A 111,282-nucleotide genomic window follows, 5' to 3' on the forward strand; every position below is an offset into this window, starting at 1 on the left:
TCCTGCTGTTCGGTGCCGTGCTGGCCCTGCTGGCATGGGAGGTGACGGCGCTCGAGCGCAGCCAGCCGGCCGAGGCGCTGCGGCCCATGGGCTGGTGCCTGCTGGCCCTGGTGCTGGCCGGCGTGGTGCTGATGCCGGTGTCGGGCTTCTGGCTGGTGCTGCCGCCGGCCTTGGCGCTGCTGGTCAGGTGAAATGCCCCCTTGAGTCGCTTCGCGCCTTACCCAGAGGGGGGCGGCCCTTGCGCGGGGGCGCTGGCGTGGGTCGCACCAGTTTCATGCGCCCCGGGTGGCGCGCAGCGCAATGGACCGCCGGTGTGACATAAATCACGCTTTGGGTGCGCGAGCTGCGCCGCAGCAACACCCGCTTACAACTCTTCGCACGGGCACTACACCGGCTTGACGCAAAGCGCCCACGATCAAGGCTCCGGTTCCGCAAGGAATCATTTCCAAGGAGACCTTCATGGCCCGCATCGCCCTCGCCGTCGCTTCCCTGGCCTTGCTGTCGCTGGGTGCCGTTGCCCCGGCGCTGGCATCCCCCAGCGCCACCGTCGTCATCCAGACCGGCACCCCTTCTTCCTACTACCAGCATCCGGTGCAGCGCCCCGCCCTGGCCCCGCTGCAGGTCACCCCGGTGCAGTACCACGCGCCGCCCCCACCCCGCTATGAAGCACCACCCCACGCACGCCGTGGAATGGCCTGGGTGCCCGGCCATTGGGAGTGGCGCGGCGGCCGGCATGTGTGGATCCAGGGCTACTGGGTCAAGGCCCGCCCTGGCTATACCTACCGCGAGCCGCGCTGGGAAGAGCGCGATGGCCGCCACCACATGCGCCCCGGCGGCTGGGACCGAGACGGCGATGGCGTGCCCAACCGCCACGACCGCCGTCCGGACAACCCGTACCGCAACTGATGGCGGCAGGCCGGTTGCCCCGCGGGTCCCGGCCCCGCCCGCCTACAGGGGGCAAGGTGCGGCGCCTACAGACCTGGCGCCGCTGCTTGCCCACCATACAGAGGCGACACAACAACATTGAAGAAGGAGTCATCCATGGCTTACAAAACCACTTACGCAGCCCTCATCGCCACCACGCTGGCACTGGCAGGCCTCTCGACGGTAGCCACGGCCCAGCCGGCGCACCAAGGCACCGTGGTGATCCAGTCGGGACCCCAGGGTTACCAGGTCATCCCCGCACCACCGCCACCCCGCCGTGAAGCCGTGCCGCGCCCACGCCGTGGCCAGGTCTGGGAAGAGGGCCATTGGGATTGGCGTGGCGGCCGCCATGTGTGGGTCGCCGGCCACTGGGTGAAGGCCCGCCCCGGCTACGCTTACCGCCAGCCCACCTGGCAGGAACGCGACGGCCGCTGGGAAATGCGCCGTGGCGGCTGGGACCGTGACGGTGACGGCATTTCCAACCGCAACGACCGGGACCGCGATGGCGATGGTGTGTCGAACCGCCGCGACAGCAACCCTGACAACCCCCGCCGCAACTGACGCCTGACCGGGCCAGCGCCCGGCCTTGTATCAGCAACGAACGCCGCACATTAGTTGCGGCGTTCGTCTTTGTGCCTAGAATGGCCCCTGCAGGAGAGCAAGCGGCAATGGCCGCTTCACCGAAGGCGCAAACTCCCATGCACGCTCAGGTTCCGTACTGCACCATTCATCAAGGCCGTCTGGAGAGCCGCTACGCCATGTAGCGCACCGAAGGAGCAAGCCGCAGCCCATGAGGGGCGGCGGTGAATCTCTCAGGTACCAAGGACAGGGGGAGCGGCAGCCGGGCAATGACGTGCCCGCTGCGCGCTATGGACACCCATACCCGCAGCGACATCGACAGGCCTGGCGATTGCCCTTCCAAAGGCTTTCAAAATGCGTGTGATCGTTCTTGGCGCCGGCCTGCTCGGCGTGACTTCGGCCTATTTCCTGCAACAGCTCGGCCACGAGGTGACCGTCATCGACCGCCAGGGTGCGCCCGGTGCGGAAACCAGCTTTGCCAATGGCGGCCAGATCTCGGTAAGCCATGCCGAGCCCTGGGCCAACCCGAGCGCGCCGCTCAAGGTGCTGCAGTGGCTGGGCAAGGAAGACGCCCCCCTGCTGTTCCGCATCCGCGCCGACATGCGCCAGTGGCTCTGGGGCCTGTCCTTCCTGCGCAACTGCACGCCCGCGCGCACGCGCCACAACATCGAGCAGATCGTGCGCCTGGGTACCTACAGCCGCGACACGCTGCAGCAGCTGCGCGCCGCCACCGGCATCGCCTACGACCAGCGCACGCAGGGCATCCTGCACTTCTACACCAACCAGAAGGAGTTCGACGGCGCCCTGGCCCCGGCCGAGCAGATGCGCCAGCTCGGCTGCGAACGCCAGGTGATCAGCGCCGACGAGGCGGTGCGCATCGAGCCGGCCCTGGCCCACATCCGCCCGCAACTGGCCGGCGCGACCTACACCGCCGAGGACGAATCGGGCGATGCCAACACCTTCACGCGCGAACTGGCGCGCCTGTGCGAGGCTGCGGGCGCGCAGTTTCGCCTGGGCCAGCACATCACGGCCCTGCGCGAAGCGGGCGGGCGCATCGACCATGTGGAGGTGACCACGGCAGAAGGCCGCTTCGAGCGCGTGCACGGCGATGCCTTCGTGCTCGCCATGGGCTCGTTCAGCCCGCTGCTGGCGCAGCCGCTGGGCATCCACCTGCCCATCTACCCGGCCAAGGGCTACTCGGTGACCATGCCGGTCAAGGACGCATCGATGGCGCACCAGGTGAGCCTCACCGACGACGAGTACAAGCTCGTGTTCTCGCGCTACACCAGCGAGCGCGGCGACCGCCTGCGCATTGCCGGCACGGCCGAGCTCAACGGCTACCAGCGCGACCTCAACCAGGTGCGCTGCGACGCCATCGTGCGCCGCGTGGAGCAGCTGTTCCCGGGGGCCGGCGATGCCAGCCAGGCGCAGTTCTGGACCGGCCTGCGCCCCGCCACGCCGAGCAATGTGCCGCTGATCGGCAAGACCAAGCTGGCCAACCTGTTCCTCAACACCGGCCACGGTACGCTGGGCTGGACGCATGCCTGCGGCTCGGGCAAGTCGCTGGCGCGCATCGTGAGCGGCCTGGCGCCCGAGCTGGACTTCGCGTTCACGGGCATGCCGCAGAGCAGCGTGCCCAGCCTGTTGCCTGCGGCGTCGAAGGCCTGAGCAAGCGCCCGGTCAGGGCGCGGCGCCCGAGGCCTGCGCGACGAAGCTCGCCAGCGCCCGCATGTCCTTGTCGCTGAGCTTGTCGGCATAGGACGGCATGACGCCGATGCCCGCGCGCAGCGCGCGCAGCACGCGCTCGGCGTTGGGCTTGAGTTCGTCGAGCACGGGCCCGACCTGGCCTTCGGCGCCCGCGGCCTGCAGCGTGTGGCACACGGAGCAGGCCGGCTGGATCTTGCCGAACAGTTCCTTGCCACGCACCAGCTCGCCGGCATCCGCGGCCCAGGTGCCGCCGCTTGCCAGCGCCAGCAGCACGGCGGTCAGCGCAGTACGCAAGGCGTGCGCCCCCTCACGCGATCACCACGGTCACACCGTGGTCGCGCCAGCTGGTGTTGTTGTAGCCGCCCAGGTTCTCCTCGCGCTGCTCGGGCTGCACATGGCCGGCGGTATCGGTGGCACGGCTGAGCAGTTCGTGCGAACCCGCCGCCAGCCGCACGGGCAGCACGAACTGGCGCCAGGCGAAGCGCCCCAGGTCGGGCCCGATGAGCTGGGCCGCCTGCCAGGTCTTGCCGCCATCGACGGACACCTCCACGCCCTTCACGCCGCGCGTGCCGCCGAACGCCACGCCATGCACCTGCACCAGCCCGGCCTTGAGCGTGCCCTGCTCGGGCAGGGGGCCGTTGATCCAGGACTTGGTCGTCATCTCCCACACCGAGGGCTGCTCGGGGCTGGCCTTGGTGCCGGGGGGCGACATGCGGTAGCCGTGCGACATGATGCGCGCCTGGGACTGCTCGGAACCGAAGGCCACGCGCTTGACGTACTTGATGTTGTTCACGCCCTGGTAGCCCGGCACGATCAGGCGCAGCGGTCCCCCATGCGCCAGCGGCATCGGCTCGCCATTCATCTCCCAGGCCAGGATGGCATCGTCCAGCGCCTGGATGGGCACCGAGCGCTCGACCACCACCGTCAGGGGGTCCACGCCCTCGGGCAATTTCTCGCCGCCCGTGCCCGTGAGGTAGGCGGCACCGCCCGCCAGCCCCCCCAGCGCGGCCACCACATTGCGCAGCGGCACGCCGCTCCAGACCACGCAGCCCGCGGCGCCCACCGTCCACGGCGTGCCGCTGGGCTTGCTGGGGAAAAAGCCGCGCCCGTTGCCCGAGCATTGCAGCACCGTGGTCACGGTCTCGATGCCCAGGGTCCGAAGTTCGGCCAGGGTCAGCGCGCGCGGTGCCTTCACGCCCTCGATGGAGACGCTCCAGGCATCGCGGTCGGCCACGATGGCGGCATCGGGCGCAGGCAGGTTGTTGCGGATGTACAGCTGGCTCGATGGCGTGACCACCCCCGTGCCGAAGGCCGCCCGGCGCGTCTCCAGGGTGCTGCTGCTGTGCACGATCAGGCTGCCTGGGTTCTTCCATCCCGCATACGCGGGCAGCGGCTTGGCCGCCGCAGCCGGTGCGGGCTGGGCATGCGCGCCCCGGGTCCATGCGGCCAGCCCCAGGGCGCTGAGTGCGGCAGCACTGCCGGTGAGCAGGTGTCGGCGCGGCAGGGTCACGGGATTCTTCATGGAACGGTCCTCCGGGGGGTGGTCAGGCTCAGGTGTTTTTCCGCAGCACGCACCGGTCATGGAAGACCGCGAGCATGCGCGGGGCATGCCGCATTCTGGTATGGCCGCTGCGGTTTGCCCTGGGGGTTTTGGAGAGCAGGTGTAAGAAATGGCAACAACCTGCGCAAGGACGTGTGCTGCGTAGCGCCCTGGTGCATATTTGACATCGGCTGACAGACTCCGAAGGAGACACCATGTACCGCACCACACGCCATGCCTTGCTGTCCCTGTTGTTGCTATCGCTCGGTCCCCTGGCCCAGGCCCAGATCACGGCCATCGTGGCCGTGGAACCCACGGCCAAGAAGGCGGCGCACAGCATCCTGCGCAGCGCTTTCGAGTCAGGCCTGTCCAAGGCCGCCGGCCTGCCGGCCACCGTGGCCACCAGCGAGGACCTGGCCGATGTGATGCGCGCCACGCGCAGCGCGGGCTACGATGTGTTCATCGGCCCGGCCCAGGTGGCGGCCTCGGCGCTGCAGCGCGGTTACGAGCTCGTGGGCGCGACCCAGAAATCGGACCAGTACCTGCTCGTGGGCTCGGCCCAGGTGGCCAACGTGGCCGCGATGAAGGGCCTGCGCCTTTACCTGCCCCAGCAGGATTCGATCTACACCTACATGGCACGCGGCATGCTCAACGAAGCCGGCCTGTCGTTCCAGGACCTCAAGTCGGTGCTGCACGAGAAGCACCCGCAGGCCGGACTCAGCGCGCTGGTGCTGGGCAGCACCGATGCCACCGTGGTGCGCGCCGACGACTGGGCCGAATGGTCTGCCATCCACAAGGGCCAGGCACAGGTGCTGGCCACTTCGCAGCCGGTGCCGGGCGGCTTCTCGATCACGGTGAAGAAGGACCTGCCCGCCGACGTCAAGGCGCGCCTGGCGCAGTGGTTCGCAGCAGGCACGGGAGCGGGGCTGGCCCCCGTGGCCCTGCGACCCCAGGCGCAGGAGTACCGCCGCGTGGCGGAGCTCGGCCTGTTCACCCCCAACAGCCTGCCTGGCGTGAACCGCATCACGGCGCGCGAGGCGCAGAAGCTGCAGGCAGAAGGCGCCGTGGTGGTCGACACGCGCACCGAAAAGGAATTCAAGGCCAAGCGCATCCGCGGTGCCGTGTTCGCGGCCTACGTGGAAAAGAGCCTCAAGGACGTGGCCTTCAATGCCGCCCAGGACGACTTCCAGGCACTGGAGAAAGTGGACCGCAGCAAGCCCGTGATCTTTGCCTGCAACGGGGCCGAATGCTGGAAGTCCTACAAGGCGGCCAAGGTGGCGGCCAGCAAGGGCTACAAGACGGTGTACTGGCTGCGCGGCGGCCTGCCCGAGTGGGACGCCGACGGGCTTCCGACCGAAAGCAGCAGCTGAGGCCGGCCGTGGCCCGGCCGCTCAGGTGAAGACCGTGAGCACCCCGGTATAGCCGTACAGGTGGTGGTGCGCGATCTCGCCACCGGCAAAGAAGCCGGCCAGCGGCACGTCGCCCAGCGCATGCCGCACGATCTGCAGTTCCGCGCTGGTCCCGCCGAAATGCGGGCCCCCCCGGCCTGAGCAGCTCACGTAGATGGCGCCGCGAATGCGCCGCCCAGGCTGCGTCGCCGCCCGGCCCTGGGCGCCCGTTGCGGGTGCAGGGGCCTTCGTCGCAGCGTCCGCGTGGCCCGCCTCCAGCGGCGCGGGCTCCAGTTCCTCAGGTTCGAGTTCCTCGCGGATCTCGGCGCAGATGCGCATCAGGTCTGCGCGTGCCGCCGCCACGTTGCGCTGGCAGAAAGCCAGGTGCATGCCGGGCTCCACCTTGTCGCCGAGCGCGACGCCACGGCGCGCCCCGTCGAGCCCCACGATGTGGCGCACGCGGGTGTCGGTGCCGAAGTGGCCTGTGCGCTGCTGGCCCTGGGGCTGGGCCCCGGCATCCACCAGCCCGGCCAGCGTGGCGCGCACCTTGCGCAGCGCGGGCTGCGGATCGCCGTCGAGCGACACCTCCAGCGTGTCGAGCAGCACGTCGAGCGCGGGCTCGCCATCGAGCTGCAGCACCACGTTCTCATGCGCGGCGGTCACGCTGCGCAACGGCCCCACGGGCTGGCAGCCCTGGGTGACGCGCGAGACCAGGGCCACCTCGGCGCCGAAGGCCACGCCCGACAGGCCGCCATCGAAGACCCCGCCAGCGCCGCCCTGCCCGGCGATGTTGCCGTCGCCAGCGACTGCGAACTGCACGCCCGCGCCCCGGCTGGCGCTCAGGCCGCCGAACAGGTAGCCGGTCTCGGTGCGGCCGGCCATCTCGGCCAGCAGCTCCGCCAGTTCGGGCGTGTGGCCGTCGGCATGCACCAGCGCCGTGTGGGCCGCGAAACCGCTGGTCGGCTGGCGCGGCAGCGGGGCCACGCCCGAGAACACACGGTACTGGTCGGGTGACACGTCGAGCAGCATCACGGACAGCGCCGGCTCATCGAAGTACTCGGCGTTGTTGGCCGCCACGCCCACGCCCACGGTGCCGCTCCAGTCGGTCACCTCGGGCAGTTCGCCGGCCAGGTAGTCGAGCAGGGCCTGGGCCTCGCCCGCATAGTGGTCGGTGATGTAGAGCAGGCCCAGCGTGGGAGCGCTGGCGTACTCGGGCAAGGCCATCTGCGCCCGCAACTGCGCCAGTGCCAGGGCTGCCGCCATGCGCCACTGGGGATGGGTGGCATGGCCGGAGGGAAAGAGTTTCATGGTGTGTGTCTTCTCGCAGGCGGTGCGCGCTGCCGACGCACGGCCGGGATCAGCGGGCGCTCTTGCGCGGTGCGCGCTTGTCCGCCGCCGTGGTCTTCTTCGCTGCCGGCCGGGCCTTGGTAGCAGGCTTGGCCGCTGCCGCCTTCCTGGCTGCGGGCTTGCGCTCGCCGGCCATGCTCTTCATGCCCTTGGCGGCGAACTGGCTGGCCATGCCGGTGGCCGTCTTGATGGCCTCCTTGGCCAGGCCGGTGGCCATGTTCTTGGTGGTATCGAGGGCGGTCTGCTTGGCCGCGTCCTTCATGGCGTTCGCGGCGATCTGCTGGAACTGGCCCGTGAGCGCGCCCCACCATTGCAACGGGTCGACCACGGAGGCTTCGGGCGCCGCAGCGGCGGCCTTGCCGCTCTTCCTGGTCTTGGTGGGCGCCTCCTCGGGTTCTGCGTCGTCCTCTTCTTGCGGCGCCTCGTCCTTCGCGCGGCCCGTGACGCGGGCGGCAGCGCCGGCCACGGCCCCTGCCGCGCCGCTGACCGTGTCGGCGGCCTTTTGCACGCCGCTCATCACGGTATCGGCCGTCTTGAGCTTGAAGGCATTGGCCACGTCGCCCATGCTGAAGTTCATGCCCTTCAAGGTGGCCAGCGTCATCTTCTGCACCTCCAGCGCCTGGATGGTGGCGGCCAGCGCGCGCGAGTTCTGCTCCAGCCAGAACTGCACGGCCTTGAGTTCCTCGATGCGCTTTTCCAGCTCTTCGACGCTGATGGTCGGGGCCACCCAGTTGGACAGGTTGGGCAATTGCGGAATGCTGTTGGTCGCTCCCTTGGCCAGGCTCTGCAGGAAATCAAAACCGGGGACGAATTTGCCGAAACCGAAATTGGATGTGTCGCTCATGGCCGCTCCGCAAGAATGGGTGGGGGGATCGCTCCTGACAGCTTACCCCAATGGGTGGCTGCTGGCGATGGCATGCAGGGGGCTTGTTCCTCAGTGTTTGTGCCCATGCGCATGGGCTGGTGCACCCGCTTGCGCGCCCGGTGCGCTGGTCGCCACGGGCACGGTCAGCTCGAGCCTGCTTTCCACGCCCTTGGCGTCCTTGAAGGTCAGGGTGAGCGGCACGGTGCTGTCCTTGGCCAGGGGTGCCTTGAGGTCCAGCAGCATGACGTGGTAGCCGCCGGGTTTGAGCTCCACGGCCTTGCCGGCGGGCAGCTCCAGCACCGGCACGGCACGCATGCGCATCACGTCGCCATCGAGCTTCATTTCATGCACCTCGGTCACGCCAGCGGCGGGAGAGGATGCACCCACCAGGCGTGCGCCCTGTGGCGCGGTGAGCTTCATGAAGGCGCCGGTGCCCTTCTGCCCGGGAACGCTGGCGCGGGCCCAGGCGCCCTCGACCTTCACGTCGGAGGCCTGGGCCAGAGCGGACGCGGCCAGCAGGGTGGACGACAGGGCGAGGCCGGCAAGGAGGATCTTGTGCAATGGCATGGGTGGTGGGCTCCTGGGAAACGATGGTGCACCGCGCGGCATGGATGCGGCAAAGGCTGGCGGCCGGCGGCAGAGCGGCGCAAACTCCCTGGGCAGCGGCCACCCGCTGCGGCGGATGCGGACCATTGTAGGACCGGCGCATGCGTCATCTGCGCGACCGGGCCGGGCCGGCCGACCGCCTAGCATGGCACCCGGCAACGACCCCTACCAAGAGATACAGGAGACACCCCATGCTCACCCTCTGCGGCTTTTCGGCCAGCAACTACTACAACAAGGTCAAGCTCGCGCTGCTCGAAAAGGGCGTGCCCTTCACCGAAGAACTCGCCTGGATCGGCGAGACCGACCGCAGCGCCAGCCCGCTGGGCAAGGTGCCCTACCTGCGCACCCCGAACGGCACGCTGTGCGAGTCGGCGGTGATCGCCGACTACATCGAGTCGGCCTACCCCGAGCACCCGCTGATCCCGGCCGACCCGCTGGCCGCTGGCAAGGTGCGCGAGCTGATCACCTTCATGGAGCTGCACCTGGAGCTGGTGGCGCGCAACCTCTACCCGCAGGCCTTTTTCGGCGGCACGGTGAGCGAGGCGGCGCGCGAGAAGGTCGGCGCCCAACTGGCCAAGAACATCGCCGCCTTCGCCCAGCTCACGAAGTTCAGCCCCTTCATCGGCGGTGACAGCTTCACCGCGGCGGACTGCGCGGCCATCGTGCACCTGCCGCTGGTGTCGTCGGCCACGAAGATCATCTACGGCCGCGACTTCCTGGCCGAGCTGCCGGTGCGCGACTACCTGGCCCGCATGAACGAGCGCCCCCACGTGGCGCGCGTGAATGCCGACCGCAAGACCAGCACGGCCGAGATGCTGGCCAGACCGAAAGGCTGACGTCGCCAGGGGGGAGCGCATCCGCTGCTATCCTGCACCGATGCACAGCCTTTTCCACCTTGCCTTCAACGTCACTGACCTCGACGCAGCCCGCCGTTTCTACGGCGGCGTGCTGGGCTGCCGCGAAGGCCGCAGCACCGACACCTGGGTCGATTTCGACTTCTTCGGCCACCAAATCTCCCTGCACCTGGGCACGCCGTTCACCAGCGCCGCCACCGGCCATGTGGGCGAGCACCTGGTGCCCATGCCGCACTTCGGCGCCATCCTTGAATTGCCCGCCTGGAAGGCCGTGGCCGAGCGCCTGAAGGCGGCCGGCACGCCATTCGTGCTTGCGCCCCAGGTGCGCTTCGAGGGCGAACCCGGGGAGCAGTGGACGATGTTCTTCTACGACCCGAGCGGCAACCCGATCGAGATGAAGGGCTTCAAATCCATGGAACAGGTGTACGCGGCGTAGGCCGCCACCGCGCCGGGAGCCAGGGGCGGCAGCCGCCGCCCCTCCCCGGCACCCCTCTCAGCGCCGCTGCATCAGCGGCATGCTCCCCAGTGCGAACACCGAGTTGGGCACACCGAGCCCGGCCAGGCGCGGCTTGGGCTTGGCGCTGGGCACGGCGCGGGCACGTTGCTGCGGTGCCGGCTCGCCGGACTCCACCACCACGCCACGGGCCAGCTCCTGCGTCACCAGCTCCGCCAGCGTCACGGACTGCAGGTAGTCCATCACCCGGCTGTTGAAGGTGATCCACAGCTCACCCGTCATGGCCTTCATCTGCGCCGCCTGGCCCTGGGCCAGGCTCTGGGTGTCGTCACCCTTGAGGTTTTCCACCGCCAGGATGATGTCGGCCACGGACACCTGGTCCGCGCGGCGCGCCAGCGTGTAGCCGCCGCCAGGCCCGCGCGTGCTGTCCACCAGCCCGGCGCGCCGCAACGCGCTGAACAGCTGCTCCAGGTAGGACAGCGAGGTGCCCTGGCGTGCACTGATGGTCGACAGTGCCACAGGACGCATCTGCTGGCGCAGTGCGAGATCGGTCATGGCCGACACGGCAAGTTGCCCTCGGGTAGTGATACGCATCTTTGACTCCTTGTGAACGTTGTATGGCCAGGGTTCGGTGCCCGAAGGGGCGTTCCGCGATCTGTCCATGAACGTACTTTAGGGATCTTGACACTTCGCGTATATTCGATTTATTTAGATTTTTACTTCGTTTTTTGCGAAGTATCAAGGAGACGGCATGAACTTCAAGCACCTGCGCTACTTCTGGACCACGGCCAAGGCGGGCGGCATCATGCGCGCCGGCGAGCAGCTCAACACCACGCCGCAGACGCTCTCGGGCCAGATCAAGCAGCTCGAGGAATGGCTGGGCCACGACCTGTTCAAGAAGCGCGGCCGGGGGCTGGAGCTGACCAGCGAGGGCCGGGTGGCACTCGGTTATGCGGAGCAGATCTTTGCGCTGGGCGACGAGCTGGAAAAGTCCATCCGCCTGGCGCGCGGGCAGTCGCGCCCGCTGGAGTTCCGCGTGGGCGTGGCGGATTCGGTGGCCAAGTCGGTCGCCTACCGCCTGCTGGAGCCGGCAATGGGCCTGGCCGAACAGGTGCACATGACCTGCCACGAGGGCAAGTTCCCCGAGCTGGTGGCGCAGCTGAGCCTGAACCGGCTGGACCTGGTGCTGGCGGACGAGCCGGTCTCCCGGAAGATCGGCGTCAAGGCCTTCAACCACGGCCTGGGCACCAGCTCCATGAGCTTCTTCTGCGCACCGGCCCTGCGCAGCCAGCTGCAAGGCCCGTTCCCCAAGTGCCTGCATGGCGCGCCGATGCTGATCCAGGGGCCCATGTCCTCGGTGCGCCAGCAACTCGACCACTGGTTCAACAAGCACCAGCTGCAGCCGCGCCTGGTGGGAGAGTTCGACGACAGCGCGCTGATGAACGCCTTCGGGCGCGAGGGGCGCGGGGTGTTCACCTCGCCCACGGTGCTGGAAGAGGAGACCCAGGCCCAGTTCGGGGTCGAGGTGATCGGTCGCTCCACGGAGCTGGTCGAGGAGTTCTTTGCGATCTCGGTGGAGCGGCGCATCAGCCACCCCTGCGTGGCCGCCATCACCAAGGCCGCCCGGTCCGACCTGTTCGCGGCATGACCGGGGCAGGTGCCGACGGCCCTGCCCCGCCGATCCTAGGCGGTCGTCACCTGCACCTGGCGCGCGTACGGCAGGGGCGCCACGGCGCCATAGCCCTGCACGGCCAGCGCCGCCGCGGCATTGGCATAGCGCGCCGCCGCGAACACGTCGTCACCCTGGGCCAGGCGGGCCAGCAGGTTGCCGCAGAAGCAGTCTCCGGCACCGGTGGCGTCCACGGGCGTGACGCGCAGGCCGACGATGCGCTCCCTGCGCTGGCCGTCGCTGGCCAGGGCCCCCTCGGCACCGAGCTTGAGCACCACGGTGGCCGCGCCACGCGCATGGCCCCAGTCGACGATGGCGTCGGGATCGGACAGGCCGGTCAGGGCCTGCATGTCCTCCAGGCTGGGCAGGAAGATGTCGCACAGCGCCACGGCCTGAGCGATGCAGGCCTGGGCCCGCGCCAGCGGCCAGAGCTTGAGGCGCAGGTTGGAGTCGAAGGCCACCAGGGTGCCGGCCTCGCGCGCGAGAAGCATGGCCTCGAAGGCCGTGTCGCAGGCCTGCGGCGAGATGGCCAGCGAAATGCCCGACAGGTGCAGGATGCGGGCCGCCTGCAGCACGGCCGTGGGCTCGCCGGCCAGCCACTGCGGCGCCATGCGGCTCGCGGCCGACCCTGCGCGCAGGTAGCTGAACTCGTGCCCGGCCGCTCCATGCGAGACGAAGTAGATGCCGGTGGGGTGCTCGCCGTCGCTCTGCACGGCGCGGGTGTCCACGCCCTCGGCGCGCCACAGCGCGGTGAGCGCCTGGCCGAAGCTGTCCTGCCCGATGCGCGTGAGGTAGGCCACGCGCGCGCCGGCCCGTGCCGCCGCAATGGCGGCATTGCTGGTGTCGCCGCCGAAGCCGCGCAGGTACTGCGGCTGGCCGGGGTGGACCTGGTTGAACTCGACCATGGCCTCGCCGAGCGCGGCCACGTCGAAGGTCTTGCCCACGGAGGTGGTGGAACGCTCAGGCACGGGGCTTGTAGGCGGTGACGTCGATCTCGACCTTGGCGTCGATCATGAGGCGCGACTCCACCGTGGAGCGGGCCGGCCGGTGCTCGCCGAAGCACTCCATGTAGACGCGGTTGAAGCTGCCGAAATCGCGCGCATCGGCCAGCCAGACGCTGACCTTGGCCACATCGGCCAGGGTGCAGTCGGCCAGCGCCAGGGCGTCCTTGACGCGCTGGAACACCTGGCGCGTCTGGGCCTCAATGCCGCCGACGATAACCTGGCCCTGGTCGTCCGTGGGCACCTGGCCCGAGACGAAGACGAAGTCGCCAGCGCGCGTAGCGGGCGACAGGGGACGCGCCTGGCGGTCGGATGCGATGGGGGACTGGCCCAGCAGTTCTACATGGCTCATGCAAGCTCCTTGTGTAATGAATTTACATAAATCATCGGAAAAAACCCGTTTGACTTTCACAAACGAGTCATCTACGATTAAAAATGTAATGTTATTACTTATGGAGCCACGATGCAATCCTCATCCATCCGTGATTGGTTGACGCCCGGAAGGCCTGTTCAGGCCGCCAGGCGCAGCGTTCTGGGCCTGGCAGCAAGTGCTGCCGTGCTCGTGGCCCTGGGGTCGGGCCAGCCCGCCCTGGCCGCCCCCGCCAAGGGGGGCGCCGCCAACCTGGCCATGGTCGGCGAGCCCCAGGGGCTGGACCCCATGGTGAGCACGGCCGACCTAGTCGGCACCATCATGCAGCACGTCTACGAGCCGCTGTACACCTTCGACGCGAACTGGGCCGTGGCGCCCATGCTGGCCGAGGGCCTGCCCTCCGTGTCCAAGGACGGCCTGACCTACACCATCGCCCTGCGCAAGGAAGTGAAGCTGCACAACGGCCGCGACCTGAATGCCGACGACGTGGTGGCCTCGCTGCAGCGCTGGATGGAGCTGTCGCCGCGCGGCAAGGCCGTGGGCAAGGAGGTGGCCTCGCTCACCGCCAAGGGCCCGCTGTCGGTGGAGCTCAAGCTCAAGGCGCCCTATGCACCGCTGTTGGCCCAGCTGGCGCTGCCCAGCGGCATGGCCGCCATCATGGCCAAGGAGAGCATCGCGCCGCAGCTCAAGGATTTCATCGGCACCGGTCCCTACAAGTTCAAGGAGCGCCGCCCCGACCAGTTCACGGTGCTGGTGCGCCACGACACCTACAGCGCCCGCAAGGAGGCCCCGAGCGGCTATGCCGGCCGCCGCGAGGCCCTGCTCGACGAACTGCGCTTCGTGCCCGTGCCCAACGCCAACACCCGCGTGGAGGGCGCCCTGTCGGGCCAGTTCCAGTACGCCGACCTGCTGCCCGTGGAAGCGGCCAGCCGCATCGACAAGGGTGCCCCGGCCGTGGTGCCCATCGTGACCAAGAACTTCGGTTTCCCCTACATCGTCTTCAACACCAAGGAAGGCGTGCTGGCCGCGCAGCCGCTGCGCCGCGCGGTGCAGACGGCCGTGGGCTCGGGCGAGCTGCTGGCTGCGGGCTTTGGCGACAACCGCTTCTTCGTGGTGGAGCCCAACTTCTTCCCCAAGGGCACGCCCTACTACTCGGATGCGGGCGGCAAGCTGTACAACGAGCGCAACCCGCAGGCCGCCAAGGACCAGGCGGCCAAGGCCGGCTACAACGGCCAGCCGGTGCGCATCATGGCCAGCCGGCAGTACGAGTTCCACTACAACATGGCGCTGGTGATGGCCGAGCAGCTCAAGAAGGCCGGCTTCAAGACCGAACTGCAGGTGGTGGACTGGGCCACGCTGGTGCAGCGGCGCAACGATGCCAAGCTGTGGGACGTGTACTTCACGCACTCGGGCCTGTTCCCCGAGCCCATGCTCTCGCCGCCGCAGCTCGGTGACGGCGCGCCGGGCTGGTGGGATTCGCCCGCCAAGAAGGCCACGCTCACGGCCTTCAACCAGGAGACCAATGTCGCCAAGCGCGGCCCGCTGTGGGGTGCCGTGCAGCAGGTGGTGTACGACGAAGTGCCCTTCATCGAGGTCGGCAAGTTCAACGGCCTCTCGGCGCGCTCGGCCAAGCTGGAAGGCTACACGCCGGCGATCTGGCCGTTCTTCTGGAACACGGGCCTGGCCAAGTAAGCCCCCACTGCACGAAGGTTCGTTGCCATGCGTTTTCTGATGACCCGCCTGGGCGGCGCCCTGGTGGTGCTGGCCCTTGTCGCGGTGCTGGTGTTCGCGCTCACGCGCCTGGCCTCGGGCGACCCGGTGGCGCTGCTGCTGGGTGAGCAGGCCACGGCCGAGGACATCGCCGCGGCGCGCGTGCAGTACGGGCTGGACAAGCCCCTGCCCACGCAGTTCGTGCTCTGGGTGGGCGAGCTGCTGCAGGGCAACCTGGGCCAGTCCATCTTTCTGCAGCGCCCGGTGGCGCAGGCGCTGCTCGAGCGCGCCGAGCCCACGCTGTTCCTGGCGCTGTTCGCGGTGGGCATCGCGGCGCTGATCGGCATCCCCTGCGGCATGGCGGCCGCCATCTGGCGCGGCAGCCCCGGTGACCAGGCCCTGAGCGGCGTGGCCATGCTGGGCGCCAGCGTGCCCAGCTTCTGGCTCGGGCTGATCCTGATCCAGCTGTTCGCGGTCAAGCTCGGCTGGTTCCCGGCCTCGGGCTATGGCGACCCGGCCTCGCCGCTGGCCGAGCGCCTGTCGCACCTGCTGCTGCCGGCGCTGGTGCTGGGGCTGCTGAACTCGGCGCTGATCATCCGCTTCACACGCGCCTCGATGCTCGACATCCTGGGCGAGGACTACGTGCGCACGGCACGCGCCAAGGGCCTGGCCGAAGGCACGGTGATGGTCAAGCACGTGCTGCGCAATGCGCTGGTGCCCATCGTCACGGTGCTGGGCCTGACACTGGCGCTGATGATCGGCGGCACGGTGGTGACCGAGACGGTGTTCAACCTGCCCGGCGTGGGCAATCTGGTGGTGCGCGCCGTGCTGCGCCGTGACTACCCGGTGATCCAGGGCACGCTGCTGGTCATAGCGGCCATCTATGTATTCATCAACCTGGCCATCGACTTCCTGTACACGCTGGTCGACCCACGCATCCGGCTGGAGGGCAAGTGACATGGTGCAAGGCCTGATTCGCAATCTCAAGGACTACTGGCTGCCACTGGCACGCCGCCTGTTCGCACGCAAGGTGGTGCTGGCCTCGGCCATCGTGCTGGCCCTGGTGGTCGCGGTGGCCACGGTGTTCCCCTGGGTGTCGGACGCCGACCCCAACGCCATCTCGATCAGCGAGCGCCTGAACGCGCCCTCGGCCGCGCACTGGGCCGGCACCGACGAGCTCGGGCGCGACGTGATGCTGCGCATCGTGCACGGCGCACGCTATTCGCTGCTGATCGGCGGGCTCACGGCCGCGGGCGCGGTGCTGTTCGGCACGCTGCTGGGCATGTTCGCGGGCTTCTTCCGGCGGCTGGACGCGCCGCTGATGCGCGTGGTGGACGCGATGATGTCCTTCCCCGACATCTTGCTGGGCATCGCCCTGGTGTCCATCCTGGGGGCCTCGCTGTGGAACGTGATGCTGGCGCTGGTCATCGTCTACACGCCGCGCGTGGCGCGCGTGGTGCGGGCCAGCACCCTGGTGCTGCGCGAGCTGCTGTTCGTGGACGCCGCGCGCGCCCTGGGCGTGCGCACGCCGCGCATCCTGCTCAAGCACATCCTGCCCAACCTGGTCTCGCCCATCCTGGTGCAGGTGACCTTCATCTTCGCCTATGCCATCCTGGCCGAGGCGGGCCTGTCCTTCCTGGGCGTGGGCGTGCCGCCCGACATCCCCACCTGGGGCACCATGATCGCGGGCAGCCTGGAATCGGCCGACCGCGCGTTCTGGACGATTCTCTACCCGGGCCTGGCCATCGTGTTCACCGCCCTGTCGCTGCAGATGCTGGGCGACGGCGTGCGCGACCTGCTCGACCCCAAGCTCAAGAAGGCCGCATGAGCTTTCACCGACCCACGCAAGCGCCCGCCCCTGGCGAGCGCGTTACGAAGGCACCCACCCCATGACCACCCCCACGGCTGCCCGGCTCGAAGTGCAGGGCCTGTCCACCTCGTTCGCCACCGACGCCGGCCGCATCCAGAGCGTGGCCGACGTGTCCTTTGCCATCCACCCGGGCCAGACGCTGGCGCTGGTCGGGGAGTCGGGCTCGGGCAAGTCCGTCACCAGCCTGACGCTGATGGGCCTGCACGCCAAGACCTCGCAGGCCCAGGTCAGTGGCCAGGCCTGGTTCACCCGGCGCGACGGCCGGCGCGTGGACCTGCTGGCCCTGCCCGAGGCCGAGCGCCGGGCGCTGCGCGGCAACGAGATCGCGATGATCTTCCAGGAGCCCATGACCAGCCTGAACCCGGTGCTGACCGTGGGCGAGCAGATCGCCGAATCGGTGCGCCTGCACCTCAAGCTCGACCGCCGCGCTGCACTGGCCCATGCCCAGCGCATGCTGGAGCTGGTGGAGATACCGGCCGCCAAGCAGCGCGTGCACGAGTACCCGCACCAGCTCTCGGGCGGCATGCGCCAGCGCGTGATGATTGCGCTGGCCATGGCCTGCAACCCCACGCTGCTGATCGCCGACGAGCCGACCACCGCGCTGGACGTGACCATCCAGGCGCAGATCCTGGCCCTCATGGGCCGGCTGCAGAAGGAGACGGGCATGAGCATGCTGTTCGTGACCCACAACCTGGGCGTGGTGGCGCAGTACGCCGACGCGGTGGCCGTGATGTACGCCGGCCGCATCGTCGAGTCGGCCCCGGTGCACGACCTGTTCGCGCAGCCCGAGCACCCCTACACGCGCGGCCTGCTGGCCTGCCTGCCCGGCGTGGCCAGGCGCCATGCGGTCGCGGTGGCCGGGCAGCGCCCGCGCCTGGTGGCCATACCGGGCCAGGTGTCGAGCCCGCTCGCGCCGCCGCCGGGCTGCGCCTTTGCGCCGCGCTGCGAGCGCCGCATCGCGGCCTGCGATGCGCGCATGCCGGCCCTGTCCGACGGCAGTGCCACCGAGGCCGGCCGGCGGGTGCGCTGCATCCGTGTGGGCGAGCAGGCGCAGCAGGAGGTGAGCGCATGAACGCCGTGGCCATGGCCCCGACCCCGGGCGACAACCTCATCGAGGTGCGCGGCCTGCGCAAGTACTTCGGCAGCGGCCCGCACCCGGTGCGCGCGGTGGACGACGTGAGCTTTGCCATCCGGCGCGGCGAGACCCTGGGCCTGGTGGGCGAGTCGGGCTCGGGCAAGAGCACCATCGGCCGCCTGCTGACGCGCCTGGTGGACCCGACGGCGGGCCAGATGCTGTACCACGGCAGCGACGCTGGCGGGCAGGACCTGGCCGGAATGAGCCAGGGCCAGTTCCGCCCGCTGCGCTCGAAGATCCAGATCATCTTCCAGGACCCGTACGCCAGCCTGAACCCGCGCATGCGCATCCGCGAGGTGCTGGGCGAGGCGCTGGACACGCACCGCCAGGCGCGCGGTGCGGCACGCCTGCCGCGCATCCACGAGCTGCTCACGCAGGTGGGCCTCAGGCCCGAGCATGCGGACCGCTTTCCGCACGAGTTCTCGGGTGGGCAGCGCCAGCGCATCGGCATTGCGCGCGCGCTGGCAGTGCAGCCGAACTTCATCGTGGCGGACGAGCCGCTGTCGGCGCTGGACGTGTCGATCCAGGCGCAGGTGGTGAACCTGCTGGGCGACCTCAAGCAGCAGCTGGGCCTGACCTTGCTGTTCATCTCGCACGACCTGGACGTGGTGGAGTACCTGTGCGACCGCGTGGTGGTGCTGTACCTGGGCCGCGTGATGGAGATCGCGCCCACCAGCGCGCTGTATGCGCGGCCAGCCCATCCCTACACGCGCGCCCTGCTGGCCGCGGCCCCCATCCCCGACCCGGCGCAGCGGCGTACCATCCCCCTGCTGCAGGGCGACCTGCCCAGCCCCGCCAATCCGCCCTCGGGCTGCGTGTTCCGCACGCGCTGCCCGCATGCGGTGGCCGAATGCGCCAGCGCCGACATGGCCCTGCGCCCCGTGGGCACCGAGCACTGGAAGGCCTGCTGGCGCGACGACATCTGACCGGCGCAGCCCCGCTGCGTCCCTCCAACATGACGAAACGACATGACGAACACCACCACTGACTTCACCCTGGACGCCACCAGCAAGAGCTTTCCCATCGCGGCGGCGCCCTGCCGCGCCAGCGAGATCGCCGCACGCGGCTGGAATGTGCTGGCCGACGACCTGGCTTTCCCGCTGGCAGTGCTCAGCCGCACGGCGCTGGCGCACAACCTGGCCTGGATGCAGGATTTTGCCAAGCGCAAGGGCATCGCCCTGGCGCCGCACGGCAAGACCACCATGTCGCCCCAGCTCTTTGCACAGCAGCTGGCGGGCGGTGCCTGGGGCCTGACCTTCGCCACGGCCTTCCAGGTCGCGGTGGGGGTGCAAGCCGGTGCGCGCCGCATCATCATCGCCAACCAGGTGGTCTGCGATACCGACCTGGATGCGCTCGATGCACTGCTGGCCCGCCACGCCGATCTCACGGTGTGGTTCCTTGTCGATTCGCTGGCGCAGCTCGCACTGGTGGAGGACTGGAAGCAGCGCCGCGGCAGTGCCCGTGTGTTCAACGTGCTGCTGGAGATGGGCATCCCCGGCCAGCGCACCGGCTGCCGCACGCTGGACGAGGCACTGGCCCTGGCGCGTGCGCTGGCGGCGTCGCAGGCCGTGCAGTTCGATGGCATCGAATGCTATGAGGGCGGCGTGGCGCGCTGCGACAACGAGCAAGACGCCCGCGAGGTGACGGCCCTGGTGCGCCGCGTGATGGAGGTGGCACGCGCCTGCGATGCAGGGCACCTGTTCGCACAGGACCGCATCCTGCTCACCGCGGGCGGCTCGGCCGTGTTCGACCTGGTGGTGCCGCTGCTGCAGGCCCAGGGCCTGTCGCGCCCCGTGGAGGGCGTGCTGCGCTCGGGCTGCTATGTGACGCACGACCATGGCAACTACGCGCGCTTCCTCAAGAACGTGGAGCAGCGTGAAGGGCTCGATGCCTCGCTGCGCCCGGCCCTTACGGTCTGGGCCATGGTGCAGTCGGTGCCGGAGCCGGGCCTGGCCCTGCTGACCTGCGGGCGCCGCGACATCTCCTACGACCTGGAGATGCCCATCCCGGTGCAACTGGCGCGGCGCGGCGAACGCTCGGCGGCGGCCGCCCCGGCCGGCTGGAGCGTGAGCGCCTTGAACGACCAGCATGCCTACCTGCGCTTCGATGCCGCAGCCGGCGACGCCGCTGCGCCCCGTGTGGGCGACCGCGTGGCGCTGGGTATCTCGCACCCCTGCACCACCTTCGACAAGTGGCGCTGGATGCCGCTGGTGGAAGACGATGGCGCCATCACGGGTGCCATCAGCACCCGGTTCTGAGACGCGGAGAAGCGCATGAACAGCAGCCTGCCTCCTTCGCCATCGTCCTCCACCCAGCCGCCCAGCCCCACGCCGGGATTGCTGCAGCAACTGCGCGAGCGCCAGGACAGCCTGCCCGATGCGCAGCGCAGCGTGGTGCGTGCCGTGCTCGAAGACCCGCGCGCTGCCGTGGCGGCCACGGTGGAGCAGCTGGCGCAGCAGGCGGGCGTGTCCATGCCGACCATCGTGCGCACCTGCCGCAGCTTCGGCTACGACTCGGTGCGCGAGTTCATGCTGGCGCTGGCGCAGGACCTGGCGGTCTCGGGCTCCTACCTGCACCGCAGCGTGCTGGCCGAGGACACGGCGCAGGACGTCTCCAGCAAGATCATCCATGCGGCCGTCTCCTCGCTGACCGAGCTGGGCCGGCGCATCGACGTGGACGTGATCGACCAGGTGGCCGCCAAGCTCGCCAAGGCGCGGCGCATCGACTGCTACTCGGTGGGTGCGGCATCGACCTTCACGGCCAGCGAGCTGCAGAGCCGGCTGTTCCGCCTGGGCCTCACGGCCAACGCGATCTTCGACGCGCACCAGCAACTGGTCTCGGCCAGCACCCTGGGTCCCGAGGGCGTGGCTTTCGTGGTGTCGCACGTGGGGCGCATGCCCTACACGGTGGAGGCGGCGCGTTTCGCCCGCTCGCAGGGCGCCACGGTGATCGCGCTGACCCAGCCCGGTACGCCGCTGGCCGAGACGGCCGACCTGGTGCTGGCCGTGTCGGTGCCGCAGGATGCGGTGATGCGCGTGGGCACCGAGGCCTACCTGGCCCACCTGGTGGTGATCGAGATCCTCATGGTGCGCCTGGCGCAGCAGCTGGGGCCGGTGGCCACGCGGGGCCTGCAGCAGTTCAAGCAGCTTTTGCACAAACACGGATTCGACAGCGCCGAGTATTCGGGCGCCATGGACCACGGCCCGGGCATGCACAAGCCGGGCCAGAAAGACAATTGATGGCAGCAACGCAAGCAACCCTGCTGAAGAACGGAACCATCATCGACGGCACCGACCGCCCCGGATGGGTGGGCGACCTGCTGCTGGCAGGCGAGCGCATCGTGGCGCTGGCCGCGCCCGGCGCCATCGACCCGGCCTTGTTCGCCGGCCTGGAGCTACAGACCATCGACTGCACGGACCGCGTGATCGCACCCGGCTTCATCGATGTGCACACGCACGACGATGCGGCCGCCATCGACGCGCCCGACATGCTGCCCAAGCTGTCGCAGGGCGTGACCACGGTGATCGTGGGCAACTGCGGCATCTCGCTGACCCCCATGGTGACGGATGCACCGGCGGCGCCGCTGTCGCTGCTGGGCCAGCGCCAGTTCCGCCACGCGCGCATGGCCGACTACGCACGCGCCGTGGATGCCGCGCAGCCCGGCGTGAACGTGGCTGCGCTGCTGGGCCATACGGCCCTGCGCATGCGCCACCTGCCCGAGCTGGGGCGCGCGGCCACGGCCAGCGAACGCGCTGCCATGGCCGCCGACATGCAGGAGGCCATGGATGCGGGCGCCCTGGGCCTGTCGTCCGGCGTGTTCTACAAGGAAGCCTATGCGGCCGACCTCACCGAGCTGACCGAGCTGGCCAGCGTGGCCGCGCGCAATGGCGGCGTGTACGCGACCCATATCCGCGACGAGCTGGCCGGCATTTTGCCGGCGCTGCAGGAGGCCGCGCTCACGGCGCGCCAGGCCGGCCTGCCGCTGGTGCTGTCGCACCACAAGTGCGCCGGCGCCTCGAACTGGGGCCGCACGCGCGAGACGCTGCCGCTGATCGAGTCACTCGCCCAGGGCCAGCCCATCAGCCTGGATGTGTACCCCTACACCGCGGGCTCGACGGTGCTGCGCACCGACCTGGTCGACGGCGTGATCGACATCCTGATCACCGGCAGCCAGCCCCATCCCGAAATGGTGGGCCGTTACCTCAAGGACATCGCGCGGGAATGGGACACGACCGAACAGGCGGCGTGCGACCGGCTGCAACCCGGCGGCGCCTGCTACTTCCAGATGCGCGAGGACGATGTGGAGCGCGTGATTGCGCACCCCCTGGCCATGATCGGCTCGGACGGGCTGCCGCACGACGAGCGCCCCCACCCCCGGCTGTGGGGCGCCTTCCCGCGCGTGCTGGCCTGCTACTGGCGCGAGAAGGGCCTGCTGCGGCTCGAAGAGGCCATCCACAAGATGACCGGCCTGTCGGCGCAGCGCTTTCGCATCGGCGAGCGGGGCCGCCTGGCTGCAGGCCACATGGCCGACGTGGTGGTGTTCGACCCGGCGCGCGTGCGCGATACCGCGAGCTACGAGAAGCCCGTGCAGTTCAGCGAAGGCATCGAGCAGGTCTGGGTGAACGGCGTGCTGAGCTACACCGCAGAAGGCCGCGCCACCGGGGCACGTGCCGGGCGCTTCATCCGCCGGCAGGCTACCCTGCCCGCCTGAGACACGCCCCAAGCGGGCTTTGCAGCCGTTGCAAAGCCGCTTCCCGCCGGGCGCCGTGTCCGGAAACCGGGTCGAAAACTACAGTGGAGGCACCTACCAACCCATCCACTGACCAGGAGTTTTCCATGCCCATCATCAACGTCAAAGTCTCTGCCGAACGCTCGGCGGCCCTGTCGCAGCGCATCTCGGACACGCTGCTCGATCTGACCACCCGCATCCTGGGCAAGAACCCCCAGATCACGGCGGTGACCGTTTCCTATGTGCACCCTGAGGACTGGATCGTGGGCGGCAGCAGCCTGGCCGCCCAGGGCAAGAAGAGCGTCTACCTCGACATCAAGGTCGTCGACGAGACCAATACCAAGGCCGAGAAGGCACGTTATATCGCCGAGGTGTTTGCGGCCTTCCAGGGCCTGCTGGGCGAGCTGCACGAGGAAAGCTACATCTATGTGCAGGACGTGCGCGCCACGGCCTATGGCTACGGCGGCAAGACGCAGGAGTTCCGGCACCAGCATCCCCAGTGAGTGTCGCCTGCGGGCCCCGTCCCCGCAGGGGCAGGCCTTTGGATGCAGGGTCCAGACCCAGGGCCCTGAGCCGCCTGGACAAGAAAACACCCCAAAAACAAAAAAGCCCACTCGAAAGTGGGCTTTTTGCAATATTGGTTGCGCGAGGAGGATTTGAACCTCCGACCTTTGGGTTATGAGCCCAACGAGCTACCAGACTGCTCCATCGCGCGGCAAGATTGAATTATATACCTTATTCAGCGGCTGCGGCCGAAGAATTTTCAGTTTTTTCTTCAGCACGGTCGACCAATTCAACCAGGGCCATGGGCGCATTGTCGCCAACGCGGAAACCCATCTTCAGGATGCGGGTGTAGCCACCGGGACGCGCATTGAAGCGGGGGCCCAGGTCATTGAACAGCTTGGTGACGCTGTCGCGGTCGCGCAGGCGGTTGAATGCCAGGCGGCGGTTGGCGACGGTGTCGACCTTGGCCAGGGTGATCATGGGTTCGATCACGCGGCGCAGTTCCTTGGCCTTGGGAACGGTGGTCTTGATGACTTCGTGCTCGATGATCGAGTTCATCATGTTCTGCAGCATCGCAAGGCGGTGCGAGCTGGTGCGATTGAGTTTGCGGAGGCCGTGACCGTGGCGCATGGTGCTTTCCTTCTACTGTCTATGTAATTAAATCGGGCCAGCCGTATCAGGTACTGTCCGAGGCACTGTTTCCTGCCGCAGAAATGAATCCCTGCTACAGGAACGAAAAGTCCCCCTTGCGGAGGACCCAAATTCGGGTTCCCCATTTTCTGGGGAACTCGGGATTATAGCGTTTGTTTAACGCTTGTCCAGACCGGCTGGTGGCCAGTTCTCAAGCTTCATGCCCAGCGTGAGACCACGCGATGCGAGCACTTCCTTGATTTCGTTGAGCGACTTGCGACCCAGGTTAGGCGTCTTGAGCAGCTCGTTCTCGGTGCGCTGGATCAGGTCACCGATGTAGTAGATGTTCTCGGCCTTCAGGCAGTTGGCGGAACGCACGGTCAGTTCCAGCTCGTCCACAGGACGCAGCAGGATCGGATCGAACGTGGCATTGCCGCGGGGGCCTGCAGGTGCGTCGAACGCAGCCAGCTCGCCGCCTTCCAGCTGTGCGAACACTGCCAGCTGTTCCACGAGGATCTTGGCCGAGGCGCGCACGGCGTCTTCGGCCGTGATGGCACCGTTGGTCTCGATCTCGACGACCAGCTTGTCCAGGTCGGTGCGCTGTTCCACGCGGGCGCTTTCCACGGTGTAGCTCACGCGCTTCACGGGGGAGAACGATGCGTCCAGCACGATGCGGCCAATCGACTTGGTCGATTCGTCGGCATAGCGGCGCAGGTTGCCCGGCACGTAGCCGCGGCCCTTCTCCACCTTGATCTGCATGTCCAGCTTGCCACCAGCCGACAGCGTGGCGATCACGTGGTCGGGGTTGACGATCTCGACGTCGTGGGGCGTCTGGATGTCGCGCGCGGTGACCACGCCTTCACCATCCTTGCGCAGGCTCAACGTGACTTCGTCACGGTTGTGCAGCTTGAACACCACGCCCTTGAGGTTCAGGAGGATGTTGACCACATCTTCTTGAACGCCATCGATGGACGAGTACTCGTGCAGAACGCCTGCAATGGTGACTTCCGTCGCTGCGTAACCCACCATGGACGAGAGCAGGACGCGCCGAATGGCGTTGCCCAGCGTGTGGCCATAGCCACGCTCGAACGGCTCCAGCGCGACCTTGGCACGATTGTGGCCAAGCTGCTCGACATTGATCGCCTTGGGTTTCAGCAAATTGGTTTGCATTCAGACTTCCTCTCAATACCCCCAGCTCGTTACACCGGTAAGGCTGGTGAAGCGCCTAAACCGCGATGCCTCGCGGTTCAGGTACGGTTTTTTCGAAATGTGATTCGAACTAGCGATTAGCGCGAGTACAACTCAACGATCAGCGATTCGTTGATGTCGGCACCGAATTCGTCGCGGTCAGGCACCTTCTTGAACACGCCTTCTGCCTTGTCGGCATTGACGTCCACCCAGGCGGGGATACCGACCTGTGCAGCCAGTTGCAGAGCTTCGACGATGCGGTTCTGCTTCTTGGACTTTTCGCGCACGGCCACGACATCACCGACCTTGACCAGGTACGAAGGGATGTTGACGGGCTTGCCGTTCACCGTGATGGCGCAGTGCGACACCAGCTGGCGGGCTTCTGCACGCGTGGAGCCGAAGCCCATGCGGTACACGACGTTGTCCAGACGCGATTCCAGCAGGAACAGCAGGTTGGCACCGGTGTTGCCCTTGCGGCTGTCAGCGGTCTCGAAGTAGCGGCGGAACTGCTTTTCCAGGATGCCGTACATGCGCTTGACCTTCTGCTTTTCGCGCAGCTGCAGGCCGTAGTCGGACGTGCGGGCACCGGAGGTGCGGCCGTGCTGACCAGGCTTGGAGTCGAACTTGCACTTGTCCGCAATGGAGCGACGGGCGCTCTTGAGGAACAGGTCGGTGCCTTCACGGCGGGAGAGTTTGGCCTTGGGGCCGAGGTAACGTGCCACTTGAACTTCCTTTATGTCATCTACCGCAAACCATTGCGGGAGCCGCCTGTGTCGCTCTCGCGTACGCAGGCGGCGGTGGGCTTGTGAAAATTAGATACGACGGCGCTTTTGAGGGCGGCAGCCGTTGTGCGGGACCGGCGTCACGTCGGAGATCGACGTGATGCGGATGCCCAGGGCACCCAGTGCGCGCACCGAGGATTCGCGACCAGGACCTGGGCCCTTGATCTCGACGTCCAGGTTCTTGATGCCTTGGTCGATGGCGGCGCGGCCAGCCACTTCCGAAGCCACCTGGGCTGCGAAAGGCGTGGACTTGCGCGAGCCCTTGAACCCCTGGCCACCCGACGAGGCCCACGACAGGGCGTTGCCCTGGCGGTCCGTGATCGTGATGATCGTGTTGTTGAACGAAGCATGCACGTGGGCAATGCCGTCCGACACGTTCTTGCGAACCTTCTTGCGAACGCGCTGTGCTGCGTTATTGGCTGGAGACTTGGCCATATTGATCTTTCAATCTCTTTATTTCTTCAGTGCAGCAGCACCCTTGCGCGGGCCCTTGCGGGTGCGTGCATTGGTACGGGTACGCTGACCACGCATCGGCAGACCACGACGATGGCGGAAACCACGGTAGCAGCCAATGTCCATCAAACGCTTGATGTTCATGGTGGTTTCGCGGCGCAGATCACCTTCGATGGTGAATTGCTCGATCTGCTCGCGAATTTTTTCCAGGTCGCTGTCCGTCAGATCCTTGATCTTCTTGGAGTAAGCGATGCCGGTGGCTTCGCAAATCTTGCGAGCGCGTGTGCGACCAATTCCAAAAATGGAGGTCAAACCGATTTCCGCGTGCTTGTGGGGCGGAATGTTGATGCCAGCGATACGTGCCATATGCGTCCTCTAATACTTTCCAATCAACCCTGGCGCTGCTTGTGACGCAGATCCGTGCAGATCACGCGCACCACACCCTTGCGGCGGATGATCTTGCAGTTGCGGCAGATTTTTTTGACCGAAGCCGAAACTCTCATTGCATTCTCCTAAAACTTTTCCATCCGTCCCGGCTATCTTGCACGGAACACAATTTTTGTGCCCGCTACAAAATCGTGGGGCGCCAACTAACCTAAACCTTGCTTTCGGGGACCAGGCGCGCTGTGCGCCCAGGCCCTTCCAACCCGTCAACCGCCTTGATTGCCTTTGAAATTGGCTTTCTTGAGCAGCGACTCATACTGTTGCGACATCATGTAGTTCTGCACCTGGGCCATGAAGTCCATGGTCACCACCACGATGATCAACAGCGAAGTTCCACCAAAGTAAAACGGTACGTTGTACTTCAGGATCAAGAACTCGGGCAGCAGGCAGACGAAGGTGATGTAAACCGCCCCCGCCAGTGTCAGTCGCACAAGAATCTTGTCGATATAACGGGCCGTCTGTTCACCGGGACGGATCCCGGGAATGAACGCCCCGCTCTTCTTCAGGTTGTCTGCCGTTTCACGGCTGTTGAAGACCAGCGCCGTGTAGAAGAAGCAGAAGAAGATGATCGCAGCGGCATAGAACATCACGTACACCGGTTGACCAGGCGTCAGGGCGGAAGAGATGTCGCGCAACCAGCGCATCGACTCTCCGGCACTGAACCAGTTCACCACGGTGGCTGGCAGCAGGATGATGGACGAAGCGAAGATGGGAGGAATCACACCTGCCATGTTCAGCTTCAAGGGCAGGTGGGACGATTGACCACCATAGACCTTGTTCCCCACCTGCCGACGCGCATAGTTCACGAGGATCTTGCGCTGGCCACGTTCCACATACACCACGAAGTAGGTCACCGCAGCAACCACCAGCACGATGAAGATGGCGGCCAGAATGCTCATCGCACCCGTGCGCACCAGCTCCAGCAGGCCACCGATGGAGCTTGGCAGACCGGCCGCGATACCTGCAAAGATCAGGATCGAGATACCGTTGCCAAGACCACGTTCCGTGATCTGCTCACCGAGCCACATCAGGAACATGGTGCCAGCCGTCAGGCTGACCATGGCCGTGATGCGAAAACCCATGCCGGGGCTCAGCACCAGGCCGGCCGAGCTCTCCAGTGCCACGGCAATGCCGAGCGACTGGAAAATGGCCAGGCCCAGCGTGCCGTAGCGCGTGTACTGGGTGATCTTCCTGCGGCCGGACTCGCCTTCCTTCTTCAGCTGCTCGAATGTCGGGACCACGTAGGTCATCAGTTGCATGATGATCGATGCCGAGATGTACGGCATGATTCCCAGTGCAAAGACGGTAAAGCGCGAGAGCGCTCCACCCGAGAACATGTTGAACAGGTTCAGGATGCCGCCTTGCTGGCCGCTGAAAAGCTGCTGAAGTTGGGCTGGGTCGATACCGGGCACGGGGATATGCGCCCCGATGCGGTACACGACCAGCGCAAGCAACAGAAAAACCAGGCGACGACGCAGGTCGCCGAACTTGCCGGTTTTTGCAATTTGAGCCGCGCTAGTAGCCACAGGTACCTTCTTTCAGATCCAAAATCAGGCCAGGCTGCCGCCAGCAGCTTCGATAGCCGCCTTGGCACCTGCAGTAGCGCCCACGCCCGTCAGCTTGACAGCCTTGGACAGAGCACCGCTCTTGATGACCTTGACCACCTTGGCCAGCTCGCCGATCAGGCCGGCTTGCTTCAAGGCAAGCACGTCCACTTCGGCCAGGCCCAGCTTGTCCAGATCGGTCAGCGTGACTTCGGCATTGAACTTGAGCGATTGCGACTTGAAGCCACGCTTGGGCAGGCGACGTTGCAGAGGCATTTGACCGCCTTCGAAACCGACCTTGTGGTAGCCACCCGAACGCGACTTCTGACCCTTGTGACCACGGCCAGCGGTCTTGCCCAGACCGGAGCCGATACCGCGGCCTACACGGCGCTTGGCATGCTTGGCGCCGTCTGCGGGCTTGATGCTATTGAGTTCCATGATCTATCTCTCAGAGGACTTTGACCAGATAGCTGATCTTGTTAATCATGCCGCGCACTTCGGGCGAGTCCTGCAGTTCGCTGACACTGTTCAGCTTGCGCAGACCCAGGCCACGGACGGTGGCGCGGTGCGATTCCTTGGTGCCGATAGGGCTGCGCACCAGTTGAATCTTGACGGTTTGTTGCGTAGTCATTTACAGCTTCCAATCAGGCGAAGATGTCTTCGACCGCTTTGCCGCGCTTGGCTGCCACTTGCGAAGGCGTCGTGGAGTTCACCAGGGCGTCAAAAGTGGCGCGGACCATGTTGTAGGGATTGGACGAACCATGGCTCTTGGCCACGATGTCGGTCACGCCCAGCACTTCGAAGACAGCGCGCATTGGGCCGCCGGCGATGATACCGGTACCCTTGGGAGCGGGAGCCATCATCACAACGGCAGCGCCGTGGTGGCCGGTCACATTGTGGAAGATCGTGCCGTTCTTCAGCGAGACCTTCACCATGTTGCGGCGAGCTTCTTCCATTGCCTTTTGCACTGCAGCAGGCACTTCCTTGGACTTGCCCTTGCCCATGCCTACGCGGCCATCACCGTCGCCGACCACAGTCAGTGCAGCGAAACCGAGGATACGGCCGCCCTTCACGACTTTGGTCACGCGGTTGACCGCGATCATTTTTTCGCGCAGACCGTCGTCACGACCTTCGTCTTGCACTTTGGGTTGAAATTTAGCCATTTTGTATTCCGCTCCGCTTAGAACTGCAGGCCAGCTTCACGGGCTGCGTCGGCCAAAGCCTTGACGCGACCGTGGTACGCAAAGCCTGAGCGATCAAATGCAACCTTCTCGACGCCAGCTGCCTTTGCCTTTTCAGCAATGCGCTTGCCGATGGCCGTGGCAGCGGCGGCATTGCCACCCTTGCCCGAACCACCGAGTTCCTTGCGCACATCGGCTTCTGCGGTGGAGGCACTGGCCAACACCTTGCTGCCGTCGCCGGAGATGACGCTGGCGTAGATATGGAGATTCGTGCGGTTCACGGTCAGACGGGCCACGCCTTGCTGTGCAATGCGGATGCGGGTCTGGCGCGAACGACGAAGACGCTGCTCTTTCTTGGTCAACATGCTGCAGCTCCTTACTTCTTCTTGGTCTCTTTGATCGTGATCTTCTCGTCCGCATAGCGGATGCCCTTGCCCTTGTAGGGCTCGGGTGGACGAACAGCACGGATCTCAGCGGCAATTTGGCCAACACGTTGGCGGTCGGCGCCCTTCACGACCACTTCCGTGGGCGTGGGGGTGGCCACCGTGATGCCAGCAGGCATCTCGATGTTGACGGGGTGCGAATAACCGACAGCCAGGTTGAGCTTGGCACCGGATGCGGCGGCCTTGTAGCCCACACCGATCAGGGTCAGCTTCTTTTCGAAGCCCTTGCTCACGCCAACAACCATGTTGTTGACCAGCTGGCGGATCGTTCCGCTCATGGCATTGGCTTCGCGGGAGTCGTTGACGGGCTCAAAGCTGAGCTTGCCGTCGTTGCTCGACACCTTCACCAGCACGTTCTGCGCCAGCGACAGCGAACCACCAGTCCCCTTGACGGAGATCTGGTCATCTTTAACGGACACATCCACGCCTGCGGGGATGGTCACGGGCATTTTTCCTACTCGGGACATTTCAGTTTCTCCTCAATGCCGCGGGTTAGGCCACGTAGCAGAGCACTTCGCCACCGACACCGGTAGCACGCGCCTTGCGATCGGTCATCACGCCCTTGGGCGTCGTGACAATTGCCACACCCAGACCGTTCATGACTTGTGGAATGGAATCATGGCCCTTGTACACACGCAGGCCAGGGCGGCTGACGCGCTCGATGCGCTCAATCACCGGACGACCAGCGTAGTACTTCAGGGAGATTTCGAGTTCGGACTTGCCGGATTCGGTCTTGACCTGGAATCCGTCGATATAACCCTCGTCCTTCAGCACCTGGGCGATGGCAATCTTCACTTTGGAAGAAGGCACCAGAACCGTGGCCTTGGCGACCATCTGTGCATTACGGATGCGGGTCAGCAAGTCAGCGATAGGATCACTCATGCTCATGTTGTAATTCTCCTGCCTGCTTACCAGCTGGCCTTGGTGACACCGGGGATGTCGCCTGCAAAAGCCAGTTCACGGATCTTGGCGCGGGCCAGACCGAATTGACGGAAGGTACCGCGTGGGCGACCGGTGATTTCGCAACGGTTGCGCTGGCGCGTGGGGTTCGCGTTGCGGGGGAGCTTCTGCAGACCCAGGCGGGCTGCATCACGCTCTTCATCGCTGCGCTTGGCGTCACCGGCGATCGCCTTCAGTTCCGCATACTTCGTTGCGTACTTGGCGGCCAGTTTTTCGCGCTTCAGTTCGCGCTGGATCAAAGCTACTTTAGCCATACCCTGCCTCAGTTCTTGAACGGGAAACGGAAACCAGCCAGAAGAGCCTTGGCTTCTTCGTCGGACCTGGCCGTCGTGGTGATGCTGATATTGAGACCGCGCAGGGCGTCGACCTTGTCGTACTCAATTTCAGGGAAAATGATCTGTTCCTTGACGCCGATGTTGTAGTTGCCACGGCCGTCGAAAGCGCGACCGGAGATACCACGGAAGTCACGAACGCGGGGCAGAGCCACGGTCACGAAACGGTCCAGGAACTCATACATCTGCACGCCACGCAGCGTGACCATGCAACCGATGGCCTGGCCTTCGCGGATCTTGAAACCGGCGATAGCCTTCTTGGCCTTGGTCACCACAGGCTTCTGACCAGCGATCTTGGTCAGGTCAGCCACGGCGTTGTCCATCACCTTCTTGTCCGAGACTGCCTCGCTCACGCCCATGTTGAGCGTGATCTTGGTCAGACGGGGGACCTGCATGGGCGAGGTGTAGCCGAACTGCTTGGTCAGTTCGGGAGCGATCTTGTCGCGGTAGATTTCTTGGAGTCGTGCCATGTTTGCCCCTTAGGCCGCCTTGATTTCGGCGCCGCTGGACTTGAACACGCGAACACGCGCGCCGTCAGCCTGCACCTTGATGCCCACGCGGTCAGCCTTGCCGGTGGCCGCATTGAAGATGGCAACGTTGGACTGGTGGATGGGCATTGCCTTTTCCACGATGCCGCCCGTCGTACCCTTCATGGGGTTCGGCTTGGCGTGCTTCTTGACCAGATTGATGCCGTCGATGACGAGGTAGGAGTCATCCTTGCGCAGCGACACCGTGCCGCGCTTGCCCTTGTCGCGCCCGGTCAGCACGATGATTTCGTCGCCCTTGCGAATCTTGTTCATGGCGCGTCCTTAGAGAACTTCAGGAGCCAGGGACACGATCTTCATGAACTTCTCGGTACGCAGTTCACGCGTCACGGGTCCAAAGATGCGGGTGCCGATAGGCTCCAACTTTGCATTCAGCAACACTGCAGCGTTGCCATCGAATTTGACGAGCGAGCCGTCACCGCGGCGGATGCCCTTTGCGGTGCGAACGACCACTGCGCTGTAAACCTCGCCTTTTTTGACGCGGCCACGCGGAGCGGCTTCTTTGATGCTCACTTTGATGATGTCGCCAACGCTTGCATAGCGACGCTTCGAGCCACCCAGCACCTTGATGCAAAGGACGGACTTGGCGCCGGTATTGTCGGCAACCTCTAACCGAGATTCTGTCTGGATCATTTCAATATTCCCAACTTGCACCAGAAGACCACGGCCCCAGAGAACTTCTCAAGGGCTGCAGATCAGCCAGTCAGTCTTGGGCCCGTCGTCCGCACCGCAAACCATTTGCAGCACTTCCCGCTGGGCAGAAACTTCACGTAGGAAACGCGAAGCCCTCGATTATTGCAAAGGGGAAACCCGAAGTCAAGCGCCTATCACACTGGAGCGTGCAAATACTGGTCGGCCAGTGACAAAAACGCATCCAGTTGTGGATCGGTGCCCAGTTCTTCCTGCAGGAGGGCTGCCACCAGGGGGGCAGTGGCGATGGCCTGGCGGGCGTCCAGGAACAGCATGCGTGAGCGGCGCGCCAGCACGTCTTCCACCGTGCAGGCGTATTCATGGCGGGCGGCAAAGCGCACCATGGCCTCGGTCAATCCGCCACCCAGGTCCACCCCGGCGCCCTGCAGCCCGCGCACGACGGCGGCTTCGCTGCCGTAGGAATGCAGGCCCTGGGCGTCGCTGATACGGTGGCGCACCGGTTCGGCGGGCGTGCCCACCAGGGGCAGGCGGTTGGTGACGCCAGCGGCCTTGTCCGGCAGCAGGCCGACAGTGAAGCATTTTTGCAACACATCCTCGGCCATGGCACGGTAGGTGGTCCATTTGCCGCCGGTCACCGTCACCAGGCCGCTGCGGCTGGCCAGCACGGTGTGCTCGCGGCTGATCTTCTTGGTGTTGTCGCCGTCATCGTCCTGCGGCTTGACCAGGGGGCGCAGGCCCACCCAGATGCTGCGGATGTCGGCCGCCTGGGGGGCGCGGGTCAGGTAGCGGGCGGCCTCGTCGAGGATGAAGGCCACCTCTTCCTTGAAGGCCAGGGGTTCGCGCACCACATCCTGGCGCGGGCTGTCGGTGGTGCCCAGGATGAGCTTGCCCAGCCACGGCACGGCAAACAGCACCCGGCCATCGGCCGTCTTGGGCACCATCAGGGCGTGGTCGGAGGGCAGGAATTCGCGGTCCACCACGATGTGCACGCCCTGGCTGGGCGCCACGATGGGCTTGACCGGGCGGCCGATGGCCTCGCCGTCCATCTGGCGCAGGGCATCCACCCAGACACCGGTGGCGTTGACCACGGCCTTGGCGCGCACGGTGAACTGGCGGCCGCTGGCGCTGTCTTCGCAGACGAAACCCGCCACCTTGCCGTTCTCATGGACCAGGGAGGTCGCCGGGCAGTAGTTCACCAGCAGCGCACCCTTGGTGGCGGCCGTGCGCGCCAGTGCCAGGGCCAGGCGGGCATCGTCGAACTGGCCATCCCAGTATTTCACGCCGCCCTTGAGCCCGTCCTGGCGCGCATTGGGCAGGCATTGCAGGGTCCTGGCACGGCCCAGGAACTGGGTGGACCCGAGGCCCGCCTTGCCCGCGAGGGCGTCGTACATCATCAGGCCGATGCCGTAGAACGGCGTCTCCCAGGCCTTGTAGGACGGCATCACAAAGGCCAGCGGCTGGGCCAGATGGGGGGCATTGTTCAGCAGCGTGGTGCGCTCGTGCAGGGCCTCGCGCACCAGCGCGATGTTGCCCTGGGCCAGGTAGCGCACGCCCCCGTGCACCAGTTTGGTGGCACGCGAGGAGGTTCCCTTGGCGAAATCGTGCGAATCGACCAGCACCACGCTGAAGCCCCGGGCCGCCGCGTCCAGCGCCACGCCCAGGCCCGTCGCACCGCCTCCGATCACGGCCAGGTCGTATTGGCGGGGTTCGGCAAGGCGGTCGAGGAGGTCGGAGCGCCGCGTGGGCAAGGGGGAAGAAACGTGGGTCATAGGTAGCGATTGTCCACAGGCACGGGGTTGAGCCTAGGGTTAACCCTGAAATTCTTGACACCTGCGGAGCGGGATTGGCCTTGTGGACCGTCCGCCGCCGCAGGTTCGGGGGAAGAAACGGGGGCCTGCGCCCTCCTCTCCTAGCTAGCTATGTATGCACATGGAGAGAAAGGCCGGCCTCCCAGGACTGGCAGCCGCTCAGCGCGCCTTGCCATCCTTCCAGGCCTGCAGCAGCTTGTCGTAGGCAATGGTTTCGCCCTTCGGCTTCTCGTTGGCCAGCTTGGCCCATGGGGCCTGCTTGTCGCTCAGCCACTTGGTGGGCGCGCTCTTGGGATTGAGCTTGGGCGCGCACTTGGCCATGCCGGCGCGTTCGAGGCGGGCCATCACCTGGTCCATCTCGTCGGCCAGCGTGTCCATCGCGCCCTGGGGCGTCTTCTCACCGGTGACCGCCTGGGCCACGTTCTTCCACCACAGCTGGGCCAGCTTGGGGTAGTCGGGCACGTTGGTGCCGGTGGGCGACCAGGCCACGCGCGCCGGGCTGCGGTAGAACTCCACCAGGCCGCCGAGCTTGGGCGCGGCGTCCGTCATGGCCTTGGACTGGATGTCGCTTTCGCGGATCGGGGTCAGGCCCACCAGGGTCTTCTTGAGCGAGGTGGTCTTGGCCGTCACGAACTGGGCGTACAGCCAGGCGGCAGCGGTCTTGTTGGCATCGTGGTCCTTGAAGAAGGTCCAGGAACCCACGTCCTGGTAGCCGTTCTGCATGCCCTGCTTCCAGTAGGGGCCGTTCGGGCCAGGGGCCATGCGCCACTTGGGCGTGCCGTCGGCGTTCACCACGGGCAGGCCGGGCTTGGTCATGTCGGCCGTGAAGGCGGTGTACCAGAAGATCTGCTGCGCGATCTGGCCCTGGGCGGGCACGGGGCCGGCTTCGCCGAAGGTCATGCCCGTGGCTTCCTTGGGCGCGTACTTCTTCATCCAGTCCACGTACTTGGTCAGCGCATAGACGGCGGCAGGCGAGTTGGTCGCGCCGCCACGGGCCACCGAGGCGCCCACGGGCGTGCACTTGTCGTCGGCCACACGGATGCCCCATTCGTCGATCGGCAGGCCGTTGGGCGCACCGATGTCGGCCGTACCGGCCATGGACAGCCAGGCATCGGTGAAGCGCCAGCCCAGCGAGGGGTCCTTCTTGCCGTAGTCCATGTGGCCGTAGATCGGCTTGCCGTCGATGTTCTTCACGTCGTTGGTGAAGAACTCGGCGATGTCCTCGTAGGCGCTCCAGTTGAGCGGCACGCCCAGGTCGTAGCCGTACTTGGCCTTGAACTTGTCCTTGATGTCCTTGCGGTCGAACAGGTCGGCGCGGAACCAATAGAGGTTGGCGAACTGCTGGTCGGGCAACTGGTAGAGCTTGCCATCGGGCGCCGTGGTGAACTTGGTGCCGATGAAGTCCTTGAGGTCCAGGCCCGGGTTGGTGTATTCCTTGCCCGTACCGCCCATGTAGTCGGTCAGGCTCATGACCTTGCCATAGCGGTAGTGGGTACCGATCAGGTCCGAGTCCGAGATCCAGCCGTCGTAGATCGACTTGCCCGACTGCATCGAGGTCTGCAGCTTCTCGACCACGTCGCCTTCCTGGATCAGGTCGTGCTTGACCTTGATGCCGGTGATTTCCTCGAAGGCCTTGGCCAGGGTCTTGGATTCGTATTCGTGGGTGGTGATGGTCTCGGAGACCACGGAGATCTCCTTGACCCCCTTGCCCTGGAGCTTCTTGGCCGCCTCGATGAACCACTTCATCTCGGCCATCTGCTGGTCCTTGCTCAGCGTGGAGGGCTGGAACTCGCTGTCGATCCACTTCTTGGCTTCGGCCTCGCCCGCCATGGCCGACTGCCCGGCCAGGACCGCTACCGCCAGTGCCAGCGCTGTATACCGCGTCTTCATAGTGCCTGTCTCCTCATTAATCACTCCCCTTTGGATGCACATGGGTCGCCCGGCTCCGGGGAAGGGTTGAGCCGTGCAACGGGAACATTTCCAGGCGCTGTCAGCCCTTGCGCATGACCAGCGCCAGCAGCAGCATGGACAGCACGAAGCTGAACCAGATCGAGGGGTCCTCGCCCAGCCCGAACCATTGCGCGAGCTTGCCGCTCACGCCCACAAAGATCAGGTTCACGTAGGCTGCCGAGAGCAGCCCGATGAACAGGCGGTCGCCGCGCGTCGTCTCCAGGGGCAGGAAGCCCTTGCGCAGGGTGGTGGGGGATTTCACTTCCCACACCGCCATGCCGATCAGCATCAGCACGATGCACGTGAAGAACACCGCCACGGGCAGGGTCCAGGCCATCCACTCGAACATGTCGATACCTCCTTACACCCGGCCCATCGCGAAACCCTTCGCGATGTAGTGCCGCACAAACCAGATCACGATGGCGCCCGGCACGATGGTGAGCACGCCGGCCGCGGCCAGCGTCGCCCAGTCCATGCCCGAGGCGCTCACGGTGCGCGTCATGGTGGCCACGATGGGTTTGGCGTTGACGCTGGTCAGCGTGCGCGCCAGCAGCAGTTCCACCCAGCTGAACATGAAGCAGAAGAACGCCGCCACGCCCACGCCGGCCTTGATCAGCGGCAGGAAGATGGTGACGAAGAAGCGCGGGAAGCTGTAGCCGTCGATGTAGGCCGTCTCGTCGATCTCGCGCGGGATGCCGCTCATGAAGCCCTCCAGGATCCACACCGCCAGCGGCACGTTGAACAAGAGGTGCGCCAGCGCCACGGCGATGTGCGTGTCCATCAGGCCCACGGTGGTGTACAGCTGGAAGAAGGGCAGCAGGAACACGGCCGGTGGCGTCATGCGGTTGGTCAGGAGCCAGAAGAACACATGCTTGTCGCCCATGAACTGGTAGCGCGAGAAGGCATAGGCCGCCGGCAGCGCCACGGTGAGCGAGATCACCGTGTTGATGCCCACGTAGATCAGGCTGTTGATGTAGCCCGAGTACCAGGACTCGTCGGTGAAGATGGTCTTGTAGTTGTCCCAGGTGAAGTGCTGGGGGAAGAACGAGAACGTGGAGAGGATCTCCGCGTTCGTCTTGAAGCTCATGTTGACCATCCAGTAGATGGGCAGCACGGCGAACACCAGGTAGGCCGCCAGGAACAGCGACCGCTTGTGAAAGCGCTTTTCATTCATGGCCGGCCCCTTCGTTGCTGGCGGTGCCCACGCGCTGCATCCAGTTGTAGAGGATGAAGCACAGCAGCAGGATGATGAAGAAATAGATCAGCGAGAACGCTGCGGCAGGGCCCAGGTCGAACTGGCCCACGGCCTTGGTCGTCAGGTACTGGCTCAGGAAGGTGGTGGCATTGCCCGGCCCGCCGCCTGTGAGCACGAAGGGCTCGGTGTAGATCATGAAGCTGTCCATGAAGCGCAGCAGCACCGCGATCATGAGCACGCCGCGCATCTTGGGCAGCTGGATGTAGCGGAACACGGCGAACTTGCTGGCACCGTCGATGCGGGCGGCCTGGTAGTAGGCGTCGGGGATGGAGCGCAGGCCGGCGAAGGCCAGCAGCGCCACCAGCGGCGTCCAGTGCCAGACGTCCATCAGCAGCACCGTCAGCCAGGCCTGCGTGGCATTGCCGGTGTAGCTGTACTCGATGCCCATCACCTGCAGCATGCGGCCCATGAGCCCGATGTCGGCCCGGCCGTAGATCTGCCAGATGGTGCCCACCACGTTCCAGGGGATCAACAGCGACAGGGCCACCACCACCAGCACGGCCGAGGACTTCCAGCCCTGCGCGGGCATGGACAGCGCCAGCATGATGCCCAGCGGGATCTCCACGGCCAGCACCGCCAGCGAGAAGGTGATCTGGCGCCACAGCGCGGCGTGCAGTTCCTCGTCGCGCATCACGGCGGCAAACCATTCGGTGCCGACGAACACGCGCCGCTCGGGCGAGATGATGTCCTGCACCGAGTAGTTCACCACCGTCATCAGCGGCAGGATGGCCGAGAAGGCCACGCACAGGATCACCGGCAGGATCAGGAACCAGGCCTTCTGGTTCACGGGCTTGGTCGTGGTGCTCATGGGGTGACCTCCGCGGCCAGCAATTGTTCGTTCTGGTAGAAGCAGGTGTGCGTGCCCAGCACCTGCAGCCATGCCGTGTCGCCGGCCGATGGCAGGCGGGTTTCGGGCACAAAGCGCGCCTTGAGCGTGTGCTCGCCCACCTTGGCGGTGAGCATCAGGTAGGTACCGATGTCCTGCACCTGCACCACCGTGCAGGGCAGCGCACCGGCTTCCTCGGGCTGCGCCAGGGCCAGGTACTCCGGCCGTATGCCGACCTGCAGGGGGCCTTCGGGCAGCGTGCGGCCCACGGGTACCGACAGGCGGTGCCCGGCCACCGACAGGTTCGTGCCGTCGCGCTGCGCGGGCAGGAAATTCATGCCCGGCGAGCCGATGAAATGGCCCACGAAGACGTGCGCCGGGCGCTCGAACAGGGCATCGGCCGAGCCCACCTGCACGGCGCGGCCGCGCGTCATCACCACCACCTGGTCGGCAAAGGTCAGCGCCTCGACCTGGTCGTGCGTCACATAGATCAGCGTGAGCTTGAGCTCGTGGTGGATCTGCTTGAGCTTGCGGCGCAGTTGCCACTTGAGGTGCGGGTCGATCACCGTGAGCGGCTCGTCGAACAGCACGGCCGCCACGTCGGAGCGCACCAGGCCGCGGCCCAGCGAGATCTTCTGCTTGGCGTCGGCCGCCAGGCCCGCCGCGCGCTGGTTGAGCTGGCCGCTCATCTCCAGCATCTCGGCGATGGCGCCCACGCGCTGCTTGATCTGGTCCTCGGGCACCTTGCGGTTGCGCAGCGGAAAGGCCAGGTTCTCGGCCACCGTCATGGTGTCGTAGATCACGGGGAACTGGAACACCTGGGCGATGTTGCGCTCCTGCGGGCTGGCGCGCGTCACGTCGCGACCATCGAACAGCACCTTGCCATGCGAGGGCACGAGCAGGCCCGACATGATGTTGAGCATGGTCGTCTTGCCGCAGCCCGAGGGGCCGAGCAGCGCATAGGCGCCGCCGTCCTCGAACTCCATCTTCAGGGGCAGCAGCGCGTAGTCGCCGTCCTGCTGCGGATTGGGCTTGTAGGAATGCGCCAGGTCCAGGCTGATACGTGCCATCTCAACGCCCTCCCAGGCGCGCGGGCGCCCACACCAGCCGGCCATCGGCACCGAACACGTAGGCCTGTGCCGGGTCCAGGTGCAGCGCCAGGGGCGTGCCCAGTTCAAAGTAATGCACCCCGGTGAGCTGCGCCACCAGGTCCCCCCAGGGGGTGGAGGCGTGCACGAAGGTGTCGGAGCCCGAGATCTCGGCCAGCTCCACCGTGCCGCTCACGCTCACGTCGCCAGGACGGGCCTGCACGCGCAACGCACTGGCGCGCACGCCCACGGTGACGGCGCCGGCCGGCGTGCCCTGGGGCAGCGGGATGGCGAGCATCGCCCCGCCCTGCAGCTGCACACCCTGCGCAGCCACGGTGGCGGCGACCAGGTTCATCGGCGGGTCGCTGAAGGCACGCGCCACGCGCAGCGAGTTGGGCGCATGGAAGACCTCGGCCGTGGGGCCGTACTGCAGCAGCCGGCCCTCGTCGAGCACGGCGGTGTAGCCCCCGAGCAGCAGGGCTTCGGCCGGCTCGGTGGTGGCATACACCACGGTGGACTGGCCGGCCGCGAACAGCTGGGTCAGCTCCTCGCGCAGTTCCTCGCGCAGCTTGTAGTCCAGGTTCACCAGTGGCTCGTCGAGCAGCATCAGCGGTGCGCCCTTGGCCAGGGCCCGCGCCAGCGCCACGCGCTGCTGCTGGCCGCCCGAGAGCTCGGCCGGGTAGCGGTCCAGGAACATCTCGATGTGCAGGCGGGCGGCGATCTCGCGCACCCGGGCATCGATGTTCTTTTCGCCGCGCAGCTTGAGCGGCGAGGCGATGTTGTCGGCCACCTTCATCGAGGGGTAGTTGATGAACTGCTGGTAGACCATGGCCACGTTGCGCTCGCGCACCGGCATGCCGGTCACGTCGGCACCGTCCACCCGCACGCTGCCGGCGGTGGGTGTATCGAGCCCGGCCATGATGCGCATCAGGCTGGTCTTGCCGGCCTGCGTGGCGCCCAGCAGCACCGTCACGGCGCCGCTGTGCAGCGCCATGCTCATGTCATGGAGCCAGGTCTGCGCCCCCACCCTCTTGCTGATGCTGTCCAGTGCCAGCTGCATCCCGCACGCCTTTCCGTAGTGCCCCCACAGGGCCTGTTATGCCAAACCGCCGGCGCAGGCGCACAGCGGTCGTTTGTTTTCGATTGCGTTCATTCTTGTTCTTTTATGATCGTTTCAAATCAAGGTTTACCCTTAATGGGTTCCTTTTTGTTCCATTTAAAGTAGGCGCTTCCTTCTGGCTTCTTTCTTGCTGCCTTGACCGCGTGAATACGAACCCCCGACAACTCCTGCTCCTTGAAGAAGTGCGCGCGCGCAAGTCCGCCAGCGTCGAACAGCTGGCCGAGACCCTGGGCGTGACCCTGCAGACGGTGCGCCGCGACGTCCAGCGCCTGGCCGAATCGGGCCTGCTCACGCGCTTCCATGGCGGCGTGCGCGTGCCCAGCTCCACCGTGGAGAACCTGGCCCACACCCAGCGCGAAACCCTGCATGCCGAGGGCAAGGCGCGCATCGCACGCGCCGTGGCCGAGCAGGTGCCCAACGACTGCTCGCTGATCCTGAACATCGGCACCACCACCGAGGCCATTGCCAAGGCGCTGCTGCACCACCGCGGGCTGCGCGTGATCACCAACAACCTGAACGTGGCCGCCATCCTGAGCGGCAACCCGGAGTGCGAGGTGATCGTGGCCGGCGGCGTGGTGCGCGCGCGCGACCGCGGCATCGTGGGCGAGGCGGCGGTGGACTTCATCCGCCAGTTCCGCGTGGACATCGCACTCATCGGCATCTCGGGCATCGAGCCCGACGGCTCGCTGCGCGACTTCGACTACCGCGAGGTGAAGGTGGCGCAGACCATCATTGCCCAGTCGCGCGAGGTCTGGCTGGCGGCCGACCAGAGCAAGTTCAACCGCCCGGCCATGGTGCAACTGGCCACGCTGCAGCAGATCGACCGGCTGTTCACCGATGCGCCGCCGCCCGAGCCCTTTCCCGTATTGCTCCAGGACGCCGAGGTCATCTGCACCGTCGCCGCCTGATCCCGCGCAGCGCCTGGCTGCGCCCCGCCTGACTTATCCTTGTCCGCCATGACCTACCTGCTCGCACTCGACCAAGGCACCTCCAGCTCCCGCAGCATCGTCTTCGACGAGCAGGGCCACATCGTGGCCCAGGCCCAGCGCGAGCTGCCGCAGATCTACCCCCAGCCCGGCTGGGTGGAGCACGACCCGATGGAGATCTGGCGCACGCAGCTGGCCACGGCCCGCGAGGCACTGGAGAAGGCGAACCTAAAGGCCAGCGCCATCCGCGCCGTGGGCATCACCAACCAGCGCGAAACCACGGTGCTGTGGAACCGCCAGACCGGCCAGCCCGTGCACCATGCCATCGTCTGGCAGGACCGCCGGGCCGAGCCCGCCTGCGCCCAGCTGCGCGAGCTGGGCAAGGCCGCGACCATCCAGGCCAAGACCGGCCTGCTGATCGATGCCTATTTTTCGGGCACCAAGCTGCAGTGGCTGCTGGACCATGTGCCCGGCGCGCGCGCGCAGGCCGAGCGTGGCGAGCTGGCCTTCGGCACGGTGGACAGCTGGCTCATGTGGCAGCTCACGCACGGCCAGGTGCATGTGACCGACGTGAGCAATGCCTCGCGCACCATGCTGTTCAATGTGCACACCAACCAGTGGGACGACGAGCTGCTGGCGCTGCTGCGCATTCCCAAGTCGCTGATGCCGCAGGTGCAACCATCGAGCTCGCACTTCTGCGACGTGGCGCCCGATCTGCTGGGCCACGCCATCCGCGTGGGCGGCGTGGCAGGCGACCAGCAGAGCGCGCTGTTCGGCCAGGCGTGTTTCAGCGCGGGCATGGCCAAGAACACCTATGGCACGGGCTGCTTCATGCTGATGCACACGGGCACCACCTTCCAGACCTCGAAGAACGGCCTGCTCACCACCAGCGCCGCGCAGGCCGGCGCGCAGACCGAGTTCGCGATGGAAGGCAGCGTCTTCGTCGGCGGCGCCGTGGTGCAGTGGCTGCGCGACGGCCTGCGTGCCATCTCCACCAGCGGCGAGGTCGAGTCGCTCGCCCAGAGCGTGCCCGACTCGGGCGGCGTGATGATGGTGCCGGCCTTCACCGGCCTGGGCGCCCCGTACTGGAAACCCGACTCGCGCGGCATCATCACGGGGCTGACGCGCGGCTCCACCCTGGGCCACATCGCACGCGCCGCGCTCGAAAGCATCGCCTACCAGAGTGCTGCCCTGCTGCTGGCCATGAGCCGCGATGCCGTGGCCGCCGGCGGCGCGCCGGTGAGCGAGCTGCGCGTGGACGGCGGCGCCTGTGTCAACGACCTGCTGATGCAGTTCCAGGCCGACCTGCTGGGCATCCCGGTGGTGCGCCCCGCCGTGATCGAGACCACGGCTCTGGGTGCCGCCTACCTGGCGGGCCTGTCCAGCGGGGTGTACGGCAGCACGGCCGAGCTGTCGCAGCTGTGGCGGGCCGAACGGCGCTTTCTGCCGACCTTGGGCAAGGCACGTGCACACGAACTGATGGAGCGCTGGGAACGGGCCGTGCGCCAGACCACGGCAGAGTGACCCCGGGGCAGACAGGAACAGGTGCCGCGGGCGGTGCGGCTACCATCATGGCCCTGCTGTTTGATTCCCTGTTGTGCACACCATGAGCCAGACCACCGCCTCCCCTTCCCTCCCCGTGATCGCCTTCATCGGCGGCGGCAACATGGCCAGCGCCATCATCGGCGGCCTGGTCCGCCAGGGCCACCCGGCCAGCCAGATCGAGGTCGTCGAACCCTGGGAACAGGCGCGCGAAGCCCTGCGCGCGAATTACGGCATCGACGCCCAGACCGAGGCCGGCCCGGCCCTGCAGCGCGCCCGCATCGTAGTCTGGGCCGTCAAGCCCCAGACCTTCAAGGACGCCGCCGCCCAGGCGCGTGCCCACACGCAGGACGCCCTGCACCTGAGCGTGGCCGCCGGCATCCGCTCGGACAGCATCGCCCAGTGGCTGGGCAGCGAGCGCATCGTGCGCACCATGCCCAACACCCCGGCCCTGGTGGGCAAGGGCATGAGCGCGCTGTACGCCCGCCCGGGCGTATCGGACGCAGAACGCCAGAGCGTGGAGGCCATCATGGCCACCACGGGCGAGTACCTGTGGGTGGACAGCGAAAAGCAGCTCGATGCGGTCACGGCCCTGTCGGGCTCGGGCCCGGCCTATGTCTTCTACTTCCTCGAAGCCATGGCGCGCGCCGGCACGGCCATGGGTCTGTCGGCCGAGCAGGCCCACCGGCTGGCCGTGGGCACCTTCGTGGGCGCGTCGGAACTGGCGCGCAGTTCGGACGAGCCACCGGCCGTGCTGCGCGAGCGGGTCACGTCCAAGGGCGGCACGACCTATGCGGCGCTGCAGTCCATGCAAAAGGAGGGCGTGGGCGAAGCTTTCGAGCGCGCGATGCAAGCCGCCGAGCAGCGCGCCCACGAACTGGGCGATGAGTTTGGCAAGTAATTCCTCGCCCGCTACTCAATTGATGGCAAGCTGGCGCAACAGGTAGCTGCCGGCAATGCCGGCAAAGACCGTGGCGCCCAGCCAGTGGTTGACGCGGAAGGCGGTGAAGCAGCCTTCGCGGCTGCGGTCGCGGATCAGCGTCCAGTGCCAGACTGCCTGGGCCAGGGCGGCGGCCGTGGCCAGCCAGTACACCGGGCCCAGGGCATAGGGTGCCAGCGCCATGCCCCAGATGCCCAGGAACAGCAGGTAAAACAGCACGATGGCCGCCACGTCGAAGCGGCCCAGGGTGATGGCCGAGGTCTTGATGCCGATCTTGAGGTCGTCGTCGCGGTCGACCATGGCGTACTCGGTGTCGTAGGCCAGCACCCAGAACAGGTTGCCCAGCCACATCCACCAGGCCACCGCAGGCACCTGGCCCTGCACGGCGGCGAAGGCGATCACGATGCCGAAGTTGAAGGCGATGCCCAGCACGGCCTGGGGCATGGCGATGATGCGCTTGGTGAACGGGTAGGCAATGGCCACCAGCACGGCGGGCACGGACCAGGCGATGGCCGCCGCATTGGTGGTCAGCACCAGGCCGAAGGACACCAGGGCCAGCACCGCGCCCAGGGCCAGCGCCTGCTTGACGGAAACGGCCCCGGTGGTCACGGGGCGGGCCGCCGTGCGCTTGACGTGGCGGTCGAAGTCGCGGTCGGCCACATCGTTCACGCAGCAGCCCGCGCTGCGCATGAGAAAGGTACCGAGCACGAACACCGCCAGCAGGTGCCAGCCCGGAAAGCCGTCCGCCGCGATCCACAGCGCGCTCAGCGTGGGCCACAGGCAGACCAGCCAGCCGGCGGGCCGGTTCCAGCGGATCAGGTCGAGGTACAGGGACAGGCGGCTGCGCGGCGGTGCGGACATGGCAAGGAAAACGGCGAATGCGGGGGAGGTTGGCCCATCGGACGGGCGGCACCGGGAATGTAGCAGCCGCGCGCCCCTGCGCCGCCCCCCGCCCCCCGTCCCCCGGGCAGGACAGCCGCCGTGCAGGAAATGTCCTACACCGACCATTTGTACAAACCCGTTACATTGTCCGGTTGCCCCCCACCCGGACCTTGCCACGCATGCCCCGATCACCGAGTACCCAGGCTGCCCAGCGCTTTGCCATCCCCAAGAGCCTGATGGCGGGTTTCATCGTCGCGGCCCTGGCCACCCTGGTCATTGCCTTCGTCAACTACCGGGCCTCCGAGGTGCGGGCCGACGCAGTTGCCGCGATGGACCGGACCTCGCAGGCCATGCGCCAGCTGTCGCTGGTGCACTCGGCGATGAAGGACCTGGAGACCGGGCAGCGCGGCTACCTGCTCACGGGAGATGCCTCCTACCTGCAGCCCTACCTGCTCGCGCAGAACGTGCTGGACCGGCAGCTGACGGCCCTCAAGGCCAGCACCGAGGGCAACGCTGGCCAGCGCCGCCTCGTGGTCCAGATCGAGGACCTGGCCCGGCAAAAGCGCACCGAGCTGGCCGAGACCGTGGACCTGCGCAAGGCCGGCAACGTGGAAGGCGCCATGGCGCTGGTGCGCACCGATGCGGGCAAGAACATCATGGACCGGGTGCGCGACCTGGCCTCGGACCTGGCGGGCCTGCAGACCCAGGAACTGGAAGACCGCCGCCGCGGCTGGGAGGAGGCCACCTCGCTGTCGGCCTACTACTCCTGGGGCGGCTCGCTGCTGCTGCTGGCGCTGATCTGCATCTCGGCCGCACTGACGGCACGCGAGCACCGCCTCAAGGCACGCCAGAACTGGGTGGTGACGGGGCTGAGCGGCCTGGCCCAGCGCCTGCAGGGCGACCGCCGCGTGGAAGAGATCGGCGAGCTGGCGCTCGAATACCTGGCCACCTACCTCAATGCCAAGGTGGGTGCGGCCTACGCGGTCAACGAACATGGCGGCGGCTTCACGCTGTTTGGCGGCTACGCGCTGCCGCGCGAGCGCCTGGCGCAGAAACTCATCGACGGCGAAGGCCTGGTGGGACAGTGTGCGCGCTCGCGCGAATTGCTGCACGTGCGCGATGTGCCGGCCAACCACCTGACCGTGTCCTCCAGCACGGGCGCATCGGCACCTGCCGAGCTGCTGGTGGCGCCGGCCATCGAAAATGGCGAGGTGTTTGCCGTGATCGAGTTGGGCTTCTACCGCGCGGTGGACGAGTTCGAGCACCGCCTGTTCAAGCAGGCCTCCGAGATGCTGGCCGTGGCCATCCGCTCGGGCCAGGACCGCAGCCGGCTCGAAGCCCTGCTCGAAGAAACCCAGCGCCAGTCCGAGGAGCTGCAGGCCCAGCAGGAGGAACTGCGCGTCAACAACGAGGAGCTGGAGCAGCAAAGCCGCATCCTGCAGGAGTCGCAGGCGCAGATGGAGCTGCAGCAGACCGAACTGGAGCAGACCAACGCCCAGCTCGAGGAGCAGACCCAGCAGCTCGAGAACCAGCGCGAGGAGCTGCTGGCGGCCCAGAGCGACCTGACCGAGAAGGCCCGCGAGATCGAGCAGACCAGCCAGTACAAGAGCGAGTTCCTGGCCAACATGAGCCACGAGCTGCGCACCCCGCTCAACTCCACGCTGATCCTGGCCAAGCTGCTGGCCGACAACAAGGCCGGCAACCTCACGGCCGAGCAGGTGAAGTACGCCCAGACCATCTCGTCGGCCGGCAACGACCTGCTGGCGCTGATCAACGACATCCTGGACCTGTCCAAGATCGAGGCCGGCCAGGCCACCATCGACATCGAGAGCGTGGACATCGCCCGCGCCATGCAGTCGCTGGTGGACCCACTGCGCCCCATCGCCGAGGAAAAGGGGCTGACCCTGGCACTCACCATGGACCCGGGCGTGCCAGCCACCATGGACACCGACGCGCTGCGCCTGGGCCAGGTGATCAAGAACCTGCTCTCCAACGCCGTGAAGTTCACCGAACAGGGCAGCGTGGCGCTGCATGTCTCGCCCCTGCCCGGCGACATGCTGGCCTTTGCCGTGCGCGACACCGGCATCGGCATCCCCGAGCACCAGCAGGAGCTGGTCTTCGAGGCCTTCCGCCAGGCCGATGGCAGCACCCACCGCAAGTACGGCGGCACGGGCCTGGGCCTGTCGATCTCGCGCGACCTGGCCCAGTTGCTGGGTGGCAGCATCGCCATCCGCAGCACGCCGGGCCAGGGCAGCGAGTTCACGCTGACCGTACCGCGCCACGCGGTGCAGTCCGCCGAGCCCTCGACCGGCCGGGCATTGCAGGCGCCCCAGAGCGCGGCCAGCGCACCGCTTCCCGCTCCCTCCGCCGCGCCCAGCCGGCCGGCCCCTGTGGCCCCGGCCATCCTGCCCGTGGCCGCGCGCCCGAAGGGCGAGCGCAACATCCTGGTGATCGAAGACGATGTGCGCTTTGCCAACATCCTGAACGACCTGGCGCGCGAGATGGACTTCCACTGCATCCTGGCCCACACGGCCAGCGAGGGCCTGGCGGCCGCCACGCTGCACCAGCCCAGCGCCATCGTGCTGGATGTGAACCTGCCCGACTTCTCGGGCCTCGGGGTGCTCGACCAGCTCAAGCGCAACCCCGCCACGCGACACATCCCGGTGCACGTGGTCTCGGTGGCCGACTACTCGCAGGAGGCCATGGGCCGCGGTGCCATCGGCTATGCACTCAAGCCCGTCAAGCGCGAAGAGCTGGTGCAGGCGCTGCAGCGCCTGGAGGCCAAGTTCACCCAGGGCATGCGCCGCGTGCTGGTGGTCGAGGACGATGAGCGCCAGCGCGAGAGCGTGCGCGCCCTGCTGGCCACGGACGGCGTGGACATCGTGTGCGTGGAAAACGCCACCGCAGCCCTGGACTACCTGCGCAGCAGCACCTTCGACTGCATGGTGATGGACGTGAACCTGCCCGACCTGAGCGGCTACGAGCTGCTCCAGGCCATGTCGGAGCAGGAGGAGGTCTCCTTCCCGCCGGTCATCGTCTACACCGGGCGCGCCCTCACGCGCGACGAGGAGCAGCAGCTGCGCCGCTTCTCCAAGTCCATCATCATCAAGGACGCGCGCTCGCCCGAACGGCTGCTCGACGAGGTCACTCTGTTCCTGCACCAGGTGGAATCGGAATTGTCGGTGGAGCGTCGGCAGATGCTGCAGGTGGCGCGCAGCCGCGACGCGGCCTTCGAGGGCCGCACGGTGCTGGTGGTGGAGGACGACGTGCGCAACGTGTTCGCCCTCTCCAGCATCCTGGAGCCCACGGGCATTTCGGTGCAGATCGCACGCAACGGCCGCGAGGCGCTCGACTTCCTGGAGCGCTCGGGCGGTGCCGGCCCCGCCGTGGACCTGGTGCTGATGGACATCATGATGCCGGAGATGGACGGCTACACCGCCATGCGCGAGATCCGCAAGCAGCCCGCCTGGCGCAGGCTGCCCATCATCGCCCTCACGGCCAAGGCCATGAAGGACGACCAGGACAAGTGCCTGGCCGCCGGTGCCAACGACTACATCGCCAAGCCGCTGGACGTGGAGAAACTGCTCTCGCTGGTGCGGGTGTGGATGCCCAAGTGAGCACGCCGGAGCCCCGCTTGCACCACCTGAAGACGGCCCGCATCGGCGATATCGAGCAGCGCCTGCTGCTCGACGCGATCTACTACCGCTACCACTACGACTTTCGCGGCTACGCGCAGGCTTCGCTCAAGCGGCGGCTGCAGACGGCACTCTCGCGCTTCTCCTGCCAGACGCTGTCGCAGCTGCAGGACAAGGTGCTGCACGACGCCGCCGTGTTCCCGGCACTGCTCGAGTACCTCACCGTGCAGGTCAGCGAGATGTTCCGCGACCCGCGCTATTTCAAGGCGCTGCGCGAGCAGGTGCTGCCCATTCTGCGCACCTACCCTTCGCTCAAGGTCTGGGTGGCGGGCTGCAGCACGGGCGAAGAGGTGTATTCGCTGGCCATCCTGCTGCACGAGGAAGGGCTGCTCGAGCGCACCATCCTCTACGCCACCGACATCAACCAGCAGGCCCTGCAGGCCGCCGAGGCGGGCGTGTTCGACCTCTCCCGCGTGGCCTCCTTCACCGAGAACCATGCGCGCTCGGGCGGCAAGACCTCGCTGTCGGACTACTACTCGGCCGGGTACGGTCGCGTGGTGTTCGACCGCGCGCTGCGCAAGCAGGTGGTGTTCTCCGACCACAGCCTGGCCACGGACACCGTGTTCGCCGAGGTGCACCTGGTGTCCTGCCGCAACGTGCTGATCTATTTCGAGCGCGAGCTGCAGAACCGCGCCCTGGGTCTGTTCAAGGAAGCGCTGTGCCACCGCGGCTTCCTCGGCCTGGGTTCCAAGGAGTCGATGCGCTTCACCGAACAGGCCCCGGCCTTCGACGACTTCGTGCTCGAAGACCGCATCTACCGCAAGAAGGTGGGCACGTGATGGCCGCTGTCCCGGTGCACCAGCACGGCCTGCGCGGCTTCGATGCCATCGTGATCGGGGGTTCGGCAGGCGCCATCGATGCCATCTCCACCATCTTGCCGGCCCTGCAGTCACACACCCGCGTGGCGGTGCTGGTCACGCTGCACCTGCCGCGCGAGGCCCCGAGCCTGCTGCCCGAGATCTTTCGCCCGCGCTGCGCGCTGCGCACGGCAGAAGCGCAGGACAAGGAGCCCATCGAGGCGGGCACGGTGTATTTCGCGCCGCCCGACTACCACCTGCTGGTGGACGCCGGCCCCCGGCTGGCGCTTTCGGTCGATGAGCCCGTGCACTTCTCGCGCCCATCCATCGACGTGCTGTTCGAATCGGCCGCCGACACCTATGGCGAACGTTTGATCGGTATGCTCCTGTCCGGTGCCAACCAGGACGGCGCGCGGGGCATGGCCGCCATCGGCGCTGCGGGAGGGCTCTCCATCGTGCAGTCCCCCGGCAGCGCCGCCATGTCCGCCATGCCCCAGTCCGCCCTGGACCTGATGGCACCGCACCACGTCCTTCCCCCTTCGGAGATCGCATCCCTGCTGACCGAACTGCAAATGCGGAGAATCCTGTGAGCCCCACCACCTTCCCTGCACAGCCAGCTCCGACCGAACGCATCAAATGCCTGGTGGTGGACGACGTGCCAGAAAACCTCGTGGCCGTGGAGGCCCTGCTGCACAGCGACAGCATCGAGGTGCTCAAGGCCCAGTCAGGCCCCGAGGCGCTGGAGCTGCTGCTCTCCCACGGCGACGTGGCCCTGGCCCTGCTGGACGTGCAGATGCCCGAGATGAACGGCTTCGAGCTGGCCGAGCTGATCCGCGGCAGCGAACGCACCCGCCACATCCCGCTGATCTTCATGACCGCCGGCTCACGCGACCAGAACTGGCAGTTCCGCGGCTACGAGACCGGGGCCGTGGATTTTCTGTACAAGCCCATTGATCCGCAGATGCTGACCTCCAAGGCCGGCGTGTTCTTCGAGCTGTTCCGCCAGAAGCGCACCCTGGCCCGCGAACTGCGCGAGCGCACCGAGGCGTTGCGCATCAACGAGATGTTCATGGCGGTGCTCAGCCACGACCTGCGCACGCCGCTGATGTCCATCGGTGCGGCGGCCACGGCCCTGCAACGCCAGCCCCTGGCGCCCGACAAGGCGCAGGCTTTGGCCGGCCGCGTGCTCAGCAGCAGCCAGCGCATGGGGCGCATGATCGAGGACCTGCTGGACGTGACGCGCATCCGCCAGGGCGGCGGGCTGGCGATGCGCATGGCCCCCGTGGACCTGCGTGCCGTGCTGCAGCGCTCGCTGCAGGAGATACGCACGGGCTTTCCCAACCATGTGATCAGCACCAGCGACCAGGGCAATCTTGCCGGCATGGGAGACGAAGAACGGCTGTGCCAGCTGGCAATCAACCTCATCGGCAACGCGGTGCACCATGGCGACCCTGCGGTGGCGATCCATGTGGCGCTCGATGGCAGCGATGCGCACACCCTCGCCCTGACCGTGACCAATGGTGGCACCATTCCACCGGCGCTTGTGCCGCAGTTGTTCAGCCCCTTCCGGGGGCGTGACCAGGCACCGGGGCGCCACCAGGGCCTGGGGCTGGGGCTGTTCATCGTGCAGCAGATCGTGCGCTCGCACGGGGGCCGGATCGATGTGCAGTCCGAAGACGGCACCACCCGCTTCCACGTGGTTCTGCCGCGTCACCCCACGGCGGCGGGTTGAGCGACGGCCCGGCGCTGCCGGATCAGCGCCCGGAGGGTGAATCGTCGAGGGTGGAGTGCACCTGGACCAGCAAGGCCTCCAGGTCTTCGAGCTCGAAGGGCTTCATCAGCGTGCGCACATGGGGGCCCCAGCCCGAGGGGTGCGCACCCAGGTCATAGCCGGTGCACAGCACCACCCAGCGCCCGGGGTCCACGGCCAGCACCTGGCGGGCCAGGTCCGTGCCCGACAGCCCAGGCAGGCTCACGTCGGTGACCAGCAGGTCGAAAACGCCATCGCGCTCCAGCTCCAGTGCCTCCTCGGCGGTGGCACAGGTCACGATCGTGCGCCCCTCCCCCTCCATCAGCATGCCGATGGTTTCGCGCAGTTCGGGGTTGTCCTCCACATAAAGGATTCGCATAGGGATGGTCGTGTTCTGGAAGGCGGAGCGTGGCGAAAAGAGGAGACGGGAATGCCAGCCCGGATCATTCAGGAAAGCAGGGGCATCGCCTGTAGGACGGGATGCCAAGTGCGGCACGCCTCCCCAAAAAGGAGGCTCCCTCACAAAAAGAAACGGGGCCTTGTGGCCCCGTCCGGTTCACTCCTCGAGCAGCGAGCGCAGCATCCAGGCGGTCTGCTCATGCACCGTGAGGCGCTGGGTCAGCAGGTCGGCCGTGGGCTCGTCACTGGCCTTGTCGGCCAGGGGGAACAGGCTGCGCGCCGTGCGGGCCACGGCCTCGTGGCCTTCGACCAGCACGCGCACCATGTCCAGCGCCTTGGGCGGCTTGCTCGGTGCATCGGCCACGGTGGCCAGCTTGCCGAAGTCGGCATACGAGCCGGGAGCGATGTGGCCCAGCGAGCGGATGCGCTCGGCGATCGGGTCCACGGCGTTCCACAGTTCGGTGTACTGCGCCATGAACATGGTGTGCAGCGTGTTGAACATCGGCCCCGTCACGTTCCAGTGGAAGTTGTGCGTGGTCAGGTACAGCGTGTAGGTGTCGGCCAGCAGGCGCGACAGGCCCTGTGCGATGGCAGCGCGGTCTTTTTCGCTGATGCCGATGTTGATGCTGGGGGCGGTGGACTTGGCGGCTTTGGCCATGGCGGCTCCTTCGTTGGAATGGCAGTCAATCGATGGAATGCGCCGCGCCGGTGTGCGCCGGATGGCTCCGGGCGCTGGCGCGGCGGCTCACGTTCACTTTAGCGCAAGCCCCAATCCCTTTACTGCATCTGGTCCAAGTTTCCGATGCGCACCAGCATCTCGGTGAACATCTGCATGTCGGCGTCGAGGTCCACGACTTCCTTGAATTCCTTGGCGTTGTGGGCCGTGTACTTCTTGCCCGGCATGGCGGGGCCGAAGTTGATGGCGTTGGGCATGAGCTTGGCCGTGGTGCTGCCGGCGGTGGGCACGGGCTTGGCTTCGAGGCCCGTGGTGTCACCGAAGGTATTGAGCAGTGTGGACAGCCAGGCGCCCTTGGGGTCGCGCGCCATCCAGTTGCCCTGCTGGTGGTCGATGATCACGGGGACGGAGGCCTGGGCGGCCCAATCGTTGATCTTGACCTTGCCGGAATGGACCAGTGCGTCGGGCGTCATGCCGCGCGGCATGCGCACGTTGACCAGCACATCGACCATGCCGTCCTTTTCGCGCACGAGGTTGGGCGACATGGTCAGCGGGCCCATGAAATCATCGCTGTAGGCCATGCCGATGGTGCGTCCCAGGTAGTCCGTGCCATACAGTTCAGCGATGTAGCGCACGGCATTGGCGTAGCCGGTGGGCGCCACCGCCACGCCGGACTCGCGCAGGAACAGTGCCAGGCGTGGCAGCGGGTTCACACCCTCTTCGGGGCGCGAGCCGTGGGCCGAGGTGCCGGTGACCTTGATCTGCACCGCGCCAGCTTCCTGCACCACGTCGACCTTGAAGGCCCCGCCCTGCGGCGTGTACTTGGCGATGAAGGCGGCCTTGGCACCGTTCAGCTTGGCCGCCACGGCGGCCAGGTCACCGCCCTCCAGGCGCATCGTCGCGGTCTGCGGCACGGCATTGGTGGAAGCGGCACCAGTCATCGCGGTGATGGCCGTGTAGCCGGCCGGTGCGTCCTGCAGCGGGAACGAAGTGCGCAGGGCGCCAGAGCCCTTCTCGGCGACCACGGCGGGGTACTTGCTGTCGAGCACGATGTTGTACTCGGGCAGCTCGGTCTTGGTGCGGTAGTACTTCATGGCGTCACCACCGGTTTCCTCGGTGGTCTCGATCATGAGGCGGATGGTGCGCGACAGCGGCAGGCCGCTTTCCTTCACGGCCTTCATCGCATACAGCACGGTGGCGATGGAGCCCTTGTCGTCGATGGAGCCGCGGCCGTACAGGTTGCCCCCCACGCGCGTGAGCTTGAAGGGGTCCAGGCGCGTGCCGTCGTCCAGCACCCATTCGTCGGCCACCACGGGCACCACGTCGGCATGCGTGAGGATGCCGAATTCTTCCTTGCCCGTGCCCGGCAGCTTCACTTCGAAGATGCGGTTGTCCACGTTGCGGTACTCCAGGCCGAAATCCTTGGCCATGCCTTCGACCAGTGCGCCGAAGGCGATGATGGCCTTGTCCTCGTGCGGTGGCACCTTGTCGCTGCGGAAGGTGGGAATGGCCACCATGCGCGCCGTGGCATCGATCACCGCAGCCTGGTTGCGCAGCCGGTTGTACAGGCCCAGCATGCGGCTGATGTTGACCAGGTCGTCACCGGCCAACGGGGCCTTGGCCTTGTAGCCGGCCACGCTGGCCTGCAGCAGGGGGTTCTCACGCGCGGCCTGCGCCAGGAATTCGTCAAAGCTGCCCTGGGCAGCGGCCGGCAAGGCAGCCACCAGGCGGTCCATCTGGGCCTTCTTGATCGTAGTCGCCTGCGGCGCGTTGGTCGCCACGCTGGAGCAGGCGGCCAGGCCCACGGCAAGGCCTGCGGCCATCAAAATCTTCTTCATCTCTGTAGCTTTCTTTGGGAATTGGGGAGCGCGGGGCAGGCGCGGGCTGCATGTGGCGCAGCTCCGCAGCACCGGGCCCCGTGTACGGGAATGCCGGCGGGCCTCGCGCGGCGAAAGTGTATCGCTGCCGGGGCCCCTTGCGCCAGGGCGTCCGGCAAGGGCTGTCAGGACAGGCGCGTGACCCCCGGCAGCTCGCAGGCGTAGATCGCGTTGCGCAGCGCCGCGATGGCCTCGTAGCGCGTGAAGCTGCGCCGCCAGGCCAGCACCACGCGGCGCATGGGCGGCGGGCTGCCATCGTCTTCGCGGATGGGGACGTAGCGGATGTAGCTCTCGTCGCTCTTGCGCCGGCGCGACACCGTGAGCAGCGCATCGCGCGGCACCGACAGGCGCGGCACCAGGGTCACGCCCATGCCGGCGGCCACCATGTGCTTGATGGTCTCCAGCGACGAGCCCTCGAAGGACTTGCGGATGCCTTCGGCATTGCTGGCAAAGCGCGCGAACTCGGGGCACACCTCCAGCACATGGTCGCGAAAGCAGTGGCCCGCACCCAGCAGCAGCATGGTCTCGCTCTTGAGTTCGGCCGCGGAGATGGACTTCTGCGCGCCCAAGGGGTGGTTGGCGGGCAGCGCCGCCATGAAGGGTTCGTCGTACAGCGGTGCCATGGCCAGGCCGGTGTCGGGAAAAGGCTCGGCCAGGATGGCGCAGTCGATTTCGCCGGTGCGCAGCATCTCCAGCAGCTTGACGGTGAAATTCTCCTGCAGCATCAGCGGCATCTGCGGGGTGCGCGCAATCGAATGGCGCACCAGGTCGGGCAGCAGGTAGGGGCCGATGGTGTAGATCACGCCCAGGGTCAGCGGGCCGGCCAGCGGGTCCTTGCCGCGCTTGGCGATCTCCTTGATGGCAGCGGCCTGCTCCAGCACGCTTTGCGCCTGGCGCACGATTTCCTCGCCCAGCGGCGTGACGGTGACCTCGCCGGCGCTGCGCTCGAAAAGCTTCACATCGAGCTCTTCCTCCAGCTTCTTGATGGCCACCGACAGCGTGGGCTGCGACACATAGCAGGCGTCGGCCGCATGGCCGAAGTGCTTTTCGCGCGCCACGGCGACGATGTATTTGAGTTCGGTGAGGGTCATGGAGATTCCAGACGGATGGTACGCGCATTGTGCAGCGCCATGCGCCGAACCGCCCAGGGCGTGGTGCCGCAGCGGTGCACGACAAAGGCCGACAGCAGCACGAACACCGCTGCGCACACCGCCACCTGGGGGATGGCGAAGCGGCTTTGCAGCAATGCATCGTCGAAGATCAGCGGGCGCAAAGCCTCCATGCCGGCGAGCAACAGCGCGCCCCACAGCAGCGCCAGCACCAGGTGCGGGGCGTGCGCGGGCAGGCCGCGTGCGGGCGTGCGCCGGCCCAGGACCCAGGCCAGGCCCAGGTGCAGCGCCAGGACCAGTGGGGCCAGCAAGGCCCCTGCCCCCCAGAAGGTGTCCACCGCCGATGCGAACAGGGTGAGCCAGTAGCCATGGCGCACCTGCGGCCAGGCCGCCACCACGGCCGTGACGGTCATGGTCGTCACCAGCAGCAGCACCAGTGCCAGCCCGGTGCCGGCCAGGCCCGCCCAATCGCCGGTGGGCGGGCGCCGCAGGGGCAGGCCGGCGGACTGCGCGTGCGCCGCCACGGCCTGTTGCACCTGTGCTGCATCGCCCTGCCACGCGCTCGCCGGGATGAAATAGCCTTCGACGCTGCCCTTGCGGTGCAGGCGCAGGCCGGTGGGATCGGCCGTGACCGCGCTGAACCAGCTCCACCGGGAGCGGGCTTCGTGGCGCAGCGTGCCTTCGGGCGCGGTGACACGGTAGCAGGCCTCTTGGGCAGTGAATTCCCAGCGGGCGGTATCACCCACGAACGCGTACCGGCGCGCATTCACCTTCAGCATGGCATGGTAGGTGTTGGCCCCCGCCAGCACCAGCAGCAGCGCGCACAGCAACAAGGTGGGCACATTCGCGGCAGGCAGGCTGCGCCCCAGGACAACGCCCAGCAGCCCGAAGGGCGAAAAGATGAGCGCAATCGCCACGGCCATCCACAGCGGCGCAACCAGGCGCAGCCAGGCGGGGCGATCGATGAAGGCCAGCTGCACCGCAGCGGCCAGGTAGGCATCGTCGCGCACCCATTGAGCGGCGAGCGCAGGGGGCGCGGTCACGGCCGGCAGCGGCTCGGCGGCGGCAGGGGCAGGGGCTTGCGTCATGGCGGGGTCAGGCTTTCAGATAGTCGGATTTTCCACCCAGCCAGCGCATCACGTGGCGCTCGGCAAGCCCGGCGTGGCGGTCCAGCATCACCGGGGCCAGTTCGCGCGCCCATTCGAGCAAATGGGTGTCGGTGGCCAGGTCGGCAAAGCGCAGCAGTGCGTCACCCGATTGCCGGGCGCCGAGGAATTCGCCCGGCCCGCGGATCTCCAGGTCGCGCCGGGCGATCTCGAAGCCATCGTTGGTCTCGGCCATGGCGCGCAGGCGCTCCTTGGCAGTCTCGCCCACCCGGCCGCTGTCGTTGGTGGCGTACAGCAGCACGCAGGCCGATGCGGCCGCGCCGCGCCCCACACGCCCGCGCAGCTGGTGCAGCTGCGACAGGCCGAAGCGCTCGGCATGCTCGATGACCATCAGCGAGGCATTGGGCACGTCCACCCCCACCTCGATCACCGTGGTGCTCACCAGCACGCCCATCTGGCCGCTGGAGAAGAGCGCCATCACGGCCTTCTTCTCGGCGGCCGGCATGCGCGAATGCAGCAGGCCGACCATGACGCCGGGCAGGGCCTCGCTGAGGTCGGCATGGGTGGCCGTGGCATTGCTCAGGTCCAGTGCCTCGCTCTCCTCGATCAGCGGGCACACCCAGTAGACCTGCCGGCCGCTGGCGACCTGCGAGCCGATGCGGGCGATCACTTCGTCCTTGCGGCTGTCGGCAATGAGCTTGGTGACGATGGGCGTGCGCCCGGGTGGCAGTTCGTCGATCACCGAGACATCGAGGTCGGCGTAGTAGCTCATGGCCAGGGTGCGTGGAATCGGGGTGGCGCTCATCATCAGCATGTGCGGCTCCATGCCCTGGGCCGCCAATTTCTGGCGCAGGGACAGACGCTGCGCCACCCCGAAGCGATGCTGCTCGTCGATGATGGCCAGCGCCAGGTTCTTGAAGCGCACTTGGTCCTGGATCACGGCATGCGTGCCCACCACCAGCGCGGCTTCGCCGCTTTCGACCAGGGCCAGCATGGCCGTGCGGTCCTTTTTTTTCTGCCCGCCCACCAGCCAGGCCACCCGGCGGCCGTGTGCCGCCAGCAGCGGCTCCAGCCAGCCAATCATCTTGGCGAAGTGCTGCTCGGCCAGGATTTCAGTCGGAGCCATCAGCGCGCACTGCCAGCCGGCGTCCATGGCGATGGTGGCGGCCAGCGCGGCCACCACCGTCTTGCCCGAGCCCACGTCGCCCTGCAGCAGGCGGTGCATGGGCACGCGGTGGGCCAGGTCTTTGGCAATCTCCACCCCGACCCGCCGCTGGGCGGCGGTCAGCGAAAAGGGCAGCACGGCCATGAGCTGCTCGTGCAGGGGCAGTGCGCCGTCCACCACCTTGCGCGGGCGCAGCACCGGTGCACGCAACTGGTCGCGCTCGCGGCGCGACTGCTGCTGCGAGAGCTGCTGGGCCAGCAGCTCCTCGGCCTTCAGGCGCTGCCAGGCCGGGTGGCTGTGGTCCTCCAGCGTGGACAGCGACACGTCGGGCGTGGGGTGGTGCAAAAAGACGAGCGCCTCGCGCAGGTTGAAGGCGCGGTAGCTGCCGCCGTCATGCCGGAAGACGGCGTAGGGCGGTTCGGTGCCGGCAGGCAGGGTTTCCGACAGGTCCACCCGGCCGAGCGCGCCGACCACGGCCCGGCGCAGGTAGGCCTGCGGCAGGCCGGCCGTGGTCGGGTAGACGGGGGTGAGCGCGGCGGGCAGCTCGCCACCGGCCTGGCGAAAGGCCGGGTGCAGCATCTGCCGCCCCCAGAAGCCGCCCTTGACCTCGCCACGGATACGCAAGCGAGCCCCCACTGACATCGTCTTCTGGTGCGAAGGGTAGAAGCTGAAGAAACGCAGTTCGCAAGAGCCGGACGCGTCCTCCACCTGCACCAGCAGTTGGCGACGCGGGCGCAACTGCACCTCGCAGGCGGTCACGGTGGCTTCGATCTGCACCATCTGGCCATCGCGCGCGCTGGACAGCGGCGTGATGCGGGTTTCATCCTCGTAGCGCAGGGGCAGGTGCAGGGCCAGATCGATGTCGCGCTTCAGGCCGAGCTTGTGCAGTGCCTTTTGCGCAACACTGGCGGTGGAGGCTGCCCTAGGAGCGGCAGGCGTGGTATTCAAGGGTTATCCAGCAAGACGAGGGATTCATGGGCCAAAAAGGCTAACATGGTTACTGTTTATTACCTGGTTTTGGCAGGCCCTGGCGATCTGGACAGTTTCCATGCTCAAGCGCATCAGTATTCAGCATCTCACGTTGGGCATGTACCTGCACGACTTCTGCGGCTCGTGGATGGACCATCCATTCTGGCGCGCCAAGTTCGTCCTCAAGGACCCCAAGGACCTGGCTCGCATCAAGGGCACCAGCATCGAGGAGGTGTGGATCGACATCTCCAAGGGCCTGGACGTGGCGGCCGGCGTGCGCTCCGTCTCGCGCGAGGAGGCGGACATCCAGGTGGAAACCGACTTCAGCCTGCTGGAGAACCTGCCGCCCCTGGTGGTGGACCCTCCCCCGCCGCCAGCCCCCGTCCGGCGCCAGGCACGCGGCAAGGCCCCCGCCAGCATGCACAACGAGCTGCTGGCCGCCGCCTCGATCTGCGGCGAAGCCAAGCAGGCCATGGTCTCCATGTTCCGGGAAGCGCGCATGGGCAAGGCCGTGAATCCGGACAACGCCCGCAGCCTGGTGGAGGAGATTTCCGACTCCGTCACGCGCAACCCGGGTGCGCTGATCAGCCTGGCGCGCCTGAAGACGGCCGACGACTACACCTACATGCACTCGGTGGCGGTGTGTGCCCTCATGGTGGCACTGGCCAAGCAGATCAACCTCAATGAGGAGCACACGCGCAGCGCCGGCATGGCCGGGCTGCTGCACGACCTGGGCAAGGCGGCCATCCCGCTGGCCGTGCTCAACAAGCCGGGCAAGCTCACGGACGCCGAATTCGCTGTGGTCCAGAGCCATCCCGCCGAAGGGTACGAGATGCTCAAGGAGGGCGGCGCCGTGGAGGACGCGGTGCTCGACGCCTGCCGCCACCACCACGAGAAGATGGACGGCTCGGGCTACCCCGACAAGCTCAAGGGCGACGAGATCAGCCTGATCGCGCGCATGACGGCCATCTGCGACGTCTACGATGCCATCACCTCCGACCGCCCCTACAAGTCCGGCTGGGACCCGGCCGAGTCGCTGCGCCGCATGGCCGAATGGACCAAGGGCCATTTCGACCCCCGGCTGTTCCAGGCCTTCGTCAAAAGCATCGGCATCTACCCCGTGGGCTCGCTGGTGCGGCTGACCTCCGGGCGCATCGGCGTGGTGACCGAGCAGGTTCAGACATCGCTGACCTCGCCCAAGGTCAAGGTCTTCTTCTCGACCAAGTCGGGTATGCGCATCCCGCCCGACGTGGTGGACCTGGCCGCGCCCGGCTGCATGGAGAAGATCGTGGCGCGCGAAGACCCGGAGAAATGGAAGTTCCCGGACCTCAACGAACTGTGGTCCGGATTTTCCGGGCAGGCCTGGTAGGCTGCCCGGGCGTGGGAAAATAGCGCCCCTGTTTGTTTTTCCCCTTGGTACGGGCCCGTCCGGCCCTCAAGCACATGACCGTTTCCAGCACGCCACCGGCCCCGCGCCACTTCACGCTCAGCGACTTCGATTTTTCGCTGCCTCCCGAACTCATTGCCCAGCACCCCGCCACGCAACGCAGCGCCTCGCGCCTGCTCGATGGCCGCGCAGCGTCCCCGGTGGACCGCATCTTCCACGAACTGCCCGGCCTGCTGCAGCCCGGTGACCTGCTGGTGTTCAACGACACGCGCGTGGTCAAGGCGCGCATCTTTGGCGAGAAAGCCAGCGGCGGCAAGCTGGAGCTGCTGATCGAGCGCGTGCTGCTGGGCAACGAGGTCGTGGCCCACATGAAGGTCAGCAAGAAGCCGCTGCCCGGCGCCGTGGTGCACATGGCGGGCGGCCTGCACGGCGGCGGTTTCAATGCCACGCTGCTCTCGCGCTGGCCGGGCGAGGAAGGCCCGCTGTTCCGCTTCGCGCTCGACGGGCCGGCCGGCGAAACACCGCACGACCTGATGGAGCGCCACGGCCACCTGCCGCTGCCGCCCTACATCGAGCGCCAGCAGAACGCCGACCACGACCCCGATGCGGCCGAGGACGCGCAGCGCTACCAGACCGTGTTTGCACGCGCGCCCGGCGCGGTGGCAGCCCCGACGGCGGCCCTGCATTTCGACGAAGGCGTGCTGGCCGCCCTGGCCGACCGCGGCGTGGAGCGCGCCAGCGTCACCCTGCACGTGGGTGCCGGTACCTTCCAGCCCGTGAAGACCGAGAACCTGGCCGAGCACCAGATGCACAGCGAGTGGTACGAGGTGCCGCTGGCCACGCTGGCGGCGCTGGAGCGCTGCCGCCAGCGCGGCGGCCGCGTGGTGGCCGTGGGCACGACCACCGTGCGCACCCTCGAATCCTGGGCGCGCAGCGGCCAGGCCTCGGGCGATACCAACATCTTCATCACCCCGGGCTTCGCGTTCCAGGTGGTGGACCTGCTGCTCACCAACTTCCACCTGCCCAAGAGCACGCTGATGATGCTGGTGAGCGCCTTCGCGGGCTACGAGCAGATCCAGGCCATCTACCGCCACGCCATCGCGCAGCAGTACCGCTTTTTCAGCTATGGCGATTCGATGCTGCTGGAACGCCAGCATTCCCGGCAGGCCACGCTCAGCAGTTCGTGACCGCCGCGATGCGGGGTGCCGCTCCCTGCTCCGGCAGGCGGTTGGCCGAGGGCAGGCGCACGCAGTAGACGCCGGCCTCGCTTTCCACGCGCGTGACACGGCCGGAGTAGGCGTTCTGCCACTCCTTTTCGGTGAGCGTGCCCAGTGCCCGTGGCACCGCGCCTGCCGCGTTCGCAGCCAGTGCCGCGGCCGCTGGCGTGCCGTGGCGGCGCTGCCACTCCCGCTCCTGCCGCGCGGCACGGGCGACGCCCTCGGGGATCCATTGGATGGCGGGCAGATCCCGGGCGTCGGATGCGGCGGGCAGAGGCGCCGGCATGGCCACCACGCCGGGGCCGGTGTCTTGCGGTACGGCCAGGACCGCAGCCGCCGAGCGCACACCGCGGGCCTCGCGCACCGGCCCGGCCTGGGCTTCGGCGGCCCGGGGACGCTGCGCCGCCACCGGCTCCGGCGGGGGCGTTCGGGGTGGGGTTGCCGCGGTCTGCGGGGCCGTGATCCACAGGATCTCCATCGCCTGCCGGGCAGGCGCCTCGGGCGCCCGCACGGCCGATGCCGGCAGCACCAGCCGCCACAGCAGCACCGCGTGCAGCAGCAGCGAGGCCGCTACGGCGCCCCCCAGGCGCCAGCGGCCCGGGCGGCGGCCGTCAGGGGGCCCCATCGTCCACGGCGCCACCCTCCTGCGCCACCCAGGCCAGCAGGTCACCCGGCTGGCATTGCAGGTAGTCGCAGATGGCGGCCAGCGTCTCGAAGCGTACGCCCTTGACCTTGCCGCTCTTGAGCAGCGAGAGGTTGGCCTCGGTGATGCCCACGTGCGCCGCCAGGTCGCGCGACTTCACCTTGCGGCGCACCAGCATTTCATCGAGCGTGACGACGATGGGCATAGCCACCTTTCTGGCGCATGCCTCGGGAATGGGACAGACCGATCACGGCGCGGTCAGACGAAAGCACTCGATTCCTCCTGCAGGCGCTGCCCTTCGGCCATCACATGGGCCAGCAGCAGCATCATGAGGCCGACGATCAGCACGCTCATCTCGAACGAACCCACCGACAGCGCCACCTGCCCGCCACGCTGGCCCGAGGCCAGCCAGGACAGCAGCGCCGTCACGGCCGCGCCGTGCACCAGCGAGGCCGCGAACATGGCGATGAAGCCCCAGCCCACGCCGCGAAAGCCGCGCACCACCGCCGGCCCGAACACCTCGCCGCGCAGGAAGGCGCTGCAGATGCGGTGCAGGCACCAGACGGTGAACAGCATGGCGGCGGTCGGCAGGCACTCGATGGCCAGGCCCACGAGGCGCCAGGCCGCGTCGATCTGCACCGGGGCGCCGATGCCCACCTGCAGCGCCTGCGCGGGCAGCAGCATCTGCGCCAGACCGCCCGGCTCGCCCCGGCCCAGCAGCAGCCAGCGGGCCACGGAAAAGCACACCCCGGCCAGGGCGCACAGCAGGGTCAGCGCGTGCAGCCCGCGCGACAGGCGCCGAAACGCCGGGCTCTGGATGGATGCCATGGGAATTGCCTCATGTTTTCTGTAAAACAATAACAATATTCTGCCATACAGAAATCCATCGAGGCAATCACCCCGCCCTGGGTGCAGGCCGGGGCGCGGTGGGGGTCAGAACGCGACCGCGTGCCCGTCCTTGCGCGGATCGGAGCCCGCCACGTAGCTCTCGCCCTGGCGCAGCACCAGTTGGGCACCGCCGAAGGCGAAGACACCGTTGCCCTCTTCCACCGTGACCTCGTGGCCGCGCGCGCGCAGCGCTGCGACCACGGCGGGGTCGAAGGCTGGCTCCACCGCCACGCCCTTGCCGCCGGTCACGCGCCAGCGCGGCGCGTCGGCTGCGGCCTGGGGGTTCTGGCCGTAGCGCAGCACGCGCAGGGCCATCTGCAGGTGGCCCTGCGACTGCATGGGGCCGCCCATCACGCCGAAGGCCATCTGCGGCGTGCCGTCGGCATGCATGGCAAACGCCGGAATGATGGTGTGCGAGGGGCGCTTGCGCGGGCCCACCTCGTTGGCATGGCCGGGCTCCAGGGTGAAGCCGTGGCCCCGGTTCTGCAGGCTGATGCCGGTGCCCGGCACGACCACGCCCGAGCCGAAGCCCATGTAGTTGGACTGGATGAAGGAGACCATCATGCCCGAGGCATCGGCGGCCGCCAGGTAAACCGTGCCACCGGGGCGCGGCGTGCCGTGTCCGGGGTCGCCGGCCTGGGCGGCGTCGATCAGTTGCGCACGCTGCTGGAGATAAGCCTCGTCGAGCAGATCGCGCGGCGTCACCTTCTGCATGGCGTCGATGTCGGCGTTGTACTCGTGCAGGTCGGCCAGCGCGAGCTTCATGGCCTCGATGCTGGCGTGCACCGTGTCCACATGGTCCAGCGGCTGGCCGCCGATGCCGTGGGACTCGAGCATGCCCAGTGCCATCAGCGTGGCGATGCCCTGGCCATTGGGCGGGATCTCGTGGACCACCGAATCACCGAAGCGCTGGCTCACGGTGCCCACCCAGTCGGCCTGGTGCGAGGCGAGGTCGTCCTCGGTCATGGCGCCGCCGTTGGCGCGGGCGTGCGCCACCATCTGGCGTGCGAGCTCGCCACGGTAGAAGGCTTCGCCCTCGGTCTGAGCGATCAGCTCCAGCGTGCGCGCATGGGCCTCGCTGCGGAAGATCTCACCCGCGCGCGGCGCACGGCCGCCGGGCATGAAGCACTCGGCAAAGCCCGGCTGGGCACCGAGCTTGGCGGCCCCCAGGGCCCACAGGCGGGCGATGGTGGGCGAGACGGGGAAACCGTTGCGCGCGTAGTCGATGGCGGGCTCGGCCAGCTTGGCGAAAGGCAGCTTGCCCATGCGCTTGGACAGTGCCACCCAGGCGGATACCGCACCGGGCACGGTGACGGCATTCCAGCCTGTCTCGGGCAGGCCGCCGCGCTCGGCGAAGTAGGCAGGGTTCCAGGCGGCGGGCGAGCGGCCCGAGGCATTCAGGCCGTGCAGCTCCTTGCCGTCCCAGACGATGGCGAAGCCGTCGCTGCCCAGGCCGCAGCCCGTGGGCTCGACCACGGTCAGCGCCATGGCGGCAGCGATGGCCGCGTCCACGGCATTGCCGCCGGCCAGCAGCATGCGCAGGCCCGCCTGCGCGGCCAGGGGCTGCGAGGTGGAGACCACGTTGCGGCCCATCACCGCGCTGCGGTTCGATGCGTAGGGAAGAGCCCAGTCCAGGCCCGTGGTGGGTGCAGTCATCGGATAGCTCACTCCAAAGAAATCTTGTGCTGGCGGATCACCGTGGCCCAGCGGGCGCTGTCGGCCTGCACCATGGCCGCGAACTTGGCGGGCGTGCTGGGCGCGGCGGGTTCCACGCCGAGCTTGGCCAGGCCTTCGGCCACTTCGGCCGACTGCATGGCCTTGGCGAAGGCCTTGTGCACGCGGTCCACCAGCTCCGGCTTGGCACCGGCCGGCAGGTAGACGCCGAACCAGGTCACGGACGAATAGCCGGGCAGGCCCGACTCGGCCATGGTGGGCAGTTCGGGCGCGAGCGCGCTGCGCTTTTCGCTGGTCACGGCCAGGGCGCGCAGGCGGCCGTTCTTGACGTGCGGCATGCCGGTGGGCAGGGAGTCGAACAGCACATGCGTCTGCCCGGCCACGAGGTCGGGAATGGCCAGGGCCGTGCCCTTGTAGGGCACGTGCGTCATCTCCACGCCGGCCTGGGCGCTGAAGGCCGCGGCGTTCAGGTGCACGATGGTGCCATTGCCGCTGGTGGCGTAGTTGAGCTTGCCGGGGTGGGTCTTGGCGTAGGTGATGAGCTCGCCCACGGTCTTCACCGGCAGCGAGTTGGTCACCAGCAGCACGCTGGGCGCGTCGGCCAGGTGGGCGACGGGCGTGAAGTCCTTGCGCGCGTCGTAGGCCAGGCGTGGCATCAGGTGCGGCGAGATGGCGTGCGTGCTGCTCGTGGTGAGCAGCAGCGTGTAGCCGTCGGGCTGCGCCTTGGCGGCTTCGGCCGAACCGATGGTGCCGCCCGCGCCGGGGCGGTTGTCCACCACCATCTGCTGGCCCAGGTCCTGCGCCACGCGTTGCGCGACCACGCGGGCCACGAGGTCGGTGGCACCGCTGGCCGGGAAGGGCACGATCACCCGCACCGGGCGGTCGGGCCAGTTGGACTGCGCGTGCGCGCAAGCACACACCGCCACCAGACAGGCCAGGCCGAGCACGCTACGGCCCCAGGACAAAAGACGCATACGAAGCACTCCAGTAAAGACGGGAACAGAAACGGGCAGGCGCGCCATGCCGCTGGAAACCCGCGGGCGTGCGCCGCCATGGGCTTCATCTTAGGAACATGGCAGTCGTATGACCACCACCAAATCAGCAAACAGCTTTGCCGCTACGGCAAAGTGTCTCGCTTTTTGAGATGATCTGCGGCAAACCTCACCACGGCCCTCCCCATGCGTGCCCAACTCCTGCAAGACACGGCCCTGCGCTACTTCCTCGAAGTGGCGCAAAGCGGCTCGCTCACCGAGGCCTCGGCGCGGCTGCACGTGGCCGCCTCGGCCCTGAGCCGGCAGATCGCCGGGCTGGAATCGCAGCTGGGCACGCCGCTGTTCGAGCGCCACCCGCGCGGCATGGTGCTCACGGCGGCCGGCGAGATCCTGGCCACGCATGCGCGCCGCACGGTGCTCGACGCCGAACGGGCGCTCGGCGAGATCGGCGCGCTGCAGGGCCTGCGTGCCGGCCAGGTGCGCCTGGCCACCTCGGATGCGTTTGCCAACGAACTGGTGCCGCGGCTGTGCGTGGAGTTCCAGCGCACGCACACCGGCATCCAGTTCGAGGTGCAGTCCCTGCCCACGGCCCAGGTGCCCGATGCGGTGCGCAGCGGTGCGGCGGACATCGGCCTGTGCTTCAGCCGCGCACCGCACAAGGACATCGAGGTGTCGTACCGCCAGACGGCGCCGGTGCTGGCCCTGGTGCCACCCGACCACCCCCTGGCCGCTGCGGCGAGCGTGACCCTGGCCCGCATGGGCCAGTACCCGCTGGCCCTGCCGCCGCCCGAGACCACCATCCGCCAGATGATCGACATCGTCTGCAGCCGCCAGGGGCTGCAGCTCGCGCCGGTGCTGGTGAGCAACCACGCCAAGACCATGCTCAACTTCGTCGCGAACGGGGGTGGGCTGTCGGTGTCCAGCGAGATCGCGGCGCGCCACCTGGTGGCCGCCGGTGCCATCGTGGCGCTGCCCATCAGCGACCAGGGCATGGACCTGCGCGACCTGGAACTGCAGACCCTCGCAGGCCGCAGCCTGCCCATGGCCGCCCAGGCCTTTCTGGACTTGCTCAAGGCAAGGCTGCCCGGCCCCTGGTAGGGGGCGTCAGCCCCGCTCTTCGTGCTGTTGGCGAAATTCCCGCGCCTTGCCGAAGTGGCCGTTGCCGATGAAGGGCACGGGGGGGCGCAGCGCCGACAGCGGCGAAGGGTGGTTGGAGGTCAGCACCAGGTGTCCGCGGTCGGCCGGGATCCATGCGCGCTTGGACTGGGCATGCGAGCCCCAGAGCATGAACACCACCGGGCGCCCGCCCTCGGCCACGTGGCGGATCACGGCGTCGGTCAACTCCTCCCAGCCCTTGCCGGAGTGGCTGGCGGCCTGGCCTTCTTCGACCGTGAGGCCGGTGTTGAGCAGCAGCACGCCGTTCTTCGCCCATTTCACCAGGCTGCCGCCCGGCTCGGGCCAGGCAGGAAAGGCGGTGCCCAGGTCGCGCTGCATCTCCTTGAAGATGTTGCGCAGCGAGGGCGGCAGTTGCACCCCCGGCGCCACCGAGAACGCCAGGCCCTCGGCCTGGCCACGCCCGTGGTACGGGTCCTGGCCGAGGATGACCACGCGCACCTGCTCGGGCGGGGTCAGCTCCAGCGCACGCAGCGGCTTGGGCGGGAAGATGGCGGCGCCCGCCTCCAGGCGCTGTTGCAGGTAGGCCAGCAGCGCCCTTCCGCGCGCGCCGGCAAAGAAGGCATCGACCAGCGGCTGCCAGCCGGGCGCCACGGGCCAATCGGCCGGATCGGCGCTTTGCAGTTGGGTGACGTCGGTCATGGGCGGCTGGCGTGGGATCAGCCGAACAGCTTGGCCAGCGCCTCGCCGGGTTCCGGCGCTCGCATGAAGGCCTCGCCCACGAGGAAGGCGTTCACGCCCGCATCGCGCATGGTCTTCACGTCGGCCGGCGAGAGAATGCCGGACTCGGTGACCAACAGGCGGTCGGCCGGCACGTTCTTCTGCAGGTCGAGCGTGGTCTGCAGCGACACCTCGAAGGTGCGCAGGTTGCGGTTGTTGATGCCCACCAGCCGCGTCTTGAGCTTGAGGGCGCGATCCAGTTCGGCCGCGTCGTGCACTTCCACCAGCACCGCCATGTCCAGGCTGCGGGCGATGGCCTCGAAGTCGGCCATCTGCGCATCGTCCAGGCTGGCCGCGATCAGCAAAATGGCATCGGCGCCCATGGCCCGCGATTCGTAGATCTGGTAGGCGTCGACCATGAAGTCCTTGCGCAGCACCGGCAGCTGGCAGCTGGCACGCGCCTGCTTGAGGTAGTCCACGCTGCCCTGGAAGAACTGCTTGTCGGTCAGCACCGAAAGGCAGGCCGCGCTCACCGTGCCGTCGCCGTCGGCATAGCTCTGGGCGATGTCGGCCGGGATGAAGTCGGCGCGCAGCACGCCCTTGCTCGGGCTGGCCTTCTTGACCTCGGCGATCACGGCCGCATGGCCCCGGGCGATCTTGGCGCGCAGCGCGCCCTCGAAGTCGCGCGTGAGCACGCGGCTCTCGGCGTCGGCGCGCATCGCGGCCAGAGGCATGCGTTTGACGGCGGCTGCCACTTCTTCGTGCTTGACGGCAACGATCTTGTTGAGGATGTCGGACATGGTGGGCAATGCTAAAAGCGAAAGGAAAAAACCGCCGGACAGGTGCCCGGCGGTGCGTGCGGTCAGGCGGGCACGGCCAGCGCGTGCGTGCGCGCCACCAGTTGCTCCAGGCGCGCCAGCGCAGCACCCGAGGCGATCGCGGCACGCGCCTTGTGCAGGCCGTCGGCAATGGAACTGGCCACGTTGGCGGCGTACAGCGCGGCGCCCGCGTTCAGGCAGACGATGTCCTGCGCGGCGCCGGGCTCGCCTTTGAGCACGCCGATCAGCATCTCGCGCGACTGCTCGGGGGTTTCCACCTTGAGCGCGCGGTTGCTGGCCATGGACAGGCCAAAGTCCTCGGGATGCACCTCGTACTCGGTGATCTGGCCGTTCTTCAACTCACCCACCAGGGTGGCAGCCCCCAGGCTCACTTCGTCCATGCCGTCGCGGCCATACACCACGAGCGCATGCTCGGCGCCCAGGCGCTGCAGGGCACGCACCTGGATACCGACCAGGTCGGGGTGGAACACGCCCATGAGGATGTTGGGCGCGCCGGCCGGGTTGGTCAGCGGGCCCAGGATGTTGAAGATGGTGCGCACGCCGAGCTCGCGGCGCACGGGCGCCACGTTCTTCATGGCCGGGTGGTGGTTGGGCGCGAACATGAAGCCGATGCCCACCTCGGCGATGCATTGGGCAATCGCTTCGGGCGTGAGGTTGATGTGGATGCCCAGGGCCTCCATCACGTCGGCGCTGCCGCTCTTGCTCGACACGCCACGGCCACCGTGCTTGCTGACCTTGGCGCCCGCGGCGGCGGCCACGAACATCGAGCAGGTGGAGATGTTGAAGGTGTTGGCCCCGTCGCCGCCGGTGCCCACGATGTCCACCAGGTGCGTGCTGTCGGGCACGTGGACCTTGGTGGAAAACTCGCGCATGACCTGCGCGGCGGCCGTGATCTCGCCGATGGTTTCCTTCTTCACGCGCAGGCCGGTGATGATGGCCGCGGTCATGACGGGCGAGAGCTCGCCGCTCATGACCATGCGCATCAGGTGCAGCATCTCGTCGTGGAAGATTTCGCGGTGTTCGATGGTGCGCTGCAGCGCTTCCTGGGGGGTGATGGACATGGTGTCTCCGTCTCCTGGTGATTCTTAGGGAGCAGGCCGGTCCGAGAAGGCCAGCTTGAGGCCGAAGCCGATGAACATCGCCCCGGCGATACGGTCGAGCCAGTGCATGCCGCGCTGCACGGCGCCCACGCGGCGCGCCATCCAGCCGGCGGCCAGGGCCCAGCCGACGTTGACGGGAATGGCGTTGAGGTTGAACAGCACCCCGAGCAGCACGAAGGCCAGCGCCTTGCTGTCCGTGCCCGGCGCGATGAACTGCGGCACGAAGGCCAGGAAGAAGATGGCCACCTTGGGGTTGAGCACATTCGTCCAGAAGCCGCCCAGGAACACGCTGCGCAGCGACACGGCCGCAGCGGGCGCGGCCTGTGCCGCGGCGATGTCGGCACCGCTGCCACCGTCGCCCGAGGCCTTGGCGAACAGCATGCGCACACCCATCCACAGCAGGTAGGCCGCGCCCACCCACTTGAGCACGGTGAAGGCCGTGGCCGATGCGGCCAGCAGCGCGCCCACGCCCACGGCGGCCGCGAAGATGTGCACGAAGCAGCCGGCCGTGATACCCAGGCCCGCCACGATGCCCGCGCGCGCGCCCGAGCGCAGCGCGTTCGAGACGATATAGAGCACGTCAGGGCCCGGCGTCAGGTTGAGCAGCCAGCCGGCCGCGATGAACATCAGCAGTTGGTGCGTCTCGATGATCATGGCCGGGGCTCCAGGAAGTTCCTGAGCATGGCGTGGCCGTGCTCGGTGAGGATGCTCTCGGGGTGGAACTGCACGCCCTCGATGTCCAGGGACTTGTGGCGCACGCCCATGATTTCGCCGTCATCGGTCCAGGCGGTCACGGCCAGCACCTCGGGGCAGCTGGCGCGCTCGATGGACAGCGAGTGGTAACGGTTGACGGTGAATTGCTCGGGCAGGCCGGCGAACACACCCTGCTGCGTGGTGGTGATGACACTGGTCTTGCCATGCATGAGCTGCTGCGCGCGCACGATGGTGCCGCCGAAAGCCGCGCCGATGGCCTGGTGGCCCAGGCACACGCCCAGGATGGGTAACTGGCCCGCGAAGTGCTGGATCGCGGCCACCGAGATGCCGGCCTCGGCCGGCGAGCAGGGTCCGGGCGAGATCACCAGCCGGTCGAGCTGGCCGGCGGCCAGGCGCTGGGCGATCTCGTCGACCGTGATCTCGTCGTTGCGGTGAACCTCGACCTCGGCACCGAGCTCGCCGAAGTACTGCACGATGTTGTAGGTGAAGCTGTCGTAGTTGTCGACCATCAAGAGTTTCATGCTGCGCTCCCTGCGGTCTGTGCGCCCGCTTCGCTGGCGTGCCCGGCGCGCAGGCGCGCGAACTCGCGGTGTTCGTGGGCAATGGAGGCTTCCATGATGCCGCGGTAGATGGTTTCCATGACATCGGGCTGGCCGCCCTGGGCCAGGGCGCGCTCGCGCACCCGGTCCACGATGGCCTGTATGCGGGCCTCGTCGCGCACCTGGTGGTCGGCCTGCTTGATGCGCGCGGCCTGCGTCATGTAGCCCGTGCGCTGCACCAGCAGCGGCACGAGGATGTCGTCGAGCGCGTCGATCTGGCGACGCACCTCGGCCATGGTGGTGCAGTGCTGCACCTGCTCGATGGAACGGCTCATTCCAGGCCCTCCTCGACCAGCTCGGCGGCGCGCAGCAGCGCGCGGGCCTTGTGCTCGGTCTCCTTCCATTCGAGCTCGGGCACCGAGTCGGCCACCACGCCGGCCGCGGCCTGCACGTAGAGCGTGCCGTTCTTGACGATGCCGGTGCGGATGGCGATGGCCACGTCCATGTCGCCGGCATAGCTCAGGTAGCCGCAGGCGCCGCCGTACAGGCCGCGCTTGGTGGGTTCGAGCTGGTCGATGAGCTCCATGGCATGCACCTTGGGGGCGCCGGTGAGCGTGCCCGCCGGGAAGGTGGCCTTGAGCACGTCGATGGCGGTCATGCCGTCGTTCAGGAGGCCTTCGACGTTGCTCACGATGTGCATCACGTGGCTGTAGCGCTCCACCGCGAAGGCCTCGGTCACCTTCACGGTGCCGGTCTTGGCGATGCGGCCGATGTCGTTGCGCGCCAGGTCGATCAGCATCACGTGCTCGGCGCGTTCCTTGGGGTCGTTGATGAGTTCGACCTCGGCGGCCTTGTCCTTCTCGGGCGTGGCACCGCGCGGGCGTGTGCCGGCCAGCGGGCGGATGGTGATCTTCTGCCCGTCCGGCGTGCTCTCCTGGCGCACCAGGATCTCGGGGCTGGCGCCCACCACGTGGAAGTCGCCGAAGTCGTAGAAATACATGTACGGCGAGGGATTGAGCGAGCGCAGCGCGCGGTACAGCGAGAGCGGGCTCTCGGTATAGCGCTTGTGGATGCGCTGGCCCACCTGCACCTGCATGAAATCGCCGGCCGCGATCAGCTCCTTGGCCCGGTCCACGGCGGCCAGGTAGTCGGCCTTGGCGAAGTCGCGCTGGGCCGGGTGGCTCTCGGTGGGCTTGACCACGGGGGCACTCACCGAGTATTTGAGCTGCTCCTTGAGCTCGCGCAGGCGCTTCTTGGCCTTGGCGTAGGCTTCGGGCGTCGCGGGGTCGGCGTAGACGATGAGGTAGAGCTTGCCCGAGAGGTTGTCGATGACCGCCAGCTCCTCGCACTGCAGCAGCAGGATGTCGGGGCAGCCCAGCGTGTCGGGCGGGCAGGAGTTTTCGAGCTTCTTCTCGATGTAGCGCACGGCGTCGTAGCCAAAGTAGCCGGCCAGGCCGCCACAGAAGCGCGGCAGGCCGGGACGCAGCGCGACCTTGAAGCGCTTCTGGTAGGCCGCGACGAAGTCGAGCGGGTTGCCCTCGGCGGTCTCGACCACCTGGCCATCGGTGACGACCTCGGTGCGCGCCGCGGCGCCAAAGCCGCTGGCACGCAGCAGGGTGCGCGCGGGCAGGCCGATGAAGCTGTAGCGCCCGAAGCGCTCGCCGCCCACCACGGATTCGAGCAGGAAGCTGTGCTTGCCGCCCTCCTTGGCACGCGCCAGCTTCAGGTAGAGCGAGAGCGGGGTTTCCAGGTCCGCAAAGGCCTCGGCCATGAGCGGAATGCGGTTGTAGCCTTCGCTGGCCAGGCTTTTGAATTCAAGTTCAGTGATCACGGGGAGAGCTCCCAGCTGTCACAGCGCGTATCCCCGCCAATGGGCATTGGGGGCGCTGCGGTTCATTCAATCGGCCCTGACAAGGGCCACGGGTGCACGCTGGGGCGGACTGCCCAGGTGCCATCAGGCGTTCAGGCGGACAGGCTGACGCCAGGGCCAGGCTCCCCGGTCGCTGCAACCTGTGATGAACACGTGGTGAATGAACATGGGCCAAAGTGTAGCAAAGGTCTTGGAGCTTTCGGTTTTTTGCCATGCAATCACCATGAAGGACCACTCGAAAACCCTGTTGCGCCCGCACCGCGGTCTTGCAACAATTAGAAACGAACGAGCGTTCTATTTTGAGGAGACAAGCATGAGAAACCTGGTGCGATGCGCTGCACTCGCCGCCGCATGCCTTCTGGCCGGGGCCGCCATGGCCCAGCCCATCACGGTGTCCAACGTGAAGTACGACGAGACCACCCAGGTGGCCGACAGCACCTTGCAGCTCAATGGTGCGGGCGTGCGCTACAAGGCGGTGTTCAAGGTCTATACCGCCGGGCTGTACCTGGAGAAGAAGGCCGGCACGCCGCAGGAAGTAGCGAGCCAGAAGGGCCCCAAGCGCATGAGCATCACCATGCTGCGCGAGATCGACTCGACCGAACTGGGCAAGCTGTTCTCGCGGGGCATGGAGGACAACATGGACCGCGCGGCCTTCTCCAAGCTGATCCCCGGCGTGATGCGCATGAGCCAGATCTTCTCGGACCACAAGAAGCTCATGGCGGGCGACCAGTTCCAGGTCGACTGGATTCCCGGCACCGGCACCGTGATCACCGTCAAGGGCAAGCCCCAGGGCGAACCGTTCAAGGAGCCCGAATTCTTCAACGCCCTGCTGGGCATCTGGCTGGGCAATGCGCCGGCCGACTGGAAGCTCAAGGACGCGCTCCTGGGCAAGCAGCCCGGCTGAGGCCCATCGCCCAACACCTCCCGGGAAAGCACCTACCCGCTTGTGTCACCCGGCAGACACCGCGCCTGCAAACCGCAGGCGTAACCTTCCAAGACCTGTTCCAAGCCCCGGCCGCGTGCACGTGCTGCCATCCGCAGCACGCTGCGGCCGGGCCTTCTTTGCGCCACCCGCGCCCAGCAGCGATCTGCCCGCAACCCCTCGCCCTTTGACCTTGCACCACCGTTCGCGCGCCTGAGCACACCATGAAACCAAGCAACCTTTCCGTCGGCCTGCGCCTGGGCCTGTCCTTTGGCGCCATCCTGCTCATCACGGCGCTCATCGCAGCCACCGGCATGTGGCGCATCGCCAGCCTGAACAGCGCGAGTGAACGCGTGGCCACGCAGGAGATCGAGCAGCAGACCCTGGTGGAGAACTGGGCTGCCGACATCCGGCTGAACTGGGTGCGCACCGAGGCCTTCCTCAAGGCCATCGACCGCGACTACATGGAAAAGCTCACCGCCGACACGCAGGCCACGGCCCAGGGCATCGAGGCCAAGGTCAAGCGCATCGAAGGCCTGGTGCAGGGCGAGAAGAACCGCGCCCAACTGGCCACCATCGCCACGGCCAGCAAGGCCTATGGCGACAAGCTCGCCGAGATCCGCGAGCTGCACCGCGGTGGCGAGCCGAATGTGCCCACGCTGGTGGACAAGGACCTGCGCCCCCTGGCGGACCAGTACCTCAAATCCCTCGATGACCTGCGCACGGCCATGGCCACGCAGCTGGCCGCGAGCCAAAGCGACACGGCGGCACTGGCCCGGGCCAGCCAGGTGCTGCTGGGCGTGGGCACCTTGATCGCCGTGGCGCTGGGTGCGCTGCTGGCCTTCACCGTCACGCGCTCCATCGTGCGGCCGGTGCAACTGGGCCGGCAGGCCGCCGAAAGCATTGCCGATGGCGACCTGACCCACCCCATCGCCACCACGCACAACGACGAGACCGGCCAGCTGCTGCAGGCCCTGGCCGCCATGCAATCGCGCCTGGCCACCATCGTCGGCAACGTGCGCCACAGCGCCGAGGGCGTGGCCACGGCCAGCGCCGAAATCGCCTCGGGCAACAACGACCTGTCGGCGCGCACCGAGCAGCAGGCCAGCGCGCTCGAAGAGACCGCCGCCTCGATGGAGGAACTGGGCTCCACCGTGCGCCAGAACGCCGACAACGCGCGCCAGGCGAACCAGCTGGCGATGAGCGCATCGACCGTCGCCATCCAGGGCGGCCAGGTCGTGGCCGAGGTGGTGGACACCATGAAGGGCATCAACGACAGCAGCAGGAAGATCGCCGACATCATCAGCGTGATCGACGGCATCGCCTTCCAGACCAATATCCTGGCACTCAATGCGGCCGTGGAAGCCGCCCGCGCCGGCGAGCAGGGCCGGGGCTTTGCCGTGGTGGCCAGCGAGGTGCGCAATCTGGCCCAGCGCAGCGCCGAGGCCGCCAAGGAGATCAAGGGCCTGATCGGCACCAGCGTGGAACGCGTGGAGCGCGGCAGCGCCCTGGTGGACAGGGCCGGTGCCACCATGAACGAGGTCGTGGCATCGATCCGCCGCGTGACCGACATCATGGGCGAGATCAGCGCCGCCAGCAGCGAACAGAGCTCGGGCGTGGGCCAGGTGGGCGAAGCCATCATGCAGATGGACCGGGCCACGCAGCAGAACGCCGCGCTGGTGGAGCAGAGCGCTGCGGCGGCCGACAGCCTGAAGACCCAGGCCGGGCAGCTGGTGGATGCGGTGGCGGTGTTCCGCCTCGGCGCCGGCCACGCCAGTGGGGCGCAGGCTGTGCCGCTTGCTGCGCCCCGCGCTGCCAGCAATGCCTCGCGCCTGCTGCCGGCGAACGGTCAGCGCCGCATCGCGGCCTGAGCCAGGCTCAGGCGGCGGCAGCGAACTCCGCTAGCGCGTCCACAAAGCCATCGGCATCCACGGCCCGCACGGGCTGGCCGTGGTTGTAGCCATAGGTCACCAGCACCACCGGGCAACCGGCGGCGCGCGCGGCCTGCGCGTCATTGCTCGAATCGCCCAGCATCAGCGTGCGCGCGGGTGCCGTACCCAGGGCCTCGCAGGTCTTGAGCAGGGGCAGCGGATCGGGCTTCTTGCGCGCAAAGCTGTCGCCACCGAAGACCTGTGAAAAATAGCCATCGAGCCCCTTGGCCTGGAGCAGGGGCACGGCAAAGTCGGTGGGCTTGTTGGTCAGGCAGGCCAGGCGCAAGCCCGCGGCCTGCAGCGCCTGCAGGCCCGCCACCACACCGGGGTAGACCTGCGCGTACTGGCCGTTGATGGCCAGGTAGTGCTTCTGGTAGCTGGCCCAGGCCGCGGGGTACAGCGACTCGACCTGCGCCGCATCGACAGCCTGGCCCTTCGATGCCCGCACGTGGGCCAGCACCGAGCGCAGCAGATGCTCCGAGCCCTTGCCCACCATGTGCTCGATGTGCTGGGCACCAATGGCCGGCAGCGCCAGCTCGCGCAGCATGCGGTTGAGCGCCTCGGCAAAGTCCCCGAGCGTGTCCACCATGGTGCCATCCAGGTCCACGATGGCGGCGTCCACGCGGGACAACAGGGCGGACAAGGGGGACGGTGCAGGCATGCGAAGAGCTCCTCGGAAAGGCAAATGAAAAAAAGCCGGGCGTGGTGCCCGGCCTGCCTGGATTTTAAGCGGCTCATTTACCGCAAGCTCAAGGTCTGGCGCTTCCACGCCGGATCCTGCCAGCGCTGGAACAAGGGCAGTGCGGCCACATCACCCGTCACACGCTCGGTGGCCAGGCCTTCCAGGCGCACGATTTCGAAGCTGCGGCGGTAGCGGCCCTGGCCGCGCGCTTCACGCGCCACCAGCATCTGCTGGCCGCCGGGCACCCAGCCGGCCCACTCGGCCACGCCGGTCTCGGGCGCGGTGGCGGCCGGGGGCAGCACGTCGACCAGCCAGCCCTCGGCCGTCTTGCGCATCACCCACAGCTCGCGCCAGCCTTCCAGGGGCTGCACGGCCAGTGCCACCGCCGTGCCCTCGCGGTTCACGCTGGCCGAAGCGGCCCAGACCACGCCGTAGGTGCAGCGGCGCACCAGCGGGGCCTTCACACCCTTCTGGGCATCCACCAGCAGCACGCAGGTCTCGCCGGCCGCACCGGGCTCGGTCACGATGCCCGGGCGGTTGCCCTGGGCCGAGGGCAGGCTGGTGGGGACCAGGGCCCAGCGCACGGCGCTCACGCGCATGGCGGCATCGTTGTACGCAGGCTGGTCTTCGTCGGGCAGGTCGTTCTTCGCGACACCGGCGAATTCGGCCAGGGCGCGCGATGCGGCGGCGGCCGTTGCGGGACCGGCGGCATCCTTGCGCGCCTGCTGGAAAGCCAGGGCACTCCACACACTGGCGCGGCGCATCTGGATGCGGTTGCGCACATAGGAGGGCAGGCCGGCCACGTCCACGCGTTCGAGCACCTCGGACTGCCACGCCTGCACACGGGCCCGCTCGTGCGGCGGCAGGTCGGGGTTCACGCACTCGGGGCGGGTGAGGGCCAGGGCGGCGCGGGCGCGCTGCTCGGCATCGGCCACGGGCATGGCCAGCACGCGGCGGAAAGCCTCGCCGTCGTAGCAGACCTGCATGCGGCCTTCGACCTCGTAGGTCGTGAAGCGCACGCCGTAGCCGTTGGCGACATCCAGGTGCGCCGACAGCGTGGCGCCCGAGGCCTTGCCGGGCGCAGCGACCGAGGCGCGGCGCGCCAGCCGGTCGGCCAGCGTGCCGAGTGCGTCGAAGGCCTGGGCGCCCTGCACGCCGGCCAGCACGCTGGCGGGGGCCGCCTGCAGGTAGGCGGCGGTGATGCCGATGCCCAGGGCTTCGGCACCCGGGGTGTCGCGCACGAAGCGCAGCACCGATAGCAGCGCCGGGCCTTCGGCTTCATCGAGCGCCACACGGCGCACTTCACTGGCGCGGATGAAGCCGCCGCGCTCGCGCTTGTGGTCCCAGACCTGCAGGTAATCGAGGCGCTCGCCGCGCACTTCGAGCACTTCGCCCTGCCACAGCGCGGACTGCTGCTGGGCCGATTCGCGCGGTGCAGCGCGCAGCACGGCCTGGTCCTGCACGACGATGGCGCTGCCCAGGGCACTTGGGGGCGCAGGGGGCACGGCGGCGGTGGCCACCATGGTGGCGGCACAGGCAATGGCCGCGACAAGGGTGAGGGTGGTGCGGTTCATGCTCATTGCTCCGTGGCTTGGGCGGCGGCTGCGTCGTCGGCATTGGCCTGTGCGGCCACGGCCTGGGCATTGCGGTTGCCGCCCAGCAGCGCGGCACCAATGAAGTCGCCATTGGTCGGCGGGGGCGCGATGATGACCTGGATCTTGTCCGAGAGCTTGTCGGCCAGCGTCTTCTGGATCAGCAGCGGGTGGCGCGTGACCAGGGCACCCTCGCGCGCCATCTGCTCGGCGTTGACCTTGCCGATGCGGTCCATGCGGTAGGCCTCGGCCTCGGCCAGCTTCTGGCGCGCATCGGCTTCGCCGTTGGCTTCGATGCGGCGCGCCTGGGCGCTGCCCTCGGCGGCCTTGATGCGCGAGACCTTCTCGGCTTCGGCTTCGAGCTGGCGCTGCTCGATCTGGCGCTGCTTGAAGGGCAGCACATGCTTCATGGCTTCTTCCTGGGCGCGGGCGGCGATCACCTGCTCGCGCGCGGCGGCCTCGGCGGCCACCTCGCGGCGCACCTTGTCGGCACTGGCGTCGAGCTCGGTTTCCTTCACGCGCTTGTCCTTGAGTTCCAGCGTGTAGCGCATCTTCTCGGAGGCCAGTTCCTCGGCCAGCAGGCTGTCCATGCCGCGGCGGTATTCGGCGGGCAGGTCTACCTTGCCGATCTGCACGTGGCGCAGCAGCACGCCGTCGGCGGCCAGGCGGGTGCGCAGCTCGGTTTCGATGATCTGCTGGATCTCGGCGCGCTTGGTCGAGAAGATCTCGCGCACCGTGTAGCGGGCAAACACCTTGTAGATCAGGCCCTGCACGGCGGGCTCGACGATCTCGGCACCGATGTTGTCGGGCAGGCTGCCCGAACGCGAGGCCACGCTGGCGGGGTCGAGCGCATAGCGCACGCCCAGGTCCAGGCCGAAGGACAGGCCTTCGACCGACTGCAGCGGTGCGCCGCCATTGGCCTGGCGCATCTGCTCGGGGCGGTAGGTCTGGTCGCGCAGGGAGAACACGCGCACGCTGTGCAGGCCGGGCAGCACCCAGACGCTGCCGTCGCGCCACGGGTTGACCGAGCCGGTGACCTGGTTCACGCGCACACCGAGTTCGCCCTGGTCCAGGTGCTGCACCGGGGGATTCCTGTAGACCATGGCACCGGCAGCCACCACCGCCGTACCGGCGACGAGCCAGCCGATGACCCGGGGCGATGGCAGGGCCAGGGGGCGGGAGGCAGCCAGGGGAGCGATCGCGGCGGTCTCGTCCTGCACGCCGTCCAGGGTGGGCTCCACGGCAGGGGCGGAGGCAGGGGTGCGGCGCAGGGCGCGGACGATACGGTTCCAGGTGGCTTTCATGGTGTTTCCCTCTTCAGTTCGGTTCGGTGGGTGGCTGTCTGCAGCCCCGTTGATCCGTGCTGCATTGGTGTCCAATTCTTCGCATTCCCCCCGGAAGCAACAATGCGGCGCCCCCACCAAAGCGCTCACACCGGCCGTGCAAACGTTCCGGCCGCGGAAGAAAAACTCACACCGCTGCCGGCAGGGGGCCGGGATAATCCGCGCAGGACCACTTCCAGAGCCCGTCCATGACCCGCATTGCCGTGATCGAAGACGACCTGCCCACCAGCAACCAGCTGGCCGGCTGGATCCGCAGTGCGCGCAGCGGCATCGTGATCGACCAGTGGTTCACCCGCGACGAGGCCGAGGCGGCCCTGGCGCGCGAGCACTACGACGCAGTGGTGCTGGACATCGAGCTCGGCCGCGAGCGCCATGCCGGCGTGGCGCTGATCAACGCCATCAACAAGCTGCGCCAGGGCACGCCGGTGCTGGTGGTCTCGGCCATGCCGGCGGCCATCTACCGCAGCATCATGAAGGCGCTGGACGCCTGGGACTACCTGCAGAAGACGACCTTCGAGGAGGCCGATTTCATCGAGACCTTCCTCGACATCCTGCGCACCACGCAGGCGGCGCAACCCGCCGCCGTCGCGGCGGTCGCTCCCGGCGATGCGCTGGTGCTGGACCCGCTGTGGCAACGCAGCCCCACCTGGCGCGGCGAACGCATCAACCTGCCGCTCACGGCGCAGCGCATCCTGGCCACGCTGCACCAGCGCAGCGGCGAGGTGGTGTCGTACGACGAGCTGTTCGAGGTGGTCAAGAGCGGGCGCAACCGCGACAACGTGCGCAAGCACGTGAGCACCATCCGCGAGGCCCTGCGCGAGGTGGACCCGGGCTTCGAGGGCATCGAGAATGTGCCCATGCGCGGCTTTCGCTGGGTCGGCTCGCCGCTGGCGCAGGGCCGCCTGAAGACATGATCAAGCGCCTGCTGCGCCCCGGCCTGGAGATGCCCCGGCTCGAGATGCCGCGCCTGGGCCTGCCGGCCTTTCGCCTGCGCATCCTCGTGCGCAGCGTGTTCATCCTGCTCGCGGTGGCCACCGTGGCGCTCAGTGTGGTGCTGCTGCGCGAAGAGAAGGAGCGCGCCTGGCAGAGCTACCAGCACGGCTTTCAGCGCAGCCAGGCCGAGGTGATGGCGCGGCTGCGCCACCCCTCGGGACAGCTGGCGCTGCTCAACTCGGCCAGCCTGGACCAGGGGGCCACGCCGCTGGCCCCGCTGCTGCTGCCCTACTCGGCCATCGATTTCGACGACCAGAACAAGGCCCAGCAGGCGGTGGAGATGGCCGGCTGCTCGGTGCTGTACCCCGATGGGTCTTCGGTCTGCGCGGCCATCGGCAACAACCCGTACGCGGGCGGCTTCATCTACATCGTGGGCAGTTTCTATGCGGGGGAGCTGGCCGCGCGCGAGCGCGGCGCGCTGGACCTGGCCGGCGTGCACCGCGCCCGCGTGACGCTGGACATGCGCGGCACCACCAGCCGCTGGGTGGCACCGTTCGAGGCCATGGCACCGGCCAGCGGCACGGCAGCCGGCACCAGCCCCGGAGCGCGTGGCCGGCTCACGGGCTTTGTGGACGCAGGCAGCGACACCCTCGATGTGCGCGCGCGCCCGGTGCGCGATTTCCGCGGCTGGCTGTGGCAGAACGGCCAGTGCCGCGACCTGGCCGGTGCAGCGCCCGACTGCCAGCGCCGCAGCTTCTATTCCATCCGCCTGCCGGTGGAGCTGTTCCGCGAAGCGCTGTTCCGCAAGGACCAGCGCCTGGTGTGGCCGCCCGAGGACCTGGGCAGCATGCGCGTGCGCGTGGAGATGCTCGCGCCCGGTGAGGGCCCGGCCCTGTTCGACAGCAATGCCCCCGGTGCGCAACCCGGCGCCTCGCTGGCGGAAGTCACGCGCAGCCTGCTTCCCGGCGAGAAGGTGCAGGTGCGCAAGATGGGCGAAGGCGAGGAGCGCGCGCTCACCCTCAAGGGCAGCGAGGTGCAGGCCGAGCCCTCGGCGCCCTGGCTGATCCGCCTGGTGAGCTGGCTGCCGCTCGATGCGCCCGATGCGCGCGCCACGCCGGCGGGCCTGGATATCCTCGATACGCCCACGGGCAACTATGTGGTCAGCTTCACCGGCAACCTGCGCGGGCTGGAGCAGGGCCTGGCGGCGGTGGCCACGCGCATGTCCTGGTACCTCGGGGCCATGCTGACGGCGATCGCGCTGGCCTGGCTGATCGTGGAAGTGGGGCTGCTGCGCCGCGTGACCGCCCTCACCCGCCGCGCGGCCGCCGTCTCCTACAACGTGCAGGACGGGCACATCGGCCCGCGCCTCGGGGACCTCGACGTCTCGGACCTGCGCGGCTCGGACGAGCTCGGGATTCTTGCGGGCGGCCTGGCCGACCTGCTGCAGCGCGTGAAGGACGACATCCAGCGCGAACAGCTGCGCGCCCAGCAGGAGCGCGACATGTGGCACGCCGTGGGCCACGAGATCATGTCGCCGCTGCAGTCGCTGATGGTGCTGCACGGCGGGCCGGGCGACCCGGGGCACCGCTACGTGCAGCGCATGCAGCAGGCGGTGCACGTGCTCTATGGCACGGCCTCGCCGGCCGAGGCGCTGCAGGCGGCCGACGTGCCGCAGGGCCGGCTGGACCTCGACGCCTTCTTGCGCCATGTGGCGGACAACGCGCACTTCGCGGGCATCGTGGACGTGGTGTACCCCGGAGGCGCCGGCGCAGTCATCGTGCGTGCCGACGAGTTTGCGCTGGAGGACGTGGTGACGCACATCCTGCGCAATGCCGACCGCTACCGCCCCGCGGGCACGGCCATCACGCTCACGCTCACGGCGTCGGAATCCACCGCCAGCGCCACGCTGCACAACGTGGGGGCCACGATTGCCGACGACCTGCTGGGCCGCATCTTCGAGCTTGGTGTGTCCGACCCCGACCTGCCCACGCCCGTGGGCGAAGGCGAGCACCGGGGCCAGGGGCTGTTCGTGGCCAAGACCTACATGGCCAAGATGGGCGGCACGATCAATGCGCGCAACACGGCCGATGGGGTGGCGTTCATTCTGACGTTCCAGCGGCTGGGCTAGGCAAGGCCGCAGGAAGAAGGCGCCACGGCGCACGGCCGGGGTGGGCGCTGTCCGACAGGGTGCCAGGGGATGCGGGGCTACGCTGCATCCATCCTTTTGCAACTTGGTTGCACCCCTGTCATTTGCGCCCTGCGCAAGGAGCCCTCGCCATGAAACGTTTCGCTTTTTTCGCCCCAGTCCTCACTGCTGCCCTGCTGGTGGCTTCTGGCGCCGCTTCGGCCCAGACAGCTTCTTCGGAGGCCACTGCCCGCTATGAGCAGGACCGCCAGAAGTGCATGACCAACAACACCCAGGACAGCATGGCGACCTGCATGCGCGAGGCCACCAACGCGCTCGATGCATCGCGCAAGGGCCAGCTGAGCGACCCCGGCCCTATCGCCGCAGCCAACGGCACCGACCGCTGCAATGCCTTCCAGAACGCGCAGGAGCGTTCGGAGTGTGTGCGCCGCGTCGAGAGCAGTGCCGTGAGTGGCTCGGTCTCTGGCGGCGGCGTGCTGCGCGAATCAACGACGACCACGATCATCGTTCCCGCCAAGTAAAGATCGCCTGCGGCGAATTCAACCCAGCTGCAGACGCATGGCGTCGATGACGCCCTTGTAGTCCGGCTTGCCGAAGATGGCGCTGCCTGCCACGAAGGTATCGGCCCCTGCATCCGCCACCCGGCGGATGTTGTCCGTCTTGATGCCGCCATCCACTTCCAGGCGGATGTCCTTGCCGGAAGCGTCGATGCGGCGGCGCACGTCCTCGATCTTGCGCAGGGCGGAGTCGATGAAGCTCTGGCCTCCGAAACCGGGGTTGACGCTCATGATCAGGATCAGGTCGATGTCGTCGATCACCCAGTCCAGCACGTCGAGCGGCGAGGCCGGGTTGAACACCAGGCCGGGCTTGACGCCCTTGGAGCGGATGGCCTGGATGCTGCGGTGCACATGGCCCGAGGCATCGGGGTGGAAGCTGATGTAGTCGGCGCCGGCATCGGCAAACGCGGCTGCCAGGGCATCCACGGGTTGGATCATCAGGTGCACATCCACCGGAATGGCGGTTCCATCGGCCGTTTTGGCGTGCGGCTTGAGCGCCTGGCACACCATGGGGCCGAAAGTGAGGTTGGGCACGTAATGGTTGTCCATCACGTCGAAGTGGATCCAGTCCGCTCCGGCGGCAATGACATTGCGCACTTCTTCGCCCAGGCGGGCGAAATCGGCGGAGAGGATCGAGGGGGCTATGCGAAAAGGTCGGCTCATGCCCCGATTGTCGCAGTTACCATTCGCCCATGCCAAAGTACCAGTTTGACGTGCAGGTGCAGCCCGAGTACCTGCCGGAGCAGTCTGCCCCGGACACGGGAGTGTTCAGCTTCGCCTACACGATCACCATCACCAATGCCGGGGATGCGCCCGCGCAGCTGATCTCCCGCCACTGGATCATCAGCGATTCGCGCGGCCACACCGAGGAGGTCAAGGGCCTGGGCGTGGTGGGGCACCAGCCCCTGCTCAAGCCCGGTGAGTCGTTCCAGTACACGAGCGGTTGCCGCCTGCGCACGGCCAGCGGCACCATGCACGGCACCTTCCACTGCGTGGGCGAGGAAGGCGAGCCTTTCGACGCCAAGGTGGACCTGTTCATGCTGGAGGCGATCAACCAGGGGCCTTCGGGGCAGCCCCTGACCGGCCGGGTGCTGCATTGAGCCGCAGCGTCGACCTCGCCAGCATCCTGGCACAGCTGGACCCCGCCGCCGACCTGGCGCACCGCCACCTGTGGCTGATCGGCCTGCTCGACTGGGTGCGCGGCAAGCGCGACTCGGTGCCGGGCGCCATCGGCCGGCTGCAGCTGTTCCTGGATGCGGTGGAAGCCCGCCCCGAGGTGCAGGCCAAACTGCAGGCTTGGTGGGCGGTGCTGGTGGACACGGTGGACATCACCACCCTGCTGGCCGATTTCGGCTTTGCGCCGCGCACGGCGCTGGCCAGCGAGGTGGCCGAGCGCCTGCGCACCAAGCTGCTGCCGGCGAGCCCCGAGACCATCGATGCCTCGGAACTGTTCATGCTGGCCCTGCCGGGCGGGTTCGACGCCCAGTGGGTGGCCGCGCTGGAAGAGGCCCAGCTCACGCGCCTGGTGCACCTGCTGGCGCCCACGGACACGGGTGGCGCCTCGCGCTGGCAGAAGGCGTTGCTCGACGCCATCACCTACTGCGCAGGGCAGATCCTCTCGACCGGCTTTGCGCCCGAGCTGCGCCTGCGCATGAGCGAGGCGGCGCGCGAGTCCCAGCCCTTCCATGCCCTGATCCACGACGTGGAGAGCCTGCGCGTGGAAGTGCTGCACGGCCTGCGCACGCCCGAGCGACTCGATGCCGCCGTGCAGCGCCTGCGCGAGCGGCTCGAGGCCTGCCGCGCGGCGGCCGCGACTGTGTACACGCATTTCGAGGACAACGGCATCTCGGTCGGCCTGGTGTTCCGCCTGCGCCAGCTGCGCGAGCGCATCCTGCGCGTGCGCCTGCTGCTCGACTGCCTGCTGTCGCCCCAGCCGGCGCTGACGGCCGCCAAGCTCATGGCCAGCCTGGTGCTGGTGGGGCAGGAGCGGCGCAGCCTGCGCGCGCTGTTCGCCTCCAACTCCTCGCTGCTCGCGGCCAAGGTGGCCGAGCGCAGTGCCGAGACGGGCGAGCACTACATCACCCGCACGGGCGCCGAGTACCGCTCCATGGTGAAGAAGGCAGCGGGGGGCGGGGCGCTGATGGCCTTCACCACGCTGGCCAAGTTCGGCCTGTATGCGCTGGCACTGTCGGCCTTTTGGGGCGGCTTCTGGGCGGGGGTGAACTACGCCACCACCTTCGTGCTGATCCAGCTGCTGCACCTCACGGTGGCCACCAAGCAGCCGGCGATGACGGCCCCGGCCATGGCCGCCAAGCTCAAGGAGCTCGGGGCCAGCGATGCCATCGAATCCTTCGTCGACGAGATCACCCACCTGGTGCGCTCGCAGGTGGCGGCGGTGCTGGGCAATGTGCTCGTGGTCTTCCCGGCCGTGCTCGTGCTGGCCCTGCTGATCGCACAGGCCACCGGGGCGCCGGCCATCACGGCCAGGCAGGCCGAGCATGTGTTCGAGTCATTGCACCTGCTCGGGCCTTCGCTGTTCTTCGCGGCCTTTACCGGGGTGCTGCTGTTCCTGTCGAGCATCATCGCGGGCTGGACGGAGAACTGGTTCGTGCTGCACCGGCTGGACTCGGCCATGCACTACAACCCGCGCATCACCGGGCTGCTGGGCCATGCGCGCGCAGCCCGCTGGGCGCGCTTCCTGCGCGAAAACCTCTCGGGCTTCGCGGCCAACATCTCGCTCGGCTTCATGCTCGGCCTGGTGCCGGCCATCGCGGGCTTCTTCGGCCTGGGCCTGGACGTGCGGCACGTGACGCTGTCCACGGGGCAGATCGGCGCGGCCTGCGCGGCCCTGGGCCTGGCCGTGGTCCATATGCAGGCCTTCTGGTGGGCCGTGGCGGCCATTCCGCTGATCGGTGCGCTCAACGTCACGGTGAGCTTCTACCTGGCCTTCAGCCTGGCGATGCGCGCGCAGAACGTGAGCGGCGTGGACCGCTCGCGCATCTACGCCGCCATCCGCCAGCGCCTGGGCTCGGCCCCCTTGAGCTTCTTCATGCCGGGGCGTGGGCGCACAGCCCCCGCGCCTTGAAACACCCCGCAACAGACTGCGCACAGCTCCTTACAAAGCTCGAAACTGTCCTACAAGAAGCACGGATGGAGACAGTTAAATTAGGCGCACCCTGGCAGGCCTCGGCCGGTGCGCAAAGCCGAAGCGGTTCCTGAGGTCTCTGCGGGGTACGTTAAGGTAACGGTGCGCCAGCCGCTGTCTGTCGGCTGGGCCATGGCTTTGCACCATGCCGCGCCGCACCGATGTGATCTGGCCGGTACCGCCTGGCACGGGCCACCGCACCGGTGGTGCCGTGCTGCCGAAGAATCAACCCGCGGGCGCCTGCCGTGCCCGCGCCATGCAGAGGTCACCTACATGAATGAAATCCTGAGCTTCTGGGCGCAGTGGCTGCGCCCCTCGGCCGGGCTCCCCACCGTGCAATGGTCCCTGCTGCTGGCCGTGGCCGCCGTGGCGGGCTACCTGTGCCAGCGCCATACCGGCCTGCCCAAGGTAGTGGGCTATTCGCTGGTGGGCACGGCTGCGGGCCTGGCCGGCTTCAGCGGCGCGCTGTGGCCGCTGCAGGGCATCGGCCTGTTCCTGCTGGAGCTCGGGATCGCGCTGGTGCTGTTCGAGTGCGGCGGGCGCATTCCGCTGCGCTGGTTCCGCCACAACCCCATGGTGCTGGTGCAGAGCATCGCCGAATCCACGCTGACCTACTTCGCCGTGTACTGGGTGCTGGTATGGCTCAACCAGCCCACCCAGGTGGCCGGCCCGCTGGCCCTGGTGGCGCTGGCCGCCTCGCCCGCCGTGCTGACGCGCGTGGTGGCCGACACGCGCGCTGCCGGCCCGGTGACCGAGCGCGCCATCGTGCTCGCCACCCTGTCCACGCTGTACGCGCTGACCCTGGGCAGTGCCCGCGCCGAGCAGATCAATCGCCAGAGCCTGACGCTTCTGGACACCATGTACCCCGTGGTGGTGGTGCTCGGCGTCTCGGTGGTGGTGGCGGCCGCGCTGGCGCTGGTGATGCGCATGGCGCTGCGCATCATGAGCCCGGCCAGCGAAAACACCTCCATGCTGCTGCTGGCGCTGATTGCGGCCGGCACGGCCGTGGCCGCGCACATGGGCGGATCGGCCCCGCTGGCCGCACTGCTGGGCGGCATCCTGCTCAAGCAGGTGAACCCGCGCCCCTGGGCCTGGCCGCGCCAGCTGGGCAATGCGTCCTCGCTGCTGACCATGCTGATGTTCGTGCTGGTCTCCACCGTGGCCGCGCAGGCCGACTGGAGCGGCCCGGTGGCCGGCGTGGTGCTGGCCCTGATCGCCGTGCGCCTGGTGGCCAAGGTGCTGGGCGTGGCCCTGGGCAACGTGGGCAGCGGTGCCAGCTGGCGCCAGGCGCTGTGGGTCGGCGGCGCGATGACGCCCATGTCCTCCATCGCCCTGCTGATCGCCTCGCAGTTCGTCGTGGCCTCGCCTTCCACCGGCCACCTGATCGCCCGCGTCGCCCTGCCCGCCATCCTGCTGATGGAGGTGCTGGGCGCGGTGATCGCCACCGTGGCCATCTACCGCGCAGGAGAGAGTTCGAAACCCTGGGCGCCCCTGTCGAACACCACCACCAGCAGCAACGGAGACAACGCGTGAGCCTCGAAGCCTTCAACCATTCCGAACCGCTGACGCTGGGCGTCGAGCTGGAGCTGCAGCTCGTCAACACCAACGACTACGATCTCGCGCCCTACGCCGAGGACATGCTGCGCCTGATGCACAAGACACCGCTGCCCGGCAGTGTGGTGCCCGAGATGACGAACAGCATGATCGAGATCTCCACCGACATCTGCCACTCGGCCAGCGAGGTGCTGGGCCAGCTCACGCCGATCCGCGACGCGCTGGTCAAGAGCGCCGACAAGCTCAACATCGCCGTGGTGGGCGGCGGCACGCACCCCTTCCAGCAGTGGCACGAGCGGCGCATCTACGACAAGCCGCGCTTTCGCGAGCTGTCGGAGCTGTACGGCTACCTGTCCAAGCAGTTCACCATCTTCGGCCAGCACGTGCACATCGGCTGCCCCGATGCCAATGCCGCGCTGCTCATGCTGCACCGCATGTCGCGCTACATCCCGCACTTCATCGCGCTGTCGGCATCGAGCCCCTATGTGCAGGGCCAGGACACGGCCTTCGACTCGGCACGCCTGAATTCGGTGTTCGCCTTCCCGCTGTCGGGCCGGGCACCGTTCGCGCTGACCTGGGAGGACTTCACGGCCTACTTCGACAAGATGACGCGCACCGGCGTGGTCAAGAGCATGAAGGACTTCTACTGGGACATCCGCCCCAAGCCGGAGTTCGGCACCATCGAGATCCGCGTGTTCGACACGCCGCTGACCATCGAGCGCGCCGCGGCCCTCGCGGGCTATGTGCAGTCGCTGGGTGCCTGGTTCCTCGCGGACCAGCCCTTCATGCCCGAAGAGGACGACTACCTGGTCTACACCTACAACCGCTTCCAGGCCTGCCGCTTCGGCATGGATGCGGTCTACGTGGACCCGTCCACCGGCGACCATATGCCGCTGCGCGAGCACATCATGATGACCATGGACAAGATCGCCAGCCACGCCGCCATGCAGGGCGCGGCCAATGCCATGCACATGCTGCGCACCGAGACCGAGGCCGGCCAGAACGACGCGCGCTGGCTGCGCGAGCGCCAGCGCGAGGAGCAGTTGCTGGCAGAGGTCAGCCGCCAGGCCGCGCAGCGTTTTCGCGGCGCGCACGCCTGAGCGGTCGGCCCCGGGGCGGCCATGGCCCTGAGTGCAATGCCACCGGGACCGGCCTGATTGTTCACCTGCAGTTAAGGGCGAATTAACTTCGCGCCCGCGCACTCCAGACCTGCCCACGCATGATGGTGCCACGCACCGCAGCACCCGACTGCGGGCTTCCCCGACCGGGGAAAACCATCAGGAGACAGGACCATGAACGCCCCCCATTCACCTCGCGCAAGGCTGACGGCGCTCGCCGCGCTCGCCCTGGGCCTTGCCGCCCCCGCCGCCTTCGCCCAGGCCTGGCCCACCAAGCCCATCAGCCTGGTGGTGCCGTTCCCGCCCGGAGGCAGTTCCGACGTGCTGGCGCGCGCGCTGACGGACCGGCTCGGGCAGAGCCTGGGCCAGGCGGTGATCGTCGAAAGCCGCCCCGGCGCCGGTGCCACGCTGGGGGCGGACTACGTCTCCAAGGCCAAGGCCGATGGCTACACCCTGCTCATGGGCGCGGTGCACCACACCATCGCCACCAGCGTGTACCGCAAGCTGCCCTACGATTTCGAGAAGAGCTTCGCGCCCATCATCACGGTGGCGCTGGTGCCCAATGTGCTGGTGGTGAATGCCAAGTCCACAGCCACCGATGTGAAGGGTGTGGTCGCGCTGGCCAAGGCCGCGCCGGGCAAGTTCTCGTACGGCTCCAACGGCAACGGCACGGTGCAGCACCTGATCGGCACGAAGTTCGCCGGCCTGGCCGGCGTGGACCTGCTGCACGTGCCCTACAAGGGCAGCGCGCCGCTGACCACCGACCTGCTGGGCGGGCAGATCGACATGTCCTTCGACACCCTCACGCCGGTGGTGCAGCACATCAAGGCGGGCAAGCTGCGCGCCGTGGCGGTGACGACGGCCAAGCGCTCGAGCACCCTGCCCGACGTGCCCACGCTCGCGGAATCGGGCATGAAGGAATTCGACCAGGGCACCTGGTTCGGCATCCTGGCGCCCGCAGGCACGCCCAAGGAGGTGGTCACGCGCCTGAACACCGAGCTTGTGAAGATCATCCAGTCCCCGGACTTCAGGAAGCGCATGGAGGAGATCGGCGCCGAGCCCATCGGCAACACGCCGACCGAGATGGAGGCCCAGATCCGCAATGACACGGCCAAGTACGCCCGGCTGGTGAAGGAGGCGAAGGTTTCCATCGACTGAAGCACGCGGTGGCGCCCGGGAGACCGGGCCCTGCGCTGTCCCACAGGGTGCAGGCTCTGGCAGAGCCTGCACCTTTTTCACGGGATCAGGATCGCGCGGAAGTCGTTCACGTTGGTCAGCGTGGGGCCGGTGACGATGGCATCGCCCAGGGCCTCGAAGAAGCCGTGGCCGTCGTTGTCGTCGAGCCGGTCGCGGGCGCGCAGGCCCAGGGCGATTGCCCGAGCAAGGGTATCGGGTGCGAGCGTGGCGCCGGCGATTTCCTCCTGGCCATCCACGCCATCGGTATCACCGGCCAGGGCATGGATGCCGGGCTCGCCTTCGAGCGCGATGGCCAGGGCCAGCAGGAATTCCACGTTGCGTCCGCCACGCCCCTGGCCCCGCAGGGTCACCGTGGTCTCGCCGCCCGACAGCAGCACGCAGGGCCTGGCAAAGGGCTGGCCGCGCCGTGCCACCTGCAGCGCGATGCCCGCGAGCACCTGGGCCACATCGCGCGACTCGCCCTCGATCGCATCGCCCAGGATGTGGGCGTTCCACCCCGCTTCGCGTGCCACCATGGCAGCGGCTTCGAGCGCCATCTGCGGCGTGCAGACGAGACGGGTCTCGATGGCGGGAAGGCCGGCATCGCCGGGCTTGGGCGTTTCGCCCGCACCGCTGGCCAGCAGGTCGAGCGCGGCCGGCGGCACCGCGATGCCATGGCGGCGCAGGATGGCGAGCGCGTCGGCGCAGGTGCTCGGGTCCGGCACGGTGGGCCCGGAGGCGATGTCGGCCGGATCGTCGCCCGGCACGTCGGAGAGCAGCAGGTTCACCACGCGCGCGGGCGCGCAGGCCAGCGCCAGCCGCCCACCCTTGAGGGCCGAGAGGTGGCGCCGCACGCAGTTCATCTCGGCGATGCTGGCGCCGCTGGCCAGCAGGCTGCGGTTGATGGCCTGCTTGTCGGCCAGCGTGATGCCTGGCAAGGCCAGCGGCAGCAGCGAGGAGCCTCCGCCGGAGATGAGGCACAGCACCAGGTCGTCGGCCGTGAGGCCGGCAACCAGGGCCCGCATGCGGCGTGCCGCCTGCTCACCTGCCGCATCGGGCACGGGGTGTGCAGCCTCGACGATCTCGATGCGCTGGCAGGGCACGGCATGGCCGTAGCGTGTGACCACCAGGCCCGACAGCGGCCCGGGCCAGTGGTCTTCGACCGCACGCGCCATGGCGGCCGAGGCCTTGCCCGCACCAATGACCACGAGCCGCCCCCTGGGCGGCAGCGGCAGGTGGGGTGGAACGCACAGCGCCGGCTGTGCGGCTGCGATGGCTGCGTCGAACATGCGGCGCAGCAGGGCTTGCGGGGTGTCCCCATGCATCATCGGATTCCTGTCGGCCCGCGGCGAAGCAGGCGGGGCGCGCATGGCCCCGAGGGAGAGGTGCGGACCTCAAGCAGCCTTGCGCTGTGCCTGCACACCCAGTTGTGCGCAGACGGCATCGGTCACCTGGGCGGTGGTCGCGCTGCCGCCCAGGTCCCGTGTGTGCAGGGCCGGGTTGGCGGTCACGGACTCCACGGCGGTCATCACCTGTGCGGCGGCGGCGTGCTCGCCCAGGTGCTCGAGCAACATCACCACCGACCAGAAGGTGCCCACCGGGTTGGCCAGGCCCTTGCCCATGATGTCGAAGGCCGAGCCGTGGATGGGCTCGAACATCGAGGGGTAGCGGCGCTCGGGATCGATGTTGCCGGTGGGCGCGATGCCCAGGCTGCCGGCCAGCGCGGCGGCCAGGTCGCTCAGGATGTCGGCGTGCAGGTTGGTGGCGACGATGGTGTCCAGCGTGGCCGGGCGGTTGACCATGCGCGCCGTGGCTGCGTCGACCAGTTCCTTGTCCCATGCCACGTCGGGGAATTCCTTCGCGATCTGTACCGCGATCTCGTCCCACATCACCATGGCATGGCGCTGGGCATTGCTCTTGGTGACCACGGTGAGCAGCTTGCGCGGCCGTGACTGGGCCATGCGGAAGGCATAGCGCATGATGCGCTCGACCCCGGCGCGCGTCATCATCGACACGTCGGTGGCGGCCTCGATGGGGTGGCCCTGGTGCACGCGCCCGCCGACACCGGCGTACTCGCCTTCGGAGTTCTCGCGCACGATGACCCAGTTGAGGTCGTCGGGCCCGCAGCGCTTGAGCGGACCGTCGATGCCCGGCAGGATGCGCGTGGGCCGCACGTTGGCGTATTGGTCGAAGCCCTGGCAGATCTTCAGCCGCAGGCCCCAGAGCGTGATGTGGTCGGGGATGTGCGGGTCGCCGGCCGAGCCGAACAGGATGGCGTCCTTGCCGCGCAGGGCATCGAGCCCGTCCGCGGGCATCATCACCCCGTGGGCGCGGTAGTAGTCGCCGCCCCAGCCGAAATCCTCGAACTCGAAGCGGAAGGAGGACTGGGCGGCGGCCAGGGCCTGCAGCACCTGCCGGCCCGCGGGCACGACCTCCTTGCCGATGCCGTCACCGGGAATGGTCGCGATCTGGTAGGTCTTCATGGGGCGTCTCCGTGCGGGATGTGAATCGGTGCCGCCACTGTAGGAACACCGCAGGCCTTGCGCTCACGCTAATATTCAATCCATCGTTAACCTGGATTCAACAATGGGAGGCACGATGGGCAAGGGCATCCAAGCCGCGGACCTGGGCTTCTTCTCCTCGCTGGCCAGCGCCGGCAGCCTGAGCGCTGCCGCGCGTGAGATGGGCATCACCACGCCGGCCGTGAGCAAGCACCTGGCGCTGATGGAGTCTCGGCTCGGGGTGGCGCTGGTGAACCGCACCACGCGGCGCATGGGCCTCACGCCCGAGGGTGAGCTGTACCTGGAGAACGCGCGGCGCATCCTGGGCGAGATCGATGGCATGGAGGAGCTGCTGGGGGTTTCCAAGGCGGTGCCCAAGGGCCTGCTGCGGGTGAACGCCACGCTGGGCTTCGGACGCAGCCATGTGGCGCCACTGATCTCGCAATTCGTGCGCAAATACCCCGAACTGGAAGTGCAGCTGCAGCTGTCGGTCAACCCGCCGGCGCTGACCGAAGACGCGTTCGACGTCTGCATCCGTTTTGGCGCACCGCCGGACTCGCGTGTCATCGCGCGGCACCTGGCGCCGAACCGCCGGCTCCTCTGCGCGTCCCCGGCCTACCTGGCCCAGCATGGTATTCCCAAGGTGCCCAACGACCTCACCAAGCACAACTGCATCGGCATCCGCCAGGGCGAGGAGGCCTACGGCGTGTGGCGGCTCTCCAGCGGCCGGGGCCGCAGCGTCCAGGTCGAGGCGGTCAAGACGCGTGGCAGCCTCACCACCAACGATGGGGAGATCGCCGTGAACTGGGCCCTGGACGGCCACGGTATCCTGATGCGCGCACAGTGGGACATCGAGCGCCATCTGCGCAATGGCCGGCTGGTGCCGGTACTGCCCCAGTACTTCACGCCCGATGCGGACATCTACGCCATCTACCCCCAGCGCCACCAGTTGGCGGCGCGGGTGCGCGCCTTCGTGGATTTCGTGGGGCACGCGTTCTCCCAGCCGCCGGGCACGACCCAGGCCGGGTAGCGCTGCGCTCAGGCGCGCCATCCATGCGGGCGGTGCCACCAGTGCCGGCCTGCGCCCAGCAACCGGCTCCAGCCGCGCCACAGCATGCCGGGGGCGCTCCACAGCGCTTCGTTGCGCAGCCTGTTCGCCTGCTGCACCGCCGCCTGCTTGCAGCGCAGGTAATCGGACAGTTTCCATTCAGTGTGCGGCGGCATGGGGGCCTCCCTTTCCAAGATGCCGCGACTGTAGGAAAGGCAAGTCCTCGGGGAAACGCCCCGGGCTGCAACAGCGCTTTGCGCCGGCTGCAAAGCCGCCCTCGCCCTGCGATGGGTGCCGCTACCATTGGCCCATGCGCGATATCCGCTTTGAAGACATGCACCTCTTCGTCCGTGTGGCGGACCTGGGCTCGCTCTCGGCCGTGGCACGCGAGCGCGACGTGCCCGTGAGCCAGGTGTCACGCACGCTGGCGCGCATCGAGAAGGCATGCAATGCGCGGCTGATCCACCGCTCGACCCACGGCCTCACGCCCACGGCCGAGGGGTTGACCTTTCTCGAGTACTGTCGGCGCCTGACCAGCACCATGGACGAGCTCGAAGGCGAGTTCGCCAGCCAGAGCGGCCAGGCCAGCGGCTCGGTACGCGTGGCCGCCAGCTCGGTGGTGGCCGAACACCTGCTGATCCCCAGTTTCGACAGCCTGCAGCAGGCGCACCCGTTGCTGCGCGTGGAACTGGTGGTGGACGACCGCATGGCCGACATGGCGCGCGATGGCATCGACATCGCCATCCGCACCGGCCCTCCGACCAGCGACACGGTGGTGGCCCGCCCGCTGGGCACCCTGGTGCGCCGGCTCTATGCCACGCCGGCCTACCTGCAGGCCCACGGCACGCCGCAGCACCCGGACGAGCTGCACCGCCACCGGCTCATCACCAACAGCGCCGTGGCCCAGCTCAACCGCTGGCCCTTCATCGTCGACGGTGAACCGCATGTGGTGGTGGCCGACGGGCACTGGCGCTCCGGCAGCACCGGCATCACGGCGCGCCTGGCGCTGCAAGGCCTGGGCATTGCACGGCTGGCCACGCTGGTGGCCGAGCCGCTGGTGCAGCAGGGCGTGCTGGCGCCCGTGCTGCGCGCGTGGGTCGACGAGCAGCCCTCGCCGATCCACGCCATCACGCTCACGCGCAGGCACCGCCTGCCCAAGATCAAGGCCTGCATCGACCACTGGGCCCAGTGGTTCGCGGGCCCGCCGGCCTGACGCAGGCCAGGCCGGCATACACCCCTGCGGCGCTCAGAATGCGCTGGCGTCCAGCGGCTGCACCACACCCACCAGCTCGGCCAGGCCTTCCGTGGCGATCGGCAGCTTGGCCACTGCCGCCAGAAAGGCGCCCTGCGTGGCATAGGCCTTGCCAGGGCCGATCAGCGATGCGAACTCCTGCACCTGCTGGGCCGTGGGGGCCACGCCCGTGACGCTCTGGAACAGGAAGCCCACCAGACCATCGTTGCCGATGCCGGGGGCCAGCGCATCGATGAAGGACTGGGCCAGCGCGTCCAGGCCCGCCATGCTGTCGGCCTTGTGCACCCACTGGCTCAAGGCTGCGGTGTCCGGCTTCTGGCCGAAGATGGTGTAGGCCAGGGCCAGCATCTGGCCGGTCTTGCCGCCCTCGCTGGTCGCGCTGGGCAGCGCCACATCGAAGGCGAACAGGCTGCCCTGCAGCTCCACACGCTCCACGCCGCTCAGGGTGACGGGGCCCGTGGGGGTGTTGATCACTACCTTGCCGCTGCTGTCCTGGCTGATGCCCAGGCGCAGCACGTCGGCCAGCGTCGCGGAGACCACCACCGTGTCCACGCCCGAGCCGCCCGTCACCGTGTCGGCGCCGCCGCCGGTGACCACGCGGGTCAGGGGCAGGTTCGGCACGACGATGGTGTCGTTGCCACTGGAGCCCTGCAGCGTGGCGGGTTCGCCAGGCGCCGTGGGGGGAATGACGGGGATGGTCGGCGGGGTGGGCGTGCCACCGCCACCGGATGCGGGCGTGCTGTCGAGGTTGAGGCCGATCAGGATCGGGTTGTGGTCGCTCGAACGGTAGGGGTCGGCATTGAAGTAGCTGGCGTCCTGCGCGTCGTTCTTGTTCTCCATGTTGTAGTCGAGCACCGCCGGCTCTTCGGCGTTGATGCCCCACTTGTAGGTGCCGCTCACCTGGCCGGCCAGGCTGCCGCTGGCCAGCGCATGGTCGAGCGAGCCCCAGAGGCCGTCGAACGAGTAGGAGTTGCCCGTGGACACCTTGCTGTAGCCGTTGGCCGCCAGCTTGGTGATGGGGTCTTCCTTGGCATAGGCGTTGAAGTCGCCGACCAGCAGCACGTCGCTGTCGGTGGTGCCGGTGGGCTTGGTGGCCAGCCAGGCGGACAGGTCCTCAGCGGCCTTGACGCGGGCCAGGTTGTTGGCGCCCTGGCCATCGCCGATGTCGGCATCGAGCACGCTGCCCTTGGACTTGAAGTGGTTCACCACCACGGTGAATTCTTCGTTGTCGGCGTTGGACTTGAAGGTCTGGGCCACCGGGACGCGGCTGCCGAAGGCGGCCGAGAACGCGGTGTACACGGTGGGGTCGGCCACGGCGGCCTGGCCCACCGGGGTCACCTTGCCGGGCTTGTAGACAATGGCCACCATGATGGCATCGGTGCCTGCGGTCGCAGCATCTCCGGCCTTGGCGCCATCGTTGTAAGGCGCCTTGATGTAGGCATAGGTGCCTGCACCGGCCTTGGCGTTGAGCGCATCCACCAACGCGTCGAGGGCACTGCTGCCGTCGGCGAAGCCGTTGTTCTGCACCTCCATCAGGCCCAGCACATCGGCGTCCATGCCCACCAGGTTCTCCACCACCTTGGCCTGCTGGCGTGCCAGTTCGGCGCTGTTGGTGGCACCGCGGCCGGATTGCGTGGCGCCGTCGGGTGTGGTGAAGCTGCCGGTGCCCAGCGTGGTGAAGTAGTTGAGCACGTTGGCCGAGCCGACCTTGATCTCGGCATTGCGGATGCTGGCCGGGATGTCGGCCACGGTGGGACGCGCGTCGCCCGTGAAGTTCACGGCCTGCGTGGGCTGCACGCGGTAGCTGGTTTCGTGCGTGGCGGCGGCCGCGTCAACCAGTTGGTCGACGATGCCGGTCACGCTGGCCACGCTGTCGCCCGCGCGCAGCGTATTGCTGGCCGACAGCGGCTGGCCGCCGCGGCCGATGTGGGTCGCGGGGTTCTGCGAGCCGTTCAGGTCGTCCAGGATGATCTGGTCCTTCTTGAGTTCGGCCAGGTAGTCGGTGTTGCCGCTGACGCTGGGCGCATGCAGTTCGGTGTACTGCGACTGCACGGCGTCCGAGGTCAGCGTGACCTGGCCGTACTGGCCCAGGTTGTAGTTGTCGGTGACCACCAGCTTGCCGCCGGCGGTGCCGGACTGCACGGTCACCAGCATGCCTTCGTAGGCCTCCCAGTCCACAGCGCTGGCCACGGGCAGCGTGACCACCGCCGCAGCGGGCAAGCCGGCGTTGTCCTGCACCAGCGTGAAGCCCGTGGGGGCGGTAAGCTGCGTCTGGCCGCGGAAGTCGGCCACCGTGCCCTTGATGCGCACCTTGTCGCCCACGCTGTTCGCATCCAGGCCCGCGATGGGGGTGCTGCCGTAGTAGACGAAGATGCCTTCGGAGGTGCCGGCATTGCCGTCGTAGTCGGCCGTCTCTTCCTGCACGTAGAAACCCTGCAGGTTGGGCGCGTAGCCGGTCACGATGCCTTCGATGGTGACCGTGTTGCCCATGAGCAGCGCGGTGTCGGTGCTGCCCTGGATCTCGTGGATCCTGGTGATCGGGGCTTCGTCGGTGCGGACCAGCCCTTGCGCAGCGCCGCCGATGATGGTGGTGCCCGCCGATGCGCCCGACAGCGTGACGGTGAAGGCCTCGTCCTGCTCCAGTTGGGTGTCGCCCTGCACGCCGATGGTGATGGTCTTGCTGGTTTCGCCGGCCGCGAAGCTCACGCTGCCCGAGGGCAGTGCACCGCCCACAAAGTCATCGGCCGCCACGGGAGAGCTGCCCGAACCCGCCACGGCCCACTGCACCGAGGCGGCGGCCGAGGCATCGCCCGCGCGCGTCACGGTGAAGGTGTAGTTGGTGGTGCCGCTGTTACCTTCCGGCTTGTCGGCGCTGGTGGCGGCGATGGAGACCACCGGGCCTGTGAAGCTTTCGATCTTGAAGTCGTCCACGCGCCAGCTCGAGGCGGTGTTGGAGCCCGTGCCCGATGCCTGGTACTGGAACGCGAAGTGGACATTTGCGCCCTGGATGGTCGAGAGGTCGATCAGGCCCGAAGGCGTGGTCGTCTGGCTGTCTGCCGGCGAATGGGTGTAGGAAAGCTGCGTCCAGGTGGCGGCCGTGGGGTCGCCCGAGCCGCTGTAGTTGGTGGAGTAGTAGAGCTTGACCTCGGGGTCGGCGATGCCGGTGTCGGCAAAGCGCGTCCAGGTGCTGAAGCTCAGGAACTCGGCGCTCGTGCCGTCGAGGTTGAAGGCCTTGGAGACCAGCCAGTCGTTGGCATTGGCGGTGTCGCCAAAGCCGTTGACCTCGGCGGTCTTGGTGGCCGCGCTGTAGTACCAGCTGCTGGCCGCGTCGGCGTCCTTGCTGAACACCGTGAACTCGCTGAAGCCTGCGGCGTTCTCGAAGGTCTGCGTGTAGCTCGGGGCCGCGCCCGGTGGAAGGGCCGGGGCACTGGTCAGGCCCGGCGATCCGATGTTGGCCGGCGTTCCGGTCTGCGCGAAGGCGCCCAGCTGGCCGGCCACGGCAGCCTTGTAGGTCGGGTTGGTGGTGGACAGGCCGTCCCACACGGCCGAGGTGGTGGCCGTGCCGCCGAAGGCCACGCCCGCGTGCTCGGAGCCGGTCACCGCGCCGCCACCGGTCTTGGACATGGGCGCCACCGCCGTGCTGCCATTGGTGAAGGCAGCGCCGCTGTAGTTGATGGCCGTGGCCACTTGGCCGTTGGCGTCGAGGATCACCACGCCGTCGCCCTTGCCCAGGCCCGGACCGCCCACGGCCACGACGCTGGTGTTGGCATCCAGGCCCCAGGCCGCCTTCAGCGCGGCGGGATCGGTGACTTCACCGGCCACCACCAGCTTGCCGCCGGCAGGGATCTTGGTACCGCTGGCAAACGTGCCCAGCTTGGTCGGATCGGCGGCCGAGTCGGTCCACTTCCAGACAGACAGGTCGATCTCGGTCGTGCCGTAGTTGAACAGCTCGAAGAAGTCGCCCGGGGTGGCGTTGGAATTGACTTCGGTGATCAGCAGCTTGGGCGCTTGAACCACCAGCGTTCCGGGCGAGCCGATGTTGGCCGGCGTGCCGGTCTGTGCAAAAGCGCCCAGTTCGCCCACCACAGCGGCCTTGTAGGTCGGGTTGGTGGTGGAGACGCCGTCCCACACGGCGGATGCGGTGGCCGTGCCACCCACGGCCACGCCCGCGTGCTCTGTCACGCTGACCACGCCCCCGCCGCTCTTGGCCAGCGGGTTCACCGTCGTGCTGCCATTGGTGAACGCGGCGCCGCCGTAGTTGAGGGCAGTCGCCACCTGGCCGCTGCCGTCCAGGATGACCACGCCATCGCCCTTGCCCAGGCCGGGGCCGCCGACGGCGACGACATTGGTGCCGGCGTCCAGGCCCCAGGCGGTCTTCAGTGCGGTGGGGTCCGCCGTCTCACCGGCCACCACCAGCTTGCCGCCGGCGGCGATCTTGGTGCCGCTGGCAAAGCTGCCCATCGTGCCGGAAACGCCTGTGGAGTCGGTCCACTTCCAGCCAGTGAGGTCGATCTCCGTGCTGCCGTAGTTGTACAGCTCGAAGAAGTCGCCGGGCGTGGCGTTGGAGTTGACTTCGGTGATCAGCAGCTTGGGCGCCGGGGCGGCCGAGGTGGTGAAGTTCAGCGCAGCATTGCCCGTGAGGCCGGTCCAGCTGTTGCCGTAGTGGTCCTTGAGGGTGCCGGACACGGCTTCGACGTAGTACGCGGTGCCCGCAGCCAGGTCGGCCGTCGGGTTGATGGTGACGGTATTGAAGGCCACCGTGACCTGGGTCGTGTCGGTGGCGGCGATCGTCGCCACGACGCTGCTGTCGCTGCCCTTCTTGATCACGAAGTCGCCCGTGCCGCGTGCCACGCCCTCATTGAAGCGCAGCACGATGTCGGCGCTCTTGCCAAAGTTGGCGGCATCGTCGGCAGGCGTGCTGCTGGCCAGTGTGGGGCCCGTGCTGTCGGCGACACTGGCGCCAATCTGCACCCAGTTGCCCACGAATTTCTGCTGTGCTGCGGGCAGGTCCTTGGATGCAGTGGAACCGCCCCAGGTGCTGTCGCCATTGTCCTGCAGTAACTGCACCAGGGTGCCCTGGGCCGTGCTCTGCACGTCGACGATGGTCTCGAAGCTGCCGCCTGTGGGGTCGCGCAGGGTATCGAGGTTCACGTCCAGCTCGGTGGGCGTGGTGCCCACGCCGTCCCAGCGGAACAGACGGAAGTCGTGGGTGACTTCGTTGCTCGCCGAGCCCGATGGGCCGGCCAGGATCAGGTAGCTGCCGTCGCCCGCCTTCTCGATGGAACGGATGCCGCGGCCGCCGAGGTTGAGTTCGTGGACGGCGCTGACGTTGGGTGCGGAGCCGCCACTGGTATCCACCAGGCCCGCCACGGCCAGCTCCAGCACCACGGCCTTGTCGCGCGTGTTGGCGTCGGTCTGTGGCGCACGGAAGGCCACCAGCAGCTTGCTGCCGTCCTGCGAGGCGGTCATGCCTTCGATGGAAAAGCCGTTGACGTTCTCGGGGATCACACCGGTGGCCGAAGACACCGCGAAGCCGAAGTAGTTCGCACCCTTGCCGTGCGCATTGCCCTGGTCCCAGGCCACGAGCTGGGCTTCCAGACCGCTGTGCTTGCCCAGGTAGGTGAACTGGGTGTCGGCGCCCGTGCCGGTGATCTGCACGGCCACGATGAATTCGCGGCTGTCCTGGTCCGCACCGCTCTTGTTGTTGCTGTGCGAGCCGGTGAAGTAGAAGGTGTCGCCAATGCGCGTGCCGGCTTCCAGGTCCAGTTCGCCACCATTGCCCAGGGCGGTGCCGTAGTTCCATTCCTTGACGGCCGGTCCGCCGGCACGGTCGTACACGCGCAGCACGCTGGCTTCGTCGTCGCCCACCACCATCCAGTTGGCGTCAAGCGCCAGCGCGGCCGAGGCGTCGGAGCTGCCCGCCGTGGTGCCGGTGTTGGGGCTGAAGGCCTGCTGGCTGCCGGCCGAGCCCAGGTCGGCAAAGTCGATCCTGAGGTTGCTCTTGGTGGCGTTGGTTACACCGGCAGCCGATCCGCCGGTGAAGGCGCCATCGGCAAACGTGACCGTCAGGTTGTTGACGTCGTTGGCGTTGGCATGGCTGTTGGCGGTCCCGGTGAAGCCCAGTTCGGCCGTGGTGGCGCTGGTGCGGGTGAGCACGGCGGTGAGGCCTGCGGGCACATTGCTGACCGTGGCTGCGGACAGCAGGCTGGCGCCATCGGCGCCGGTGAAGGTCTCGCCGGTGAGCGTGATGGTGATCTTGGAACCTGCGGCCAGATGGCCGTCGAAGGCATGGGATTCGTTGATGCTGCCGCTGTAGGCCAGGCTGGGGCCGACGGGCCCGGCGGCGGTGGAGCTCACCACGATGTCGTCGATGCCGATCCATTCATCGTTGCCCACCGCATTGGTGGTGATGATGCGCAGCTGCAGCTGGGCCGCACCATTGGCATCGGCAGGCAATGTGACCGAGACCGGCGTGTCTTTGGTGAGGGACGGGCCGTTCGAGGCGTCCGCCACGGAGGCGGCAGGCACATTGACGAAATTGCCCGTGTTGCCCACGCGGTACTGCAATGCCACGGGCTGGACGGCGTTGTCGGCGGTGGTGTCCACGTCGCGAAGGGTGTAGCTCACCACGATTTCCTTGCGACCAGAGGCATCCAGGTGGACCACCAGGTGCGGCGCGTTGGCCGAACCGGAGCCCTGCAGCCCGACCACAGGATTGGCCAGGCCATCGAATTCGGCAGCACCGCCAGACGAGCTGGTGACCAGCGCCTGGGCAAAGACGCCCACGGTACCGCCCGCCCCATCCGCCACCACGGTCTGCGGGTCGACGCCGGTCGACGCCGTCAGGCCGTTGCCCAGGTATCCCATGATGGAGGGAACACCGCTCCAGTCATTGGCGGTGGTGATCAGCCCGGTATTGGTCCAGTCCTGGCTGAAATTGCTGGTCGACAGGGCGTGGTAGACGGTGGTCATGCTCGTTTCCTCCGCATGCGTGCGGGTGTATAGGTCAATGGGGAGGCGCTGGCGAAAGTCCTTTTCACCGCGCAGGAGGGGTGGGCCTGCGGACAAGGAGTCCGGGCCGCGAACCGCTGACTCTAGGCAGCCTGTGTTGCAGTGGTATGTCACCCTCCCACAAGCGTGCGGCGCGACGCGCCACAATCCCCCCATGGGTGAATTCGATCTGATCGCACGCTATTTCACGCGGCCCGTGCGCCGCGCAGCCCTGGGCGTGGGGGACGACTGCGCACTGCTGGCGCCTGCCGCCGGCATGCAGTTGGCGGTGTCGAGCGACATGCTGGTGGAAGGCCGCCACTTCTTTGCCGATGTGGCCCCCGAGGCCCTGGGCCACAAGGCGCTGGCCGTGAACCTGTCGGACCTGGCCGCCTGCGGGGCCCGGCCACTGGCATTCACGCTGGCGCTGGCGCTGCCACGCGTGGACGAGGCCTGGCTGGCCGGCTTTTCACGGGGGCTGCTGGCCCTGGCCGATGCCCATGGCTGCGAGCTGGTCGGCGGCGACACCACGCAGGGCCCGCTCAATATCTGCATCACCGTGTTCGGCGAGGTGCCTGCCGGCCAGGCCCTGTTGCGCAACGGTGCGCGCGCCGGCGACGACCTCTATGTGAGCGGCACGCTGGGCGATGCCCGGCTGGCGCTGGAAGCCCTGCTGGGCCACACCGCGCTGGCGCCCGGGGTGCTGGCTGCCGTGCGCCAGCGGCTGGAGCGGCCCACGCCGCGCGTGGCCCTGGGCCTGGCGCTGCGCGGCGTGGCCAGCAGCGCGATGGACGTGAGCGACGGGCTGCTGGGAGACCTGTCCCACATCCTCAAGGCATCGGGTGTGGGTGCGCGCATCGATACCTCGCTCGCGGGCGCCCTGATGGCCCAGGGCAGCGCCGTGGCGGACCCCGAGCTCCTGCGCCAGTGCACCCTGGCCGGTGGCGACGACTATGAACTGGCCTTCACCGCACCACCCTTGCAGCGCGCGGCGGTGGCTGCGGCTGCGCAGGCCAGCCAGACCCCGGTGGCGCGCATCGGCACGATCGAGGCAGAAACCGGCCTGCGGTTGGTGGATGGACAAGGCCGGCCGGTGGACCAGCGCTATGCCTCGTTCGACCACTTCGGCTGAAACTTTTTTTCCCACAGCATGAATCCTTTGGCTCCAAGACCCGCTCTTGTCAGGGAAGGCGCCCCGTGCCGGCGCCTTCTCTTTCAACCCCCAAGGAGCTTTGCCATGCTGTACCGCAAGAACATCACCCGCCCCGAAAGCCTGCTGCGCATCGTCGCCGGAGTGGTCCTCATCGCCGCCAGCCTTTTCTGGCTTGGCGCCACGCCGCTCGGCCTGGTGCTGGCCGCATCGGGCGCCACGGGCATCGTGACCGGTCTCTTCGGCTATTGCCCGGCCTGCGCCATGGTGGGCAGAAAGCCGGTGGAGTGATGGGCGTGGCATCGCCCACGGTGGCGCAGTTGCTGCCCGCGGCGCGGGCCGGCGATGCCGAGGCCATGGAGCGCCTGCTGGCACTGGCCCGGCCCGACATCCGCCGCTATGCGCTGCGCCATTGCGCGGCCACCACCGCGACCGATGATGTGGTGCAGGAAGCGCTGATCATCGTCTACCGCCGCGTGGGCGCGCTGCGCGAGGTGGCGGCCTTTGGCGGCTGGGTGGTGCGCATCGTGCAGCGGCTGTGCATGCGCCCGGCCCTGACCTGGCTGCGCGGCGAACCACTGGCGCAGGTGGAGGACAGCATGGCCTGGTCGCACCGGCCCGACCACGAACTGCGCCACGACCTGGCCCTGGCCATCGACTCGCTGCCGCCCCTGTACCGCGAGGCTTTGCTGCTGCGCGATTTCGAGGAGCTCACCATCGAGGAGATGGCCCAGCGCCTTGGCAGCACGCGCGAGGCGGCCAAGAGCCGGCTGCACCGCGCGCGCAGCCTGGTGCGGGAATACCTGGCGCCCGCGCAGCCCGGCTGATCCACGCAGCCCCAGGAGAGCTCACTCCGGCTGCAGGCCGATCTTGCGCACCACCGCACCCCAGTGGCCCACCTCGTCGCGCAGGAGGCCGCGCAGTTCGTCGCGCGTGGAGCCCTTGAGATCGATGCCCAACGTGGTCAGGCGCTCGCGCGTGGCAGGGTGCTCCAGCGCCGCGATAGCCTCCTTGCGCAGCCGCTCGATCACCTCGATGGGCGTGGTGGCCGGCGCCACCAAAGCCCACCACTGGTTGAACTGCATGCCCGCCAGACCCGCCTCGCGCGCCGTGGGCACCTGGGGCATGGACGCCAGGCGCGTGGGCCCGGTAGTCATGAGCACCGAGATCTTGCCAGCGGACAGCAGCGATGCGCCGCTGGCCAGCGTGGCGAAGTGGCCCGCCACCTGCTCGGCCGCCACGTCGGTGAGCGCCGGGGCCGAGCCCCGGTAGGGAATGGCATTGACCTTGAGCCCACTGGTCCCCGCCAGCAACTCGGACGAGAGGTGGCTGATGGAGCCGTTGCCGCTGTGGGCCAGCGTGACCGGTGTGGCGCTGGCACGCCCGTCTTTCAGGAAGCCCTTGATGTCGCCCGTCTTGTACCTGCTGCCGTTGACGAACAGCAGCAGTGGCGAAGTGCCGACCATCGAGATCGGCGTGAAGTCCTTGAGCAGGTCGTACGGCAACTTGGCCGTGACGGCCGGGGCGATGGCGTGGGGCAGTTCCACGATGGCAATGGTGTAGCCGTCGGGCGCCGCCTTGGCAGCCGCCTCGGTGCCGATGCGGCCGGACGCACCCGAACGGTTGTCCACGATGACGCTCTGCCCCAGCGACTCGCCCATGCGCTGCGCGATGGCGCGGGCAATCGCGTCGGTGCTGCCGCCCGGCGCCCAGGGCACGATGAGACGCACGGGCTTGTCGGGGTAGGCGGCGAAGGCAGGGCTGCCCAGCAGGCAGGCGCAGGCCAGCAGAAGGGTACGGCGAAACACAGGCTTCATGGCAGGGGTCCTTGGTCAGGCAACGGGATCGAGGAGGGGCGTTCAGGCGTCGCGGTCGCCCTTGGCCGTGAGCAGCAGCAGCACGTGCTCGGACGGCGCAATGCGCCCCTGCTGGCGCAGCTGTGCCGCCGCGTCCACGCAGGCGCCCGTGCACAGCTCGACCCACAGGCCCTGGGCGCCGAGCTGGGCCACGCCCCAGGCCGCGGCCGCATCGCCCACGACGACGGCGCCGCCCCCGGAGCGCTGCACGGCGATCTGCTGCTGCAGGGTGACGGTGTTGCCCGCGATCGAGAACTGCGCGGTGCTGCCGCTGAACTCGGCCTGGGCCGGCGTGCCGCCCAGCACCTGGCTGAGCCGTGCGAACGGCTCCACCGCCCACAGGCGCGGCATGCGCTTGATGAGCCCTGCAGCCAGCAGGTCGCGCAGGCCGCTGTACAGGCCCCACAGCAGGTCGCCACGGGCCGTGGGCACGAGCACATGGTCGGGAACGCAGCCCTGGGCCACGCATTCGAGCGCCACCGCACGGTAGCCCTCCACCCCGAAGGCCGGGCTGCCCACCGCCGGCACATGGAAGTTGGTCAGCGCGAAGGCGCCCTCCTCCTGCACCCGCCGGCGCACATGGTCCCAGCGGCCCGGTCCCGGCCCGAAGGCGACGCGGCGGGCACCGAGACGGTCCAGCGCGCGCGCATAGGGCGCTGGCATGTCACGGTAGGTGGCCACCTCGCAGGGCAGCCCGGCGGCCGCACAGTAGGCCGCCGCCGAGACGGCAGCGTTGCCGCTGGAAGCCAGCACCACCTGCTGCGCACCCACCGCGAGGGCCCGCGCCACGGCCTGGGCCGACATGCGGTCCTTGTGCGAACCGGTGGGGTTCATGCCCTCGTGCTTGGCCGTTAGCTCGCCAATGCACAGGGACCGGGCCAGCCGCGGCAGCGCCAGGCAGGGCGTACCGCCCTCGCCCAGCGAGACCCCGTGCGTGTAGGGCAGCCATTCACCAAAGCTATAACCCGGGCTGCCGCTTGCCAAGGTGCGCGGCAGGTCGCCGTAGACCGCCTCCACGCTCGCAGGCGTGCCCTGGGCCAGGCACACGGGGCAGCCCGTGGTCAGGTCTTGCAGCGCGTACTGCGCACCGCAGTGGATGCAGCGCAGTCCCCGCAGCCGAGGGTTCTGGCGGATGCCCGCGGGGGCTTCCTGAGCAGCACCGCGATAGGGCACCGCGCCGAAGGGCATGTCGGTATTCATGGCTGCATCGTAGCCAGCCCAGGCTGCGGGCAGTACCATCCGGCAGCCGCTTCAATTAAGTAGAACTTATATCATGAGCCTGCCCATGCACGATGCCAAAGAGGTCAGCACGCGCCAGATCGAGGTGTTCCGAATGGTCATGCGCCTGGGCTCGGCCAACCGCGCAGCGGCGGCCCTGCACGTGAGCCAACCCGCTGTGACACAGCTGCTGCAGCAGCTGGAAGCGCGCGCCCAGCTCACCTTGTTCGACCGACCCAAGGGCCGCCTGGTGCCCACGCCCGAGGCGCATGCGCTGATGGAAGAGGTCGAGCGTGTGTACGAAGGGCTGGAGGCGGTGCAGCGCAAGATCGTGGCGCTGCAGTCGCTGGAGGATACGGTGTTGCGCATCGGCTGCCTGCACGCGCTGGCCGCGAGCATCATGCCCGGGGTGCTGGCCGGGTTCCAGCGCCACTACCCGCGCACCCGCTGCCTGCTGATGGTCGACAGCTCCAAGGTGCTGCGCGAGGCACTGTTCCAGGGTGCCGTGGACCTGGCTTTCCTCGGTGACGAGGCGGACACCAGCGGACTGGTGTCCTCCACGTTCTACGAGCTGCCTGCCGTGTGCGTGGTGCCCGCCGGCCACCCGCTGGCGCGCAAGGCCGTGCTGGACCTGACGGACCTGCGCGATGCGCCGCTCATCGGCCTGTCGGCCACCGACCCGGCCCAGCAGCGGCTGGAGAGGCTCTTCGCCGGCGCGGGGATCACGCCGCGCTTCGTGGTCGAGACCCCGTACAGCGCGACCCAGTGCGCGCTGGTACTGGCGGGCGCGGGGCTGGCCGTGACCAACCCGTTGGTGGCCGCCGAGCATGCGCCCTTGGGCCTGCGCAGCGTGCCCCTGGCCGGCGACGGCCTGTTCTTTCGGGCCTTGCTGGCTTTCAAGCCGCGCCAGGCCCAGTCGCGCGCGGTGCAGGAATTCGTGGCCCTGTGCCGGCGGCGCCTGGCGCACTGACCCCGGCGCACTCGCCACGGTGCACCGTCACTTGGCAATGATGGTCAGCAGTTCTTCGCGGGTGGTCGGGTCGGCCATGTACTTGTTGTACAGCGGCGCCATGCGCCGCACGAAGGGCGAGACGTCCTTGACCCGCACGAACTGCGCCCCCTGTCTGGCCGTGTTCTCAAGGGCCTGGGCCACGCGCTTGTTCCACAGCTCGCGCATCAGCAGGGCCGACTGGGCGCCCGCATCCGCGAAGGCCTTGCGGTCCTCGGCCGAGAGCCTGGCCCACAGCGCGCTGGACACCACCAGTGCCTCGGGAGAGATCACATGGTTGGTCACGTACACGCTCTTGGCCACCTTGAAGTGCCCGGTGGACTCGTAGGAGGGCATGTTGTTCTCCGCACAATCGATGGCGCCCTGCTGGAAGCCCCCCAGCACCTCCTTGAAGGGCAGGGCCACGGGTTTGGCGTCGAGCAGCCGGATCATCTCCATGAACACCTCGGACTGCTGCACGCGGATCGACGCCCCCGCCAGGTCGCGGATGCTGGCCAGCGCGCGGTTGGCGCAGTAGAAGGAGCGCCCGCCCCCGTCGTACCAGCCCAGCACCACGAAGCCGGCGGACTGCAGGTTGGCGGCAAAGCGCTGCCCCAGCGCGCCATCGAGGTGGCGGAACATGTGGGCTGAGTCGGTGAACAGGAACGGCAGGTTCAGCACCTTGATGCCGGGCACTGCATCGGACAGCGGGCCGGAGCTGAACTCGGCAATGTCGATCTCGCCGCTCTTGAGCATCTGCACCGCCTTGGGCTGGTCGCCCAGCGTGGCGTTGGAAAACACCTCGATCTGGTAGCGGCCCTGCGTGGCCCGCGCCACCTGGGCGGCAAAGCCTTTCATGGCCTCGGTCACCGGGTAACCGTCGGGGTGGATGTTCCATGCGCGCAGCCGCGTGGGTGCCTGCGCATGGCTGGCCTCGGCGCACAGCAGGGCCAGGCACAGGGCACCCAGCCACGCCATGCCGGATCGGGTCCATCGGTTCACAGGTCTCCTCCTTGGGTTGCAGGTGCCTGGCAGTTCGAACCCCAGGGCTTCGACACCGGCCGTTATGCGCCAATTCATATGACGTCATATAACTTATTTGCTTTTTAATGCCTGAAAAGGCACCCATCCCCGGCCAAGCGGGCTCTGGCAACCGCATTCTGCTGCAACATCTACACACAAGAGGTTCGGGTAAACGCCAGCACGCTGCCGGATTGCGCTGCAGAGAATCACACCCTAGTTGTACGACATCATCTGTCACGGATGCGCCACAACAGCAGGACAAGAGCCCATGGGCCGGCCTGCGACGGCGGCACACGAGGTGCCAGCCAGCCCCTGTTCCCAACCTTCGAGGAGACAACCGATGAAGCGCAGAGACTTTGCCATTGCCACCACCCTGACCCCGCTGCTGCTGTCCGCGTGCGGCGGTGGCGACTCCGGGCCGGCGCCCCTGACCGGCACCCGGGCCGAAGCCGCAGCCGGCCTCAAGCGCGCGGCCCAGTACATGGACGAAGTGGTGTCCTACCAGGGCGGCTACGTCTGGTCGTATTCGCCCGACCTCAAGCAGACCTTTGGCGAAATGGAGGCCTACCGCACCATGTGCTGGATCCAGCCGCCCGGCACGCCCTCCGTCGGCCATGTCTACCTCGATGCCTACCACGCCACCGGCGATGAACGCTACTACCAGGCGGCCGAGCGCACGGCGCTGGCCATCGTCGCGGCGCAGCACCGCTCGGGCGGTTGGAATTACATCCATGACTTCGCGGGCGAGGACTCGCTCAAGCGCTGGTACGACACCATCGGCAAGAACGGCTGGCGGCTCGAGGAGTTCCAGCACTACTACGGCAACGCTACCTTCGACGACGCGGGCACGGCCGTGGCCTCGCAGTTGCTGCTGCGCATGTTCGTGGAAAAGCGCGATGTGCGCTTCTCCGGCCCGCTGCTGCGCGCCATCGACTTCGTGGTGCAGTCGCAGTTCGGCCCCGAGTACGGTATTGCCGACGGGGGCTGGCCGCAGCGCTTCCCGCATTTCCCGGGGGCCGTGAGCAGCATGCCGCTGCCCAACCCGCAGCAGGTGCCTGCAGGCGCGCGCGTGGGCATGGCCGATGGCGACTACACGCTGCACGTCACCTTCAACGACGACGTGATGGGCGAGAACATCAAGTTCCTCACCCTGTGCGTGACGGCGCTGGGGGAGACGCGCCTGATCGGCAACATCCAGCGCGCCATGGAATGCATGCGCCTCATGCAGCAACCCGGGCCCCAGGCCGGCTGGAGCCTGCAGCACCTCTCGCGCCCCACGGCCGGGCGGCCGGCGGGTGCGCCCGCCGGTGCGCGCAGCTACGAACCGCGCTCGCTGGCGACACACACCACGCAGACCAACATCCGCCAGCTGTTCAACTACTTCCAGCTCACGGGCGACAAGAAGTACCTGGCCCGCATCCCGGAGGCGATCGCCTGGCTCAAGTCCTGCCCGCTGCCTGCGGACGCGGCCACGGTCAATCCGCTGCTCGGCGGCGGGCGCACCCACCCCACCTTCGTGGAGCTGGGCACCAACGACGGTCTGTACATGCACCGCTACGGCTCCAACATCCACAACGGCGCCTACTATGCGGACAAGGACTACACCAACACCATCAGCCACTACTCGGCGGGCCGGCCCATCGACATCGCCGGGCTCGAGTCGACCTACCAGTCGCTGAGCCACATGGGCGACGCGGCGATTGCCGACATGGTGGCGCGCTCGCCGCTCAAGTCCACGGGCGCCACGCGCACACTGCCGCGCTATTTTTCGATCCGCGAAGTGGACTTCCCGGACCTCTTCACCGGCGCCACCATGCCCACGCCGGTGGTGCCCGACAGCGAGGCGCAGGCGCTGCTGACCGAGCTGGGGACCAAGAACTACTGGACCTCGGCCGTGCCCGAGATCGTCAACACCTACCGCGGCAATGGACCCACGGCGCCCTACACGGGCACGGCCTACCGCAGCAAGCATGTGGGCGATGTCTACGACACCTCGCCCTACCCGGCTGACAACCCGCCCGAGATCGACCCTTATGTGAAGCGCGAGAAGCCGCAGTTCATCGTGACCTCGGAGTGGATACGCCGCATGGGCCGGCTCATCGCCTACGTGGCACCCCAGGCCTGAGCCCGCGGCAGCCTCAGGTCTGCAGCAGCCGTGCCATGGGCCGGCGGGGCGTGGCGGGAACCTCGCCCTGCGGATAGCCCAGCCGGCACAGCATCTGCACCGTGGGATCGCCAGCCTCCTTCGGCGCACCCCGCCCCAGCACCAACTGGTGGGCGCGTTCGTAGTGCGGCGCCATCTCGGCGAACTCCTGCAGGGCCTGGCTCATGGGGTGCATGCCCAGGCCCAGTTCAGTGGCCTTGAGCTGCAGGCGCACGTAGGCGCGGCCGGCCGCGACCTGGTCGGCGCGGGTGTTGCCGCCGGCCAGCCACACGAAGCCCATCGCCGTGCGGCTGTGGCCCTCGAAGCGGTCCATGGCGCCCTTGTAGCCCGCACTGCCTTCCTCGGGCGGGGCGGAGCGGTCGAAGAAGCCGAGCGCCGCTGCGGCGCGTATGAACGGCGTGTTCAGCGAAATGCCGTCGCGGTGTTCCAGGATCTCGGAGGGGCCGACGCGCGTGAGGCGTATGCTTTCCATCATCGTGCGCGGCGTGCGCAGTTCGACCTGTGCCGACTGCCAGCACAGCGCGCGCAAGGCCTCCAGGCGCGCGGGCTCCACCGTGCCACCGGCCTGCGGGCTGCCCGGCCGGGATGCACCGGCCAGCAAGGCCTGGAGCAGATCGGGGGCCACGGGCCGGGCCAGGTCGAAGTCCACCTTGGGCGTGCGGCGGCGCAGCACCTGCGTGAACAGGGCATCGGGCTCGCCGCCGGGCCGCAGCACCACACGTGCCACGGGGCGCCCATCCCAATCGCGCAGTTGCGACGGCAGCGGACCTTGCGGCCACAGCGTGACTTCGCTGGCCATGCCCTGCTGGGCCAGCGCCAGCACCAGCAGCTCCAGGAAGGCACCGTGGCCGATCAGGATCTGGCGGCCCAGCGGGTCGGTCTCGGGCAGCACGCGTTCGCGGTCGGTGCGCAGGGTGATCACGCCCTCTTCGCGCAGGTCCACCACCCAGGGCTGCAGGTTGTGCGGGTTGGGCGCAGTGATGGCATAGGCCACGGCGCGGCGGCGCAGATCGGTCTCGCCAACGGGGCCCTGCCAGGCCTCGATGGCCTGGGCAGGGTAGTGCGAGCCGGAGCTGCAGGCAGCCAGGGGGGTGATGACCGCGGCGGCGATGGTGCCACCGCCGGCCAGGCGGATGAAGGTACGGCGTTGCATGGTGGAGTTTTCCTTGCGGTTCATGCCAGGGCGGCGTGGGAAGGGGCCGGGGCCAGCAGCCCCAGGTCATGGAGCGCGCGGCGCACCGCAGGCTCGAACGGGGTGTGCGGCTCGGCGCCGATGAGCGCGGCGAGGCGCGTGTTGTCCAGGCGGTGCGGGGTGCTCCAGAGGTAGCGCACGTCGGCCAGGGCTGCATAGGTGGGCAGCACCAGGCCGGCGACGCGCAGCAGCGGCCAGGGCAGCTGGCCCACGCGCACGGCGGCGGCATCCGGCACCCAGCCCTGCTCGGCTGCCACGGCGGAGAGCACCTGCACCCACTGCCGGGCCGTGACCTGCTGGCCGGCAAAGTGCAGGGTGTCAAAGGCGGACAGGCGGTGGTGCGCTTCGGCCACCTTCACCAGGGTGCGGGCCAGGTCCGGCAGGTAGGCCCAGGGCCGGCTGGTGTCCAGCGGGCCGGGCCAGGTGATGCGGCCCTTGGCAAGGTCCTTGGCAATCGCCAGGTCCAGCCAGCTGCCCGCACCGCTGCCGAAGAAGTCGCCGGCGCGCAGCACGATGGCGCGCAAGGCACCGTCGCGGGTGGCGGCCTGCAGGCGCTGCTCCAGGTGGACGCGCATGCGGCCCTTGAAGTCCAGCGCCGTCTGCGGCGTGTCTTCGCGCAGCACCGGCGGCATGGCGCGGCCATAGTTGTAGACGTTGCCGGGCAGCATGAGCGTGGCGTCCAGCGCGCGGGTGACTTCGATGGCGGCGTCCATGAGCGCGGGCGCCTGCGTCCGCCAGGCCTTGTGGGTGTATGCCGGGTTCATGGCATGCACCACCACCTGGGCCCCCTGCGCATGGGCCGCCAGGGCCGGCGTGTCCT

At 68.0% G+C, this 111,282-nt stretch carries 108 protein-coding genes, 1 tRNA gene and 1 riboswitch (2 of these 110 running past the window's edge); of the genes, 44 read left to right on the top strand and 65 right to left on the bottom strand.

Annotation, left to right across the window (positions count from 1 at the left end):
- The 4 genes from AC07PA_RS16340 to AC07PA_RS16355 all read left to right on the top strand — a co-directional run.
- Positions 1–191: the 3' portion of a DUF6463 family protein gene (locus AC07PA_RS16340; protein ID WP_494606887.1), read on the top strand. 190 nt of this gene lie to the left of the window's left edge; the window shows 191 of its 381 coding nt (coding positions 191–381); the start codon falls outside the window, past its left edge; the stop codon is at positions 189–191.
- 268 nt (positions 192–459) lie between these two features.
- Positions 460–906: a YXWGXW repeat-containing protein gene (locus AC07PA_RS16345; RefSeq protein ID WP_145697110.1), complete on the top strand. Its 447-nt coding sequence runs from the start codon at positions 460–462 to the stop codon at positions 904–906.
- Between the two features lie 135 nt (positions 907–1,041).
- Positions 1,042–1,485, top strand: a complete 444-nt coding sequence (locus AC07PA_RS16350) for a YXWGXW repeat-containing protein (RefSeq protein ID WP_494606885.1) — start codon at positions 1,042–1,044, stop codon at positions 1,483–1,485.
- Positions 1,486–1,654: 169 nt separating this feature from the next.
- Positions 1,655–1,763: riboswitch (glycine riboswitch) on the top strand.
- Positions 1,764–1,857: 94 nt separating this feature from the next.
- Complete coding sequence (locus AC07PA_RS16355) at positions 1,858–3,171, top strand: D-amino acid dehydrogenase (protein ID WP_494606883.1); 1,314 nt, start codon at positions 1,858–1,860, stop codon at positions 3,169–3,171.
- A gap of 12 nt (positions 3,172–3,183) precedes the next feature.
- On the opposite strand, the gene sorU is transcribed toward AC07PA_RS16355, so the two are convergent.
- Both sorU and sorT read right to left on the bottom strand, forming a co-directional pair.
- Positions 3,184–3,504, bottom strand: a complete 321-nt coding sequence (gene sorU, locus AC07PA_RS16360) for a SorU family sulfite dehydrogenase c-type cytochrome subunit (RefSeq protein ID WP_494606881.1) — start codon at positions 3,502–3,504, stop codon at positions 3,184–3,186.
- A gap of 13 nt (positions 3,505–3,517) precedes the next feature.
- Positions 3,518–4,732, bottom strand: a complete 1,215-nt coding sequence (gene sorT / locus AC07PA_RS16365; protein ID WP_494606879.1) for a SorT family sulfite dehydrogenase catalytic subunit — start codon at positions 4,730–4,732, stop codon at positions 3,518–3,520.
- A 233-nt stretch (positions 4,733–4,965) separates the two neighbouring features.
- Here sorT and AC07PA_RS16370 point away from each other — a divergent pair, with 233 nt between their 5' ends.
- Positions 4,966–6,120 carry a rhodanese-like domain-containing protein gene (locus AC07PA_RS16370; RefSeq protein WP_007849641.1) on the top strand — a complete coding sequence of 385 codons (1,155 nt, stop codon included), beginning with the start codon at positions 4,966–4,968 and terminating at the stop codon, positions 6,118–6,120.
- A 21-nt stretch (positions 6,121–6,141) separates the two neighbouring features.
- Here the strand turns inward: AC07PA_RS16370 and AC07PA_RS16375 are convergent, their stop codons facing one another.
- The 3 genes from AC07PA_RS16375 to AC07PA_RS16385 form a co-directional block, all read right to left on the bottom strand.
- Positions 6,142–7,446 (bottom strand): FIST signal transduction protein, encoded by a 1,305-nt coding sequence (locus tag AC07PA_RS16375; protein ID WP_007849639.1) that lies wholly within the window; start codon positions 7,444–7,446, stop codon positions 6,142–6,144.
- Between the two features lie 49 nt (positions 7,447–7,495).
- A complete protein-coding gene (locus tag AC07PA_RS16380) occupies positions 7,496–8,329 on the bottom strand; it encodes a PhaM family polyhydroxyalkanoate granule multifunctional regulatory protein (protein WP_494606876.1) in 834 nt (277 codons plus the stop codon).
- A 90-nt stretch (positions 8,330–8,419) separates the two neighbouring features.
- Positions 8,420–8,917, bottom strand: a complete 498-nt coding sequence (locus AC07PA_RS16385) for a copper chaperone PCu(A)C (protein ID WP_494606874.1) — start codon at positions 8,915–8,917, stop codon at positions 8,420–8,422.
- Between the two features lie 230 nt (positions 8,918–9,147).
- Between AC07PA_RS16385 and AC07PA_RS16390 the strand changes: the two genes are divergently transcribed.
- Positions 9,148–9,792 (top strand): glutathione S-transferase, encoded by a 645-nt coding sequence (locus AC07PA_RS16390; RefSeq protein WP_494606872.1) that lies wholly within the window; start codon positions 9,148–9,150, stop codon positions 9,790–9,792.
- 40 nt (positions 9,793–9,832) lie between these two features.
- Entirely contained in the window at positions 9,833–10,246 is a 414-nt protein-coding gene (locus tag AC07PA_RS16395) for a VOC family protein (RefSeq protein WP_007849627.1), read from the top strand.
- Between the two features lie 57 nt (positions 10,247–10,303).
- Here the strand turns inward: AC07PA_RS16395 and AC07PA_RS16400 are convergent, their stop codons facing one another.
- The gene (locus tag AC07PA_RS16400) at positions 10,304–10,858 is read right to left on the bottom strand and encodes an Rrf2 family transcriptional regulator (RefSeq protein WP_007849624.1); all 555 of its coding nucleotides are present in this window, start codon (positions 10,856–10,858) and stop codon (positions 10,304–10,306) included.
- A 157-nt stretch (positions 10,859–11,015) separates the two neighbouring features.
- On the opposite strand from AC07PA_RS16400, the gene nhaR reads away from it, so the two are divergent.
- Entirely contained in the window at positions 11,016–11,912 is an 897-nt protein-coding gene (nhaR, locus tag AC07PA_RS16405; RefSeq protein WP_007849621.1) for a transcriptional activator NhaR, read from the top strand.
- Positions 11,913–11,947: 35 nt separating this feature from the next.
- Here the strand turns inward: nhaR and AC07PA_RS16410 are convergent, their stop codons facing one another.
- Both AC07PA_RS16410 and AC07PA_RS16415 read right to left on the bottom strand, forming a co-directional pair.
- The gene (locus tag AC07PA_RS16410; RefSeq protein WP_494606869.1) at positions 11,948–12,901 is read right to left on the bottom strand and encodes a sugar kinase; all 954 of its coding nucleotides are present in this window, start codon (positions 12,899–12,901) and stop codon (positions 11,948–11,950) included.
- Complete coding sequence (locus tag AC07PA_RS16415) at positions 12,894–13,286, bottom strand: RidA family protein (protein ID WP_007849612.1); 393 nt, start codon at positions 13,284–13,286, stop codon at positions 12,894–12,896. Before AC07PA_RS16415 ends, AC07PA_RS16410 begins: the two co-directional genes overlap by 8 nt.
- A 111-nt stretch (positions 13,287–13,397) precedes the next feature.
- On the opposite strand from AC07PA_RS16415, the gene AC07PA_RS16420 reads away from it, so the two are divergent.
- The 9 genes from AC07PA_RS16420 (at position 13,398) to AC07PA_RS16460 (ending at position 23,251) form a co-directional block, all read left to right on the top strand.
- The gene (locus AC07PA_RS16420; protein WP_218341253.1) at positions 13,398–14,996 is read left to right on the top strand and encodes an ABC transporter substrate-binding protein; all 1,599 of its coding nucleotides are present in this window, start codon (positions 13,398–13,400) and stop codon (positions 14,994–14,996) included.
- Positions 14,997–15,023: 27 nt separating this feature from the next.
- Positions 15,024–15,971, top strand: coding sequence for an ABC transporter permease (locus AC07PA_RS16425; protein WP_007849607.1), 948 nt, complete (start codon positions 15,024–15,026; stop codon positions 15,969–15,971).
- Between the two features lies 1 nt (position 15,972).
- Entirely contained in the window at positions 15,973–16,842 is an 870-nt protein-coding gene (locus tag AC07PA_RS16430; protein ID WP_007849605.1) for an ABC transporter permease, read from the top strand.
- Positions 16,843–16,903: 61 nt separating this feature from the next.
- Positions 16,904–17,956, top strand: a complete 1,053-nt coding sequence (locus tag AC07PA_RS16435; protein WP_007849591.1) for an ABC transporter ATP-binding protein — start codon at positions 16,904–16,906, stop codon at positions 17,954–17,956.
- Positions 17,953–18,945 (top strand): oligopeptide/dipeptide ABC transporter ATP-binding protein, encoded by a 993-nt coding sequence (locus AC07PA_RS16440; protein WP_199234340.1) that lies wholly within the window; start codon positions 17,953–17,955, stop codon positions 18,943–18,945. Before AC07PA_RS16435 ends, AC07PA_RS16440 begins: the two co-directional genes overlap by 4 nt.
- Positions 18,946–18,987: 42 nt before the next feature.
- Positions 18,988–20,277 (top strand): amino acid deaminase, encoded by a 1,290-nt coding sequence (locus AC07PA_RS16445; protein WP_494606866.1) that lies wholly within the window; start codon positions 18,988–18,990, stop codon positions 20,275–20,277.
- A gap of 15 nt (positions 20,278–20,292) precedes the next feature.
- Positions 20,293–21,258: a MurR/RpiR family transcriptional regulator gene (locus tag AC07PA_RS16450; RefSeq protein WP_492807936.1), complete on the top strand. Its 966-nt coding sequence runs from the start codon at positions 20,293–20,295 to the stop codon at positions 21,256–21,258.
- Positions 21,258–22,730: an N-acyl-D-amino-acid deacylase family protein gene (locus AC07PA_RS16455; RefSeq protein ID WP_494606864.1), complete on the top strand. Its 1,473-nt coding sequence runs from the start codon at positions 21,258–21,260 to the stop codon at positions 22,728–22,730. Before AC07PA_RS16450 ends, AC07PA_RS16455 begins: the two co-directional genes overlap by 1 nt.
- A 125-nt stretch (positions 22,731–22,855) precedes the next feature.
- On the top strand, positions 22,856–23,251 hold the full coding sequence (locus AC07PA_RS16460) for a tautomerase family protein (protein WP_007861738.1): 396 nt from the start codon (positions 22,856–22,858) through the stop codon (positions 23,249–23,251).
- 135 nt (positions 23,252–23,386) lie between these two features.
- Here AC07PA_RS16460 and AC07PA_RS16465 read toward each other — a convergent pair.
- The 25 genes from AC07PA_RS16465 to AC07PA_RS16585 all read right to left on the bottom strand — a co-directional run bounded on the left by AC07PA_RS16465 (position 23,387) and on the right by AC07PA_RS16585 (position 40,392).
- A tRNA-Met gene (locus tag AC07PA_RS16465) sits at positions 23,387–23,463 on the bottom strand.
- 20 nt (positions 23,464–23,483) lie between these two features.
- Entirely contained in the window at positions 23,484–23,882 is a 399-nt protein-coding gene (gene rplQ / locus AC07PA_RS16470; RefSeq protein WP_145697098.1) for a 50S ribosomal protein L17, read from the bottom strand.
- A 177-nt stretch (positions 23,883–24,059) separates the two neighbouring features.
- Positions 24,060–25,052, bottom strand: a complete 993-nt coding sequence (locus AC07PA_RS16475) for a DNA-directed RNA polymerase subunit alpha (RefSeq protein WP_007861735.1) — start codon at positions 25,050–25,052, stop codon at positions 24,060–24,062.
- A 116-nt stretch (positions 25,053–25,168) separates the two neighbouring features.
- Positions 25,169–25,792 carry a 30S ribosomal protein S4 gene (gene rpsD, locus AC07PA_RS16480; protein WP_007861733.1) on the bottom strand — a complete coding sequence of 208 codons (624 nt, stop codon included), beginning with the start codon at positions 25,790–25,792 and terminating at the stop codon, positions 25,169–25,171.
- A 90-nt stretch (positions 25,793–25,882) separates the two neighbouring features.
- Complete coding sequence (gene rpsK / locus AC07PA_RS16485) at positions 25,883–26,287, bottom strand: 30S ribosomal protein S11 (protein ID WP_005793662.1); 405 nt, start codon at positions 26,285–26,287, stop codon at positions 25,883–25,885.
- Between the two features lie 18 nt (positions 26,288–26,305).
- Entirely contained in the window at positions 26,306–26,671 is a 366-nt protein-coding gene (gene rpsM, locus AC07PA_RS16490) for a 30S ribosomal protein S13 (RefSeq protein WP_035206424.1), read from the bottom strand.
- Positions 26,672–26,694: 23 nt separating this feature from the next.
- Positions 26,695–26,808: a 50S ribosomal protein L36 gene (gene rpmJ / locus AC07PA_RS16495; RefSeq protein ID WP_005793651.1), complete on the bottom strand. Its 114-nt coding sequence runs from the start codon at positions 26,806–26,808 to the stop codon at positions 26,695–26,697.
- 147 nt (positions 26,809–26,955) lie between these two features.
- Entirely contained in the window at positions 26,956–28,275 is a 1,320-nt protein-coding gene (secY, locus tag AC07PA_RS16500) for a preprotein translocase subunit SecY (protein WP_007861729.1), read from the bottom strand.
- A 24-nt stretch (positions 28,276–28,299) separates the two neighbouring features.
- Complete coding sequence (gene rplO, locus AC07PA_RS16505; RefSeq protein WP_007861727.1) at positions 28,300–28,731, bottom strand: 50S ribosomal protein L15; 432 nt, start codon at positions 28,729–28,731, stop codon at positions 28,300–28,302.
- Positions 28,732–28,741: 10 nt separating this feature from the next.
- Entirely contained in the window at positions 28,742–28,924 is a 183-nt protein-coding gene (gene rpmD, locus AC07PA_RS16510; protein ID WP_007861725.1) for a 50S ribosomal protein L30, read from the bottom strand.
- 13 nt (positions 28,925–28,937) lie between these two features.
- Positions 28,938–29,456: a 30S ribosomal protein S5 gene (rpsE, locus tag AC07PA_RS16515; RefSeq protein ID WP_007861723.1), complete on the bottom strand. Its 519-nt coding sequence runs from the start codon at positions 29,454–29,456 to the stop codon at positions 28,938–28,940.
- A gap of 17 nt (positions 29,457–29,473) precedes the next feature.
- Positions 29,474–29,839: a 50S ribosomal protein L18 gene (gene rplR / locus AC07PA_RS16520; RefSeq protein WP_007861721.1), complete on the bottom strand. Its 366-nt coding sequence runs from the start codon at positions 29,837–29,839 to the stop codon at positions 29,474–29,476.
- A gap of 11 nt (positions 29,840–29,850) precedes the next feature.
- Complete coding sequence (rplF, locus tag AC07PA_RS16525) at positions 29,851–30,384, bottom strand: 50S ribosomal protein L6 (protein ID WP_007861719.1); 534 nt, start codon at positions 30,382–30,384, stop codon at positions 29,851–29,853.
- A 25-nt stretch (positions 30,385–30,409) separates the two neighbouring features.
- Positions 30,410–30,805 carry a 30S ribosomal protein S8 gene (gene rpsH, locus AC07PA_RS16530; protein ID WP_007861717.1) on the bottom strand — a complete coding sequence of 132 codons (396 nt, stop codon included), beginning with the start codon at positions 30,803–30,805 and terminating at the stop codon, positions 30,410–30,412.
- Positions 30,806–30,825: 20 nt separating this feature from the next.
- Entirely contained in the window at positions 30,826–31,131 is a 306-nt protein-coding gene (gene rpsN / locus AC07PA_RS16535) for a 30S ribosomal protein S14 (protein ID WP_007861712.1), read from the bottom strand.
- An 8-nt stretch (positions 31,132–31,139) separates the two neighbouring features.
- Positions 31,140–31,679 (bottom strand): 50S ribosomal protein L5, encoded by a 540-nt coding sequence (rplE, locus tag AC07PA_RS16540; protein ID WP_007861706.1) that lies wholly within the window; start codon positions 31,677–31,679, stop codon positions 31,140–31,142.
- 9 nt (positions 31,680–31,688) lie between these two features.
- Positions 31,689–32,009 carry a 50S ribosomal protein L24 gene (rplX, locus tag AC07PA_RS16545; RefSeq protein ID WP_145697096.1) on the bottom strand — a complete coding sequence of 107 codons (321 nt, stop codon included), beginning with the start codon at positions 32,007–32,009 and terminating at the stop codon, positions 31,689–31,691.
- A gap of 9 nt (positions 32,010–32,018) precedes the next feature.
- Positions 32,019–32,387 carry a 50S ribosomal protein L14 gene (rplN, locus tag AC07PA_RS16550; RefSeq protein ID WP_007861702.1) on the bottom strand — a complete coding sequence of 123 codons (369 nt, stop codon included), beginning with the start codon at positions 32,385–32,387 and terminating at the stop codon, positions 32,019–32,021.
- Between the two features lie 194 nt (positions 32,388–32,581).
- Positions 32,582–34,174, bottom strand: coding sequence for a glycerol-3-phosphate dehydrogenase/oxidase (locus AC07PA_RS16555; protein ID WP_494606857.1), 1,593 nt, complete (start codon positions 34,172–34,174; stop codon positions 32,582–32,584).
- A 198-nt stretch (positions 34,175–34,372) separates the two neighbouring features.
- Positions 34,373–36,103: an ABC transporter substrate-binding protein gene (locus tag AC07PA_RS16560; protein WP_007861699.1), complete on the bottom strand. Its 1,731-nt coding sequence runs from the start codon at positions 36,101–36,103 to the stop codon at positions 34,373–34,375.
- Between the two features lie 100 nt (positions 36,104–36,203).
- On the bottom strand, positions 36,204–36,512 hold the full coding sequence (locus tag AC07PA_RS16565; protein WP_494606855.1) for a DUF2160 domain-containing protein: 309 nt from the start codon (positions 36,510–36,512) through the stop codon (positions 36,204–36,206).
- A 12-nt stretch (positions 36,513–36,524) separates the two neighbouring features.
- Positions 36,525–37,337, bottom strand: a complete 813-nt coding sequence (locus AC07PA_RS16570) for a carbohydrate ABC transporter permease (RefSeq protein WP_007861697.1) — start codon at positions 37,335–37,337, stop codon at positions 36,525–36,527.
- Complete coding sequence (locus AC07PA_RS16575; protein ID WP_007861691.1) at positions 37,330–38,226, bottom strand: carbohydrate ABC transporter permease; 897 nt, start codon at positions 38,224–38,226, stop codon at positions 37,330–37,332. Before AC07PA_RS16575 ends, AC07PA_RS16570 begins: the two co-directional genes overlap by 8 nt.
- On the bottom strand, positions 38,223–39,314 hold the full coding sequence (locus tag AC07PA_RS16580; protein WP_007861690.1) for an ABC transporter ATP-binding protein: 1,092 nt from the start codon (positions 39,312–39,314) through the stop codon (positions 38,223–38,225). The genes AC07PA_RS16575 and AC07PA_RS16580 overlap by 4 nt, the downstream gene beginning before the upstream one ends.
- 1 nt (position 39,315) lies before the next feature.
- Positions 39,316–40,392, bottom strand: a complete 1,077-nt coding sequence (locus AC07PA_RS16585; protein ID WP_494606852.1) for an ABC transporter ATP-binding protein — start codon at positions 40,390–40,392, stop codon at positions 39,316–39,318.
- Positions 40,393–40,595: 203 nt separating this feature from the next.
- Here AC07PA_RS16585 and AC07PA_RS16590 point away from each other — a divergent pair, with 203 nt between their 5' ends.
- The 3 genes from AC07PA_RS16590 (at position 40,596) to proC (ending at position 43,821) form a co-directional block, all read left to right on the top strand.
- Complete coding sequence (locus AC07PA_RS16590) at positions 40,596–41,360, top strand: DeoR/GlpR family DNA-binding transcription regulator (protein WP_007861688.1); 765 nt, start codon at positions 40,596–40,598, stop codon at positions 41,358–41,360.
- A 48-nt stretch (positions 41,361–41,408) separates the two neighbouring features.
- On the top strand, positions 41,409–42,902 hold the full coding sequence (gene glpK, locus AC07PA_RS16595) for a glycerol kinase GlpK (protein ID WP_494606850.1): 1,494 nt from the start codon (positions 41,409–41,411) through the stop codon (positions 42,900–42,902).
- Between the two features lie 82 nt (positions 42,903–42,984).
- On the top strand, positions 42,985–43,821 hold the full coding sequence (gene proC / locus AC07PA_RS16600) for a pyrroline-5-carboxylate reductase (RefSeq protein ID WP_494606848.1): 837 nt from the start codon (positions 42,985–42,987) through the stop codon (positions 43,819–43,821).
- Positions 43,822–43,836: 15 nt separating this feature from the next.
- Here proC and ubiA read toward each other — a convergent pair whose 3' ends face one another.
- Positions 43,837–44,721, bottom strand: coding sequence for a 4-hydroxybenzoate octaprenyltransferase (gene ubiA / locus AC07PA_RS16605; protein ID WP_007861678.1), 885 nt, complete (start codon positions 44,719–44,721; stop codon positions 43,837–43,839).
- A gap of 200 nt (positions 44,722–44,921) precedes the next feature.
- Between ubiA and AC07PA_RS16610 the strand changes: the two genes are divergently transcribed.
- From AC07PA_RS16610 to AC07PA_RS16625, 4 genes are read left to right on the top strand one after another with little or no spacing between them, the layout of a single operon-like run.
- Positions 44,922–48,359, top strand: coding sequence for a response regulator (locus AC07PA_RS16610; RefSeq protein ID WP_494606845.1), 3,438 nt, complete (start codon positions 44,922–44,924; stop codon positions 48,357–48,359).
- A gap of 17 nt (positions 48,360–48,376) precedes the next feature.
- The gene (locus AC07PA_RS16615; RefSeq protein ID WP_007861676.1) at positions 48,377–49,216 is read left to right on the top strand and encodes a CheR family methyltransferase; all 840 of its coding nucleotides are present in this window, start codon (positions 48,377–48,379) and stop codon (positions 49,214–49,216) included.
- Positions 49,216–49,824, top strand: coding sequence for a chemotaxis protein CheB (locus AC07PA_RS16620; protein WP_494606843.1), 609 nt, complete (start codon positions 49,216–49,218; stop codon positions 49,822–49,824). Before AC07PA_RS16615 ends, AC07PA_RS16620 begins: the two co-directional genes overlap by 1 nt.
- Entirely contained in the window at positions 49,821–50,966 is a 1,146-nt protein-coding gene (locus AC07PA_RS16625; protein WP_007861674.1) for a hybrid sensor histidine kinase/response regulator, read from the top strand. The genes AC07PA_RS16620 and AC07PA_RS16625 overlap by 4 nt, the downstream gene beginning before the upstream one ends.
- A gap of 22 nt (positions 50,967–50,988) precedes the next feature.
- Here the strand turns inward: AC07PA_RS16625 and AC07PA_RS16630 are convergent, their stop codons facing one another.
- The 6 genes from AC07PA_RS16630 to recG form a co-directional block, all read right to left on the bottom strand.
- Positions 50,989–51,363: a response regulator gene (locus AC07PA_RS16630; RefSeq protein ID WP_007861673.1), complete on the bottom strand. Its 375-nt coding sequence runs from the start codon at positions 51,361–51,363 to the stop codon at positions 50,989–50,991.
- Positions 51,364–51,540: 177 nt separating this feature from the next.
- Positions 51,541–52,041 carry a Dps family protein gene (locus AC07PA_RS16635; RefSeq protein ID WP_007861672.1) on the bottom strand — a complete coding sequence of 167 codons (501 nt, stop codon included), beginning with the start codon at positions 52,039–52,041 and terminating at the stop codon, positions 51,541–51,543.
- 119 nt (positions 52,042–52,160) lie between these two features.
- Positions 52,161–53,897, bottom strand: a complete 1,737-nt coding sequence (locus tag AC07PA_RS16640; protein ID WP_494606840.1) for a dipeptidase — start codon at positions 53,895–53,897, stop codon at positions 52,161–52,163.
- 164 nt (positions 53,898–54,061) lie between these two features.
- The gene (locus AC07PA_RS16645) at positions 54,062–55,027 is read right to left on the bottom strand and encodes a LysR substrate-binding domain-containing protein (protein WP_007861670.1); all 966 of its coding nucleotides are present in this window, start codon (positions 55,025–55,027) and stop codon (positions 54,062–54,064) included.
- Positions 55,024–56,133, bottom strand: coding sequence for a hypothetical protein (locus AC07PA_RS16650; RefSeq protein WP_494606838.1), 1,110 nt, complete (start codon positions 56,131–56,133; stop codon positions 55,024–55,026). Before AC07PA_RS16650 ends, AC07PA_RS16645 begins: the two co-directional genes overlap by 4 nt.
- Before the next feature lie 7 nt (positions 56,134–56,140).
- Complete coding sequence (recG, locus tag AC07PA_RS16655; RefSeq protein WP_007861668.1) at positions 56,141–58,264, bottom strand: ATP-dependent DNA helicase RecG; 2,124 nt, start codon at positions 58,262–58,264, stop codon at positions 56,141–56,143.
- Positions 58,265–58,364: 100 nt separating this feature from the next.
- On the opposite strand from recG, the gene AC07PA_RS16660 reads away from it, so the two are divergent.
- Both AC07PA_RS16660 and queA read left to right on the top strand, forming a co-directional pair.
- Positions 58,365–59,654, top strand: a complete 1,290-nt coding sequence (locus AC07PA_RS16660) for an HD-GYP domain-containing protein (protein ID WP_108016473.1) — start codon at positions 58,365–58,367, stop codon at positions 59,652–59,654.
- 74 nt (positions 59,655–59,728) lie between these two features.
- Entirely contained in the window at positions 59,729–60,859 is a 1,131-nt protein-coding gene (gene queA, locus AC07PA_RS16665) for a tRNA preQ1(34) S-adenosylmethionine ribosyltransferase-isomerase QueA (RefSeq protein ID WP_494606835.1), read from the top strand.
- On the opposite strand, the gene AC07PA_RS16670 is transcribed toward queA, so the two are convergent.
- The 5 genes from AC07PA_RS16670 to AC07PA_RS16690 form a co-directional block, all read right to left on the bottom strand.
- A complete protein-coding gene (locus tag AC07PA_RS16670; protein ID WP_494606834.1) occupies positions 60,846–61,514 on the bottom strand; it encodes a hypothetical protein in 669 nt (222 codons plus the stop codon). The genes queA and AC07PA_RS16670 overlap by 14 nt on opposite strands.
- Positions 61,501–61,737 carry a helix-turn-helix domain-containing protein gene (locus tag AC07PA_RS16675; protein ID WP_494606832.1) on the bottom strand — a complete coding sequence of 79 codons (237 nt, stop codon included), beginning with the start codon at positions 61,735–61,737 and terminating at the stop codon, positions 61,501–61,503. The genes AC07PA_RS16670 and AC07PA_RS16675 overlap by 14 nt, the downstream gene beginning before the upstream one ends.
- 53 nt (positions 61,738–61,790) lie before the next feature.
- The gene (locus tag AC07PA_RS16680) at positions 61,791–62,360 is read right to left on the bottom strand and encodes a DUF2975 domain-containing protein (RefSeq protein ID WP_007860141.1); all 570 of its coding nucleotides are present in this window, start codon (positions 62,358–62,360) and stop codon (positions 61,791–61,793) included.
- A 105-nt stretch (positions 62,361–62,465) separates the two neighbouring features.
- Positions 62,466–64,076, bottom strand: a complete 1,611-nt coding sequence (locus AC07PA_RS16685) for a gamma-glutamyltransferase family protein (RefSeq protein WP_494606831.1) — start codon at positions 64,074–64,076, stop codon at positions 62,466–62,468.
- An 8-nt stretch (positions 64,077–64,084) separates the two neighbouring features.
- Positions 64,085–65,068 carry a Bug family tripartite tricarboxylate transporter substrate binding protein gene (locus AC07PA_RS16690; protein WP_494606829.1) on the bottom strand — a complete coding sequence of 328 codons (984 nt, stop codon included), beginning with the start codon at positions 65,066–65,068 and terminating at the stop codon, positions 64,085–64,087.
- 204 nt (positions 65,069–65,272) lie between these two features.
- Between AC07PA_RS16690 and AC07PA_RS16695 the strand changes: the two genes are divergently transcribed.
- A complete protein-coding gene (locus AC07PA_RS16695) occupies positions 65,273–66,184 on the top strand; it encodes a LysR family transcriptional regulator (RefSeq protein ID WP_494606827.1) in 912 nt (303 codons plus the stop codon).
- Positions 66,185–66,190: 6 nt separating this feature from the next.
- Here AC07PA_RS16695 and AC07PA_RS16700 read toward each other — a convergent pair whose 3' ends face one another.
- From AC07PA_RS16700 to trpE, 7 genes are all read right to left on the bottom strand, one after another.
- Positions 66,191–66,901: a uracil-DNA glycosylase gene (locus AC07PA_RS16700; RefSeq protein WP_494606825.1), complete on the bottom strand. Its 711-nt coding sequence runs from the start codon at positions 66,899–66,901 to the stop codon at positions 66,191–66,193.
- Positions 66,902–66,918: 17 nt separating this feature from the next.
- Positions 66,919–67,719, bottom strand: a complete 801-nt coding sequence (gene trpC, locus AC07PA_RS16705) for an indole-3-glycerol phosphate synthase TrpC (RefSeq protein ID WP_108016471.1) — start codon at positions 67,717–67,719, stop codon at positions 66,919–66,921.
- A 62-nt stretch (positions 67,720–67,781) separates the two neighbouring features.
- Complete coding sequence (trpD, locus tag AC07PA_RS16710) at positions 67,782–68,819, bottom strand: anthranilate phosphoribosyltransferase (RefSeq protein WP_007856678.1); 1,038 nt, start codon at positions 68,817–68,819, stop codon at positions 67,782–67,784.
- 24 nt (positions 68,820–68,843) lie between these two features.
- Positions 68,844–69,512, bottom strand: coding sequence for a LysE family translocator (locus tag AC07PA_RS16715; RefSeq protein WP_494606822.1), 669 nt, complete (start codon positions 69,510–69,512; stop codon positions 68,844–68,846).
- Complete coding sequence (locus AC07PA_RS16720; protein WP_494606820.1) at positions 69,509–70,093, bottom strand: aminodeoxychorismate/anthranilate synthase component II; 585 nt, start codon at positions 70,091–70,093, stop codon at positions 69,509–69,511. Before AC07PA_RS16720 ends, AC07PA_RS16715 begins: the two co-directional genes overlap by 4 nt.
- The gene (locus tag AC07PA_RS16725) at positions 70,090–70,446 is read right to left on the bottom strand and encodes a chorismate mutase (protein WP_007856675.1); all 357 of its coding nucleotides are present in this window, start codon (positions 70,444–70,446) and stop codon (positions 70,090–70,092) included. The genes AC07PA_RS16720 and AC07PA_RS16725 overlap by 4 nt, the downstream gene beginning before the upstream one ends.
- Positions 70,443–71,942, bottom strand: coding sequence for an anthranilate synthase component I (gene trpE, locus AC07PA_RS16730; protein WP_494606817.1), 1,500 nt, complete (start codon positions 71,940–71,942; stop codon positions 70,443–70,445). Before trpE ends, AC07PA_RS16725 begins: the two co-directional genes overlap by 4 nt.
- 352 nt (positions 71,943–72,294) lie before the next feature.
- Between trpE and AC07PA_RS16735 the strand changes: the two genes are divergently transcribed.
- Both AC07PA_RS16735 and AC07PA_RS16740 read left to right on the top strand, forming a co-directional pair.
- The gene (locus tag AC07PA_RS16735) at positions 72,295–72,885 is read left to right on the top strand and encodes a chalcone isomerase family protein (RefSeq protein ID WP_494606815.1); all 591 of its coding nucleotides are present in this window, start codon (positions 72,295–72,297) and stop codon (positions 72,883–72,885) included.
- Between the two features lie 242 nt (positions 72,886–73,127).
- Positions 73,128–74,774, top strand: a complete 1,647-nt coding sequence (locus AC07PA_RS16740) for a methyl-accepting chemotaxis protein (protein WP_494606813.1) — start codon at positions 73,128–73,130, stop codon at positions 74,772–74,774.
- Positions 74,775–74,781: 7 nt separating this feature from the next.
- On the opposite strand, the gene AC07PA_RS16745 is transcribed toward AC07PA_RS16740, so the two are convergent.
- The 3 genes from AC07PA_RS16745 to AC07PA_RS16755 form a co-directional block, all read right to left on the bottom strand.
- A complete protein-coding gene (locus AC07PA_RS16745; protein WP_494606811.1) occupies positions 74,782–75,495 on the bottom strand; it encodes a phosphoglycolate phosphatase in 714 nt (237 codons plus the stop codon).
- A gap of 77 nt (positions 75,496–75,572) precedes the next feature.
- On the bottom strand, positions 75,573–77,039 hold the full coding sequence (locus AC07PA_RS16750) for a hypothetical protein (RefSeq protein ID WP_052024428.1): 1,467 nt from the start codon (positions 77,037–77,039) through the stop codon (positions 75,573–75,575).
- 53 nt (positions 77,040–77,092) lie between these two features.
- Complete coding sequence (locus AC07PA_RS16755) at positions 77,093–78,412, bottom strand: SPFH domain-containing protein (RefSeq protein WP_494606809.1); 1,320 nt, start codon at positions 78,410–78,412, stop codon at positions 77,093–77,095.
- 227 nt (positions 78,413–78,639) lie between these two features.
- On the opposite strand from AC07PA_RS16755, the gene AC07PA_RS16760 reads away from it, so the two are divergent.
- From AC07PA_RS16760 to AC07PA_RS16770, 3 genes are all read left to right on the top strand, one after another.
- Positions 78,640–79,365 carry a response regulator gene (locus AC07PA_RS16760; RefSeq protein WP_145697068.1) on the top strand — a complete coding sequence of 242 codons (726 nt, stop codon included), beginning with the start codon at positions 78,640–78,642 and terminating at the stop codon, positions 79,363–79,365.
- Complete coding sequence (locus tag AC07PA_RS16765) at positions 79,362–81,512, top strand: sensor histidine kinase (protein WP_494606807.1); 2,151 nt, start codon at positions 79,362–79,364, stop codon at positions 81,510–81,512. Before AC07PA_RS16760 ends, AC07PA_RS16765 begins: the two co-directional genes overlap by 4 nt.
- 149 nt (positions 81,513–81,661) lie before the next feature.
- A complete protein-coding gene (locus AC07PA_RS16770) occupies positions 81,662–82,051 on the top strand; it encodes a hypothetical protein (RefSeq protein WP_007850950.1) in 390 nt (129 codons plus the stop codon).
- Positions 82,052–82,069: 18 nt separating this feature from the next.
- On the opposite strand, the gene rpe is transcribed toward AC07PA_RS16770, so the two are convergent.
- Positions 82,070–82,750 (bottom strand): ribulose-phosphate 3-epimerase, encoded by a 681-nt coding sequence (gene rpe, locus AC07PA_RS16775; protein WP_007850948.1) that lies wholly within the window; start codon positions 82,748–82,750, stop codon positions 82,070–82,072.
- Positions 82,751–82,779: 29 nt separating this feature from the next.
- Here rpe and apaG point away from each other — a divergent pair, with 29 nt between their 5' ends.
- The 5 genes from apaG to AC07PA_RS16800 all read left to right on the top strand — a co-directional run bounded on the left by apaG (position 82,780) and on the right by AC07PA_RS16800 (position 89,062).
- Entirely contained in the window at positions 82,780–83,187 is a 408-nt protein-coding gene (apaG, locus tag AC07PA_RS16780; protein ID WP_007850946.1) for a Co2+/Mg2+ efflux facilitator ApaG/CorD, read from the top strand.
- Positions 83,184–85,172 carry a transporter-like protein TlpB gene (gene tlpB / locus AC07PA_RS16785; RefSeq protein WP_494606804.1) on the top strand — a complete coding sequence of 663 codons (1,989 nt, stop codon included), beginning with the start codon at positions 83,184–83,186 and terminating at the stop codon, positions 85,170–85,172. Before apaG ends, tlpB begins: the two co-directional genes overlap by 4 nt.
- Positions 85,173–85,505: 333 nt before the next feature.
- The gene (locus tag AC07PA_RS16790) at positions 85,506–86,765 is read left to right on the top strand and encodes a cation:proton antiporter (RefSeq protein ID WP_494606802.1); all 1,260 of its coding nucleotides are present in this window, start codon (positions 85,506–85,508) and stop codon (positions 86,763–86,765) included.
- Positions 86,762–87,886, top strand: a complete 1,125-nt coding sequence (locus AC07PA_RS16795; RefSeq protein WP_007850937.1) for a YbdK family carboxylate-amine ligase — start codon at positions 86,762–86,764, stop codon at positions 87,884–87,886. Before AC07PA_RS16790 ends, AC07PA_RS16795 begins: the two co-directional genes overlap by 4 nt.
- Positions 87,887–88,078: 192 nt before the next feature.
- Positions 88,079–89,062, top strand: coding sequence for a Bug family tripartite tricarboxylate transporter substrate binding protein (locus AC07PA_RS16800; protein WP_494606800.1), 984 nt, complete (start codon positions 88,079–88,081; stop codon positions 89,060–89,062).
- A gap of 77 nt (positions 89,063–89,139) precedes the next feature.
- On the opposite strand, the gene AC07PA_RS16805 is transcribed toward AC07PA_RS16800, so the two are convergent.
- Positions 89,140–90,408, bottom strand: coding sequence for a glycerate kinase type-2 family protein (locus AC07PA_RS16805; protein ID WP_494606798.1), 1,269 nt, complete (start codon positions 90,406–90,408; stop codon positions 89,140–89,142).
- Between the two features lie 66 nt (positions 90,409–90,474).
- Complete coding sequence (locus tag AC07PA_RS16810; RefSeq protein ID WP_494606796.1) at positions 90,475–91,563, bottom strand: tartrate dehydrogenase; 1,089 nt, start codon at positions 91,561–91,563, stop codon at positions 90,475–90,477.
- A 115-nt stretch (positions 91,564–91,678) separates the two neighbouring features.
- Here AC07PA_RS16810 and AC07PA_RS16815 point away from each other — a divergent pair, with 115 nt between their 5' ends.
- Positions 91,679–92,611 carry a LysR family transcriptional regulator gene (locus AC07PA_RS16815; protein ID WP_007850930.1) on the top strand — a complete coding sequence of 311 codons (933 nt, stop codon included), beginning with the start codon at positions 91,679–91,681 and terminating at the stop codon, positions 92,609–92,611.
- An 8-nt stretch (positions 92,612–92,619) separates the two neighbouring features.
- Here AC07PA_RS16815 and AC07PA_RS16820 read toward each other — a convergent pair whose 3' ends face one another.
- Complete coding sequence (locus AC07PA_RS16820) at positions 92,620–92,805, bottom strand: hypothetical protein (protein ID WP_494606794.1); 186 nt, start codon at positions 92,803–92,805, stop codon at positions 92,620–92,622.
- Positions 92,806–92,963: 158 nt separating this feature from the next.
- Between AC07PA_RS16820 and AC07PA_RS16825 the strand changes: the two genes are divergently transcribed.
- Positions 92,964–93,842 (top strand): LysR family transcriptional regulator, encoded by an 879-nt coding sequence (locus AC07PA_RS16825; protein ID WP_494606792.1) that lies wholly within the window; start codon positions 92,964–92,966, stop codon positions 93,840–93,842.
- A gap of 33 nt (positions 93,843–93,875) precedes the next feature.
- Here AC07PA_RS16825 and AC07PA_RS16830 read toward each other — a convergent pair whose 3' ends face one another.
- Positions 93,876–100,853, bottom strand: a complete 6,978-nt coding sequence (locus AC07PA_RS16830) for an ExeM/NucH family extracellular endonuclease (RefSeq protein WP_494606790.1) — start codon at positions 100,851–100,853, stop codon at positions 93,876–93,878.
- 193 nt (positions 100,854–101,046) lie between these two features.
- On the opposite strand from AC07PA_RS16830, the gene thiL reads away from it, so the two are divergent.
- From thiL to AC07PA_RS16845, 3 genes are all read left to right on the top strand, one after another.
- Positions 101,047–102,003, top strand: a complete 957-nt coding sequence (gene thiL, locus AC07PA_RS16835) for a thiamine-phosphate kinase (protein WP_494606788.1) — start codon at positions 101,047–101,049, stop codon at positions 102,001–102,003.
- Positions 102,004–102,108: 105 nt separating this feature from the next.
- Positions 102,109–102,312, top strand: a complete 204-nt coding sequence (locus tag AC07PA_RS16840) for a YgaP family membrane protein (protein ID WP_007850919.1) — start codon at positions 102,109–102,111, stop codon at positions 102,310–102,312.
- Positions 102,312–102,848, top strand: a complete 537-nt coding sequence (locus AC07PA_RS16845) for a sigma-70 family RNA polymerase sigma factor (RefSeq protein WP_145697057.1) — start codon at positions 102,312–102,314, stop codon at positions 102,846–102,848. The genes AC07PA_RS16840 and AC07PA_RS16845 overlap by 1 nt, the downstream gene beginning before the upstream one ends.
- Positions 102,849–102,869: 21 nt before the next feature.
- On the opposite strand, the gene AC07PA_RS16850 is transcribed toward AC07PA_RS16845, so the two are convergent.
- Positions 102,870–103,838, bottom strand: a complete 969-nt coding sequence (locus AC07PA_RS16850; RefSeq protein WP_145697056.1) for a tripartite tricarboxylate transporter substrate binding protein — start codon at positions 103,836–103,838, stop codon at positions 102,870–102,872.
- A 42-nt stretch (positions 103,839–103,880) separates the two neighbouring features.
- Positions 103,881–105,077, bottom strand: a complete 1,197-nt coding sequence (locus AC07PA_RS16855; protein ID WP_494606786.1) for a pyridoxal-phosphate dependent enzyme — start codon at positions 105,075–105,077, stop codon at positions 103,881–103,883.
- An 85-nt stretch (positions 105,078–105,162) separates the two neighbouring features.
- Here AC07PA_RS16855 and AC07PA_RS16860 point away from each other — a divergent pair, with 85 nt between their 5' ends.
- Entirely contained in the window at positions 105,163–106,065 is a 903-nt protein-coding gene (locus AC07PA_RS16860; protein ID WP_494606785.1) for a LysR substrate-binding domain-containing protein, read from the top strand.
- A gap of 27 nt (positions 106,066–106,092) precedes the next feature.
- Here the strand turns inward: AC07PA_RS16860 and AC07PA_RS16865 are convergent, their stop codons facing one another.
- The gene (locus AC07PA_RS16865) at positions 106,093–107,061 is read right to left on the bottom strand and encodes a TRAP transporter substrate-binding protein (protein WP_494607010.1); all 969 of its coding nucleotides are present in this window, start codon (positions 107,059–107,061) and stop codon (positions 106,093–106,095) included.
- A 385-nt stretch (positions 107,062–107,446) separates the two neighbouring features.
- Between AC07PA_RS16865 and AC07PA_RS16870 the strand changes: the two genes are divergently transcribed.
- Positions 107,447–109,231: a pectate lyase gene (locus AC07PA_RS16870; protein ID WP_494606784.1), complete on the top strand. Its 1,785-nt coding sequence runs from the start codon at positions 107,447–107,449 to the stop codon at positions 109,229–109,231.
- A 13-nt stretch (positions 109,232–109,244) separates the two neighbouring features.
- On the opposite strand, the gene AC07PA_RS16875 is transcribed toward AC07PA_RS16870, so the two are convergent.
- Both AC07PA_RS16875 and AC07PA_RS16880 read right to left on the bottom strand, forming a co-directional pair.
- Positions 109,245–110,423, bottom strand: a complete 1,179-nt coding sequence (locus AC07PA_RS16875) for an Acg family FMN-binding oxidoreductase (RefSeq protein ID WP_494606782.1) — start codon at positions 110,421–110,423, stop codon at positions 109,245–109,247.
- Between the two features lie 20 nt (positions 110,424–110,443).
- On the bottom strand, positions 110,444–111,282 hold the 3' portion of the coding sequence (locus AC07PA_RS16880) for an NAD-dependent epimerase/dehydratase family protein (protein ID WP_494606780.1). It continues 166 nt past the right edge of the window; 839 of the gene's 1,005 nt are visible here — the last part of the coding sequence; its start codon lies off the right edge, out of view; the stop codon is at positions 110,444–110,446.

Source organism: Acidovorax sp. GW821-FHT09B03, assembly GCF_059418305.1.

Excerpts from the sequence above, each read along its gene's own strand:
- AC07PA_RS16565 (WP_494606855.1), bottom strand. The coding sequence starts at position 36,512 with ATGTTCGAGTGGATGGCCTGGACCCTGCCCGTGGCGGTGTTCTTCACG.
- nhaR (WP_007849621.1), top strand. The coding sequence starts at position 11,016 with ATGAACTTCAAGCACCTGCGCTACTTCTGGACCACGGCCAAGGCGGGC.
- AC07PA_RS16475 (WP_007861735.1), bottom strand. The coding sequence starts at position 25,052 with ATGCAAACCAATTTGCTGAAACCCAAGGCGATCAATGTCGAGCAGCTT.
- AC07PA_RS16860 (WP_494606785.1), top strand. The coding sequence starts at position 105,163 with ATGCACGATGCCAAAGAGGTCAGCACGCGCCAGATCGAGGTGTTCCGA.
- rplO (WP_007861727.1), bottom strand. The coding sequence starts at position 28,731 with ATGGAACTCAATAGCATCAAGCCCGCAGACGGCGCCAAGCATGCCAAG.
- ubiA (WP_007861678.1), bottom strand. The coding sequence starts at position 44,721 with ATGTCCGCACCGCCGCGCAGCCGCCTGTCCCTGTACCTCGACCTGATC.
- AC07PA_RS16750 (WP_052024428.1), bottom strand. The coding sequence starts at position 77,039 with ATGGTGGCCACCGCCGCCGTGCCCCCTGCGCCCCCAAGTGCCCTGGGC.
- rplR (WP_007861721.1), bottom strand. The coding sequence starts at position 29,839 with ATGTTGACCAAGAAAGAGCAGCGTCTTCGTCGTTCGCGCCAGACCCGC.
- AC07PA_RS16850 (WP_145697056.1), bottom strand. The coding sequence starts at position 103,838 with ATGAAGCCTGTGTTTCGCCGTACCCTTCTGCTGGCCTGCGCCTGCCTG.
- AC07PA_RS16635 (WP_007861672.1), bottom strand. The coding sequence starts at position 52,041 with ATGGCCAAAGCCGCCAAGTCCACCGCCCCCAGCATCAACATCGGCATC.
- glpK (WP_494606850.1), top strand. The coding sequence starts at position 41,409 with ATGACCTACCTGCTCGCACTCGACCAAGGCACCTCCAGCTCCCGCAGC.
- AC07PA_RS16840 (WP_007850919.1), top strand. The coding sequence starts at position 102,109 with ATGCTGTACCGCAAGAACATCACCCGCCCCGAAAGCCTGCTGCGCATC.
- AC07PA_RS16575 (WP_007861691.1), bottom strand. The coding sequence starts at position 38,226 with ATGAGCACCACGACCAAGCCCGTGAACCAGAAGGCCTGGTTCCTGATC.
- AC07PA_RS16790 (WP_494606802.1), top strand. The coding sequence starts at position 85,506 with ATGAATGAAATCCTGAGCTTCTGGGCGCAGTGGCTGCGCCCCTCGGCC.
- rpmD (WP_007861725.1), bottom strand. The coding sequence starts at position 28,924 with ATGACTACGCAACAAACCGTCAAGATTCAACTGGTGCGCAGCCCTATC.
- AC07PA_RS16695 (WP_494606827.1), top strand. The coding sequence starts at position 65,273 with ATGCGTGCCCAACTCCTGCAAGACACGGCCCTGCGCTACTTCCTCGAA.
- queA (WP_494606835.1), top strand. The coding sequence starts at position 59,729 with ATGACCGTTTCCAGCACGCCACCGGCCCCGCGCCACTTCACGCTCAGC.
- rpsK (WP_005793662.1), bottom strand. The coding sequence starts at position 26,287 with ATGGCCAAGTCTCCAGCCAATAACGCAGCACAGCGCGTTCGCAAGAAG.
- AC07PA_RS16385 (WP_494606874.1), bottom strand. The coding sequence starts at position 8,917 with ATGCCATTGCACAAGATCCTCCTTGCCGGCCTCGCCCTGTCGTCCACC.
- rpsM (WP_035206424.1), bottom strand. The coding sequence starts at position 26,671 with ATGGCACGTATCGCTGGCATCAACATTCCGCCCCACAAGCACGCGGAA.
- sorT (WP_494606879.1), bottom strand. The coding sequence starts at position 4,732 with ATGAAGAATCCCGTGACCCTGCCGCGCCGACACCTGCTCACCGGCAGT.
- AC07PA_RS16370 (WP_007849641.1), top strand. The coding sequence starts at position 4,966 with ATGTACCGCACCACACGCCATGCCTTGCTGTCCCTGTTGTTGCTATCG.
- AC07PA_RS16680 (WP_007860141.1), bottom strand. The coding sequence starts at position 62,360 with ATGGCATCCATCCAGAGCCCGGCGTTTCGGCGCCTGTCGCGCGGGCTG.
- AC07PA_RS16805 (WP_494606798.1), bottom strand. The coding sequence starts at position 90,408 with ATGATGCATGGGGACACCCCGCAAGCCCTGCTGCGCCGCATGTTCGAC.
- AC07PA_RS16395 (WP_007849627.1), top strand. The coding sequence starts at position 9,833 with ATGCACAGCCTTTTCCACCTTGCCTTCAACGTCACTGACCTCGACGCA.
- AC07PA_RS16570 (WP_007861697.1), bottom strand. The coding sequence starts at position 37,337 with ATGAATGAAAAGCGCTTTCACAAGCGGTCGCTGTTCCTGGCGGCCTAC.
- AC07PA_RS16870 (WP_494606784.1), top strand. The coding sequence starts at position 107,447 with ATGAAGCGCAGAGACTTTGCCATTGCCACCACCCTGACCCCGCTGCTG.
- AC07PA_RS16400 (WP_007849624.1), bottom strand. The coding sequence starts at position 10,858 with ATGCGTATCACTACCCGAGGGCAACTTGCCGTGTCGGCCATGACCGAT.
- AC07PA_RS16725 (WP_007856675.1), bottom strand. The coding sequence starts at position 70,446 with ATGAGCCGTTCCATCGAGCAGGTGCAGCACTGCACCACCATGGCCGAG.
- AC07PA_RS16380 (WP_494606876.1), bottom strand. The coding sequence starts at position 8,329 with ATGAGCGACACATCCAATTTCGGTTTCGGCAAATTCGTCCCCGGTTTT.
- AC07PA_RS16425 (WP_007849607.1), top strand. The coding sequence starts at position 15,024 with ATGCGTTTTCTGATGACCCGCCTGGGCGGCGCCCTGGTGGTGCTGGCC.
- AC07PA_RS16820 (WP_494606794.1), bottom strand. The coding sequence starts at position 92,805 with ATGCCGCCGCACACTGAATGGAAACTGTCCGATTACCTGCGCTGCAAG.
- AC07PA_RS16715 (WP_494606822.1), bottom strand. The coding sequence starts at position 69,512 with ATGATCATCGAGACGCACCAACTGCTGATGTTCATCGCGGCCGGCTGG.
- AC07PA_RS16650 (WP_494606838.1), bottom strand. The coding sequence starts at position 56,133 with ATGACGCAAGCCCCTGCCCCTGCCGCCGCCGAGCCGCTGCCGGCCGTG.
- AC07PA_RS16390 (WP_494606872.1), top strand. The coding sequence starts at position 9,148 with ATGCTCACCCTCTGCGGCTTTTCGGCCAGCAACTACTACAACAAGGTC.
- rpe (WP_007850948.1), bottom strand. The coding sequence starts at position 82,750 with ATGAGCCGACCTTTTCGCATAGCCCCCTCGATCCTCTCCGCCGATTTC.
- AC07PA_RS16585 (WP_494606852.1), bottom strand. The coding sequence starts at position 40,392 with ATGCAGCTGGCACTGGACAGCATCAGCAAGAGGGTGGGGGCGCAGACC.
- AC07PA_RS16445 (WP_494606866.1), top strand. The coding sequence starts at position 18,988 with ATGACGAACACCACCACTGACTTCACCCTGGACGCCACCAGCAAGAGC.
- AC07PA_RS16345 (WP_145697110.1), top strand. The coding sequence starts at position 460 with ATGGCCCGCATCGCCCTCGCCGTCGCTTCCCTGGCCTTGCTGTCGCTG.
- AC07PA_RS16440 (WP_199234340.1), top strand. The coding sequence starts at position 17,953 with ATGAACGCCGTGGCCATGGCCCCGACCCCGGGCGACAACCTCATCGAG.
- AC07PA_RS16690 (WP_494606829.1), bottom strand. The coding sequence starts at position 65,068 with ATGCGTCTTTTGTCCTGGGGCCGTAGCGTGCTCGGCCTGGCCTGTCTG.
- AC07PA_RS16455 (WP_494606864.1), top strand. The coding sequence starts at position 21,258 with ATGGCAGCAACGCAAGCAACCCTGCTGAAGAACGGAACCATCATCGAC.
- AC07PA_RS16700 (WP_494606825.1), bottom strand. The coding sequence starts at position 66,901 with ATGACCGACGTCACCCAACTGCAAAGCGCCGATCCGGCCGATTGGCCC.
- AC07PA_RS16755 (WP_494606809.1), bottom strand. The coding sequence starts at position 78,412 with ATGAAAGCCACCTGGAACCGTATCGTCCGCGCCCTGCGCCGCACCCCT.
- rplQ (WP_145697098.1), bottom strand. The coding sequence starts at position 23,882 with ATGCGCCACGGTCACGGCCTCCGCAAACTCAATCGCACCAGCTCGCAC.
- apaG (WP_007850946.1), top strand. The coding sequence starts at position 82,780 with ATGCCAAAGTACCAGTTTGACGTGCAGGTGCAGCCCGAGTACCTGCCG.
- AC07PA_RS16830 (WP_494606790.1), bottom strand. The coding sequence starts at position 100,853 with ATGACCACCGTCTACCACGCCCTGTCGACCAGCAATTTCAGCCAGGAC.
- AC07PA_RS16800 (WP_494606800.1), top strand. The coding sequence starts at position 88,079 with ATGAACGCCCCCCATTCACCTCGCGCAAGGCTGACGGCGCTCGCCGCG.
- AC07PA_RS16740 (WP_494606813.1), top strand. The coding sequence starts at position 73,128 with ATGAAACCAAGCAACCTTTCCGTCGGCCTGCGCCTGGGCCTGTCCTTT.
- AC07PA_RS16675 (WP_494606832.1), bottom strand. The coding sequence starts at position 61,737 with ATGCCCATCGTCGTCACGCTCGATGAAATGCTGGTGCGCCGCAAGGTG.
- AC07PA_RS16640 (WP_494606840.1), bottom strand. The coding sequence starts at position 53,897 with ATGAAGAAGATTTTGATGGCCGCAGGCCTTGCCGTGGGCCTGGCCGCC.
- rplN (WP_007861702.1), bottom strand. The coding sequence starts at position 32,387 with ATGATCCAGACAGAATCTCGGTTAGAGGTTGCCGACAATACCGGCGCC.
- AC07PA_RS16810 (WP_494606796.1), bottom strand. The coding sequence starts at position 91,563 with ATGAAGACCTACCAGATCGCGACCATTCCCGGTGACGGCATCGGCAAG.
- AC07PA_RS16375 (WP_007849639.1), bottom strand. The coding sequence starts at position 7,446 with ATGAAACTCTTTCCCTCCGGCCATGCCACCCATCCCCAGTGGCGCATG.
- AC07PA_RS16855 (WP_494606786.1), bottom strand. The coding sequence starts at position 105,077 with ATGAATACCGACATGCCCTTCGGCGCGGTGCCCTATCGCGGTGCTGCT.
- AC07PA_RS16745 (WP_494606811.1), bottom strand. The coding sequence starts at position 75,495 with ATGCCTGCACCGTCCCCCTTGTCCGCCCTGTTGTCCCGCGTGGACGCC.
- proC (WP_494606848.1), top strand. The coding sequence starts at position 42,985 with ATGAGCCAGACCACCGCCTCCCCTTCCCTCCCCGTGATCGCCTTCATC.
- AC07PA_RS16815 (WP_007850930.1), top strand. The coding sequence starts at position 91,679 with ATGGGCAAGGGCATCCAAGCCGCGGACCTGGGCTTCTTCTCCTCGCTG.
- rpsH (WP_007861717.1), bottom strand. The coding sequence starts at position 30,805 with ATGAGCATGAGTGATCCTATCGCTGACTTGCTGACCCGCATCCGTAAT.
- AC07PA_RS16415 (WP_007849612.1), bottom strand. The coding sequence starts at position 13,286 with ATGAGCCATGTAGAACTGCTGGGCCAGTCCCCCATCGCATCCGACCGC.
- AC07PA_RS16630 (WP_007861673.1), bottom strand. The coding sequence starts at position 51,363 with ATGCGAATCCTTTATGTGGAGGACAACCCCGAACTGCGCGAAACCATC.
- AC07PA_RS16420 (WP_218341253.1), top strand. The coding sequence starts at position 13,398 with ATGCAATCCTCATCCATCCGTGATTGGTTGACGCCCGGAAGGCCTGTT.
- AC07PA_RS16430 (WP_007849605.1), top strand. The coding sequence starts at position 15,973 with ATGGTGCAAGGCCTGATTCGCAATCTCAAGGACTACTGGCTGCCACTG.
- AC07PA_RS16760 (WP_145697068.1), top strand. The coding sequence starts at position 78,640 with ATGACCCGCATTGCCGTGATCGAAGACGACCTGCCCACCAGCAACCAG.
- AC07PA_RS16435 (WP_007849591.1), top strand. The coding sequence starts at position 16,904 with ATGACCACCCCCACGGCTGCCCGGCTCGAAGTGCAGGGCCTGTCCACC.
- AC07PA_RS16865 (WP_494607010.1), bottom strand. The coding sequence starts at position 107,061 with ATGGCGTGGCTGGGTGCCCTGTGCCTGGCCCTGCTGTGCGCCGAGGCC.
- trpD (WP_007856678.1), bottom strand. The coding sequence starts at position 68,819 with ATGTCCATCACCCCCCAGGAAGCGCTGCAGCGCACCATCGAACACCGC.
- AC07PA_RS16450 (WP_492807936.1), top strand. The coding sequence starts at position 20,293 with ATGAACAGCAGCCTGCCTCCTTCGCCATCGTCCTCCACCCAGCCGCCC.
- AC07PA_RS16770 (WP_007850950.1), top strand. The coding sequence starts at position 81,662 with ATGAAACGTTTCGCTTTTTTCGCCCCAGTCCTCACTGCTGCCCTGCTG.
- AC07PA_RS16620 (WP_494606843.1), top strand. The coding sequence starts at position 49,216 with ATGGCCGCTGTCCCGGTGCACCAGCACGGCCTGCGCGGCTTCGATGCC.
- AC07PA_RS16460 (WP_007861738.1), top strand. The coding sequence starts at position 22,856 with ATGCCCATCATCAACGTCAAAGTCTCTGCCGAACGCTCGGCGGCCCTG.
- rplE (WP_007861706.1), bottom strand. The coding sequence starts at position 31,679 with ATGGCACGACTCCAAGAAATCTACCGCGACAAGATCGCTCCCGAACTG.
- AC07PA_RS16645 (WP_007861670.1), bottom strand. The coding sequence starts at position 55,027 with ATGACCCTCACCGAACTCAAATACATCGTCGCCGTGGCGCGCGAAAAG.
- rpsN (WP_007861712.1), bottom strand. The coding sequence starts at position 31,131 with ATGGCTAAAGTAGCTTTGATCCAGCGCGAACTGAAGCGCGAAAAACTG.
- AC07PA_RS16660 (WP_108016473.1), top strand. The coding sequence starts at position 58,365 with ATGCTCAAGCGCATCAGTATTCAGCATCTCACGTTGGGCATGTACCTG.
- AC07PA_RS16350 (WP_494606885.1), top strand. The coding sequence starts at position 1,042 with ATGGCTTACAAAACCACTTACGCAGCCCTCATCGCCACCACGCTGGCA.
- trpC (WP_108016471.1), bottom strand. The coding sequence starts at position 67,719 with ATGTCCGACATCCTCAACAAGATCGTTGCCGTCAAGCACGAAGAAGTG.
- AC07PA_RS16845 (WP_145697057.1), top strand. The coding sequence starts at position 102,312 with ATGGGCGTGGCATCGCCCACGGTGGCGCAGTTGCTGCCCGCGGCGCGG.
- rplX (WP_145697096.1), bottom strand. The coding sequence starts at position 32,009 with ATGAACAAGATTCGCAAGGGCGACGAAATCATCGTGCTGACCGGGCGC.
- AC07PA_RS16580 (WP_007861690.1), bottom strand. The coding sequence starts at position 39,314 with ATGGCACGTATCAGCCTGGACCTGGCGCATTCCTACAAGCCCAATCCG.
- AC07PA_RS16560 (WP_007861699.1), bottom strand. The coding sequence starts at position 36,103 with ATGAAGACGCGGTATACAGCGCTGGCACTGGCGGTAGCGGTCCTGGCC.
- rpsE (WP_007861723.1), bottom strand. The coding sequence starts at position 29,456 with ATGGCTAAATTTCAACCCAAAGTGCAAGACGAAGGTCGTGACGACGGT.
- thiL (WP_494606788.1), top strand. The coding sequence starts at position 101,047 with ATGGGTGAATTCGATCTGATCGCACGCTATTTCACGCGGCCCGTGCGC.
- AC07PA_RS16825 (WP_494606792.1), top strand. The coding sequence starts at position 92,964 with ATGCACCTCTTCGTCCGTGTGGCGGACCTGGGCTCGCTCTCGGCCGTG.
- AC07PA_RS16355 (WP_494606883.1), top strand. The coding sequence starts at position 1,858 with ATGCGTGTGATCGTTCTTGGCGCCGGCCTGCTCGGCGTGACTTCGGCC.
- AC07PA_RS16765 (WP_494606807.1), top strand. The coding sequence starts at position 79,362 with ATGATCAAGCGCCTGCTGCGCCCCGGCCTGGAGATGCCCCGGCTCGAG.
- AC07PA_RS16735 (WP_494606815.1), top strand. The coding sequence starts at position 72,295 with ATGAGAAACCTGGTGCGATGCGCTGCACTCGCCGCCGCATGCCTTCTG.
- AC07PA_RS16555 (WP_494606857.1), bottom strand. The coding sequence starts at position 34,174 with ATGACCCACGTTTCTTCCCCCTTGCCCACGCGGCGCTCCGACCTCCTC.
- AC07PA_RS16685 (WP_494606831.1), bottom strand. The coding sequence starts at position 64,076 with ATGACTGCACCCACCACGGGCCTGGACTGGGCTCTTCCCTACGCATCG.
- rpmJ (WP_005793651.1), bottom strand. The coding sequence starts at position 26,808 with ATGAGAGTTTCGGCTTCGGTCAAAAAAATCTGCCGCAACTGCAAGATC.
- AC07PA_RS16610 (WP_494606845.1), top strand. The coding sequence starts at position 44,922 with ATGCCCCGATCACCGAGTACCCAGGCTGCCCAGCGCTTTGCCATCCCC.
- rplF (WP_007861719.1), bottom strand. The coding sequence starts at position 30,384 with ATGTCCCGAGTAGGAAAAATGCCCGTGACCATCCCCGCAGGCGTGGAT.
- AC07PA_RS16670 (WP_494606834.1), bottom strand. The coding sequence starts at position 61,514 with ATGGGGCCCCCTGACGGCCGCCGCCCGGGCCGCTGGCGCCTGGGGGGC.
- AC07PA_RS16875 (WP_494606782.1), bottom strand. The coding sequence starts at position 110,423 with ATGCAACGCCGTACCTTCATCCGCCTGGCCGGCGGTGGCACCATCGCC.
- AC07PA_RS16720 (WP_494606820.1), bottom strand. The coding sequence starts at position 70,093 with ATGAAACTCTTGATGGTCGACAACTACGACAGCTTCACCTACAACATC.